This window comes from Deltaproteobacteria bacterium, assembly GCA_021737785.1.
Classification (GTDB): Bacteria; Desulfobacterota; DSM-4660; order Desulfatiglandales; family Desulfatiglandaceae; genus AUK324.
In genome coordinates, this window is the sequence record JAIPDI010000011.1 from 1 (window position 1) to 106,669 (window position 106,669).

Genomic DNA, 106,669 nt, shown 5'->3' on the forward strand with positions numbered 1-106,669 from the left:
CGTTATTTATGTTGTCAAAGAGCATTTTTTAGATGCTTGGAACCGAAAGGAAAAAACTTACACTTTATCCGTTCGCCATTATGAGCATATGCTCATAATGGCGGCTTGATTGAGTTCTGACTTTTTACGAGACCGTCAATATTGATCAGCGTATAAAAATCCGGGCCATGTTCGATCTGGGCAAAGACTACCGGAAAGGGGGATTTCTGAGCCGCGCCCTCAAGACCTTCCTCGAGGTGGCACGGCACGACCCTTCGGATGCAAAGGTTTTAAAAGAGATCGAAAAGATCTACGAAGAATTGAAGGATTGGGAAAACGCCTACGAGACTCGACAGAAGATTGCGCGATTGGAGAAGGGGGATCACCACCACATCCTGGCGCACCATCTGGTTGAAACAGGAAAGAAATACCAGGAGAGTGGGGATTCGGGAAGGGCAAAGTCTCTCTTTTCCAAAGCCATATCCACGGACAGGCGGTGTGTGGACGCCTATCTTCATCTGGGAGATCTCTATTTTGCCAAACAGGAGTACAAGAAGGCAATCTCCACCTGGAAAAAGGTCGTGGAGATCACCCCCCAGTTCACATTTCTGGCATATCGCCGGCTCGAAGGGGCCTACTCCCGTATGAGGGATCTGGAGCCGGTGGGGAATTTCCTGAAGGAGTGCTCACGGTCCAACGCCGACGCATTTACCCACATGGCCCTGGCCCGCTACCTGAATAACGAAAACGATGCGGAAGGTGCACTGGGGGAAATCCAAAAGGCGCTCGAACTGGATCCCTCTTTCTGGGAGGCCAGACGATTCAAGGGTGAGATCCTCCTGAACCAGGGGATGGAAAGAGATGTGATCAACGAATATCGTGACCTCATCGTGCATCTCAACGTGCCCTACCTGAGGTTCCAATGCGGAAACTGCGGCTTCGAACCTGCCGAACTTCAGTGGAAGTGCCCCCAGTGCAACCGATGGGATACCATCGGCATGATGGATTCCAAGGGAGCAGCCGTCTAATTTCGCTTTCGGAACGTCTGCGATGGATGGGCGACTCAGGAAAGGCATCAGACAAGGGGGTATGGATCTGAATTTTTCAGCGCAACCGTCAATGAAAGATACGCAATCGTCAATTTCCAATTCCAAATGACCCTAATGACACCTATGCTGAGGCAATACATGGGCATCAAGGATCAATTCCCTGATGCCATTTTATTTTTTCGCATGGGTGATTTCTATGAAATGTTTTTTGATGATGCGCGTATCGCTTCCAAGATCTTGGGCATCACCCTGACCTCCCGGGGGACCTACAATGGAGACAAGGTGCCCATGTGCGGCATTCCCCACCATGCGCACCGAACCTATATCGGAAAACTGCTGGACAACGGCTGGAAGGTGGCCATCTGTGAACAGATGGGAGACCCCGGATCGACCAAGGGGATTGTGCAGCGGGAGGTCGTGAGGCTGGTCACGCCCGGATCGGTCGTGGATGAAAAGGAACTGGATGAAAAAACCCCGCTCTTCATGGCTGCCGTGTCGGGAGATGAAGACGCCTACGGACTGGCGCATGCGGACCTTTCTACGGGGGAGTTCAGGGTGACCCAGATGGGGTCTTTTGAGGCGGTTTTGGATGAACTGGCGAGGATCAATCCGGCCGAGGTCCTGATCCCTGAAAACACCCAACAACCGACCCGGAAGGGTCTTTCCGGTTACCGGCTGGAGGTGCTGAAAAGGGATTTTTATGATCCCCGTGATGCAGCATCCCTTCTGAAGGAGCAATTGCAGGTAAGATCCCTGGCCGGATTCGGATGCCGGGATATGCCCCAGGGAATCATCGCAGCCGGGGCCATCGTTTCTTATCTGCGGGCCAGCCAAAAAGGATTCCCCGAGCACATCCGGGAGATCGTGACCTACCACCTGGGCGATTATATGATCTTGGACGAGTCCACATGCGCCCACCTGGAACTGCTGAAAACCATGAGAAGGCAATCGGTGAAAGGATCTCTGTTCCACATTCTGGATCACACCGTCACCCCGATGGGGAGCAGGCTCCTCAAGAACTGGATTTCTTATCCGCTTGTCAACCTTGATAAGATCCGGGAGCGATCAGCGGCTGTGGCCTGCCTCAAGGAGGCCCCCCTGCTGAGGAGAGAAATACGGGATGAACTGAAACAGATCTATGATATTGCGCGCCTGAACGGTCGGATCGCTCTCAAGCGGGCTAATGCAAGGGATCTTATCGCCCTTAAATCCTCCCTCCTGAGGCTCCCATTCATCAAAGATGCCCTCAAGGATTCCAACAGTACCCTGTTGGCCGCCATTGCCTCGGATCTGGATGCCCTCCGGGATATCGCACAGCTGATCGAAGTGTCGATCCATGAAGACCCGCCGGTCTCTCTGAAGGAAGGCGGGCTCATTAAAGAGGGGTATGACGACACACTGGACAGATTGATCTCTTTAGGCCGGGATGGAAAGCGCTGGATCGCCAGATTCGCCCGTTTAGAGCAGGAAAAGACCGGAATATCGAGCCTCAAGGTCGGCTTCAATAAGGTTTTCGGGTATTATATCGAGGTCACCAGGGCCAATCTCCATCTCGTACCCAGCGACTATATCCGGAAGCAGACTCTGGCCAATGGCGAACGCTATATTACGGAGGCGTTGAAGGTCAAGGAAGGGGAGGTATTGGGTGCCGAAGAAAAGAGAGTCGAACTGGAAGCCGGGATCTTTGAAGGCATCCGGGAAAAAATTGCGCTCGAGAATCAACGGGTGAGAGAGACGGCGGCGCGTATCTCACAGGTGGATGTGATTGCCGGACTCGCAGAGGCCGCGGAGAACAACGATTATACCTGTCCGGAAGTAAACGACGGCACCGTGCTCGATATTCTTCAGGGAAGACACCCCGTCATCGAATTGAGCGTCAGAGAGGAGGAGTTCGTCCCCAATGATATCCATTTGGATTCTGAAAAACAGCAGGTGATGATCATCACCGGTCCGAATATGGCAGGCAAATCCACTATCCTGCGGCAGACGGCATTGACCGTGCTGATGGCCCAGATGGGGGGGTTCGTGCCCGCGTCAAGGGCGGTCATCGGACTGGTTGACCGCATTTTTACCAGGGTGGGCGCATCAGACGATCTGGCAAAAGGACAGAGCACCTTCATGGTAGAGATGAATGAAACCGCCAACATCCTGAGACATATGACCCCCAGAAGCCTGATCATCCTGGATGAGATCGGACGAGGAACCAGCACCTATGACGGCCTGAGTATTGCGTGGGCAATTGCAGAAGCCCTTCACGATAAGGAGGGGAAGGGCGTGCGGACGCTTTTCGCCACCCATTATCACGAACTGACCGAGCTGGTGGCCACCAAACAGAGAGTCAAGAATTTCAATATTGCGGTCAGGGAATGGAATGACAAGATTATCTTCCTGAGAAAGCTGGTCCCCGGGGGGACCAGCCGGAGTTACGGAATCCAGGTTGCCCAGATTGCGGGAATCCCGGCAACCGTTATCCGGCGGGCCAAGGAGATTTTAAATAACCTGGAGAAGTCCGAGGCCGATGAAACCGGCAGGCCGCGTCTGGCCCGTCATGGGGCCTCGGAATCAGGGGAAGGGGACATGGTGCAGTTGGCCCTTTTCGGGTCCGGGGATCGGGAAATGAGAGAATGGATAAAGGGTCTCGATCTGAACACCATGACTCCGGTGGACGCCCTGGTGACGCTCAACGATCTGAAGAAGCGGCTGGATTCAGGGCTGATGTAACAGAAGTTACGAGGCCAGCAATTCTCATTTCGGGAAAACAGCCATGTGGGAGTACCTTCCCCCGCTAAAGACGGGATCTGCGACAAGCCGCAAAACGTCGTGGCAAGATGCCACTCACACAGAAGTTGACGCGGGTTCTGCCTCATAATGAGGATTGCTGCAAGGCGATTCGGGTTGACGGAAACGCCTTAAGTGATGAAAATGCAAAAAGGTGATATAGGGCGACCGGTGCTGTTGACATGTTCAAAGGTTCCCCACCTCAACAGCGGGAATGAAGGTTCAGGGGTTTAGGGTCAACAAAGATCGTTGGGGCATGAAAAACAGGACTCATTACATCTGGATGGTTCTCTTCTTGGGGGGCATTTTGGTCGCGTCTCCGTCAGCCTTCTGCAAGAGCAAGGCGGGGCCGGAGATCCTGCTCGAGTCCGCCGTTCAGTGCAGAAAGGCCCTGGATGATTCTTCGGAGAAGAAGAAGTACCGTCATCAGTGGCTCAAATGCATAGAACGCTACAAAAAGGTCTATACAACATACCCTGGGAGCAATCAGGCCGTGTGGGCCTTTTATGGTTCAGCCGAGCTTTATGCCGGCCTTTACAGATACTCCGGCCTCGCCAATGATTTGGATGCGGCGATCGCCCTTTACAGAACGTTGACAGCCACATATGAGGACCATGACCTGGCTGATAATGCCCAGTACAGGATCGGTGAGATTTTTTGGGATCTCAAGAAAGATCCGACCCAGGCCTATGTGGAATTCCTGAAGGTCGACGTCAACTTTCCCTCCGGGAATATGCAACCCAAGGCCAGACAGATGCTCAATAAACTGGCTGAGACCCTCAGCACCAAGGACACCCAGACCGGGGGGGCTGAAGTGTCCCGGTCCAAGTCCAACCGCGTTAAGGTAAAGCATATTCGTCACTGGTCGGCCCCCAATTACACACGGGTGGTGATTGATCTTGAGGGCCCCGTCACCTATGATCACCACCTGCTGAAGGCGGACCCGGATCACCATAAGCCCCGCAGGATCTATATGGATCTCGAGAATGCACGTATTCCCAAGGGGATTGAAAGCGCCGTCGCGATCAAGAGCGATCTGCTCCAAAGGGCCAGGGCAGGCCAATATACGTTGAATACCGTGCGCGTGGTTTTGGATATCGAAAGGATAGGCGGATACAAGGTCTTCCACCTCTACGATCCCTTCAGGATTGTGGTGGATGTGCAAGGTCCCAAGGAGACAGACAGAGAGACGCGCTCCGAGATCGTAACCAGCAGGCGGGACCACAGGAAAGACATCCGAAAGGCGGCGTCGCCTGAGCCGATGGTCTCTCTGGCCAGGCAGCTCGGTTTGACTGTAAAGAGGATCGTCATCGATCCGGGACATGGCGGAAAAGATCCCGGTTGTCGGATCGGGGGCCGTTATGAAAAGGATATTACTCTGGCGATTGCCCGGCTCCTGGCCCTCAAATTGAGGGAAAAAATCGGGTGTGAGGTTTTCCTTACCAGGGATGAAGACACCTTTCTATCTTTAGAGCAGCGGACCGCCATCGCCAACATGAAGAAGGCGGACCTCTTTATTTCACTCCATGTCAACGCCCACAAGGACCACCGCATCCACGGATTGGAGACCTATTTTCTCAACATGGCCACGGATCAGAGTGCGGTATTGGTGGCGGCGCGGGAAAACGCCACATCCGAAAAGAGCATCAGCGACCTCCAGACCATCCTAAACGACCTCATGCTGAATACCAAGATCAATGAGTCGAGCCGATTGGCCCATAATGTGCAAAACGGGATGGTGGGGGGCATAAAGACGGCGTATGCAGACATCAGGAGCCTGGGGGTCAAGCAGGCCCCCTTCTATGTCCTGATCGGCGCCGAAATGCCTGCCGTTCTCGTGGAGGTAGGCTTTCTCAGCAATCGCAGGGAAAGGGAGCGGCTGGTCGACAAAAGATATCAGGAGAGTATTACCAACGGCATTTCCGGGGGGATCAGGAGTTATATCGAGAGCATCGATCAGGCCTATCTGGGAGGTTAATCCCCCTATTTCATTCTCAAAAATGCATCGATAAATGTGTCGATGCCACCATCCATGACCCTGTCCACGTTTCCCTCCTCCAAATTTGTCCGATGGTCCTTCACCATCTGGTAGGGATTGAATACATATGATCGGATCTGGCTCCCCCATGCGATCTCTTTCTGGTTCTGGTGCATCTCCTGCTTCTTCTGATCCATTTTGTCTTTTTCAATATCATAGAGCTTTGCCCGCAGCACCTTCATGGCCATGTCCTTGTTGCGGTGCTGGGATTTTTCATTCTGGCACTGGACCACGATTCCCGTGGGAAGATGGGTAATTCTTATGGCTGAGCTGGTCTTGTTCACGTGTTGTCCACCCGGCCCACTGGCCCGGAAGGTATCGATGCGAAGGTCATTTTCATCGATCTCGATCATGATGTCGGTGTCCACTTCAGGGAGGACCGAGACGGATGCAAAGGTGGTGTGCCTCCTTCCTGTGGCGTCAAACGGGGAAATCCTTACCATGCGGTGGATGCCGTGCTCGGACTTGAGATATCCATATGCATACGGCCCGATGACAGTGAAAGTGACGTTTTTTATTCCGGCCTCATCCCCCGGGAGGTAGTCGATGACCTGGACGTCCAGCCCCTTTTCCTCGCCCCAGCGGGTGTACATTCTGAAAAGCATTTCCACCCAGTCTTGGGCCTCAGTCCCTCCGGCCCCTGCATTGATGGCCACAATGGCGTTCCGCTTGTCATCCGGATCTCCGAGGAGGGACGTTAATTCCATCCCCTGTATCTCTTTCCAGAGACGGTCCACATCATGACGCACCTCTTTGAGGACGGTTTCGTCATTTTCTTCATGGGCCATTTCGGCGAGGATCTTTGTGTCTTCTGTCTCCTTGTAGAGGTGTTGCCAGGCGTCAATCTGTTCCCTCATCCAGGCCCTCTCCTGGCTCAGTCGGGAGACCGCTTCCTGGTCCTTCTGCCAGAAACCGGGAGTTGCCATCAATTTTTCAATCTTATCCAGTTCCTGCTGATGGCTGTCCAGGTCAAAGATGACCTCTTAGCGCATCCAGTTGTTCCAGCATGAGTTCGATTTTTTCGATGATTTCTTCAGCCATGGCCGTCACCTCCGTTACTGTTTATGTGGCTAATATTCTAATCCCACAAAAAATTATTTCAAGTCGATTTCCATCCTATGGGAAGACGGGAGAATGAATGGGGATGCCGACACCGTACACCCTTCACCTGAAGGTTTCAGGGGTTTGACAGTGAAGAAGGGCATTTATTCCTTCCTTGTCTCCTTGAACAGGGATGGTAACCCACTATAATCCGGCGGGAATAGCGATTCAACAACTATTTGGGAACCGATAGGGGTAAAGGGGGTGGCAATGTTGCCCCTGCCGGCAATCAAGGCCCCTGTGATGTGTCCTTGGCCATGGGGGGCGTCCAATCCTCAAAAAAACCGGGGAAAAATCCATCGCCTAAAACTGATCTTGACATTTTGGTGCCCTTCTTGATAATGTCCATACTTTATTGAGAAGTCCCTTTGGTTTAGGGGGCTGATAGATTTCCCTCAACATTTTGTTCGGGAACCCAGAAAAATTCTTGCAGGAAGATCAAAAGATCTTCGGTGATAAGGCCTGCTTGAGGGCATTGTTTCCTGTTTGCAGGTGGGATGGCGATTGGCTCGGGGTTATTTTGGTGTTTCCGATGTGTACGGACCAGGAGAGTCGTTATGAAAGTTCTCGTAAGTGATCCTCTATCTGAAGTGGGTGTGGAGATCTTCCAGGAAACGCCTGGAATCGATGTGGACGTTAACACCGGCCTCACACCGGATGAACTGAAGGAAATTATCGGCGGTTATGACGGTCTGGTGATACGTAGCGCCACCCGGGTGACCGCCGATATTCTCGAGGCGGCCGACCGACTGAAGGTCATCGGGCGCGCCGGGATCGGTCTGGATAATGTCGACATCCCCGCAGCCAGCCAGCGTGGGATTGTGGTCATGAACACCCCTGAAGGGAATACCATCACCACGGCCGAACATACCATGGCCATGATTATGGCCCTTTCACGGAACATTCCCCAGGCAACGGCCTCGCTCAAGGACGGAAAATGGGAAAAGAAGAAGTTCAAAGGCCGTGAGCTTTACAACAAGACCCTGGGACTTATCGGCCTGGGACATATCGGTCGGATCGTGGCCGACAGGGCCAAGGGGATGAAGATGAAGGTGATTGTCTATGATCCCTACATCAAGCCGGACCGAATTGAAAAGCTCGATTTTGAACCGGTTTCCCTTGACGCCCTCCTGGATCGCGCGGATTACATTACCGTCCATACCCCCAAGACAGAAGAGACCAAAAATATGTTCAATCGGGAACTCATCTCCAAGATGAAAAAGGGCGCCATGATCGTCAACTGCGCCAGGGGGGGGATCGTCAATGAGGAAGATGCGTATGAAGCGTTGAAATCGGGGCATCTGGGAGGCGCGGCTTTTGACGTATTTGAGACCGAACCGCCCGGGCAGACCCGTCTCATGGAACTCTCTAATTTTATCTGTACCCCTCACCTGGGCGCATCCACCATAGAGGCCCAGGATAACGTGGCCAAAGATGTGGCCGAACAGATCGTCGCCTATCTTCTTCATGGAACCGTAAAGAACGCCGTCAATGTGCCCAGTATCAGTGAAGAACTCATGACGATTTTGAGACCCTTTGTAATCCTCCTCGAGAGGATGGGATCACTGCAGGCCCAGTTGACCGAGAGCGCGCTGGTTAAAGTGGAAGTTCATTACAGAGGGGCCATTACCGAGTACGATGTCACCCCGCTGACCACGGCCCTGCTCAAAGGGATGCTGACGCCGATTCTCAAGCATGATGTGAATTTTGTGAATGCCCCCTATATTGCAGCGGATCGAGGCATTGAGGTGGTGGAGTCAAAGAGCACCACATCGGATGATTTTGCCAGTCTCGTGAAGGTCTCCGCCAAGAGTCTGGAAGGACAAAACATCGTATCCGGCACCATCTTCGGCAAGAATCTGCCCAGGATTCTGCGAATTAACAACTTCTACCTTGAGGCGATTCCCGAGGGTCACATCCTCCTGATCCGCAATGAAAACACCCCGGGCGTCATCGGCGAGATCACCTCGGCCCTCGCCAGGCATCAAATCAACATCGGTCGGATGCAGGTGGGAGAGGAAAAAGAGAAGAAGCAGAACGTGATCCTCATAACCACCGGTACAGTTGTCGGAGATGAGATCCTCAAAGAGATCCGTTCTTTTAAAAATGTATTTTCTGCGCAGCGGATTGAATTGTAGATGGATTGGGGAAATTAGCACCTTATTTCCAATAACCCTGTAACAAAAAACAAGAAAATCTGTTTGTATCTCAGTACGCCTTATTTTATGGACTCACACGGAGCCACCCCGAGTGAAACAACACAGAAAAGGTTTCACGAGGCAGGCAAAGAACACAGAGAAAAGGGCATGTTCCCGTTTATTTTCAAAAAAAAGCCTTTGTGTGCTTTGTGTCTTTGTGTGAGTCCCGCCTGGCGGGATTGGTTGCGGGTATCCGCGTTAGAATCTTTGGTTGTAACTTCTCTGCACCATGCGGAGAAGCTGGTGCCTTGCCGGTGAGCGCGAGGGGGTCTCTTTCTCCCACCTGAGGGCGGGCTTAATTCGCAATTCCTCAACTTATAATATCTCGTATTCAGGAGTCAGGATCATGGCAGAAGAAGAAGAAAAGGGGTTTGTCATCAAGGACAGACGATCATTTGATGAGCAGGGGGAACTTAAAAAGGACGATTCCGAACTCGAAAAGGAACCGGTGAAAAGGGCACCTGAAAAGAAGCCCCCCCCAAAAGAGACGGCATCATCCCCCTTGCCCGAGGTCAACTTTTCATCCCTTATCCTCAGCCTCAGTTCCACGGCCTTTCTCCATTTAGGTGAGATCCCCGATCCCAGCACCGGCGAAAAAACAAAGGACCTGGCACTGGCCAAGCATGTGATCGATACCATCGGGATGCTGAACGAAAAAACCGAGGGAAACCTGAAAAAAGAAGAGAAACAGCTCATCGAAAATATCCTGACAGAACTCCGGTTGCGCTATGTGAAGGCGAAATAGGGAGGAGGGCGGAGAGGAAATCGATAACTGTTCCAAACGCTCACTCTGGGTATCTTCCATCTAAATACAAAGGAAAATGTGGGTATGCTTTTAATGAAAGTTTTTTTAACAGGGGCTGATCGTATGAGTCTGCGGCCGATGCGGTGCTTTTTGGGGGTGATGACGATAGGGCTGATCGCGGCGGCCTTGATCATTTCGGCCTCACCGTCATGGGCCCAGCCAACCGGCCTCCTTCCCGCCGCCCCCGGCTCGTTTTCCGGCCTGGTCAAAAAGGCAAAGGCGTCTGTGGTGAACATCAGCACCGTCAAGACCATTTCCGGAGGGTTGGGCCATCCCTTTTCTTTCGGTGGTCCGTCCGGACCCGACGACCCGTTAAAGGACTTTTTTGACCGCTTCTTTGGTGATCAGATGCCCAAGGACTTTAAGCAGAAGAATCTTGGATCCGGCTTTATCATTGACAAAGACGGGTTTATCCTGACCAATAACCATGTGGTGGAGAAAGCCGATGAGATTACGGTCAAGCTGGCGGATGGAAAGAGCTTTCTGGCAAAGACCATAGGCCGTGATCCCAAGACCGATCTGGCGCTTATCCGGATAGAAAGCGATGAGCAGCTGAGTCCGCTCCCGATGGGCGACTCGGACAGGCTTGAGGTGGGAGACTGGGTCGTGGCCATGGGAAACCCTTTTGGCCTCGACAACACGGTGACCGCCGGGATTGTCAGCGCCAAATACAGACATATCGGGGCCGGACCTTACGAAAATTTCATCCAGACCGATGCCTCCATCAACCCGGGAAACAGCGGAGGACCCCTCTTGAATACCGATGGGCAGGTGATTGGGATCAACACGGTGATTTTTTCCCAGACCGGAGGAAGTATCGGTATCGGGTTCGCCATCCCCATCAACATGGCCAAGGAGATCCTGGAGCAGCTCAAGAAAGGGAAGGTGGTCAGGGGCTGGTTAGGCGTCATGATCCAGAAAATTACCCCTGAGCTGAAAGAGAAACTTGGATTGGAAGACGAAGAAGGGGCCCTGGTGGCAGACGTATCCTCCGGAGGGCCCGCAGAAAAGGCCGGGATTCAGCGCGGGGATGTCATTGTTTCCTTTGATGGAAAGGATATCCATGAAATGAAAGATCTCCCCTATATCGTCGCATCCACGCCCATAGGGAAGACCGTGTCCGTAAAGGTCATTCGAAAGGGTCGGGAAAAGATATTGGATGTTAAGGTAGGAGAGTTAAAGGAGGAAAAAAAGGACATTGCCGAGGAGAGGGGCGGCGCTGAAAAGCGGCTGGGCATAAAGGTGGAGGCACTCACGCCCCGGTTGGCAAAGGATCTGGGCCTGCCTGAAACCGAGGGGCTCGTCATTATTCAGGTGGACGGCAGTTCGCCTGCAGCAGAAGCCGGCCTCAGACCGGGAGATATTATTCTCGAATTGGATCAGCGTCCCATGAAAGATCCCGCTGACTTTCTGAAGAGGATAAAACAGTATAAAGAAGGCGACACCCTCCTCTTTTTGATAAAACGCGGCGACGCCACCCTGTATGTGACAGTGAAGATGGAAGACTGACACGGCAGGCAGCTGTTGGCCCGGCCTCTTGCCACCTGAGGCGGGGCTGTTTCATTCCCTTTATGCGATATGGACACAGGCGTTTCATCCAGACGACCGTCAGTTAATGATCACTCCCCAATGATCAATGAACGATCGTCCACCCATTTCGCCCCTGCCAAGCTGAATGTACGACTAAAAGTCACGGGACGCAGACCGGACGGGTATCATGAGCTGGTTTCTATCATGGTGCCTGTCGGGTTGTATGACCGGCTTGACCTACGGCTCACCTCTGACAAGAAAATTCACATATCCTGTCGAGGCTTTCTTACGCCTTCGGACGAGGAAAATCTTGTCTGTAGAGCGGCCAGGGCCTTTTTTGGCAAAACAGGCATAGACCATGGGATCTTGATAAGGCTTACTAAAAACATACCTGTTGCCGCCGGCTTAGGCGGCGGCAGCAGCGATGCAGCCTGTGTGCTCAAGGTGCTGAACCGGAATTATGGGTATCCGCTGGCACCGGAAGAATTGGCGGAGCTGGCCCTGATGCTGGGCGCAGATGTCCCCTTTTTCCTGGAAGAGGCGCCCTGCATTGCCAGGGGGGTGGGAGAGATCCTGGAACCCATTCTAAACTGGCCGGCCCTTTGGTATATAATTATTATGCCGCCTATCCAGGTGTCTACCTCCTGGGTCTACGGCTGTCTCAACCTATCTCCGGCCTCGAGTGAATTAAAGTTGACAAATGAGGCGTATAAAGATATTGTAAAATATTTAAATAAAAGACCGCTCTTTATTGGTCAAGTGTTGGAAAATGACTTGGAGCGAATTACAGCCGCCCGGTTTCCCATCATCGAACGCATAAAAGGTGTGTTGACAGAGGCGGGAGCGGATGGGGCGCTGATGTCGGGCAGCGGTCCAAGCGTCTTTGGGATTTTCCAGTCAAAAGACCGGGCCTTTCAGGCAAAAGAGGCCTTGGCGGGCAGCAATCTTGGAGAAATGTTTTTGGTGAAAGGTCTTACCGGATCTCCGGTTTCCAACATCTGACTGTGCTACTGGGGTGTCGTCAAGTGGTAAGACACGGGCCTTTGGAGCCCGCATTCGGAGGTTCGAATCCTCCCACCCCAGCCAAATGGGAATTGATGAAGAGGACGCAATTTGGATCAGGAAATAAAACTGTTTGGTGGCACCTCAAATCCTGCATTAACCCTTGAGGTCTGCGATTACCTCGGCATCAGGCCGGGAAAGATCCTGGCCAAGACCTTCAGCGATGGAGAGATCCAGGTGGAAATCGGGGAAAACATCAGAGGAAGGGATGTCTTTGTGATCCAGTCCACCTCTACCCCTGTCAATGACAATCTGATGCAGCTCCTGATTATTATGGATGCCATGAGGCGGGCCTCGGCCGAGCGCGTCACTGCGGTTATCCCCTATTACGGTTATGCGCGACAGGATCGGAAGGTCAAACCGAGGGTCCCCATCACTGCAAAGCTGGTTGCCGATCTGATCACCACTGCGGGGGCAAACCGGGTGGTATCCATGGATCTGCATGCAGGCCAGATTCAAGGCTACTTCAACATTCCTGTCGATAATATCTTTGCCGCGCCCATCCTGCTGAAGTATATCCAAAATAACCTGCAAGACGATCTGGTCATTATCTCACCCGATGCCGGCGGTGTGGAGCGGGCCCGCGCCTTTGCCAAGCGCCTTGATGCATCCTTGGCCATCATAGACAAGAGACGAGAAGCCCCGAATATTGCCCAGGCAATGAACATCATCGGCGAGGTGAAGGGGAAGACCGCCATCATTCTTGACGATATGGTGGATACCGCAGGGACACTCACGCAGGCCGCCGCCGCGCTGAAGGACCGGGGTGCCCGCAAAATCCATGCCTGCTGCACCCATCCTGTCCTTTCAGGGCCGTCCATTGAGAGAATCGATGCCTCGCCGATCGACAGCCTGGTCGTTACCAATACCATCCCCCTGAATGAGCAGGCCAGGGATTGCCGCAAAATCATTGTCTTATCCATTGCAGAACTGTTAGGGGAAACCATCAAAAGAAGTCATAACTCTCATTCAGTCAGCACGTTGTTTGTCTAGCTTACAAAAAAACGCCTGAAGATATTCAGGAATTTTTTCGCTTGTGAAAAATTTTATTAATAGGGGAGGATCCCATGCATCAGTTAACACTTGCCGCCCAGGAAAGAGACCAAAAGGGAAAGGGCGCAGCCAGAAAATTCAGGAAAAATAATCAGCTGCCGGCGATATTCTACGGCCCGAACACCGATCCGATGATGCTGGCCGTCAATTACCACGAATTCGAGCGGATCACCAAATTGTCCGGATTCGAGAATACCATTCTGGATCTTAAAATCACCTCTCGCCACGGGGAAGAGACCCGGAAGGCGATGGTGAAGGACCTCATGATGGATCCTGTCAAGAATAATTATCTTCATGCCGACTTCTATGAAATCTCCATGGATAAGGAGATCACGGTGGATATCCCCATCCGCCTGGTAAACACGCCGATAGGCGTGACAGATGGCGGATTTCTCCAGATTGTGCGGAGAGAACTTACCGTGTCCTGTCTTCCTGATAGGTTAATAGATTCTCTGGAGATCGATGTGGCTGGATTGGAGATGGGAGATTCGGTTCATATCCGAGACATCGCGCTTCCGGAAGGGATCACCAGCGTGGAAGAAGGGGATCTTACGGTAGCCGTGGTCTCCGCACCTGTGGGAGGATTAGAGGGAATCGCTGAAGAGGGAATCGAGGAAGAAACGGCAGTCTCAGAAGAGGAAACTGCTGAAGGAACTAAGGAAGAATAGGAAGGGGGTGAACAGTAACAGGCAATTTGCACTTGATTGTGGGCCTCGGCAATCCCGGACCGGGATATGAAACATCGAGACATAATACAGGGTTTAAGGTTATTGACCTGTGGTGCAAGGATCTGGGGCTGTCCTTAAGCAGCCGCCGCTTCCGTGCAAAGACCATCCGGGCGGAATTCCGGGGAAATAGGATTATATTTCTTTGCCCCCTGACCTTTATGAACTTGAGCGGTGAATCGGTCAGGGCCTGTGCCAGCTATTATGCCCTGGAGACCAACAGGATTTTGGTGGTTCATGACGATCTGGACCTCCCCCTGGGAAGGATAAAGGTCGCCAAGAACGGCGGGGCCGGAGGGCACAAAGGTGTATCATCCATCATCCGACATCTGGGGAGCACGGATTTTTGCCGGGTTAAAGTCGGAATAGGCCGTCCACGGTATAGCGAGGCCGTGGAAAATTTTGTCCTGGCTCCCTTTTATGCCGATGAAAGGCAGCTTGCCCAAGAAGCGATCCGGGCGGCTGTGAACGCATGCGAACGATTTGTTTTGGAAGGGGTTGAATCGGCGATGAATCATATCAATCGCCTGAATTTAGTAAACTAAGGAGGAAAAAACTGATGCAGGGATTAACCATTTATGCCCCCTTCTTGGGGATACTGAGCCTGATTATTGCGTGGCTCATCTACGGCTATGTAAAAAAGCAGCCTAATGGCAATCAACTGATGCAGGAACTGGAGTCTGCCATTCATACAGGCGCGATGGCCTTTTTGAAAAAAGAGTATTCCGTGCTTGTTGTTTTTATTGCCATTGTGTTTGTCCTTCTGGGCTGGGGGATTTCATGGAAAACCGCGATTGCCTTCTTGACCGGAACTGCATGCTCCATTGCCGCAGGCTATTCAGGGATGACCGCGGCCACAAGGGGCAATTCCAGGACCGCCGAGGCAGCCAATAAGCATGGCCAGGCAAAGGCCCTGAATGTGTCGTACTTTTCCGGATCGGTCATGGGTCTGGCCGTAGCAGGGCTTGGAATGCTGGGCCTGGGCTTCTGGTTCTGGATCTATGGCGGTTCTCCGGACACGGCCCAGTACATCAACGGCTTTGCCATGGGGGCCAGTTCCATCGCCCTCTTTGCCCGTGTGGGCGGCGGGATCTACACCAAGGCCGCGGACGTGGGTGCCGACCTGGTGGGCAAGGTGGAAGCGGGCATTCCCGAAGATGACCCCAGGAACCCGGGCGTCATCGCTGACAACGTGGGAGACAACGTAGGAGATATCGCCGGTATGGGGGCGGATATCTTCGAGTCGTTTGTCGGTTCCGTGATCGCCACCATTGCCATCGGTGCGACCATGGCCATTACCCCCGACTTCCTGGCACAGTTTCCGGTTCTCAAAGACCTCGATCCCGTTGCCATCAAATTGAAATACATGTCCATGCCCATCCTGGTGGTCATGGCAGGCCTGATCAGTTCCTTTTTCGGCGTATTTTCCATCAAGATTTTCCAGAAAGGGAATCCTGCCGGGGCGTTGAGATATACCACCTTTGTGGCGGCCATTATTTTCATTATCCTTACCTATATCGTCACCAAGTCCATCGGCATGCCGATGGGGGCATTCTGGGCGATTTTTTCCGGGCTCCTGTGCGGCATCGCCATCGGTCTTTTGGCCGAATATTACACATCAGGACCGCCTGTCAAGTATATCGCCAAACAGTCCGAGACCGGTGCTGCCACGCTCCTTATTGCCGGTCTGGCCGTGGGCATGCAGTCCACATGGCTTCCGATCATGGGTATCTGTATCGCCACGTTTGTCGGCTACACCACAGCCGGGATCTACGGAATCGGTCTTTCCGCGGTGGGCATGCTGGCCACGGTGGGGGCGACCATGACGGTGGATGCGTATGGACCCATCGCCGACAATGCCGGCGGGATTTCCGAGATGTCCGGTTTGGGACCCGAGACACGTAAGATTACCGATAGCCTGGATGCCCTGGGCAACACCACCGCGGCCATCGGCAAGGGGTTTGCCATCGGATCTGCGGCCTTGACGGCCCTGGCCCTGTTCGTGGCCTATATTCAGGCGGCAGGCCTTGACATGATCCGCCTCGACGACCCGATGGTGGTCATCGGCGTCCTTCTCGGCGCGATGGTTCCCATGACCTGCGCGGCCCTCACCATGACGTCGGTGGGCAAGGCCGCCTTTGCCATCGTGGAGGAGATCCGTCGGCAGTTTCGAGAAATTCCGGGCCTTCTGGAAGGCAAAGAGGGCGCCAAGCCCGACCCGGCCAGGTGTGTTTCCATCGCCACAGCGTCTTCCTTGAAAGAGATGGTGGCCCCGGGCCTCATTGCGGTCCTCTCGCCTGTGGCCGTGGGCTTCCTGCTTGGAACCAAGACGCTGGGCGGGATGCTCCTTGGCGCCACGGTCATGGGCGCATTCCTGGCCCTGTACATGGCCAACGCCGGCGGCGCCTGGGATAATGCCAAGAAATGGATCGAGGCTGGGAACCTGGGCGGAAAAGGTTCCAACAACCATAAGGCCGCCGTGGTAGGCGACACCGTGGGCGATCCGTTCAAAGACACCTCGGGTCCTGCCATGAACATCCTGATCAAACTAATGTCCGTGGTGGCCCTGGTCCTTGCCCCCATTCTTCCGGTGGTCGGGTTGTTCCTGAAGGTGTTTGAGTAAAGAAAAATTGGTGTATGTTCATATGTTTCACAGCCTGTAAGGCCCATGGCAGAAGGAGGAACCCTTTTGCCACCGGGCCTGCGGCTGTGAGGCCTGATTCCGTGCCTGCGGAACCGTGACTGAAATGGCCGCTGATTTAGAGCGGCCGTCCTGAGGAATTGAGGGATTGATATGCTTCCGCGTTCCCTGATGCCTCACGATTTGAGTTAAGGAGGTCTAAATGTTCAGTGTGGGTGATTTGGCCGTATATCCTGCGCATGGCGTCGGCATCATCGAGAGGATTGAAAACCAGGAAATCTCCGGTTGTGAACAGGATTTTTATGTCATGCGAATTCTCGATAACAATATGATTATCATGATTCCCACCAGCAACGTGAATAATGTGGGGCTGAGGGAGATTATCAATGAGACAGAGCTTCCGAGGCTCTACTCCATTCTGGAAAAAAGGGACGTTGCCCTTGACAATCAGACCTGGAACCGGCGTTACAGAGAGTACATGGACAAGATTAAAACCGGCTCCGTGTTTGAGGTTGCCGAGGTGTATCGCGATCTGTTGATGCTGAGGGTGGAAAAGGAGCTTTCTTTCGGTGAAAGAAAGATGTTGGAAACCGCCCGAAGCCTGCTGATCAAGGAAATATCCCTTGCAAAACAGATCGGCGAATCGCAGGTGGAGAAAGACCTCGATGGAATGTTTTCCTGATCCACATAATTGGTATCGTCCCTGTCCTCGGCACCTCAATGAAATGATCTCAGCACCCGTCAGCATGTTTATGAATGTCACGGAATCCCGACAGGATATTTTTCTGTGAAATACCTGAGAACGAACAGGGTACCCGGTTGGATGTTTTTCTCTGCAACAATTCAATCGGTCTGTCTCGGTCAAGGATACAGTCGCTCATCAAGGAGGGTCACGCCAGGGTAAACGGCTGTGCTTCCAAGGCGAGCCATAAACTGAAGGCGGGGGATCAGGTTCTTCTTGCCATTCCCCCTCCGTCAGAAATGATTCTCACGCCCGATGATGTCGAATTTCAGGTTGTTTTCGAAGATGAGGCCTTGATTGTTCTGTCAAAGCCTGCAGGGGTGGTGGTTCACCCCGGCCCCGGGCATTCAACCAAGACACTGGTCCATGGGCTTCTCAAACACTGCAAAGATCTCTCCGGTATCGGGGGTACACTGAGGCCTGGAATTGTGCACCGCCTGGACAAGAATACGTCCGGACTTATGGTGGCGGCAAAAAACGACCTTGCCCACGCCGCTTTATCGGGACAATTCAAGGGCGGCCGGGTGCAAAAAGAATATCTCGCGCTCGTGCATGGACACCTGAGCGGAGAAAAGGGGGAAATCGCCCTCCCCATCGCCCGACATCCTGTCCGACGAAAAGAGATGGCGGTGGTAGAATCCGGCAGGCACGCGCTGTCCCTGTGGCGGAACCTGATGGAGTTCCAAAGCGGCTTTTCTCTCCTGTCCGTTTCCATTAAGACCGGGCGCACCCACCAGATTCGCGTGCACCTCTCCCACATCGGCCATCCCGTTGCTGGAGATCCGGTCTATGGATACCGGCGAGATCGCCGGAGAAAGCCCTCCACAGGCAAAGCGGAGCTCCTGCCCGATTTTGGCAGACAGATGCTGCACGCGAGCCGTTTGGGGTTCCTCCATCCGGTGACCCAGGACTATATGGAATTCGAATCGGCCCTGCCATATGACATGAAACATGCGTTGGACTGTCTGAAATCGCTGGAATTGCAACCATAACTCGGAATCCTGTTCTGAAAAGCCTTGACATTGGAGATATCGCGTCTATAATGATGTGCATCTTAAATCTTTCCTGCCTTTCGGAGGATTCGGTACAGACCGGATATCTGTGTAGACTTCATAACAACTCTGCTGAGTAACTTTCATTAACTCACACAAAAGGGTTTTTTCATACACGGCCTCCTGTCCGCAAGAGGGCTTTCGTGTCTTTCAAAATTATATTCATTACAGTCGACCTGCGTCGGACTTCATACGCTTTCCGGTCGAGCGTCAGACACCCGGGCGACGGAAATATGGTAAAATTCAATCGGATTACATACCTCCTGAATGCTCTATAGAAATCATCATATGGTTGAGCGGCCGAACCTTCTTTGGAAGGGGTCATCTGTATCGATCCGGCCGGGCAAAGGTTCTTGCTCGACCTGAATTCGAATGTACTGAGGAACCAACGAAAGAACAGACAAGGACAGTGCCTTGACTGCTTGACCTCACAATCACGCAACTTTTTAACCACCTCATTAACGAGGCTGTGACAATGGAGAGAACAGATGAATCTTGTTGAACTTAAAGAAATGAAGATCAGCCAGCTGACTGAAATGGCAAAAGAGTTTAATATTGAGGGGGCCTCCGGGATGCGGAAGCAGGATCTCACGTTTGCCCTGCTGCAGGCCCATTCCGCCCGAAACGGATTGATATATGGTGAAGGGGTCCTGGAAATTCTTCCAGATGGTTTCGGGTTCCTGCGGGCCCCGGACGCCAACTACCTTCCCGGTCCTGACGATATCTATATCTCTCCCTCCCAGATCCGCCGGTTTAACCTGAGAAAGGGGGATACGGTCTCCGGCCAGATACGGCCGCCCAAGGAATCGGAGCGGTATTTTGCCCTCCTAAAAGTGGAAAAGGTGAATCATCAGGACCCGGAGATATCCAGAGAAAAGATCCTGTTTGACAACCTTACCCCGCTCTACCCCGATAAGAGGATCCCTTTGGAGGTTTCTTCCGACAACTATTCCACGAGAATCATGGATCTGATGACGCCGATCGGAAAAGGGCAGCGGGGTCTGATTGTCGCTCCGCCGAGGACGGGGAAGACCATGCTCCTTCAAAATGTCGCCAATGCCGTTTCGGCCAACGATAAAGAGATCCACAAGATTGTCCTTCTCATTGATGAACGGCCTGAAGAGGTCACCGATATGGCTCGATCCGTGGACGCCGAAGTGATCAGTTCCACTTTTGACGAACCCCCTCACCGCCACGTCCAGGTCGCGGAGATGGTCATTGAGAAGGCCAAGAGACTGGTAGAGCACAAACTGGATGTCTTGATCCTTTTGGACAGTATTACCCGCTTGGCAAGGGCCTATAACTCGGTGGTTCCCCCGAGTGGAAAGATTCTCTCCGGCGGGCTCGATTCCAATGCCCTCCACAAGCCCAAACGCTTCTTCGGAGCAGCCCGCAATATTGAGGAGGGGGGCAGCCTCACCATTATTGCCACGGCACTCATCGATACGGGGAGCAGGATGGATGAGGTTATCTTTGAGGAGTTCAAAGGCACGGGCAATATGGAGATTCACCTGGATCGGAAATTGAGCGACAGACGGGTTTTCCCATCCATTGACATCAATCTCTCAGGAACCCGTAAGGAAGAACTCCTGTTGGATGAGGCGGACCTCAACCGCATCTGGATTCTGCGCAAGCTCCTTGCGCCCCTGACACCGGTGGACAGCATGGAATTCTTGCTTGAAAAAATTAAGGGAACAAAGGATAATAAGGAATTCTTGAGCTCAATGAGCGATTAATTTTTGTGAGGAGAAATGAAAGATGAAAAAAGGAATCCATCCGGAATACTACAGAACCACTGTTCGTTGTGCATGCGGCAATGAATTTGAGACCGGCTCCACTGTGAAAGAAATCAATGTGGAAATCTGTTCAAAATGTCATCCGTTTTTTACGGGCAAACAGAAACTGGTAGATTCAGCGGGAAGGGTAGAACGCTTCAGAAAAAAGTACGCCACGTTCAACCAGGCAAAGTCCGAAAGCAAGGCTGCCGGCTAAGATACGGCGCCCTGTTGGCTGGATCGATGTCGGGGCCTCAGACTCTCCTCCCCCAATTCCTGCCTGATTGTTTCGCCCGACGGCTCTGGTGAAAAGCTGGGTCGCCTTCTCTGCAAGAACCCAGCAATGGTGCCTCCGCCGGAAGAAATTTGAAAAATCGACCCGTGTCCTCTTTGCCGGCAGAGTGTTGATAAATGTCAGGCAGGGTGGGGTGACACAGGGATTATCGCATCGGATAAGACCGGACGTGAGGGCCTCTGGGCAGCGTCGGAAATGATCTTGAGGTGTGTGGTGATGTTTGCCAAAGTCGAAGAAATTGAAGAGCGCTATAATGAGCTGGAGGCCGATCTGGGGCGTCCCGAGGTTATCCGGGATCAAAAGACGTATCAGAGCTATGCCAAGGAACGGAGTATGCTTGCGCCCATCGTGAAGAGCTTTCGGGAATTCAAAGCGCTTCAGGTGGAAATCGCAAACAATCGATCGTTGCTGGACGATTCCGACGCTGAAATCCGACACCTGGCCAGGGAAGAGATGGATGCATTAGAAGCAAAGCGCTCAGAGATAGAACGGGAATTGAAGATTCTGCTGATCCCCAAGAATCCGAATGACGATAAGAACATCCTCCTGGAAATACGGGCGGGTACGGGCGGGGAGGAAGCGGCACTTTTCGCCGCCGACCTCTTCAGGATGTACAGCCGCTACGCCGAACTGAAGGGATGGAAAACGGAAATCCTCAGCCAGCACCTGACAGGCATCGGGGGAATCAAAGAGATCATCGTCTTGGTGGAGGGGCAACGCGTATACAGTCGGCTCAAATATGAGAGCGGGGTCCATCGGGTCCAGCGCGTACCCGAGACTGAGACCCAGGGCAGAATACATACTTCGGCGGTCACCGTGGCGATTCTTCCGGAAGCCGAGGAGATCGATGTGGAAATCGACCCCGAGGATCTGCGGATAGATTTGTACCGTTCATCAGGACCCGGCGGGCAACATGTCAATAAGACGGCTTCTGCAGTCCGTCTCACGCATCTCCCCACCGGGCTCGTCGTGACCTGTCAGGATGAAAAATCTCAGCACAAGAATAAGGCAAAGGCGATGAAGGTCCTGAGATCCCGACTTTTGGATATAGAGACCTCCGAGCAGCAATCCAAAATCTCCGAAGAACGACGGACCATGGTAGGTTCCGGAGACAGGAGTGAGCGGATCAGGACCTATAATTATCCTCAGGCCCGGGTCACGGATCACAGGATCGGCCTTACCCTCTACAAATTGGATGCCCTTTTACAAGGGGAGCTGGACCTTGTTATCGACCCCCTGATTACTCACTTTCAGACGGACGCGCTCAAAAAGACCAACGGAAACTGAGCCTTAAATGTCTTCCAAGACATGGCACATAAAAGATCTCCTCAAAGTATCGAGCGACTATCTGAAAGACAAGGGAATCGAAAACCCCCGTCTGAACGCCGAAGTGCTCCTCGCCCACCAGCTCCATGTGGAACGGGTGGGGCTCTATCTTAACTTCGACCAGCCGCTCACCGAAACCGAACTTTCCGCTTATCGTTCTCTCATCAAACGGCGGATCGATCACGAGCCTCTCCAGTATATCACAGGGACACAGGAGTTCTGGTCCCTCAGCTTTGCGGTGGACCGGAGGGTTCTCATCCCGAGGCCTGAGACCGAAATCATTGTAGAACAGGCTGTCATCCTTGAAAAAAATTCTACGATAGAAGATCCATCCATCGAGATCCTCGATCTGGGTACGGGGTGTGGGGCCATTGCCATTTCCCTGGCCAAAGAAATCCCCTGCGCCTCGGTCCGGGCCACGGACATATCCGAACAGGCCCTGGGTGTTGCCCGACGAAATGCGCTGAAGCACGGCCTGTCGGACAGAATCCGCTTTTGCCGGGGAGATCTGTGGGAACCCCTTGTGAAAGGGGTTGACAAATTTGATATGATTGTCTCCAACCCTCCTTACGTCTCTACTGCGGAATACGACCACTTATCTCCGGAGATTCGCGATTATGAGCCCCGGCAGGCGTTGGATGGGGGGGAAGAAGGTATGTTTTACCTGGAAAGGATCATTCACGGGGCGCACGATTTCCTGAATCCCGGAGGATGGATCATTCTGGAAATGGCGCCCCGGCAGACGCAAAAGGCCCTTGACATCATCGCCCGAACAGGGAAGTACCGACAGGAGACCCGGATCAAGGACTACAGCCGCGCGTACCGGGTGGTGATGGCGCAGGGATTGAGGAATTGAGGAATCGGGGTGGTTTTGTTGATGCTAATTCCTGAATCCCTGAATTCGGAATTCTAAATTATCAGGTGTATCCATGTCTGTATCAGAAAAAAAGAGCTGGGAATCCAAACTGGTAACGCCCGGCGAGATCCTTTCGAACATCCGGCCCGGCATGAGCATTTTTCTGGGGACCGGCGTGGCAGAGCCGAGGACCCTGGTGAAAAGCGTGATGGCATCCGACGCCGGAAACCTCCGCGATCTGGAGTTCATACAACTGGTGAGTTTCGGGCAGGCCGTATCCATTTCAGAAGAAAACACGCAGAAATTTCGGCTCAAGACCTTTTTTGCCGGGTGGGTGGCCAGCGAGGCGATTACCGCCGGACGGATAGATCTTATCCCCACCCCCTTCTCCAGGATTCCACATCTCATGGAATCCGGAATCATCGGGATCGACGCGGCCTTTATCCAGATCACGCCCCCTGATGATTGGGGATATTGCAGCTTGGGGCCTTCAGTGGACGCCGCAAGGCAGGCCATGGCCCAGGCCTCATTGGTGGTTGGTGAGATCAATGATCGGGCCCCCCGAACGCTGGGCGACACATTCGTTCACATCGATGACTTTGATTATCTTGTTCAGGCCACCGAGCCTCCCATCTATTTTCCACGCTGGCCGGTGGATGAGGTATTTGAAAAGGTGGCAGCCAATGTGGCGTATTTGATTCCGGATGGTAGCTGCATCGCCTTTTCCGTAGGCCCCCTGTTCGATGCCTTGGCACGCCAGCTGAAGAAAAAACGGCATCTGGGGATCCATTCTCCTTTTTTTACCGACGCCTTGATGGACCTGGTCAAGAGCGGTGCCGTGAGCAATCGGCGCAAGGGTGTTTTCCTGGGCAAATCGGTCACTGCCTATGCGATCGGTACAGAAGAGCTGATGCGCTGGCTGCACCGCAATCCATTGATAGAATTTCAGGGGATCGATGTGGTGGCGGATCCCATGACAATCGGAGCCAATGACCATTTCATTGTAGTCCTGCCGGCCCGGAAGGTGGATCTTACCGGCCGCATTGCCCTGCACACCGGGAAGGGGAATGTGGGGGCCGGACCGGGGGAGGCCCAGGAATTCTTCAGCGGGGCGGCCTTTTCCAGAGGAGGACGAACCATTTTTGCCCTGCCCAGCCGCAACCTGAAAAGCCAAGCCAATATTGTCATTTCGGTGGAAGATTACCCCAGCCAGTTTTCCAACAGGGAATCCCTGGACTTGGTGGTGACGGAATATGGGGTCGCCTCCATGACGGGAAGGACGACCCGTGAGCGCGCCCTGGCACTCATCGATATTGCCCACCCCGCTGATCGGGCAGAGCTGGTGCGGCTTGCCAAGGAAAGGCATCTATTGTTTCCTGACCAGCTCTACCTGGCGGAATCAGGACACCTTTACCCTGATGAACTGGCCTGCGACCATCTCTTCAGTGGAGGGCTTTGCGTTCGTTTCCGGGCGATCAAACCTTCGGATGTGGATGAAATGAGACGCCTTTTTTATCGGTTTTCGGATACCGCGGTCTATTACCGTTACTTTTCTCCGATAAAGACCATGCCCCACGCGAAGATGCAGGAGTATGTGAATATCGATTACAGGAAGACCATGTCCATGGTGGGATTGGTGGGTGAGCCGGGAGAGGGGCGCATCATTGCCGAGGCGCGGTATGTCCACCTGCACGACATCCCCTATGCGGATGTGGCCTTTGTCGTGGATGAGAATTATCAGGGAAAAGGGATTGCAACATTCCTCTTTGAAATGCTCGCGAAAATCGCCAAGAACAGAGGAATCGAGGGGTTCAGGGCCGATGTGCTGGCCACCAATACATCCATGTTGAAGGTGTTTGAATCAGCGGCTGAGGGGCCTATCCAGGCGGTTATGGAAGGCGGCGTGTACCAGCTCACCATCCCTTTTCTTGAAAAAGAGGATCAGTGATAACCGGGGGAGCGGGGACACCATGTCGCAGGTAATTGATCTGGAAAAAGGGAGGCTCCAGTTGGCGGTGCGACGGGGCTTTCGGAACTGGGCAAGCCGGTTCAGGGAGGATTTCGGGTCTGATACCCGGCTGTGTGATATCTCCTTAAAAACTCTCTCCTGTCTGGCGCAGGGAAAAGATAAAGGCGCCTTTTACCTGTATGATCTGATCATGAGCCTCAAAGGACTGGGTTCGGGATTCGAATTTCATGAGTTGGATCCAAAAAAGAAGATGGCCATAATGGATCTGCATCTGTTTCTGCTGGATCGCATCCGGTTTGAATGCATGAAAAGACTCGGTTGGCTGGAGGCGTATCCGGGTGAGGAAATTACCCTGGTAGGGCTGATCATGCAGTTTGACAATTTAGCTCCGGGGCTTCAGGCAAAAATACCTCTTCTCAGTCGGGATCACCCTGACTACCCGCGATACGCTGAGGTAAATGCCTTTGATAAAGAAGGCGTTATCAGAAAACTGATCCCCAGGCTCATGAAAGAGATGGAAGGCTACTCCGATACCTTGTAAACTTTGTCTCCTTCTCTGACTTTTTCCCTCACTTTCACCCCCACGAGATCTCCGGCCGTGACTTCATCAACCGGTTGATTGTCGACCTCCATGGTGGCGATCTCTTCTGTAAAATCGGTGGTGTGACCCTTGTATCGCAGCAAATCGCCCTTTTTGATGGATCCGTGCATTACTTCCAGGGCAGCAACCCCCGGCTTGGCAAAAAACTTGACAATTACCCCCACCTGCTCTTCAGTCATGGGAACCCCTCCTTCTTATTATGGTTCAATATTTAGAGGTTGAGCGGGTCTCTCGTTCCCGTGCTCCTGGTCCCGTTCTCACGCTCCAGCCTGGAACGCATACCCGCCTTGGAAGATTCCTGCATCCGTCTGCAGCGGACCTTTTGTCGTTTTTCCAGGAGCCAAAAGTGTTATCCCTTTTAATTATTCCCTTTTCAAGAAATTGTCAAGAGTCGCCGCCCGTTGCCTATTGAAGCCGATGGTGTTTTGTGATATTCAGAGAATCACATCTGTTCAAAGAGCATTTCGACCCGGGACGATAACCTATGAGGAAGTGGGGATGGGTGAAACCACGAGATTCACACGTTATAATGAGTTTAATGGGATCAAGGTCTATTACACCGAAGGTCTGGATGGGGGCGGCGCCGGCTTCGGGCAGGATTATATCGATTTTGTAAGAACGAATTTTTCTCCTCGACCGAGAATCTTTGAATGGTGTTCGGGCCCGGGTTTTATCGGATTTTCCCTCCTGGCCCACGGTCTTTGCGATACCTTATGCCTGGCGGATATCAATCCACTGGCAACAGCGGCCTGTGAAAAAACCATCCGCTTAAATAGACTTGAAGACAAGGTGACGGTATATTTGTCAGATAATCTGACGCGTATACCGCCTTCTGAGAGATGGGATCTGGTGGTCGGAAATCCGCCCCACTTCAAGACGATCTCCACCAAAAAAAGAAGCCCTGAAATTATATACCTGGATAGAGACTGGAAGGTCCACAGGCGTTTTTATGAAGATGTCGGCGCCTTTCTGAATAGGGATGGGGCACTGCTGATTCAGGAAAATACCCTGCGATCGACAACAGCGGATTTCAGGGAGATGATCGAGTCCAACGGGTTTACCATTGTGGATACCCCCATCTGTAAGTCGGATTCAAGATACTATTATATTTGGAGCGTAAAAACCGCATGACCGCACCTCTTTGGAAAATCCAATAATATGAACTCTGGTCTTCTCGAGGCCCCAATCTCTCCGTGACAATATTCGGCATCATTCGAATCCTCCCCATCCTGATCCTGTTCTGCTCGGGATGCGATATCGCCTATCTGTTCCATGCAGCCGCGGGTCAGTTCCATATTCTCAACGATTCGATCCCCATCCAGGCGGCCTTGAATGACAGATCCCTCTCTCCTGATGAACAGGAGCGGCTTCGGTTGGTTGCCAGGATTAAGGCATTCGGGGAAAAAGACCTCGGCTTAAAAGAGACAGACAATTATGAAACCGTTTATCTCTCCTCTTCCGAACGCCCCATTTATACGGTCTCTGCCTCTCCCAAAGACCGTCTCTGTCAAAAGACCTGGTGGTTTCCGTTTGTGGGGGATATCCCCTACTTAGGATTTTTTGACCGGGAAAGGGCCCGGCAGGAGCGGGATCGACTCGCGGCCCAGGATCTGGATGCGTTCATCGGCGTTGCAGATGCGTACAGCACTCTCGGCTGGTTTAAGGACCCTGTCACCCTGAATCTGATCCAGGGGACCACCCCCGATCTGGGGGAGATCATCCTCCATGAAATGACGCACACGACCCTCTATCTCAAGGGACAGAGCCCATTCAACGAAGGTCTGGCAGTCCTGGTAGGCAAGGTGGGCGCGGTTCACTTTTTCGAACACACCTTCGGACCGTTACATCCATTTACCCGGAAGGCAAAGGCGTCCTTGGACGATGAACGACGCTTCTCCGGATTTCTGAATGGGTTGATGGATAAGCTGGAATTTCTTTATGGATCATCCCTGAGCTATGAAGAAAAACTGACCCGGCGGAAAGCCATTTTTTCAAACGCCCTGGAAACCTTCAAAGGCCTTTCAACAGAATTCAAGACAGATCGCTTTTCCCGGTTCGGCCAGGCGCCTCTCAACAATGCGTACCTACAGGCAGTGGGTCTGTATCACCGCCATTTTGATCTCTTTGAATCGGTACTGAAGGCAAAGGGCGGATCGATCAGGGAGGTGCTCTCGTTTTTTGAAGGGCTTGCCAAGGAAAACAACGATCTCCTCAAGGCCACAGCGCTTTGGCTGCAGGGTCGTTCCACCCCTCATACGTAAAACATGCCCGAGGAAATCACCGGCGGATCCTTTATATCGAATGCATGGACAATATCGAGGTACATCCGCTGTTTCATCTCGGCAATCACCTCTCTCCGCTTGTTGAATCCCTTTGCAAAGGAAAGGGCCTCGTTCATGAGGTCATCTATGTGGCATGCCCTGGTGATGATGTGATGGGCCTCGCACTCCTCGGCCGTTGCCCTCTTCCCTGTATAATGAAGTTCCTCCATCTTGTACCGGGGGATGGCCTTACTGATGAGCGCGATCATCCCTGGAAGGAACGGGATCCCCAGATCGACCTCGGGAAAGCAGAAGAAGCCCCGATCAGAGCGCATGAATCGAAAATCAAAGGCACAGCTCATAATGGCGCCCCCTGCAAAGGCATGACCCGATATGGCCGCAATGGTCGGCATCGGGTAGAGGAGGATCCGCTTGAAGAGACGGTTCATGGCATAAAAGAAATCTGTGGCAATATCCCGGTCGCCTTTTTTGATGTAAGGCATCAGCCAGTCCAGGTCGATCCCATTGGAGAATATCTTTTCATGGGAAGCGGTCACTACCAGCGCACGGGCGTCGGTATCCTCGATTTGATCCAGTGCGTGGAGAAATGCCTTCAGAAAGGGCAGATTAAACCGATTCTCCCCGTCATTCATGGTCAACACCGCTACCCCGTCATCCAGTTCGAATTCTATCGCGGCCATGTTGCACCACTCTCCTCTCTATTTTTTGAACTTCGCCGGTGCGCTCCTGTCCCTCAGCCCCCTGGAGATGTTTATGAAAGATCAACCTCAGGATATTGCGGTCTCCTTCCCGCCGATACCAGGCCTCGTCTGACATCTCTTTTACCAAAAACACGCCCAACCCCCCCACGCGTCTGTTATGGATATCTGCGGTGACATCCGGGGCCGGAACATCCAGGATATTGAAGGGAACCCCTGTGTCGGAAAATTCCAGTATCAGTCTGCCATTCTCTGCCCGACACGTAATCGAAACATCTCCCGCCATGTCGGGATAGGCATAGTTGAAGATATTGACGAGGACCTCCTCAGCGGCCAACTCTATCTCCTTGATCCGATGGATCGCAAATCCGGCCGTTTCCGCATGACCGGCCACAAACTGGATCAGCCGTTTCAGATGCTCTATCCTGGCCGGCGAGAATATCTCTGGCATCGGATAATCCCCTTCCTTGAAGGTCCGTCTGTTCAGCGCGCTATATCTCTTTGATGGCGGCGTCTGCGGATTCGCAGATTGGAATGATCGTGCTGAATCCGGAGATTTCGAATACCTCTTTGACCGTATCACGAAGGGAGCAAAGCACGATTTCCCCCTGTTTCGCCTTCAGCTTCTTGGCAATGGTCAGGATGCTTCGAAGCCCTGCGCTGCTGATATATTCAAGTTCCCCCAAATCAACGATGAGATGGATCTCCCCGCTGTTAATCCATTCCAACAGGCGGGTTTCAAATTCCGAGGCCGTTACCGCATCCATCCTTCCGCTGACGGCAATGATGAAACGATCCTTTTCCCTGCCGGTATTCTTTATTTCCATATGCTCCTCCAGATGATCGACTGCAAAATTTGTAGCGATAGTCCCATGCTTTGGTCAACGGTTCAGCCCGCGCAGTATAGAATATCGAATGCCCTCTGTCAAAGCACAAAGCCCTTGGTCGGATATCGGACAGGAGGATCCATTTGGGCGGGCAGGTTCGGAAATTATCTTGATATTTTTCCGGGCTGTGTTAATTTGTTAGATTAAAAAAAATATGATTGGGAAAGGTGTATCATGGTTGAAAAGAAAGAAAGCCCCATCAGGCTGGATTTTGCCAAAGGCGGAGGCCTGTTGCCGGCCATTGCACAGGACTTTGAAACCGGGAAGGTGTTGATGCTCGCCTATATTAACGAAGCCGCATGGCAAAAGACATTGGACAGCGGAGAGGCCCATTACTGGAGCCGCACGCGCCAGGAGATCTGGCACAAGGGGGGCACCTCGGGCCATGTTCAGAAAATCAGGGAGGTTTATGCGGACTGCGACAATGACACGGTCCTCTTCAGGGTGGACCAGATCGGTGGGGCCGCCTGCCATACGGGCCGTGAGACCTGCTTTCATCAGCGGGTGGCGCGTGACGGCAGCGTCATCGTGGTCGGGAAAAAAATATTTGATCCGGAAAAGGTATACGGGAAATGAACAGATTGAAATTCGGCATCCCCAAGGGGAGCCTGCAGAATGCAACGATTCATCTCTTTGAAAAATCAGGGTGGCGGATCAATGTAAATGGCCGGAGCTATTTTCCGGATATTAATGATGAAGAAATCGAATGCGCCATCTGCCGGGCCCAGGAGATGTCCAGGTATGTTGAAAACGGCACGCTGGATGCGGGGCTGACCGGAAGGGACTGGATAGAGGAAAACGAATCCGACGTGGTGATGGTGGACGACCTGGTCTACTCCAAGGTCAGCCAGAAGCCCGCCCGATGGGTCCTGGCCGTGCCGGCCGACTCCCGGATTGAGCGGCTGGAAGATCTTAAGGGGAAGAAGATCGCCACCGAACTGGTCCATTTCACGAAGCGGTTTTTTGCGGAGAGACATATCGACGTGAAGGTGGAGTTCTCATGGGGGGCCACCGAGGCAAAGGTGGTTTCGGGCCTTGCGGATGCCATTGTCGAGGTGACGGAGACCGGGAGCACCATCAAGGCCCACGGCCTCAAGATCCTCTACGACCTGATGGAGACCAACACCCAGTTGATCGCCAATCGGACCGCCTACCAGGATCCCTGGAAAAAGGCCAAGATCGGGCAGGTCATTCTCCTGCTCAAGGGCGCCCTTCGGGCGGAGAACATGGTGGCCCTCAAGATGAATCTGCCCCGGGAACATGTGGAGGAGGTCATCCGTATCCTTCCGAGTCTGAATGCCCCCACCGTGGCCGGGTTGTACAATTCCGACTGGGTATCGGTGGAGACCGTTGTCGATGCAAGGGTGGTTCGGGATCTGATCCCGCAGCTCATGAGTGCCGGGGCCCAGGGGATCATTGAGTATTCCCTGAATAAGGTGATCTGATGGATAGAATAACAAAAAAAGCCAGTGAGATCCCCCCCTTTATCGTGATGGACATCCTTGAACGGGCCCATGCGCTGGAAAGGGAGGGACGGCATATCATCCATCTTGAGATCGGCGAGCCGGATTTCCCCACCCCCGCGTGCATCTGCGATGCGGCGTGCGAGGCCATTCGCAAGGGAGAAACCCATTATACCCACAGCCTCGGCCTCATCGAGCTGCGGGAGGCGATCTGTGCCCATTATCTTGAAAAATACGGTGTCACGGTTGAACCCGACCGAATCCTCGTCTCGTCAGGCACTTCTCCCGCCCTTTTTCTGATATTCGCCGCCCTCCTGGAGACGGGCGATGAGATCCTCATGTCTGACCCGCACTATCCCTGCTATCCCAACTTTGCAGCCTTCCTGGGCGGCCGGGCCGTCCCGATCCGGGCGGAAGAGGAAGAGGGGTTTCAACTTCGGCCTGAGGAGATCCGGAAAAAGATCGGGCCAAAGACAAGGGCCGTTCTCATCAACTCCCCCTCGAATCCCACCGGCAATCTCCTGTCGGCCGATCGGATGGCGGAGATTGCCGGCCTGGGCCCTCCCGTGATATCCGATGAGATCTATCACGGCCTGGTGTATGGAGAAAAGGAACATTCCATCCTTGAGTTTACGGACAATGCCTTTGTATTGAACGGATTTTCCAAGCTCTATGCCATGACCGGATGGCGTCTGGGGTATCTCATCGCTCCCAGGAACTTTGTCCGGCCCTTGCAGAAGATGCAGCAGAATTTCTATATCTCGGCCGGGAGCGTCTCCCAATGGGCGGGCATCGCGGCCCTCACCAAGGCGGGGCCGGATGTGGAGCGGATGAAGGCGGTCTATGATGAGCGGCGCAGGTACATGATCCAGCGGGTCCGGGGACTGGGGTTCGGTCTCAAGGTGGAGCCGGCAGGGGCCTTTTACATGCTGGCCAATGCCAGACACCTTACGGAAAGCTCCTATGATCTGGCCTTTGAGATCCTCGAAAAGGTCGGGGTCGGTGTGTCTCCGGGGGTTGATTTCGGGCAGAATGCCGAAGGGTTTCTGCGGTTTTCCTATGCCAATTCCCTCGAGAACATAAAAGAAGGTCTGGACCGGATCGAGGCATTCCTCGGGCAGCGTTGAACACGGCGGGTCTCGGATCTGCATCAATGATGCCCGCAGCAATCCCCGTCGCAGCATTTGATCGCGCCTGCCATGGCTTGGACCAGACCGGTCTGATCGACGTCATCGATCTGCTTCACCGTGACATTCAAAAAGAACGAATCAAGGGCCATGGCCGATGGCGGAAGCGGCATATGGATATGGCCGAACATCTCCTCCCTCCCCAGGGTACGGACCTTCAACTGGATGATATCTCCGGGGTGTTTATCCAGCAGGGCATATTCAAAAGGGGTGAATCCCCCTGTGCCGATCCCTGTCACCAGTTCGTACAATTGGGGCCCGGAGGTTAAATCCATCTCATTTTCCGCTGTTCCTGCCTCAACCTCTATCATTACCTTTTTGAGACCAGTGACCTTCTGTGGAGCGTCGTTCATAGCCAATTTCCTTTCTATCCCCTCATCCCATGTCAAGGGTTTTGAGCTGTTCGGCCGCCGAATTTTTCCTCGATAGGATGTATTTAGTGCCTGAAGGAAACCCGGAAAATCAAGAAACAGTGAAATATGAGAAGAGGTTCTGTTAATGTAAATTTTGTTCCATCAATTTTCAATTTTCAATTCTTGAATATTCAATTAGTGCCTGAACGGGGTTTTCATTCAAGCACTATTTAACCCCCTTCATAAAGCAAACCATCTGAATAATCAAGACCCAGGCTTGGTTTCTGAGGCAGACATGGGGTCAAAAGGCTGTGTGAGCGGCATCTTGCCAGGACGTTTTGCGGCTGGTGGCAGATCCCGTCTTCAAGGGGGAAGCCGCTCCCGCACGGCTGTTTTTCCATCCCAAGAATTGCCGGCGTGGTCAGCGGAGTTCATACCGCAGTGCGCCCTCAATCTCCCTCAAATGCGCCTCATCCGCGATCTTCTGCCCTTCCAGATCACGTACATAGAATACATCCGCGATCTGATCGCCCTTTGTGGCGATCTTGGCGATCCGGATATCCAGGCGGAGATCGAACAGGGTCTTGGTAATCAGGTGCAGGAGCCCCACCCGGTCATCGGCAAACACCTCGATCAAGGTGAAAAAATCAGAAGACCTGTTGTCGATGACGACCTGAGGGGGTCGGGAGGGCTTTTCATGATTCGACAGAACAGATGACGCCCGCTTCTGGCCCAGGCGGTAGGCCAGGGAGAGCTTCCCCTCGAACGTACGCTCCAGGTCGAGTCTCACCTTGTCCCAGGTAGCTTCCGGGTGGATCGTGTCGAGGGGTTGGGTTGCCTTGAAGATATCCACTGCGGTCCCGTCTCTCCAGGTGTAGATATCGGCGGAAAGGATATTGACGCTGTTTAAGGCCAGCACGCCCGCCATGTCCGCGAAGAGCCCGGGCCTGTCCTCTGCCAGAAAGGTGATGACCGAGCAATCCTCCACAGGGTTCTCCCTGGCCTCCAAGAAGAAAGGATATCCCGTATGTTTGTTCGCCCTGTCCCTCATCCCCAGGACCATTTCAATATGCCGGACAATGTCCCGGGGCGTACTGTTCAGGAGGTACCTCGGAGACATCACCTCAAAGTAAGGGTCCGGGTCCACGCCCTTGTCCAGCAGGGCCGGCTCTCGACGAACCTGATCCATGGTCTCCCGGACCTTTTCCGAGGCGTTCGGGGTTGCCAGCTCTCCCCTCTCAAGGATGTTGAGGACCTTAAAAAAGAGTTCCTGCACCAGATTGGCGATCCAGTCGTTCCAGGCACGGGGCCCGGTTGCCCTGGAATCGGCCCATGTGAGGAGGTAGAGCATTCGGAGCCTCTCAGGGCTTCCGATCAACCGCGCACAGTGGACAACGGATTTTTCATCGCCGAGATCCCTGCGGGTGGCGGTCTCCACCAGGAGGAGATGATGCCGGATCAGAAAGAGGACCTCCTCGGTCGCTTCACCGGGATACCGGAACCGTTTCATGATCCTGCGGGCAATCTCCGCCCCCCTTACCGCGTGTTCCTTTCCGATCTTGCCGATGTCATGAAAGAGACCGGCCAAAAGGAGCGGCTCGGGATCCGGGATTTCCAGAAGAATATCCAGAAGGAATATCTCCTTCTCCCCATGGATGCCCTTGAGATGCCTGACGGTTTCGAGGGAATGCCGGCCGACCGGAAAGGTGTGGTAGGCGTCAAATTGCACCCGGTCGGCGATCCGGGCAAATTCAGGGACAAAGGCCGACAGGAAACCGAGCTCCTGCATCTGGATCAGGACCTCAAAGGTATGACGGCCGTTAATAATCTTGAGGAACCCCCTGACCGCCTCTTTCGATCGTCTGAAACCCTCATCCACAAGGGACAGAAACTCTGAAACCAGTCTGCGCGCCTCCAGGGAGAGGGGGCACCCGGTTCGCGAACTCTCTTCAAACAGGGTCATGAGAAGGAGGGGCTTGGTCAATATTGCGGTGGCTGAGTCGAAGCCGATTTCCCCCTGGTGGACATGAAGGCCCTCTGCGACCTCCACGGGTTCAACCCTTTTCCACAGGCCTCTCTCTCTGGGGAGATGGGCCCTGACAAAGGCGCGGTTCAAGGCCTTGACAGAGGCCATGGCGGCATGGAGATCCCCCATGAACTGTTCCACCGCCAACAGGTCCCTGTGATCCCGGTAGCCGAGTCTCGGGGCGGTCTTTTCCTGGTATTCAAAGTTGAGCCGGTCGTTTTTCCTTCCTGATAATTGATGGAGATGGTTTCGAACGAGCCAGATCAATGTCAGATCATGCCGCAATCCCAGGTATTCATTATGGGAGAGCTTGCCCGTGTATTCCAGGTCTCTTGGCGTCATCAGTTGAAAAAAGGCCTTGGCGATCCAGAGGATGTGATGATAGTCCCTCAACCCTCCGATACCCTCTTTCAGATCGGGCTCCAGGACCACGCTGGCATCCCCGTTGTTTTCCATACGGATCTGATGCAAGTCTTCCAGCCATCTGGCAAAGGCGGTCCTCCTTTTTGCAACGACCTTTTTTTGAATACCGGCCATGAGATCCAGAAAAAGCGGCGAGTCACCGCACAGAAAGCGGGCATCCATCATGGATGTGAGGACCTCGAAATCGTCTTTTGAAAGTCTGAGGCAATCCTTGATGGTGCGGGTCCCATATCCGAGATCAAGGCCCAGGTCCCAGAGGGGATAGAGGATCTCCTCTGTCAATCCCTTGGCCAGTTCCGGGATGTGGGAGCCGAACAGGATCAGGACGTCCACATCCGAATGGAGCGAGAGTTCTTTTCTGCCGTAGCCGCCTACAGCCAAGAGGGCGAACGGGGTCTTGTTGGAGAACAGTCGCTGTCCAGCCCCGCTCTCCACAAGACTTGAGCGGAAGTACTGGTCCACAATCTCGGTATGCCACGCCTGCAGGTCGCCCATTTCCCTGGACGAAGGGAGGCGTGAGATCAGCCGGGTTCTGGACTCCTTGAGTTCTTCAAAAGCGGACATTTCAATTGATGATTGATGATTGTTGATTTATCTCATGTGGATGCAGGCACAGAGATGAAAGTCCCAGGCGTTGCCATTCGACATCAGCTATCAGCCATGAGCGATGGGCTATCAACCAGAATTTGGTCCCGCTGTTGCCGAGATCTGCGTTTCGCTTCGACCGCGACCCGTATCCGGTATCCGGCACCCGGTTAAATCGCCTCTTTTCCGGTCTCCCCCGTACGGATGCGGAGGACCTCCTCCACCGGATACACAAAGACCTTGCCGTCACCGATCTGCCCTGTCCGGGCTCTTTCCTGGATCATCTTGACCGCCTCCGGCACCAGACTCGCCTCCATGACCACCTCGATCTTGACCTTGGACACAAAGTCCACCTGATATTCCGCCCCCCGGTAGACCTCTTTGTGCCCCCTTTGACGGCCGAACCCTTTGACCTCACTGACGGTGAGCCCCCTGACCCCGATACTGGTCAGCCCATCCTTCACATCATCCAATTTAAACGGTTTGATAACGGCTTCTATTTTTTTCATGGTATTCACTCCTTGATCCTATCCACAGATTACGCAGCATTCCTTAATTCCCCGATGCCCAAATTCTTCAATTCCTCAATTCCTCAATTCCTGAATTCCCCTTTTTTAAAAGCTGTATCCCGTCTCATTGTGCAGACTGTTGTCCAATCCCTTGATCTCTTCTTCTTCACTCACCCGAAGGCCGATGATTGCATCGACGGCCTTGAGGATGACCAGCGTCATGACAAATGCAAAGGCCATGGAGGCGATGACCGAGATAAATTGGATCCAGAGCTGCACGGGATTGCCGAAGAAGAGGCCGTCGGCGGCGTTGGGATTGATCGCAGTGCTGGCAAAGAGGCCGGTGGCCAGTGCCCCCCAGGTCCCTCCGACGCCGTGAATGCCGACCACATCCAAAGAATCATCGTATCCCAGCCTCGCCTTCAGGAGTATGCCGCCATAGCAGATGACCCCTGCCACGCCGCCGATGACGACGGCCGACATGGGACTTACGAATCCGGAGGCCGGCGTAATGGCCACCAGCCCTGCCACCGCGCCGCTGGCTGCCCCCAGGGTGGTGGGTTCCCCCCTGTGGCGCCATTCCATGAATATCCAGGTCAGGGCCGCAACCCCGGAGGCCACATGGGTAACCACGAAGGCATTGACCGCCAGTCCGTCACAGGCAAGGGCGCTCCCTGCATTAAACCCGAACCACCCGAACCAGAGGATCGCCGCGCCGGTGATGGTCATGGGGAGGTTATGGGGGATATAGGCGGTGGTCCCATAGCCGTATCGCCTTCCGATAATCAGGGCTGCAGCAAGGGCCGATGCGCCTGAACTGATATGCACCACGGTTCCTCCGGCAAAGTCGAGCGCCCCCATGCGGCCCATCCATCCCCCGACCCCCCAAACCCAGTGGGCGAGGGGATTGTAGACAAAGGTGCTCCACAGGAGGGCGAAGAGGAGAAATGCGCTGAATTTCATCCGTTCTGCAACGGCCCCGGTAATCAACCCCACGGTGATGATGGCAAACATGCACTGGAATATCATGAAGGCAAGATGCGGGATTGTGGTCCCATAGTCAGGGCTGGGGGTCATGCCCACGCCGTTCAGTCCCAACCATTCCAGTCCGCCGATGAGGCCGGCATGGTCTGTTCCAAACGAGAGAGAATATCCCCACAGTACCCACTCCAACGTAATCAGGCCCAGAAGAATAAAGCTTTGCATAAGGGTCCCCAGTACGTTTTTGTGGCGCACCATCCCTCCATAGAAAAGGGCAAGGCCCGGCGTCATGAACATCACCAAGGCTGCCGACATCAATACAAAAGCGGTGTCTCCAGTATCCATCCTCTGATCCCTCCTAGATTTTTTTTAAATAGGAAAAGCAACATATATGCCATGGACCTTCCAATTTATAAAGATTGCAATATCAATGAGTTATGGGCCTGAGGAGGAATTGAGCGATAAGCGTCAAAAACATTTTTGTATTCTATGGATAATTTTAATACAAAATTGTTACTATTCTAAATGCTTTCACCGGTGGGGTATACTGCACGCTTGGCCTTTCATCTTTCGGCACGATTCCGGCCGGAATCCAGAAATGCGGCGGACTGGATTCCGGCTAAGGGCATGCCGGAATGACGGGACAGCACACAGCCGTTTTGGTTGCGGTTATCCGCTTTGGAATTATCCCGACGGAATCTCGGTCTAGAACTTCAGAGAAAAAAGCAAAGAAGGGAAAAGGGGCGGGATTTGAGTTGACGGAAAGATGTTGGAAATGTAATCGTGGAAATGGACCCGGCGAAAAAAGCGTTCAGCGACAAGGCGGCCTGGCGGCCGCAAGCAAACAGGTTTCACCTAAGTGCTCTGGGTCATAAGTTCGGTGACGTATTGCTCAATTGGATCGTATTTTGATATTCGCTTGCCTGGATTCCTGCCTTTGCAGGAATGACCGGCAATAATGACCTCTTGTCGTCCCGGCGAAGCTTGTCCCGGACTCCGATACGGGAGCCGGGATCCAGGGTGGCAGGGTACGTCATCGCATTTATGCCAACGTGTACTGAGGCCCGGAAGTGTCTTGGACTCCCACGGGCAAACTTCTTCGCACGTTCCAGAGGAGCTACGGACAAATGGCCCAGGATCTGAGTTCTCCCAGGGTTTCCAGTTTCGATGACAAGTGACAAAGCCAAATACATATTGATAGGGGTAATTATCCTTTTGGCCTTTCTGTGGTTCAAGAAGGATGACCCCTCTCGTATTTTCGATTCACGGCCGACCGCGCAATCCCTCGACTATAATGTCCCTGATTCCGGTGGGCAATCCAGGCCAGTGGTGGTCTCTGCGGACGAGAAGATTAATATCGATGTCTTTGAAACGGTCCATCCGGCAGTGGTTAACATCGCCACCACCACCCTCGGCATGAATTTCTGGATGGAGGTCATTCCACAGCAGGGGCAGGGCTCCGGTTTTGTCATCGACAACCGGGGCTATATCATGACCAACAATCATGTGGTTGCCAATGCCCAGAACATCACGGTCACCATGGCCGATGGAAAAAAGATCCAGGCTACCCTGGTGGGCCGGGATCCGGCTTCCGACCTGGCGGTCATCCGGATCCCCTCCCGGGAGGTCCACGCCGTGGCCCGGTTGGCGGATTCCGATGGTATCCGCCCGGGGCAGAAGGCGATTGCCATCGGAAATCCCTTCGGGCTGACCCATACCCTCACCACCGGGATTGTCAGCGCCCTTCACCGGAGCATCCGGACAGGCGAGGGCACCCAGATGGACGACCTGATACAGACCGATGCGGCCATCAATCCGGGAAATTCAGGGGGCCCCCTCCTGAATTCCAACGGAGATGTCATCGGGGTCAACACGGCTATTTTCAGCCTCTCCGGCGGATACCAGGGGATCGGTTTCGCCATACCCATTAATCTGGCAAAGGAGGTTGCCACCCAATTGATTACCTCGGGGAGGGTGGCGAGGCCATGGCTCGGTATTTCGGGTATCTCCATCACGAACGATATCTCAAAAGGTCTTGGCCTCAGTGTGCAGGAAGGTGTCCTGGTGGTTCAGGTCATCCGCGGAGGACCTGCTGATCAGGCAGGCCTGAGGGGTGGAAATCGGGAGGTGGCCATCGGCGGGGTCCGGTTTCATTTAGGGGGCGACATCATCACCGCCATCAATGATCATCCAGTCAGAGGGATGGAACAATTGGTCGAACAGATCAATGGGATGCGGGTGGGAGAGACCCTGACGCTTCATATTGTAAGGGGTGGCCGTCAACTGGAGATCAGGGTATTGTTATCTGAACGGCCGTGATGGGATGGCTGACAGCTGATGGCTGATGGTTTGGCGCTTGAGAATTTGAAACCGGATGGGTGGATGAACAGGACGATCGGGATGAGGGTTTTCTGACCTCCGATTTTCGGCGCAGCGGAAGATCCCTCGAACCCCAGATAAGAAAGTGAAGCGGCATTCCCGGATATGGGACCTGAGACAAGAGACAAATCCATCATCCATTTAGATATGGATGCCTTTTATCCGGCTGTGGAGATGCGGGATTGTCCTGATTTGAAGGGGAAACCCGTCATTGTGGGGGGCGGCAGAGAAAGGGGCGTGGTGTCGTCCGCCTCTTATGAGGCCAGGAAATTCGGCGTCCATTCTGCCCAGCCGATGGCCACCGCCATGCGTCTCTGCCCTCATGGAATCTTTCTTCCAGTCAGGATGTCGCGATACAAAGAGATCTCCACACAGATATTCGAAATCTTCCGCTGTTTCACCCCGTTGGTGGAACCGCTCTCCATAGACGAAGCCTTCCTGGATGTTACCGGTGCAGAGCGGCTCGCGGGTCTGCCGCAGGAAATCGCCTTAAAGATCAAGCAGAAGGTACTTAAGGAGACCGGCCTAACGGTCTCGGCGGGTGTGGCCCCTACCAAATTTGTCGCCAAGATCGCCTCTGACATGGATAAGCCCGACGGATTGACCGTCGTGTCTCCGGAGAGGATCAGAGAATTCCTGGATCCCTTGCCTGTGAATAAGATGTGGGGGGTAGGAAAGGCCACGCAACAGGTCCTGGACCGGCTGGGGGTGCAGACATTTCAGGACCTAAGGAAGATATCCATCTCTATACTGGAGAAAACCTTGGGGCGGCACGGCGTCGCCATGCATTATCTCGCCATGGGGATGGATGATCGGGAGGTGACCCCTGAGCGTGAAGTAAAATCCATCGGCCATGAGGAGACCTTTGACAAGGATATCCTGGACCCGGACAAGGCCAAGGGAGAGATCCTCTCCCTGGCAGGGAGGGTCGCCCGCCGGATGCGTCGCGCGGGCGTCAGAGGACAGACCGTTTCGCTGAAGGTGAAATACGCCGATTTTAAACAGATTACCCGGGCCTTAACCCTTCCTGAACCGGTGGATGACAGCGCAGAGATATATGCCGCGGCCTGCCGTCTACTCGGAAAAACCGAGGTGGGTAGAAGGCCCATACGCCTTATCGGCGTCTCCCTGAGCCAGCTGACCTCCCCTGAAGACGATCCTCAACTTTCTCTCTTCAGCCGGGATAGGGCATCCCTCAAGCGAAAGGAATTGAACACGGCCCTGGACCGGATCTGTGACAAATTCGGCGAAAAGGGCATCCGGCCCGGAACGCTTGTGTCCAAGACATGATGCGGGATGTTGGATTCAGGATACTGTTGTTGGATGCCGGTTGATAAGCTGACAAGTGAAGATGGGTAAGCGCGGCTGCGGGACTCAACAGCTTAATTTCGCTTCCAGCCGGACTCAGCTGTATTGCCTGGTGCTCCCGGGTCTCGCGACTGGGCCTCAGGTTTTTAATTCTTTCTCCATTACCAGCGCATCCTGACCTTCCGGGTAAAAGGCGGTTTTGATTCCGCACGCCACGAAACCGTGTTTGCGGAAAAGCGCCTGGCCCGAGAGATTATCCACGGCGGTGTGAAGGACCATCCTTTCCACATGCCGTTCCTTGGCCTTTCTGATGGTTTCTGCCAGGAGGCGATCCCCCACGCCGTGATTTCGCCCCCAAGGTTCCACCGCAATGGCCAGGAGTTCAGATACCCGGGGTGAAGCGGCTTGGCCCATGATTCTTTCCAGCATTGCGTACCCTGCAATCTTCCTTCCCAGAACAGCCACCATTGTGGCGCCGATGCCTGAGAGGAACCAGTTCGGCAGGAGTGTTTCATAGGGACCATATTGCTGGAAGGCCTTTCGGCTTAAGTTCCGGATAAACTCCGCGTCCGATACCTCGGCCGGCCGGATGGCGATTCGAGTCTTGAAAGGGCCCTGCTTTCCGCGATGCAAGGATTTCGAAGCGGGCCGTCCCCCCTCAACCGCACTCGTTGAGGGCCTGCTCCTGACCTGCCTCAGCCGATCCACCCTTTTCTGCTCGCCATATTTTCCGAACCTTCCGGGATTGCCCATGATGTTGAATTGAAGAATGAAAATTGAGGATTGAAAATTGAAAAAGACCGGAAAAATGCATGTGAACATGACAGAAATCCACAATTGCAGCCTATCATTTTGAGTTATTCGAATTGCATTGTGTTTATGAGTTCTACTCCTCCACGGTTTCTCATGACCCACTCCTTAAGTGATATCCACACACGTGGTAAAATATTCAATATGCCTTCTTCACTTTTCAATTTTCTGGTTCGTCCGGGTCAGGTTTTTCCAAAACCTGCCGTGAACCTTGACCGCCCTCCCCACGATCCCCTCAATACTTTCCTCTTCCGAGGGAGTCAGGGCCTGTTGCGCGAGGGGGTCTGAAATCCCGGCCATTTCCCTGATCACTGCCTTTACCGAGCTGCTGAGCCCTTTCAGTTCATATCCTCCTTCCAGGGTCATGACCACCCTGCCGGCGCAACAGGCATCGGCAATCCCCATGATGATTCGCGTTAACCCTGCAAACCCATTCGATGTCACCCGCATGCCCCCCAACGGATCATCGGCATGGATATCAAACCCCGCCGACACCAGGATCAGGTCCGGATCGAACTCCAGTGCGATTGGTTTTAATATTCGCTCGAACACGGCGATGTATTCCCCGTCGCCTTTGCCCGGAGAAAGGGGGACATTCACGGTAAATCCTTCGCCGCTTCCCCTTCCGATCTGTTCGGACGCACCGCTCCCCGGATAATAGGGATACTGATGGGTTGAAAAGTAGAGGTTGGTGGGATCCTCCTCAAAGGAATGCTGGGTTCCATTGCCGTGATGAAGATCCCAGTCCACCACGAGCACCCGTTTAATGCCATGGGATATCTGGGCATGCCTGGCCCCCACCGCCAGATTGTTGAAGAGGCAAAAGCCCATGCCCCTGCTGTGCTCAGCATGGTGGCCCGGCGGCCTGACAAGGGTAAAGGCGTTGTCTATCTCTCCGGATAGAACGGCAGATATTGCATCGCACATGCCCCCGGCGGCCAGGAGCGCGGCCTCGCAGGATCCTTCTGAGACCGCCGTATCCGGATCCAGAGACCGGTATCCCTTTCCGGCGGTGGCCAGGATCATGTCCACATGCCGGGTGGAGTGTATCCGCAGGAGTTCCTCCTTGGTGGCCCGCCTCGCAGGTAAATTCAGGAATATGCCCGCCATCTCAGGGTGTTCCAGCATGGCGTAGATGGCTTTCAACCGTTCGGGGCTCTCCGGATGCCATTTCCCCGGCAGATGATTCAGGTACCTTTCGTCCTTTACAATAGCAGTTTTGCGCATTCTGACAATCCCTTCAAGTCACGTTTCCTCATATTGACGGTTCCGACAGATACGGCAGTAACATAGGACATGATACCCCCAGCCGCACCCGTCAACAGGTTCAAGAAAGTACCCTATCCAAAAACTTTAGGGAAAAGGCCGTATGAAGTCAACAGGGAAGTTGTCGTTTGAACCTCTGTCGGAGCCCAGCATGCCCGCGTCAATAGCTGGTCGACGCTATTCAAAATTGACATGACACTCCTTTTAATCTATTTTAAGGTTCTGGAACTTGGAATCGGTCATCAATCACAGGAAAAAATGGAGGTAACAGGCAATGGCTTACGAACCATCGGATAGAGAAGATGAGTATTTTATGAAACTGGATCAGGAACGGATGGCCAAGATACGTTCCGAACTGGACCGGCAACGACAAGAAGAATCCAAGCTGCATCGTAAAGATGCCCACTGGATGAAGTGCCCCAAATGCGGGCACGACTTGGAGGAAATCAATTATCAGAATGTGATGGTGGATCGATGCCGGAACTGCAAAGGGGTCTGGCTGGATCACGGTGAGCTGGAACTCCTGGGCAAGGGCGATGCAAAGGTAACCAAGGGCTTCCTGCAGAAGGTCTTCGGTTAATGTATCGAGCGCTTTTTGACTGCTTGCCTCCAAACCCGCATACCTTTGCCGGATTTGGAGGTAAGCATCTGAGTTCTACCACCTATTCCTTACCGGAATCCAACAGCACCTATCGCCCACGCTTCGCTCCCCAGTTTTTCAAACATGAGCCGCTCTACCGAATTGCCCTATGTTGGGCCAGGTTTCCGTTTATTTTTTTACCAACCTTATCCTTCAATGGTCACGGAATCGTATCCATGGCAGCGAATGCTGGTTCATGAAGGGGGATCAGGATATCCCCTGCCGTCTTCACGTCATACGGATTTTACCCACTGGCAGCAATTGCATCCATGGGGATACTGATCTGGCCATCAACATCTCTTGCGCCAGTTCCCTTGACTACAATCGCACCTTCACATTGAATCACATGCCCCACCCAGGGGATCCCTGTCTCCACGTCCAGTCCCTTGCCGGACCCAGGCCCCCATTTGAGGCCCGTGACGTCCGGGTATTCTCCCGCAAAACAAGATGGTCACATTTTATTTGACACCCAAGGCCGCTTCACCCATACTCCAAACAGAAAAAGCAAGGTTATATCCGGTGATCACCCTGCGAGGTGTTACATCCAACACGCCGAGGAGCGAAGACCGAGGCGTATTTCTTCATGTGCCGCAGGGAGGAGCAAAGCGATTAGGATATCCGGAGAATGAACGAGGAGGGCCGTGTGATCAAGAAAGGCGCCGTGGCGCTGACTCTTTTTGCCGTCATGCTTGTCGGCATGGTCGGGTGCAGCCGAAACGAGGATCCGAAGCCCCTTGAGAAACTCACCCTTGCCGTGACGCCCTGGCCCGCTTCCGCGCCTCTGTATGTTGCGCACGAGAGGGGCTATTTCAGGGACGAAGGGCTCGATGTAACCCTCCATCCCTATGTATCGGGGCACCTTGGGCTGGATGCGGTGCTCGCGGGGAAGGCGGAACTCGCCACGGCCGGTGAAACACCGATCGCCCTGGCCGCCATGGAAGGAAAGCCGCTTTCGGTGGCCGCCACGGTTTGCGAAATCGATCGGGCGATCCTGATCATCGCGAGGAAGGACAGGGGCATTTCCAAACCCTGTGATCTCAGGGGGAGGAGAGTCGGCGTGGTGGAGGGCACGACCGCACATTTTTTCCTCCACATCTACCTGATTACCTCCCATGTGGATCCGAATGACATCATAATGGTTCCCATTGCGGCAGACAGGGTGGTCGATGTCTTGCTGAACGGGGAGGTTGATGCGGTCAGCACCTGGACGCCTCACACCATCATGCTCCTGGACAGGCTTGGGAGCAATGCCCTCGTGCTTCACGACGCGAACATTTACACCATGACATGGAATCTTGTGGCTGCCCAGGATTTCGTCAAGACACATCCCGGGCGGATCGTGAAGTTCCTTCGGGCCGTGGTGACGGCAAATGAATTTATCGCAGAAAAACCGGAAGAGGCCATGGCCGTGGTCGCCGCGGCCATCGGTGCAGAAAGCCCCCTGTTCGAGAAGGAATGGAAGGACTTCAAGTTTGTCACCGTGCTGGAACAGAGTCTGATCGTGAATCTGGAAGATCAGGCGCGTTGGTTCAGGAAGAGAAGTTCCAGCAAGCGCACGACGCCTCCCGACTTCACATATTTCATCCATACCGACGGCCTGAAGGCAGTGCGACCTGAAGCGGTCGGGATCACCGGCACATAGGGGACGGTAATGAATATCGGCTCCAAATTGAAGCTTGCGGCCCTGGTTCCCTTGCTCGTGTCCCTGGTCACCGGCCTTGCGCTCCTCTTCTCCTACAGGGCAATAGATCGGGCCTGGGATGAGGGCCAAAGGACCAAGCAACTCATGAACAGCATGAATGAGTTGAACAGCCTGGCCAGGTACTACATGCTCTATCCCGAGAATCGACCCAAGCGGCAATTCCTCAGCGAATACGATTCCATGACCGAAATCATCGCCTCCCTCCAATTTCGGGACAAGGTCCAGCAGGGGCTCCTGCAAGGCATTCGGGACAATAGCGAATCCGTGAGGAAGGCATTCCTCAGGCTGGTTGCCGTCTACGAACGACCCGCCCCGGCCGAGCGCTATGCCCTGTCCAGGGAAGCGGAGGAGCGGTTGATCGGGCGGATACTGACAAGGGCGCGTGACGTGCTGTCCGATGCACTGCGGCTCGAAGCCCTGATCGATGGCGAGATAGCGAATACCCAGCGAAGGGTGAGTTGGCTTGTTATTTTCATTCTCGTGACCACAGGCGTTCCCCTCACCGTTGTTCTGATCCGGACCATGAAAGGCATTACTGCGTCGCTCGCGACCGTGAGACAGGGAACCGAGGCCGTCGGCGCCGGTCATCTCGATCACAGGATCGGCATGGCGGATAGGGATGAGATCGGGGAACTCTCCTGCGCCTTTGACCGCATGACGGACCGCTTGAGGAATACTACGGTTTCCAGAGACAGACTCCGCAAAGAGGTGGAAGAGCGAAAGGGGGCCGAAGAAGATGCGCGCCGGCAGGGAGAGTGGCTGCGGGTCACCCTCAGCAGCATCGGCGACGCGGTAATCGCCACGGACATCCAGGGCCGGATCAGCTTCCTCAATCCCGGCGCCGTAAGCCTGACGGGCTGGCAACTCGAAGAGGCCAAGGGCCGGTCGATCCAGGGCATCTTCCGGATCATCAACGAAAAGACCCGCAGCCCGGCCGAGGACATTGTGAACCGCGTGTTGCGCGAGGGGAACGTCGTCAACCTGGTCAATCATACCGCCCTTATTCACCGTGATGGCCGCGAAATCCCCATCGAGGACAGCGCGGCCCCGATTCGGGATGCCGAAGGAAAAACAGCAGGGGTGGTAATCGTCTTTCATGATGTCACGGAGAAGCGCCGGGCACAGGGAGAGATCCTGGAGGCGGCGGAGAAGTTCCGCATCGTGGCGGATTTCACTCAGGACTGGGAGCACTGGCGCAGCCCGGAAAATCGCTTTCTCTATGTCTCACCCTCGTGCGAGCGTATTTCCGGCTACGCGCCGGAGGAGTTCATCCAGGATCCGGATCTCTATTCCAGGATCATTCATCCGGACGACCGGGAACGCGTTGAGGCGCATCTGCATGGAGAGCAGTTCCGTGGGGAAACACGTGAACTGGAATTCCGTATCCTGCACCGTGACGGCAGGATACGTTGGATCGGTCATGTTTGTCAGGCCGTCCTGGACCCACAAGGCGCTTTTCAGGGGCGTCGGGGTTCCGAGCGTGACATCACCGACAGAAAACAGGCTGAGGCGGCCACCCAAGAAGCCAGGAAGTCTCTGGAAAGGGAGAAGCAGATTCTTCAGTCGGTCATGGACGGGGCAGAAAACATCCACCTCACCTACCTGGACCGGGACTTTAACTTTGTGCGCGTGAACCGGGTGTACGCCCGGACGTGTGGGTATACGGCCGAGGACCTGATCGGGAAGAACCACTTCACCCTTTTCCCCCATGAAGAGAACGAGGCGATCTTCGTCCGCGTGCGGGAGACGGGCGTACCGGCGATCTTCCATGATAAACCCTTTGTCTTTCCGGACCAGCCAGAGAGGGGAACTACCTACTGGGACTGGAGTCTTCTGCCGGTGAAGGACCCTTTCGGTGACGTACAAGGCTTTGTGTTTTCTCTTGTTGAAACGACCGAGCGGAGGCGGGCCGAGGACGCACTCAAAGAGAGCGAGGCCCGGCTCCGCCTTCAGATGGAACGGATGCCTATCGGGTGTATCCTCTATGACGAGAAGTTCCACTTTGCCCAAATGAACCCCGCTGCGGAGCGGATTTTCGGTTTCCGTGGAGGAGAACTCATCGGACGCCATGCGCAGGTCATCGTGCCGGCCGATGCCCAGCCCCACGTGGAGGGAATTCTCCATCGCATCGCCGAAGGCGACATGACCGCTCACAGTGTGAACGAGAACCTCACCCGGGACGGCAGGATCATTCTCTGCGATTGGCTGAATACGCCCCTGAGGGATGCAGGAGGCCGCTTTACCGGGGTTCTCTCCATGGTCCAGGACGTCACTGAGAAAAAGCAGGCAGAGGAAGACCTGCGGCAGCGAACCCTGGAACTTCAGCAACTGAACAATACGCTGGAGCGGCGGGTGGAGGATCGGACCGCAGAACTTGCCATCATCAACAAGGACCTGGAAGAAGAAATTGCCGAGCGGAATCGGGCCGAAGAGGCGGCGAGAACGGAACGCCGTCGGCTCTACGAGGTCCTGGAGACGCTGCCGGCCTACGTGGTGCTCCTGACCCCGGATTATCAGGTACCCTTTGCCAATCGTTTCTTCAGGGAACGTTTCGGAGAGTCCAATGGACTGCGGTGTTTCGAGTTCCTGTTCGGCCGAAAGGAGGCGTGCGAGAATTGTGAGACATATTCTGCCATGAAGACCCATGCCCCCCATCATTGGGAGTGGGCCGGACCGGACGGTCGCATTTACGAGGTATCCGACTTTCCCTTCACCGACACGGACGGTTCCACCCTCATCCTGGAGATGGGCATCGATATCACGGAGCGCAAGCGGGCAGAGGAGCGGTTGAAGGCTGCCTCCTTGTATGCCAGAAGTCTCATTGAAGTGAGTCTCGATCCATTGGTCACCATCAGCAGGGATGGAAAGATCCTGGATGTGAACAGGGCCACGGAACTTGTTACCGGAGTTGTCCGTGAACGGCTCATTGGCACGGATTTTTGCCACTATTTTGCGGAGCCCGAGAAGGCAAGGGAGGGATATGAACAGGTATTTAGGGCGGGACTTGTAAGAGACTTTCCCCTTGCCATCCGCCATATCTCAGGCAGCCTCACGGAGGTCCTGTACAATGCCTCGACATACAGAAACGAAACCGGCGAGGTGGAGGGGGTCTTCGCCGCCGCCAGGGACATCACCGAATTGAAACGGGCGGAGAAAAAACTGAGAAGCTATATGGCCATGCTGGAGCTGAGTAACCGGGAAATGGAGGACTTTGTCCATGTGGCATCCCACGATCTGCAGGAGCCGTTGCGCAAGCTCCGGACCTTTTCCGACCTGCTGCTCGGCCAGCATCACGACTCCCTGAGCGACAAGGCCCGTGATTACCTGAAGAGGATCAACCTGTCGGCGGAGAGGATGCATACCCTGGTCATGAGCCTCCTGAGGTATTCCCGTATCACCTCCGACTCGAACCCTTTTACAGTGTTCAATCTTGCGGACCCGGTGCGGGAGGCGGTGGCGGATCTGGGTGTGCCCTGTGAGGAAACGGAGGGCCGCGTGGAGGTGGGTGAACTGCCCGATATTGAGGCGGACAGGGTCCAGATGCGTCAGCTCTTCCAGAACCTGATCAGTAACGCCCTGAAGTACCAGGGGGAAGGGAAGCCCGTGGTCCGGGTCTACGGCAGCCCCCCGGATTCAGGTTTGTTCTGGGACATCCAAGTGGAAGATAATGGGATCGGCTTTGACGAGGCTCACTTAGACAAGATTTTCAAGCCCTTTCAGCGGCTCCACGGGAGGAGTTCTCCCTATGAGGGGACAGGCATGGGGCTGGCCATCTGCCGGAAGATCGTGGAACGCCATGGCGGGGTCATCACAGCCAGGAGCGTGCCGGGGAAAGGATCGACATTTATTGTCAGTCTGCCGAAGCGGCAGTAAGGTGTTCGGATACCTTGACCTTTCGGCTCCGGGCCTTGCGCTTCGAACTCTCAGGCTTCAGCGGTTACCTGTTGTTGGTCCTGTATCTCCTCTAAATCCCGTCAAGTTTTTCCTGTGGTGAATATGTTAGGGAGGTAGGCCTTGAATACCGATAGGGAGCCACTCGTCCTGATGGCCGACGATGACGACGATGATTGTACGCTGGCCAAGGATGCCTTCAGGAAATCGGGGGCGCGCGGCGTCATCCACTGTCTCGAGAACGGGATGGAACTCATGGACTATCTCTCCCGCTTCGACTCGGTTCCTGATCTGATCCTGCTTGATCTCAACATGCCCATCAAGGACGGTCGCCTCGTCCTGAAGGAGATCAAGTCCACACCTGCGTTTCAGCACATTCCGGTTGTGGTGTTCACCACCTCCCGGGAAACCAAAGATATCGCCTACAGCAGTGAAATGGGGGCCCAGTCATTCATTACGAAACCGAATACCTTCGGAGAGTGGGTCAGCATCATGAAGTCCTTAGCAGATCAATGGCTCGCGGCCGGCTAGCAGGGTGCTGAAAAAAGGCGCTGGATGCGGGTCAAAACAATCTGTCTATAAGTATCCCTTGTCTCAGGGTTGGTATTTCCTATTTCATAATTGAGATAGTTTCTACGCCAGTTGCCCCTTGACGGCGCTCCACTTCTCATATCCAGGCTGAAACAGTTTCAGTATGGACCCCAACACGTCCCTCAACACGAGAAATTGGGTATCGGCGTGACCTCATTGGGCCGGCGCAATCGGCATACGTTGGGCAACCCCGCTACCCAAACCCGCAAGGGCCGGCGGTTTTGCGTCCCACTCTTTCGAGAGGTTTGCCTTTTTCACAACTATTATGCAGGCATCAAACCGAAAAAAATATAGAGATTTTTTTTGAGTTCTGTCAACTAAAACTGATTGGCGCAGCTTCTTACTCTTCCTCCCGACTCCGAACTTATGGATACGATCAGTCAGCGGCTTTGCACTTATCCCCCTATCGGATGTTCTGATACGAGTATTGCCCGGGGATTGTTGAGTCTGAAACTCATGGAACCGCAACGCCAATATTATTAGTTGAAATTATCCTACTTTTAAAAGATAATCACCTGTTTTCCGGATTATTCCTTTTGGAGGCATGAAACCGGCTTTTTTTTGGTCCGGCCGTTGGGCTTTGCTGCGCTTGACCATCTAAACCGGGAAATCCAGACGGGTGCGAAAATAATCGCAGTGTCTGAGAAACACAAATGATAAGGGAATAAGGTGCAAACCTTAAGGAATTGGAAATTTACCGATGGCTCAAACAGATAAAATAGATCCTTTAGGGTATGTCAGATCGCTCATCATCCCCATGATCATGGCGGCGGCCGTTCTCATGGCGGCATGCCAGAACAAAAAGGAGGCCCCGCCGCCGTCCGTGCCCGTGGTCATGGTGGTGGAGATTGTCCGAAAGGATGTGCCTGTTGTTTTTGAATATATTGCCCAAACCCAGAGTTCCCATCTCGTCAACATTCAGGCGCGGGTAAGCGGGTTTCTCGACAAGCGGATGTACACCGAGGGCGCGGTGGTGAAGGAGGGCCAGATACTTTTTCAGATGGATGCCAAACCGTTTAAAGTCCAGCTGGACCAGGCAAAGGCCGCCCTTGCCAAACAGGAGGCCGCGTTCGAAACCGCCCGCTTGAATCTTGCCCGCACCAAACCCCTTACAGAACAAAACGCCCTTTCCCAGAAGGACCTTGACGATGCAACAGGCCGTTACCAGGCCACCGCTGCCGCCGTGGCCCAGGCCAGGGCCCAGGTGGAAGCGGCAAGGCTTAACCTTTCCTACACGACCATTACATCCCCGGTGAGCGGCATCACCAGTTCGGCTCGTCAGACCGACGGTACGTATATCAATCCCCAGAACAGCCTCCTTACGACCGTTGCGGTGCTCTCCCCCATGTGGGTGAATTTCAGTCTGTCTGAGAACGAATTGCAGAAATATCTGGACCAGATTGCCGAGGGTCGGTTGCGTCCACTGAAAAGCGATGAGTATGAGATCGAGATCCTCCTTGTGGACGGATCAATCTATCCCCATACAGGTCGGATGACTTTTGCCGAACCCTCCTATAATCCCCAGACCGGGACTTTTCTCATCCGGGCGGATGTTGATAATCCGGACGGGATCCTGCATCCGAACCAGTTTGTCCGGGCGCGCCTGAAAGGCGCAATCCGGCCCCAGGCAATCCTGGTGCCCCAGCGTGCGGTGCAACAAGGGTCAAAGGGCCACTTTGTCCTGGTGGTGGGGAAGGATTCCAAGATCGAACAGCGACCCGTCACGGTTGGAGAATGGCATGGAGACGACTGGTTCATATTCGAAGGTCTGAAAGACGGCGAGCAGGTGGTGGTTGACGGCGGTCTGATGCTCAGGCCCGGAATGATTGTCACCACAAAGCCGTATGATGCCGGCCATGCATCCGGAGCCGAGGGTCCCACCTCGTCCGAAACAGGCACAACCAAGTGACAAATAAAGGAAATCCGATCCGTGTTCTCCAAGTTTTTTATTGATCGGCCGATCTTCGCCACCGTCCTTGCGGTTCTTATCTGTCTTGCGGGCATTGTGGCCATGACCGCCCTTCCGGTGGAGCAGTATCCGACCATCACCCCTGTGCAGGTCACGGTATCGGCAGTCTACCCCGGGGCCGATTCCCAGACCCTTGCCGATTCTGTTGCAGCGCCGATCGAGGCCCAGATAAACGGCGTTGACAACATGCTTTACATGTCTTCCACGAGTTCCTCGAACGGACAATTGGTGCTTACCGTTTATTTCACGCTGGATACCGATCCGGACATTGCCCAGGTGCAGGTCCAGAACCGGGTCAGTCTCGCGACTCCCCAGCTGCCCGAGGCCGTGGTGCAGCAAGGGGTGTCCGTGCAGAAGAAGGCATCGTCCATCATGATGTTGATCGGCATCTATGCCGAAGGTGAGCGTTACAGCAGCGACTACATTGCGAATTACGCCAATGTCTATGTTCTCGATGCCATCAAGCGTGTGCCGGGCGCCGGACAGGCCCAGATCATGGGCGTCGCCGATCAGGCCATGCGCATCTGGATGAACCCGGACCGGATGGCATCGCTGGGGATTACCACCAGCGACATCCAGCAGGCCGTTGCCACCCAAAACGCCATGTACGGGGCCGGGCAGATCGGGCAGAAGCCCACGTCCGGACCTGTGGAGTTGACGATCCCGGTGGTGACGCAGAGACCGTTCACGCAGCCGTGGGAATATGAGAATATTATTCTGCGTGCGAACCCGGACGGCAGCAGTATCGTTCGATTAAAAGACGTGGCGCGTGCCGAGGTAGGTCTGAGACAATATGTGGTGGACAGCAAGTTGAACGGCAGCCCTGCTACCTTTCTGGCAGTCTACCAGCAGCCCGGGGCCAACGGGCTTGAGGTGTCCCAGGCCGTCCGAAAGACCCTTGAAGAGATGAAGCCCCGTTTCCCCAGCGGCCTCGACTATATGATCTCCCTCGACACAAACGACTTTGTGCGCCTCTCGATCAAAGAGGTGGTGCATACCCTGTTTGAGGCGATCCTCCTCGTCATTTTTGTTGTATACTTTTTCCTTCAGAGCTTTCGCACCACCATCATTTGCTCGGTTGCCATTGTCGTGGCCCTTGTCAGTACATTTACCGGCATGCTTGCCCTGGGCTTTTCAATAAATTTGCTTACCCTTTTCGGCCTGGTGCTTGCCATCGGAATGGTGGTGGACGACGCCATCGTGGTGGTGGAAAACGTTGAACGCAATATGACCCGATATCATTTGTCTCCCAAAGAGGCGACGGTCCGGGCCATGGGTGAGATATCGGGTTCGCTGGTGGCCGTGGTGCTGGTGATGGCATCGGTCTTCATCCCTGCCGCATTTCTGCCGGGCACCACAGGTCAACTCTATAAGCAATTCGCCATTACCATCGTCATTTCAGTCGCGGTTTCCGGATTCGTGGCCCTTACCCTTACCCCGGCCATGTGCGGCGTTTTGCTGAAGCACACCACGGCCCCCACGCGCGGCTTTTTCGCCTGGTTCAACCGACAGGTCGATGCCATTACCCGCGCCTTTGGTCACGCCGTGACGTTCGTCATCAAACGGATGATTATCGCCTTCATCATCCTGGCCGTGCTTGTCTATGCACTTATCCAGCTCTTTAGAGTGATTCCCACCAGCTTTGTGCCGAATGAGGATCAGGGATACGTCATTGCCGCGATCATCATGCCGGACGGCGCAAGTCTCAACCGCACCGAGGGCGTCGCGGATCGGGTGGATGCTATCTTTAAAAATCTTCCCGGCGTTGAAACGCGCACCCAGATTACAGGCTACACTCTGTTGGACAACGGTTACAAGACCAATGCAGGGACGTTCTTTGTGACGCTCAAGCCCTTTGAGGAGCGCTATGGTTCAATAAAGAAGGCACGGGCTGAAAACGCCCGGGCCGTGCTGACCGGGTTGCACAATGAAGCAAAGGGGATACAGGAGGCTCTGGTGATTCCCGTGGCGCCGCCGGCGATTCCCGGGATCGGGACCACCGGCGGTTTTGAATTCTGGATCCAGGATATGGGGGCGGGTGAACCCGCAAGACTGGACGAGCTTACCCGGCGTTTCCTCAGCAAGGCCCGCGAGCGTCCTGAACTCACCGGCTTGAACAGCACCTTCAGGGCCACCACCCAGCAGTTGAGAGCGGATGTGGATCGGGAAAAGGCCAATCTTCTCGGCGTATCGGTGAATGATATCTACAGCGCCATTCAGGCGCAATTCGGGTCTCTCACGGTCAGCCAGTATGACGAATTCAGCAGAGTCTGGTGGGTCATTCTCCAGTCCGAGCCGAAACACCGCCAGGATCCCGGGGATCTGGCGCGGTTGTACACGAGATCCAATCAGGGCGAGATGGTCCCCCTTTCCGCCCTGGTTACCACCCGATGGGTGACAGGACCCGACTTGCTCCCGCATTTCAATGGGTTTCCCGCGGCCAAGATAAACGGGAATGCCGCTCCGGGGTACAGCTCAGGTCAGGCGATTGCCGCCATGGAAGAAGTTGCGGGTGAGGTGCTTCCCCAGGGCTATACCTTTGCGTGGTCCGGGCTCGCCTTTGAGGAAAAGGTATCGGGCGGCGCCTCCATGATGGCATTTGTATTCGGTCTCATCGTGGTCTTCCTCGTCCTTGCCGCACAATATGAGTCCTGGACACTTCCGGGTTCGGTGATGATGGCGGTGCCTTTCGGGGTTCTGGGGGCCCTGACAGCCAATTGGCTGCGGGGACTGGAAAACGATGTTTACTTCCAAATCGGTCTCCTTGTGCTGATCGGCCTGGGGGCCAAGAATGCGATTTTGAGGGTCTCCTTTGCGGTCGAACTGCGCAAAGAGGGGAAGTCGATCATGGAGGCCACCATCGAGGCGGGCGAGCAGAGATTACGGCCGATCATCATGACCTCTCTTGCCTTTGCCTTCGGGGTGCTCCCCCTGGCAATGGCCATGGGCGCGGGCGCCAACGCCCGCCATTCCATCGGCACCGGCATCATCGGCGGCATGATCGGAGAGACCACATTGGCCATGCTCTATGTGCCGCTCCTGTTCTATATCTTTGACCGGATGAGCGAGCGATCCAAGGCCAAGAAAGACGCAAAATCCGGCAAAAAAGCCCTTGCTGCTGGCGGAGTGGCACAGGAGGTGCCGCATGCACCGGCGGAGGATCACTGATATGCGCGCCCTGGCGGTACTGGCATTCGTTATAATGCTCAACGGCTGCATGCTGGGTCCTGATTATGTACGGCCGGATCTCGATGTCCCCGCCGCCTTCACGTACACGGACGGGGAGGCCCAAGAGACCGCCAATATAGACTGGTGGAAACAGTTCCAGGATCCGGTGCTGGATGCGCTGATCACTGAGGCCCTCGCCAACAACAGGGACATCAAGATTGCCGCCGCAAACATCGAACAGGCCGCGGGAATCCTCATGCAGACGCGATCCCCGCTGTTTCCCCAGGCGGCATACAGCGGAACCGCGAAAAGGGAACGCGCAACAGAGACCGGGGCCACGCCCATTCCTTCGATCATACCGAATCCCCAGAGTTCATATCAGGCCTTTGCCGGCGCGAGCTGGGAACTCGACCTGTGGGGCCGCATCCGAAGGCTCTCCGAGTCTGCCCAGGCCCAGCTGCTGGCAACCGAGGAGGCGCGGCGCGGCGTCATCCTTTCCCTGGTTTCTTCCGTGGCCGGCACCTATATCCAACTGCTGGGCCTGGATGAGCAACTCCTGATTGCAAAGGAGACCCTGGGCACCTATGCCGAGTCGGTCAGGATCTTTGAACTGCGTTTTAAGTATGGTCAGGTGTCCCAGATGACGGTTGAGCAGGCCCGTTCCCAGTACGAAACAGCCGCAGCGGCCATCCCGCAGATCGAGTCTCAGATCGCTCAGACCGAAAACGCCCTTTCAATCCTGATGGGTCGCAATCCGAGGCAGGTTGAACGCGGCAAAACCATTCACCAATTGCACCCTCTGCCTGTCCCGACGGATCTCCCCTCCGATCTGCTTGTTAACCGCCCCGACATACGCGGGGCAGAACAGAATCTCATCTCGGCCAATGCCCGGATCGGCGCGGTCAAGGCCCTCTATTTTCCGACCATATCTCTGACCGGGGCCTTTGGATTTGCCAGTTCAGAACTCTCCAACCTCTTCCAGGGGCCGGCCCGCATCTGGAGTTTCGCCGGCCTTGTCACGGGACCCATCTTTACCGGAGGGGCAATCCGCGGCCAGGTCAAACAGGCCGAGGCCATCCGAAAGGCGGCGCTTCTCAATTATGAGCAGACGGTTCAGAATTCTTTTGCCGATGTGGAAAACACCCTGGTCGCCCGCAAAAAGCTTGTCGAGCAGATCCAGGCACAGGAACGTCTTGTCAAGGCAAACAAGGAATATGTGCGGCTTGCCCGTCTCCAGTATGACGGGGGGTATTCGCCCTATTCCACAGTGCTCCAGGCAGAGCAGCAGCTTTTTCCTTCGGAGCTCAATTATGTCCAGTCCCGGGCCGCTTTTTTTATTTCGCTGGTGAACATCTATAAGGCCATGGGCGGCGGATGGATAACAGATGCCGAACGATTGACCGTTCAGAGAGCGAAAAATGAGAATGCCTTGGCCCGTGAACCCTGAAACGGCCAGGATACTCGGGTTCTCCGCAATAATACAACCACACGGGTTGCAATTTCGCCCGACACATCTTATTATAATAAAAATGCACCTCGTCGATGCTCGACGGGGTGTTTTGTTTCGCCCAGTCGATCACGAGGGGCCCCAAGGAACCCACCGGGTCTGAAAAGTCGCCCGGAAAACCCCATTAATAAGGAGATACCCATGGCAAATCTTTCTGAAATCACTCTTTACAGCGGCGGTCACAAAGGCACCGAAGCCGAGTTCGGCCGTCTGGCTGAAGCTTGGGGTCTGGTCGAGGTCAATTTTTCTTACGCGGGCAATGCCCCTGAGCGGACGGCGGGCATTCGGGTGCTGAGTCCGGAAGAACTCGACAAGGGCAACGTCAGCATGGAGATCGTCTCGACCCGGCTGGGACGCACCTTTTCCAAGTCCGAAAAAATCCGCAAGGTCATCCAGGTCATCTTTCACATGGTCAATAACGGCTTCCACGTCATCGTGGTAGGCTGGATTCAGCCGGACAATACCGTTAAGGGAGGCACCGGATGGGCCGTCGAACTGGCCAAGTTGTTCAACCGGCCCTTGAGCGTCTACGACCAGGACCGGAAAGGCTGGTTCACCTGGAAAAACAACACCTGGATGGCGGAAGATCCGATACTGGATCACAAGACCTTTGTCGGCACCGGAACCCGTCGCCTTACGGAAGACGGCCGCCGAGCCATCAGCGATCTTTTCGAGAGGAGCTTCGGCCCGGTTCGATGATCAGCGACGGCAAGAGGGGCGTAAGCGGTTAGACTCTTAGACGCTTTGTCTGTAACTTCTCTGCAACGTGCGAAGAAGGCTGCCCGTGGGGGTCTCTGGGACTTGGGTGAAACCTGTTTGGTGCGCGGCCGTCAGACCGCCTTAAGGGAATGTCAAAGGGGTGAATAGGGCCTCTCATTTGAACTGATAATTGATGGTCCGGGGCTGACCCCCGCGCAGAATTTCCATGGACAGGGGATCGCCTGATTCTATGGCCTTGTAAAAGGAGAAGGCATCCTCGGGTGTGTTGATCGATTTGCCGTTGATGTTTTTGACAATGTCTCCCCGTTGAAGCCCCAACTGAGTGAAGAATGAATCGGCCTGGACATAACTGAGAATGAATCCATCCGGTTTTCCGTTTTTCAGATAGGGCCGAATGCGTGCCTGGGTTAACAACTGGTTGATATTCTGGAGCGAATTCTGGATGTCCGACCGGGCCAGGGTTACGGTGTCACCGCCTCGGGCCGGCCCGGCCGAGGCATGTCCCCCCATACCTTCCTCAGGCGCATCCATCGAGAGGACCTCATCTTTTTCCCCCACATGCAGTACGACTTTCCCTCGCACGATTTTCCGGATGACTGCACCCTGAACAGCGTCTCCCACCCTGTAGAGACCCTGTGTTCTCTTGACCGAATCTTCAATCACCGCACGTGCGTTTTCTTCAAGACCCGTGACCGTCCCCAGGAGGGCGATGTTGAGGGTGGTCGGTTCCAGGGCCTCGATATCTTCCTTCTGGATTTCTCTCGTCTTCACATCATCGGCGGTGGTTTCAGCCGCCCCGAACAAATTTCGATTCACAATCACATCGAAATGTTTCAACAAAGGCCGTTCATGATGCACCCTCTTCGGAATTGTCACCTCTGCCGTCTGCGAGGTCCGAACGTCGGTGAGCTGAAAGGAAAGTGTCCTGTAAAAAATATCCACGCCGAGGTAACTGAGGGCTGAGAAAGCAGCGAGGTTAAACAAAATATTATATAAATTCTGTTTCATAAATAGCGCCGGGATTCGACAAATTCCCTAATCCCCCAATTCCTGAATTCTTCGTTTAAATAAACCTGAATACCGGGTTCATGAACGTGCCTTGAATTACAAAGGAACGCTTCAGTTTCTTGAGCCCCTGTCGGAGAAAATTCAAGGCGGCTGCATCTCCCTTCGTATTTCCAAAGAGCCCGCCGAGCGGTTCCATGGTCCCCCTCAGGTCAAGCCTGCTTCTGGACAGATCGGTATCCAGCGTAATCGCACCGGATATTTCTCCTTTGACAACTTTCCCCTCGAGATGGACGCGATTCAGGGAGAGCTTTCGGTCCTTCATGGCCATTTCCATGGAAAGCCGATGGAAATCCAGGGTGTCAAGACCCAGAACGGGTTGCAGCAGCTTGACGCTCCCATCAGTGATGACGATCGTCCCCTGACCCGCGCCGTCAATAAGTCTATTTTGTTGCCCTGCATAATGAATCGCCCCACCCAGAACCCCGGATACATTTCGGCCCAAAAGGGGCGCAAGATAGGGATGATCTCCGATATGAATACCTTTAAGCCTGAGAGAGGTTGCAAAGGGGGCATCTGTTGCATATCGCCCAAAGTCGACATGACCCTCCATGTCGCCGGTGTAAGCGTGCGCTTTGAAATAATACCGAGGCGTGCCGGATAGAAAAGACCACGCCGCCGGGGTAATGGAAATGCTGCTGGCCCGCAGAAGATCCTGATGGGGTGCCGCCCTTAATGAAATTCCTGCATCGATAAGATGGATACCCGGTGGAAACCCGGGACGAACCTCCTTCAGAGAGAGAACCATCGGGGGATCTGTGCCGGCCGCCTCGGATACCAGATAGGCCTCAATCTTATCGGCTGGAAACCGGTAATACAAGAGCCCGATGGTCAAAAGCACGGTGTAGATCACATATCCGATCCATTTTCCTTGTTTTATGAAAACCCTTCCCATGTACGGTTTACCCGGTTAAGCGGCTGAATGTGAAGTGCCCAAAGTGTATGAAAGGCCTGACGTTAAGGGACGCGTGTCAATTCTGTCTATGAATCCACAACCGTCACTACCTGCATGACGGCATCCAGGTATCCAGGGGCGCCCTTGGCATCCGTGATGGAAAGTCGCTTGATGCTGACGACGTGTTCCGGCGACTCAATCAGATAGAGATAATCCACCAGTTGCTTTAAATTGATCCTGTCGAGCTTCATCTCAACCATTGACTCCTTGAGCCGGCCGTCTCCCGGGGAGTCTGAAGGCTTCATATACTTGATGTGCGCCTTTACCCCTGCCGTGCCCGCCGCCTGTCCCAGAAAAGAGAACAGGGTAAAGCCCTTTGCGCGCCTTTCAAGACGGCTTTGGATCCCCTCAGCCCCCCTCTGGTAGGCATCATATTCAGCCTTCAGCAGCCTGATTTCTTTTAGCCCGCGCCATTTTGCCTCAATGCCCCGTTTCATGGCTTCCCGTTTATCGAGAAAAGGGAAGACAGCGAACTGGACGACGAGAAAGAGGGCTATAGCGGCCGCGCCCAGGGAAACAGACAGTTTTTCTCTTTTTCCTAACCTCATGGTTCAAAGATTTCCTGCCGAACAGATGACCCAGATCTCAATCACCGAATTCCGGCATTCCGGCATTCTCAATTCCTCAATTTTCTTAATTTCTCAATCCTCATGGCTTACGGTCTATGGTTATCTCAAACTGTATCTTGTTCCCTGAATGGTCCAGATTGGCTGATGTGATATTTACCGGACCGAATCGCTTTGCTGTGGCCAGGTCGTTTTTTATCCTGTCCACCTCGTTGAATGCATCAGTTCTTCCGGAGATCCTTATGGTCTCAGGATCCACCACCATACGGTGGACCTCAACAGAGATGGATGGAGGGATGCGATTAGAGATCTCCCGCAACAGTTCCAGCACCGTATCCACGGGCCCTGCAGCGGGGCCTGATGCGGACGAGCGTTTCATCTGCTCAACACTTACCCTCAACTGCTGGACCGGATCGACGATCCGGGTTACCTGGGGAAGGGTTTGCCGGAAAATGGTGGTGATCTCCTGGTCCAGCGTCCGGTACTCCTTTTTCAGCAAATGGTAGTCGATTACCATATCGGCGACCAGGAACGAAAGGATCAGGAAAAGAAAGAGGGCGAATTTCGGGATCGCCTTCCGGATACTTTGATACCGCCCTTCCGTGCCGAATTCATCTCTCCTGAGATTGAATCCTCCCTCCTTCCCCGCATTGCGCAAGGCCAGGGAAAGTGCGCCATTCATCAGGGCCGGGGACCAGTTCCGGGCGATGTTTTCTTCCATTCTGATCTTTTTGTCCTGGCTGACGTCAATCGGTTCGGCCGGAATGTCCAGAAACCGGCTCAGCAGGTCCCCAGAGATAGGGTCTTGTGCCCCTTCCCCGGTAAAATATATCTTTTCCGGACGATCAGGCATCCCTGTTCGGGAAGTAAATGCGTGTACTGTATTCTGGACGGCGATGCACAGGGACCTGAAAAAGGAGTCCATATTCTCCGGGGAAGGGACCGATACGGAAATAAAGGATCGGATCAGGCTGATCCGCCCATTCAAACAGAGGATCAGGGAATACCTCTTTGCTCCTATCTCCAATACAAGGATATTCTCAGGGGTCCCTGCCTGATTCAATATCCAGGAAGCCAGGGAGGTTCCCCTCACCTCCAACACTTCCGGATCGATCCCCATGGACTGAAGCGCTTCAAGATAATCCGAGATAAACTCCTTCCGGACCAATGCGGCCAGAACCCCGCTTTCGGCATGGTGATCTGTGGCGATGAAATCGATCAGCAGGTCTTCCACAGGAGAGGGGAGCATGTTCTCCATTTCAAAGGGGAGGGCCTGTCTGATTTTTCTCGCGTCCTTGAACGGCATGGGGACGTTCCTGAAAGAAACATGCGCTTCCGGAACAGTGACGAGGCATGTGTCATTCCTGAGGTCCATGGACCCGGCAAGAGATCTGAGGGCATCCTCCAGGCTCCCATCGGCCACAGGAACCCGGGTACATGCAAGGATCCGGCGCCCTTTCAGCCCGCTTGCCGTCCGGACGGCCGTAATGTGTTCAGTACTTATGTCTATCCCTGTGATGTTGCCGTGCATTATTCCGCTTTCCATGCCACGATCTGAATGGATGATCCCTCTCCCCTCTTGACGACCGAAGTCACCTCTCGGCTCATAGACTCGGTATCAGCCATCCCTGCAGATCTGATTTCAAAATAGTCGCTCGAGGTCTTGATCAGGTCGGGATCGATGGTTACATGGCCCATCCCCGGGATTTTTCGATACCATTCGGGATCGGTCATATCATTTTCTGTGTCTAAACGATAGGCCATCATGTCATGTACCATCTCGGTGTCGATGTCGTCTGAAAGGGCGCGCAGGACCAGGGGACCGGCAGTATTGATATTGATTCTGCCGTCTCCGTAAACCGTCAGGCTGTCTGAGATGCCGGCACCGTCATCGGCGCTTCCAAAAAAAAGGTCGTCGGTCATCCCCTTGACATGGCGGAGCTGGCCCAGGGAGTCCATCGGTTTGTTCCAACAGGCATAGGGGTGTTCGAGGGACTGGTAATAACCGTTTTCCGCGCCGAACCGCGTCACCTCATGGTCTGCATCGATCCAGTCTTTTATCGCATCGATGAGATTTCCGACAGCTTCCGGTTCCAGCCCGAACCGTTCCAGGCCCAAGAATCTGGTAAGGAGCATTTTCCGGGGTTCATTGTATTCTCCATTTTCATTGACCAGCCGGTTGATGCATATTTTTCCCGAAAGATCGGATATCTCCACCTGAAAACGGCCCTGCTCAAACATCTCAACAGAATTGAGGGAAAGCTCTTTTGATCGCGCCCAGGCCTCCTGGAGGGAGTCCGAACTGCTGGAAGACGCATCTTCCGAGAGAACCGCCATGGCGCAATGTGTGCCGGACCGGGCAATAAGACCGAGCCTGATGCCGTCACGGAGATTTGCGGATGAATACAGGCCAGCCCACATGGTCCGATTGAACTGGAGCGTTACCACGACGAGAAGGCTGATGATTAGAATCGTGAGGATCAAGGCAAAGCCCCTGTTGTTATCGAGCATCGATGTCATTGACTACCGGTTGGTGAATAAGTGCTTTCTGTTATTGTTGCCATGCCTTCATCTCATGCGTTTGGAATCCAAGATCGGCATCTGAAATTCTTCGTGTGGTCATCGCATCGATCCGGTGCGGGCGCTACGGTGAGCCGTTATCTTTTCCGGCCGCAACCATTAAAACGGAGTGAAACTCAAGAGAACAGGACTGCCGGCGTTTTGTCGCCCTCAAGCGCCATATCAGACTGGCCCCGGTTCGACCTGGGATCAGGCTATCCCCCCATCGGAATTGCCATGGCGGACATGAATCTGAAGGGCCGCTCCGGGTCCTTCCGGTTTGGGAATTCCATCAGGATCGACACCCTCGAAGGGAGTCTTCCCTTTGAGGGGCCTTCATCCGAATCCCAGTTTTCGTGGGGTTCGCCTTCTGAATCGTAGTAGATGAAATCGATTGATGAAAGTCCTTTGCACAGGAGCAGCCCGCCGGTACCGGGCTCGGGCCTTTCACGGGTGGGCGATGTATCTGAGCGGTACAGGTCCAAAACATCCTTGTCAGTGCCTGTCTTCCCATAATAGGCGATTTCGGCAGATTCAGTGAGCGATTTTTTATCTGAAAAGGTCAGATGTGCAAGGGAGATAAACCGCAGCTCTCCGCAACGAAGACCTTCTATGTACTTTTTCTCTCCTTTAAAGAGAGAGGGTTCGGAGGTTTCCTCCCCTGTTTCCGAAGGCTGGAATGTTTCAGGAGAATAGGCCGATTCCAGATCCCCGGTGACCCGAGCCATGGCAATCCGGGCCATCTGGTATATGTCCTCCTGGGATTCGGTCTCATCAATAATGTTCAAGGTCCCTCTATACGCCGTAAGGACGGCAGAGATAATGAGGGCGAATAGGAATACGGCGATGAGGATCTCCAGAAGGGTGAATCCCCCTGCCGAGTTCGGGTTTTCTGCGGTTCCAATTCTTTTCATATGCACACAAAAATACGGGTTGCCGGATTCCCGATACCGGTTACCGATGACGGGTCGGGCCATGGACGCCTCTTGCACCGAAGAATTTTTGGCCCATCCACTTCTTTAGACTGCAGAAGATCCCTTATCATCCCTTCTCAAAATTCAGGCAGTGGCCGCCTATGGAAAAAACCGGTACAACCTGAGTCGATAGCGATAACGGTTGTCCGGTAAAAAACGGACCTCCAGATCGATTTGTTTGAGACGTTCCGAGATCTTACCTGCCCCTTCAAATGAGACGTTATCTATGGACACCTGCCAGGCGTAATCAGGAAATTCATCACCGAAATTTCCGGAATCAGGGGCCAGGTCCTGATGATCCGTAATGGTTTCGATCTCGGCCATTTTCCCCTGGGCCAGGAGGCTGGCAGTGGTGTTGAATCGCGATTCGTTGGCCAGGAAGAGACCCTGCGACTGGGAGCCGAGAAGCGCCATGAGGGCAATCGAGATAACGGCCAGGGCGATCATCACCTCCAGAAGGGTGAAGCCGGGTGAGCGCTGAAATTTGAGATTCGGCAGCGCACGACTCCCCCAATCCCCCAATCCCTGAATCCCTGAATCTTTCAATTTCTCAACCCTCAATCAAACTCCACATATTTATCAAGGATGTTTATCTTGCTTATGAAAGGATTCAGCTCCAGGGTGATTTCCCTGCTGTCCTGCGAACGGAGGTGGACGGCCGACATCCGGGTATATCCCTTTGGCGTAAACAGGAGGGGGGCCTCTCCTTCGACGATCTTCCCTTCCCCCTTTATCCAGACATCCCGGATACGCACATTCCTGGGGAGGGAGGGCGCCTGTTCCCGGGCCAACGCCTGTTCCTCAAGGGTCATTGAGGCCCAGGTTGTCCAGCATTTATTGGAATTCAGATCCAAATGGAGCGTGTAGGCCTGTTGTTCCCGAACGGCCTCGTTTCTCAAATCGTGGATCATGCCGATCATCTTGCGGGCAACGCTCTTCAGCGGGTCGTTGAGAAGGGCATTATTCAATCGGGGGGCAGCGAAGGTGAGGACGATGCCGATCATGACAATCACCACAACGAGTTCGATAAGGGTATACCCTTTGTTGCCGGGAAACATCACCGGCCCTCCTCTGTAGAGGGGTTCTGGACGGTCATTCCGATATCCGCCCCCCGATCCCTTTTCTCCGCCCCACTAATCCAGTTCCCAGCTATTTATATCCTTGTCCTTGCCTTCCCCACCCGGTTGCCCGTCGGCGCCAAATGAAGAAAGATCGTATTCCCCGTGGACGCCGGGGCTCAGATAGACATATTCATTGCCCCAGGGATCCCTGGGGACCTTTCCCTTTTCCAGATACCCCCCCTCGCGCCAGGCCCTTGGAAGTTCTCCCACTGTGGGGGCCTCCACAAGGGCCTGAAGCCCCTGGTCGGTGGTAGGATACGACCCGCTATCCAGCTTGTATAGCCTGAGCGCGGTCTCTATGCTCTCGATCTGTACCTGGGCCTTCATCTGCCTGGCCTCTTCGGGCCGTCCCATGATTCTGGGAATAATCAGACCTGCCAGAATTCCAAGAATTACGATGACCACCATCAGTTCAATCAAGGTAAAACCCGTGTTACCCCGTTTTTGCTCAAACAATTTTTCCTCCCATCAGTGTCCGTGAATAACCAAGATGTCAATATCGATTGAGATGCCGATGCAAAAGCGCTTTTTACATGGATCCAGGAATTCAGGAACTTAAAATGCCAAACACCTGCCGGTTGAAGTAAAGAAAGGGCTCAATATCCTTACTTGCGAACAGCCGCCAAACACCGAACCTTATTCGCGTAACATTCAAGGATCTTCTATGATTGATGTAATGCCTCACCGTATCATCTGGTTCATCTCAAAGATAGGAAGAAGGATGGAAATAACCACAAACCCTACGGTGACGCCCATAGCCAGAATCATGACCGGTTCGAGCATGGAGGTCATGGCGAGGGCTTGTGATTCCACTTCCCCTTCAAAAATATCGGCAATCTTGTTGAGCATCCCCTCCACTTCCCCGCTTTGCTCTCCTGCTGAGATCATCTGTATGGCGATAGGCGGGAACCAACGACTCTTGGAAAGAGAAGCCGCAAGTCCCCTCCCTGACTGGATATCGTCTATGGCGTCATCGATAGCCTCGGCAATGCGCGTGTTGTTGACGATGTTTCTGACGATCCCGAGGGCGGAGAGAAGCGGGACACCGTTCTGAAGCAGGCTGCCCAATGTCCTGGAAAACCGCGCCATTGCGGATTTGGTATTGAGTGAACCGATCAAAGGGGCGCCCAGTTTGATCCGGTCCCACAGACGTCTTCCCCCGGGCGTCCGGATGAATCTTCTCATCAGTAAAAATCCGAATGCAACCCCACCCGCCACCAGCCACCAGAAAGATTTGAAAAAACTGCTGACGCCGATGAGTATCAGGGTCGGAAGGGGGAGGACCTGATGCATGTCATCGAATATCTTGGTGATGTTGGGGACGATGAAAGTGATCAGGAAAAAAAGTACGAGGACTCCAATAAAGATCATGAATACCGGGTATGCCAAGGCCGCCTTAAGCCGTCCTCTCAGGGCCTGCTGATGCTCAGTCAATTCTGCCAAACGATGAAGAACCAGGTCGAGCGAACCGGATTCCTCCCCCGCCTTCACCATGTTGACATAGATCTCGGAAAAGATCTTCGGGTGCTGGGCCAATGAAACGGCCAGGCTGTTTCCTTCATTCACGGACTCTTTTGTCTGGGCCAGAATCTTCTTTAGAAGGGGGCTGGAAACCTGGGAGATGAGCGCGTCCAGGGAAGAGACCAGAGTGATTCCAGCACCCAGCAAAATGGCCAGCTGCCGGGTGGCGACAGAAATTTCTCCGGGCTTGACCCGTTTGAAAAAGGTTGAGACGGGCGAATATCCGGGTGCCTTTTCCTTAAGATCGCTCGATGTTTCTTTTAGTGCGATAGGGAAGACACCGGATCCCCTCAGCTTTTGGCGTGCCGCCATCGGGCTGTCGGCGTCGATGATTCCGCTCTTGTTTTTCCCTGTCCTGTCAAAGGCCTGATATTCGTAAACAGGCATGGTGTGATATAAGATTCCAGATATTGAATGGGTGCATGATGTTAATCTTCCACCGGACGAACATGGTAGCAGGTGGCCTTGTCGGTGTCAATCAGTCAGGCATGACATCAGGAGAAATATATGCATGGCTTGCTGCAGATATGAATAAGGAATTGTGAGTTGCCTAAATCGAATCGAGGAATTTCAGGAATTGAGGAATTGACATCAGTAAAAAACTGCGCAGCCCTGGAGCTTTGGGAAATGGTACGGGGATGATTTGTGGACGGAATTGGGAGAGTTGAGAAATTGCGGACTGATCACTTCCAGAATTCCTCAATCTCTCCGGTAACTTTCTTCTAATGGAAATGCCGTTCCCGCATGAACCCCAATGCCTGCAGCCCGGTCTTTATCACGGCAACGGTAATGCCGGCACCAATAATGCCCAGCGCAATGTAGAGAAGGCCGAAAAATATCAGATATTCAATGTTCCACTGCCATTCAAATGAAAACGGTGTCATGGTATCGCTCCTTATAAGGGCCGGCCCTTATTCTGAGTTTTTATGATTCCGGGACGGGATTCAACTCCCTTTCCTTGGGAAACACGGGTAGGTACCTGTAAGCCAATGAGAAGACCAGGAAGCCGTATCCCACAACGGCCAGTCCGATGCCCCATTCCTGCCACGTGGGGAGATAACTCCAGAATCTGTCAAACGGCATGACAGGCACGGCCAGAGTGACAACAATAAACAGAAAGCGGTTCAATACGATTCCGGTGCAGGTCAACAAGGCGGCAAAAATGAGCCAGGCCTGGTTTTTCCTCCCCTGGGGGACCATGAGAATGATGGCGGGGAGAATACCGCAGAATACCATTTCCAGCACCACCAGCCACATGCCGTACGGCCCTTCTCTGAAAAAGCTTTCGAATGTCAGGCCCGCCCGCGGAACAATACCGTAGATCCAGCCTAAGTAATCAAATATTTTGAGTACAATATAGAGTGAAAGAAGCCATGCCGAGATCTTTGCCAGGAGCTGAATGGCGCTGTCAGGTACCAATTTTTTGCGGGTTAGGAATTCGGTCAACTTGGTGCAGAGGATGGTGAAGAGGGGACCGCAGGCAATGGCGGAAAGCACAAACAGAAAAAAGGTCCATGGCCAGATATAAAAGCCTTCCCTGGCGGCAAAGGGCCTGGCATACATGACGCCGAACATGCCGCCCAAAGATCCTTGGTGAAAGAACGACAGAAAGGTGCCGGTTGCGGCGAAGACAGCCATGATTTCATGGAGGTTATGTCCGAACAGCCTGAGTTCCTTGATTTCTTCCAGCTTCCGGTTTTCCAGAATGATGGGGATGAATTCGATGGCCAAGACCATCAGATAGCAGGTGATGCAGAAAGACACCTCCACCAACATGGAGTGGATATTGGCATGCCAGAAGATGAACCATCCCCTGATCGGCTGGCCGATGTCGATCCCCAGCATGGCCATGGCGCCTGAATAACAGATGAAGCCGATGATCACCGCGGTGTTAATGATATTTTTCAATTCCTTTTTTCCGATGATATAGGTCAGAAATCCGGTAAAAAAGGCGCCTGCGCCAAGCGCGATCACGGCCAGATCAAATACGATCCAGAGAGCAAATGCAAAGACATTGCTCATGTTTGTCTGGTTCAAGCCTTTCCAGAGACAGAGAAAGGCGGAGAGGCCGCCCCACGCCAAGAGGGCCAACCACGGCAGGGTCCAGAAGAAAAAGGCCCATGTCGAACATCTCTTAACTCCTTGCGGTAACAATGGGGAATCCATTACGCATCCTCCTGACATCTAAAGACTAAACGTATCGCGTCCCGGCTTGGTGGACCAGTTTTGGTTTGCCCAGGTTTTATTGACCACGGGCTGGTATTCACCGGGCAGGAAGTTGTCGCCTAATTTGCGGACCCAATCCCTGCTGGAAAGATAGTAGACCTTGGGTTCTGTACCGAGCCGTTCCAAGAGTCTGAAGGCGAACGGGTGCTTGCTGAGCTTGGAAACCTCGTGTTCGGGATTGTTAAGATCTCCGAAAGTGATGGCGTTGGCCGGACAGGCCTGGGTGCAGGCGGTCTGATACTCCTCTTCTTCAATCTCCCGCCTGTCTTCGGCATAGGCCTGCTCTTTTGCCCGCATCAGCCGGTGATGGCAGAACGTGCATTTTTCCACCACCCCCCGCATGCGGGGCGACACCTCAGGAGAGAGGTACCGTTCCAGGCCCTTGTCTTTTGGAAAATAGGTGTCCCACCAGTTAAAATATCTGACGCCGTAAGGGCACGCCGCCTGGCAGTACCGGCAACCGATACATCGGGTATATATCTGACTGACAATACCGGTGTGGGTGTCCAGTCTCGTAGCGGTCGACACACATACCGAAACACATGGGGGGTGGTGATCGCATTGCATGCAGGGTCTGGGGAAATAGCTGACCTCGGAATCGGGGAACTCTTTTCCATTGGTAATCTTGTAAAGACGCATCCAGGTTATGGTGCGTTCCTTGTCTGACTGGTCCGGCCTTACGGAAACATTGTTTTCGGCCGCACAGGCAACCATGCATGTCCCACACCCGGTGCACTTGTCAAGATCGATGACCATGCCATATTTTTGGTCGACTTTCCCCTGGTCATTTTCTTTTTTCATGAGTTACCTCACTCATATGAAACTTGAAACTCGAAATTTGGAATTGAAAGACGTCAACAAGACTCGTATAAAACACGGAAATGAAATACGCCACGGATACCGAATATCCGGTACCTCTTGAAGACGGGATTTACCAAATCGGCTGTCCCCCGTATCCATCATCACGCCTTCACCAGCTTCACCGGCGTATTCCACCAGATCGGATAGCCGCTGACAGGGTCTTCCCCTGCCTGGACAACGGCATGGGGATTCACCCCCTTTCCCTTCAGGAATTCGTCGTAGCCGGTGTGTCCGAAACCTAAGGGCATGTACACAATACCGGGCATGGCCCCTTCAAAGATATCCACGCGGGCCCGCACCTCTCCGACAGGAGATTGGACAGTCACCAGATCGCCCTGTTTGAAACCGTATTTTGCAGCGGTTTTCGGATTGATCGCGGCAAAAGACATATCCTTCAAGAGCTGGTGGTCAAAAATGGTCTTGTACAGGAACGGCGGGCTCGGTATCCACCCACTGGCCAGATTGATCATCCCATATGGGAGCATGGTCAGCGGATAGGCAGAGCGATCGTCTCCTTTTGCGGCGGCATAATGGGCCATGCAGGCCTCGTCACCCCGGATCGCAATCCCCATATCCTTGGCCGAGCCGCCCCGGATCGCCTGTTCGATGTGCTGACTGTAAAATTCGAACCGGCCGCTGGGGGTTTTGAAAAGCCCTGACCAGTCTCTCGGCTGGCCTACCGGACGATACCAGATGCCTCCGCGAACCAGCTTCTTCCACATGTCGTCAAAGGATTTATGGTCCGATTCGGCCTGTTTTCCCGCAGCCGGGTATTTCCAGGCGGGCGACTTGGCATTAAAGGCGGTTAATCCGCCGCCCGCATCAAAAAGCCCTTTTGCCCGCTCTTTCAATACATCCTCGAAGCTTTTCCATGGAAAGGCCGAGCCGACCGATTCAGCGATCGCATTGGCCAGCGCCATAATGGTATCCCCGCTGTTTCGTGTGTCGTAAATGGGCTTGACCACCGGTTTTAATACACCGTAGGAGGGATATTGCAGCCCCACAGGCCACACAATGTCATCCATTTTCTCGAGATAGGTGCAGTCCGGAAGAATCAGGTCAGCCATATTGGCTGTCTCATCCCGATAGGGGGAGAAACTGATGATAAATGGAATCTTTGTCAGTGCACGCCTGAAGCTGCCCGCGTCAGGGAGGGTAAATGCGGGATTGGCCGAGAATACCAGGAGTGTGTCGATCGGTGATCTGGGACTGCGGTTGATGGCATCTGCAAATTTATGGATCAGACTGTGGGTGAATGGATACTTTTTGGTGCCCGCCTGATCGAGTCTCGGCTTCTTGAGACCCTCCCTCGCGATATGATCCGGGGCAACCTCAGGCAGGGGGCTCAGGGGAAGCGGGTCAGGCAGAAGTACCCCCCCCGGTCGATTGATCCTCCCTGCAAGGGCGTTCAGGCTTTGAACGGCCATAAACCCATACAGGCTGCCGTTCAGTTCATTCTTGTCTTTTCCATAAATGGCGACGGGGGCCTTGGCACCCATAAATTTTGCAGCCAGTTTCACGATCACGCCCGGCTTGAGTCCGGTAATTCGGGAGACCTGCTCAGGAGAATAGTCTTTGAGAACCATCGTCTTGAAACCGGTTCGAACCATCCCATCCAGCGACTGCCAGTCGTCGAATCCAAAGGTGTGCTCGGACAAAAACCCCTTGTCATACCTTCCTGATCTGATGATCACATGGGCGAGCCCCAGGGCCAACGCAGTATCGGTTCCAGGGTTCGGCGCCACCCACAGGTCCGCCTTTGACGCGGTGTTGGATGCGCGGGACTCCACCTGAACAATCCGGGCCTTCTGCTCTGCCGGGTTGGCGTCATGCCACATGCCCCATGCATTCATTATCCTGCCGGGCGCTCCCCAGCCCTCCAGGAGGCCGCAGCCGAAACTCAAGATAAAATCGGAATTTTCAAGATCATACGCAATGGGCGCATCTCTCCCCTGCATTACGATATTCCCCATCCGATACATGTCGGACACAGAGGGGGGTCTGACGTGATTGGGGCTGCCCACGGCCTGCATGAGACGTTCGATCAGGACCGATACGGTGGTTCCCTCACGGTTACCGTCCACAGCGGCAATCGACTCCGGCCTCCCCGCCTTCCGTAGGGCGGAGATCCTGCCGGCGGCCATATCAAAGGCCTCCTTCCAGCTGATCCTTTGAAATTCACCCGAGCCTCTCATCCCCACCCGCTTCATGGGTCCGGTAAACCTCAGAGACTCATCGTAGAGCAGTTGCAGCCCGCCCATGCCGACCGGGCAGATGCTGCCGGAGTTGACAGGATAGTCTGACCGGCCCTCAATCTTTACGGCCCGGTCTTCCACCTTTCGCACTGAAATGCCGCAGCCCCCGGGGCACAGGGTGCATACAGAATTGACCTCGGAGAATTCGCCGGTCGGCGGATCAGGCACCCACGACCAGTTCTGGGTCCATATGGCAACATCATCCGTAAACTTCCAGGGAAGCGGGGTTACCTGGATGCCCACCACCCCGCCGACGACAGATGCGATGAAGTTTCTTCTGGTTAATTTCATAGTCATCTTCCCCTTATTTATGACATACAAAACAGGCGTTGTTCTGTTCCTGTCCCATCTTGGTGTGGCACTCGGCGCAGTCATCCATCTTCATACGATCCGACGGCTTTTTGTTCCAATAGAAACCGGAGATGCGTTTACCCCAGATATCCCTGCTGTACCCGGTCAACCGGTTTTCAAAATACAAGGGAAGTTTTTTATTGTCGGCAAAGTCCCCGTGACAGGTGTCGCATGCAACCTCCCCCATTTTGACGTGAGCGATATGGCTGAAGTAGACGCAGTCGGGCTGTTGTGAATAGACGAGCCAGGGGATCTGTTCTTCAGTTTCGACATATCGTTTCAAGAAGTCTTTTTCTTCCGGGGTTTCTCCAAGGGGGGATTCAGGGTCGTCATGACATTCGGTGCACTTCCCGAGTTTCGGGATGCCGACGAAAGTCCCGTCTTCGCGGAACTCATGACAGTACAAGCACTGATCTTTTTTTGTTTCGCCCTCTATACCGATATCCGGGTTCAGATGCAGCGCATGATTGAAATTGATGGGTTGGGCCTGCTTGGAATAGAGCACCTGGGGAAAGATGACCCACCCCACAATCAACGCTGCAATCAGCCCGATGAGAAAGAAGCTGACATCCTGAATCGCAACGTTAATATTCAACCATTTTGGGAAAAAACCGGCAGGAGAAGAGGTGCCCCCACTTTGAGAAGGCCTTTTGGAGGAATTCGCTGGATTTTTCATGATTGTTAAGCCTCTTACATCGGGTTTAAGGTTAATGACTAAGGGGCCAACAGCTGTTGCGTATTTACCTAACTGCTCCGCGCTTTGTCAAGGGAAAAACAATGTCCCCGGGAATTGGGATTCAGAGGCTAGAAGCGCTTGACCCGTTTGCGGCGTCTCTTGGCCGCCTTGGCCTGTTTTTTCTTCTTCTGGACGCTGGGTTTGTCATAAAACCGCCTCTCCTTGATCTCGGAAAAGAACCCCTCTTTGGTCAATTTTCGTTTAAGGTCTTTGATTGCCTTTTCGATCTGATTGTCGCGAACCACTACTTTCATAATTTGCGCACCCTTTCTGTATTTGGATTGTCCCGCAACACCCTAATATGGGTCGTGGTGCGGGCTTTGATGTTATCCGGAAATAAAAAAAAGCACCTCGGTCGTACCTGAGATGCTTTTCCCTGCCTAAAAACCAAAATCCGCCGGTGTGGCGGGCGTATCATGCGACGGTCATAAGAACATCTGATGATACCTCTCTGTTAGTAATAAAAAGGGGTTGGAAGCACTCATAGATTCCGGGGGTTATCATGAATTGATTGAGACCGGAAGCCTTTATGGCATTCTTCTCGGACGGTAGACTCCCGATCATTTAAAATTCACCCCCTTTGCCTTCCTGATTTTATAGAAACTTACTTGAAACCGTTTAATAATATTGATTGAATGGGTCGTTGTCAATCTTTTTCTTTTGTCATTTTTTTCAGTGCATCGTTAAACCGCCAGCCCCTGTGGATTATCCATTACCGCTACTGAAAAAGGGTTCCCGCGCATCCCGATGATAGGGGATTATGAACGATCGTCCAACTGCTTTCCATCCATGAGAAACCCCCATTCTCTATCCTCTCCGGAGCACCAGCCTGGCAACGGCTTCAATATGATAGGTGTGGGGAAACATGTCAACCGGCTGGATTTCCTGTACATCGTAGGAAGCGGCCATCACGGCCAGGTCCCTGGCCAATGTCGCCGGATTGCATGAGATATAGACAATTTTTTCCGGCGATAACGTCATGACCTGTGCCAGTACGTCTTTGTGCATGCCTGCCCGGGGCGGATCGATGATGAGGAGGTCCGGCGAAGCTGATATTTCCCTTAACTTTTCTCTGATGTCCCCGCATAGGAAGCGACAGTTGGTAATGCCGTTCTCACGGGCGTTCATTTCAGCATCCGATGTGGCGCTCCTGTTGATCTCAATGCCGGTGACGTCCCGGACCCTGTGGGCCAGGAAAAGGGGGATGGTTCCGGTGCCGCTATACAGGTCAAGCACTGATTCAGATCCCTTCAGGTCTGCATAACGGACCACGGTTTCATACAACCGTTCGGCTCCCCTGGAATTGGTCTGAAAAAAGGAGTTGGCCGAGATTCTGAAATTAAAAGGGCCTATTTTGTCATTGATATATCCATCCCCGAAGAGGACGGTTTCGCGCTCACCGACGGCGATGGATGCCCCCCGGCTGTTGATGTTGTTGACCACGGTGGCAACCCTTTCAAACCTATCGGTCATAAGATCGGCCAGGGGCTGAACCAGATCCTGCCGCTCTTCCGATGTGACGATATTGACCATCCACTCATTCCATGCTTCGGAATAGCGGATCGTCAGGTAACGCCAGAACCCCTGATGGGTCTTGAGACCATATACCGGGATCCCGGAGTCCCTGGCGTACTGCCTCACCAGGTCCATGATCCGGTTGCCCATATCCTGCTGAAGGAGACACGCCTCAATATCAATGACCTTCTGAAAGGCCCCGGGCACATGAAGACCCAAGGCGAAATCACCTTCTGGTTTCCGCCGATCCAGCTCATGGGGGAGATACCATCGCCGGTCGGAGAATGTGAATTCCATCTTGTTTCTGTAAGCGAATCTCTTTTCAGAAGGGAGGGCAGGATGAACGGTCACCTGCTTCAGGCCCCCGATATGCTCAAGGGCCTCCGTCACGTGATCCCTCTTATAAATCAACTGCTTTTCATAGGCCACCTGCTGCCACTGGCACCCGCCGCAGTATCCGAAATAGGGGCAGGGGGCCGTCACCCGGTCCGGAGAGGGGAAGAGAAGTTCCACCATGCCCGCCTCGGCATAATCCCGCTTTTTCTTATAGATCCTGGCTGTTATTCGATCGCCCGGCACCCCGCCCTGAACAAAGACGACAAGCCCGTCCGACCGGCCGAGTCCCCTCCCGCCATAGGCCATCCCATCTATGGTGAGCGCGATGATATCGCCTTTACGCAGTGCCATCTTTATCTTCTTCCGTAAGGGTTTTCAAAAACATATTGTTCTCCTTGGGATGATATCCTTAAGGTCTGGGCATGATCTTTCTCTCTATCCGTTTATCTTATAATCGTAGCGCATAATATCGATGCAGGCAATCGGTAAAAAAGAACCCCAAAGGCGGCCTTACGGCCGCAATCAAATGGGTTCCACCTAAGTCCCAGAAGCTTTCTGGACGCCCAAGGGCAAACTTCTTCGCACTTGCAGAGAAGTTACAGACAAGAGCTTAAAGGCCCGAGCCATGGGAAACGTGCGCAGCTCTGGGAGATCCGTTAACGTCCGGCCGATGTGCGCTTGCGCTTTCCGGGTTTTTTATTGTCGAGGGGAGAAAATGGTGATACCCTGATTCTCCAGATGCCCGGGCCTCTGAATCTTCCAGGGACTGTTCCGGCCTCAGTGAGGACGCCGCCCCATGCATGATATCAATTATTTTCACGAGCACGAACTCAAGGAACATGATTTCTTAGGTTGCTGCAAAGACTGTCAAAACAGTCTTAATATCATCCAACCCCATGTCCTGGCCTTTGCCGAGAGGATCCGGAAATATACCCGGGAGATGCTTGAAAGGCTGGCCCCGGACGAACTCTACCAGCTATACCAGCTTCTGGATGATCTGGCCCACCTCGAGGTGGGTGCGCACCTTGCCCATCTGATCCTGGAAGGAGCGGAGATCAAGGCCGTGCTCCCGTTAATCCGGTCCTATTATACCACCTTTTTTTCCATTCACGAGATGCACCTGGCAAAACAGCTGATCGCCTCCCAAGATCCCTGGGAGACCCTTGGCAAGTTTCCCCTCTATCCCCGATACGAGTCCCTGATCAGGACGCAGGTGGAGACCCTGCCCGGCCTGGCCGGCCGTAGGATAGCCTTTGTCGGCTGCGGCCCGGTACCCATGAGTCTGATCCTCATGAACCGTTTCTACCAGACGCGATCCCTGGGCCTGGAGTCGGCCGGGGAGAGCATGGGCCTGGGCAGGGAAGTGATTCGATCTCTGGGCCTGGAGAAAGACATTGAAATCGTTCATGGAGATGATTTCCTGCTCAGGGACCTGGAGTGGAACGCGGTTCTGGTTGCAGCCCTGGCAGAACCGAAAGAGAGGATCTTTCAACATCTGAGAGGCATTCTGATAGAAAAAGACAGGAACATCCCCGTCATTTACAGGACCTATACCGGAATGAGGGCTGTACTGCACGCGCCGGTAACCGCCGATGATGTGACGGGTTTCCGCACAATCAAGAAGGTGTTTCCCACGGGCCGGGTCAACAACACCACGATCTTTGCCGAGTTGGCGAGGTGATGGATTCTGAATTCCAGGTCATCAAGAAGGAACTTCTTCAAGTGGATGCCGCACTTCAGGGGCTGGCCAAGGACAAGATTGAAAAGGCGCCCCATGAGATCTATGACGTTTATCTTGAAAGACTCAACCGCCTGGCCGCAGCCCCTGTGCCGGATCACGTGGTCCGGAGGCTCGTTACGGATGGTGATCTTAAACCTGCCATTGCGCGCATTTCCGGGCTGAAGCGACAAAACGGTCTGCGTCTGGAGATCCGGTGCGCAAGATCGATAATGTCCGATGCTGACCCATGGGCCGCTCTCCAACAATTCGTCTACTACCCCAATTACCAGGCCCTGGCCCGGATGGAATATGGGGGGGCGGGGCTTCATGCCGGGGACAGGGTGGTCTTTTTAGGGAGCGGCCCGCTCCCGTTGAGCCTTATCTGCCTTTCGAGACAGTACGGTATCGAAGGGGTTGGGTTAGAACAGGAAGAGGGACGTGCCGCGCTTTCAAGAGGAGTGATCAACAAGCTGGGGCTGAGGCATCACATCCAGATCCTTTGTGAAAACCACTTTTCGCTCCCCTTGAGGGAACCGTGCAGCCTCGTCATGATAGGGGCCGATGCCCTGCCGAAGGCAGAGATATTCGACCATCTTGCAGGGATCCTTGCGCCGGGCCAGATGATTTCGTATCGGATCTATGAAAAGGGCCTGCGCCGGCTCTTTGATGTGGCGTCTGCCTTTGATCTTCCTCCGGAATTCAGGGAGTGCGGAAGGGTCCGGCCGGAACCACCGGTGAACAACACCTCTGTATTCGCCGTCAGAAGGGGTTGGCCATAAGGCGGCTCCTGTTAATCATACCGTCTGCCAGGCCGATCCCCGAAGCTCGACATGACTGACCGGGATTACCACGAATCTCCGAACATATCCTCTCCGCTATATTCAGGACCGGGGCGCCCGATGTCGCTCTCCCAGCTTGGGGGCATATCCCTGTACGGCTGGTATCGCCATGCGTGGGGATCAAATTCCGAACGTAATTCCGAGCAGGATGTCATGCAGAGGGTCAGCACCAGTAACAGTATCATTAGAATCGTCTTCGACTTCATTCTCCACACTTCCATTTCGAACCTCCAGTCTTATTCCCATAGGTCTGTAACTTCTCTTAAATAGTGTCTGAACGAAAACCCGGAAATCCAAAAAGGATGGAATCGAAAACTTGGTTTTATTAATTTCAACTCTATTCCATCAATTCGGAATTCCTCAGTTCGCAATTGTGCCTGAATCACGCCAAGGCGTGATTTTCGTTCAGGCACTGCCAAATATGCCGGGAAGGTAATTCCGTATGGGTCAAGCCCGCGCTTACATCCCCGTTAGGCAGGTCTCTTCGGAACTTTCGGGGGATACCCTGAAAAATCCGATCATGCGTCAAAAAAAAAGTGCAAAAATTAAAAAATCTGCCGATATACAGGATATAGACAATTCGATGAAGCGAATTTGCAATGCTTTTGTGAAGGAGACGGAGAATGGTTCCAGAGGTGATCACTGCAGTAGTCGTTCTCATCCTGCTGTGCGGGTTCGGCGTACGGTTTATGGGATCCATAAAAAAGGGCAAATAAAAGAAGCGTTCTAAAGGCTTTTCGTTCTCCCGCTGAATGATCATCGTCGATGTGTGTTATCTTTTATATTGAATTTCTCTTCAATCCGTCATAGATTCCCGATGTAGGGCGGCTCATTTTGCGTTTTAGCCCTGGAAATGAATCCCATCTGACCCAACCGGCAAAATAAAAGGACTTTTGGCGATATGCCATAAGTCCTTAATTTGATTGGTGGGCCTGGAAGGGCTCGAACCTTCGACCAATTGATTAAGAGTCAACTGCTCTGCCAACTGAGCTACAGGCCCCAGGGTTTCGCTGGATGTATGTAAATGGCGCGCCCGGCAGGACTCGAACCTGCGACCTACGGGTTCGAAGCCCGGCGCTCTATCCAACTGAGCTACGGGCGCCATCTCGAATGGGTAATTTTTATCAGGATCGTCACCTGTTGTCAATAGAATTTTTTTAGAAATGGCTTGACAAACTGATAAAAATAAATTATAAATCCCTTTTTATTTCTTGAAAGACAGGATGCAATCATGAAGACATTTGTTGCTAAAGAACATGAGGTCCAGAAAAAATGGTTTTTGGTGGACGCTGAAAGCAAGATTTTGGGAAGGCTTGCGGCCCAGATTGCGGTGCGCCTGAGGGGTAAACATAAGGCTATTTTCACACCACACGCCGACACGGGTGATTTTGTGGTGGTGATCAATGCGGATAAGGTCTCTCTCACCGGAAAGAAATGGAACAACAAGATCTACTATCGGCACAGCGGCTATTTGGGCGGTCTGAAAGAGATTTCGGCCAAGAAGTTGCTTGAAAAGAAACCGGAGGATGTCTTGCGTTTTGCAGTGAGGGGCATGCTCCCCAAAAACAGCCTGGGACGACGTCAATTGAAGAAACTGAAGATATATGCCGGATCAGAACACCCGCATCAGGCGCAACAATTGGAGGCATTGGAGATCTAAATGGCAGAGGGATTACTTCACGCTACGGGCAAGCGAAAAACAGCCGTGGCCAGGATCTGGATGAAGCCGGGAACAGGCCAAATAACCATCAATAAGAGGCCTGCCGACCAGTATCTGGATCGCGATGCGGACAGGGCAACCGTCTTAGAACCCCTTATCCTCACCGATCTGAGGAATAAATTCAATATTGATATCAACGTAAACGGGGGCGGCCCTTCCGGACAGGCCGGGGCCATACGGCATGGCATCAGCAGGGCCTTGGTCGACCTGGATTCAGGCCTGAGGGAAACCCTCAAGAAGGCGGGATTCCTGACCAGAGACTCAAGGATGAAGGAGCGAAAGAAATACGGGCAGCCCGGTGCCAGGGCCCGGTTCCAGTATTCCAAACGTTAAACACCGCTCATTTCATGGGACAGACAAAAGGGGAATCCAGCCCGGATTCCCCTTTATTTTGCCATTATGAATCGCAAAAACATCAAGCTCATGGTAGCCTATGACGGCACTCGCTACCACGGATGGCAGCGGCAAAAAAATGCCATGACCCTGCAGGAGGTCATGGAAGCACAGATCCGGGTGATGACCGGGGAGGCTCACAACCTCATTGCATCGGGAAGGACCGATGCGGGGGTCCATGCCCTGAATCAGGTCTGTAATTTTGTTACCCGATCTTCCATTCCCCCTCAATCATTTCAGAAAGGGCTGAACTCCCTCCTTCCGGACGATATTTTTATCAAGGATGTCCGCTGTGTCCCGATCCAATTTCATTCCCGATACAGCGCCAAGAGCAAGATCTATGAATATCGAATATTGAACAGCGAGACCCGTGATATCTTTCAGCGCAATTTTTTGTGGCAGATCAGACCCCCCCTGAATGTGGAAGCGATGGCGGTCTGTCTGTCCCACCTGAGGGGCTCACACGACTTCTCCACTTTCAGGTCGTCGGGAAGCAGCAACACCGATCCGGTCAGATCGATCCTTGCCGCCAAGATCCATGCCCCTGAAAACGGACGCCTGCGGATTGTCATGGAGGCGGACGGCTTCTTGAGACATATGGTGCGAAATATCGTCGGAACGTTGGTGGAGGTGGGGCTGGGGAAAATGGGTCCCGGCCGTTTCGAGGAGATTGTATCCATGAAAGACCGGCGGCTGGCCGGGATCAAGGCCCCCCCTCAGGGTCTGTTCCTGGTGGACGTAAGATATTAGTCGGCGGGGTCGTCTCTCTTCAAACTTCGCGTTATGGATTGGTGGATATTTTCCCAGACCTCGTCAAACGAGTTGACGGTCAACCTTCCCACCTCAATGAATTTGATCACGATCTCTTTCGTGACCTTGAGGGCAAGTTCGTCTTCTTTTTTCATTCTAAACCTTTCACGTCAGGTTGTCCGGTTTCCCTCTGCTTTGCCCAACCCGCGGACTTATGGTCGGAAACCGTTAGAAGGGGCCAAAGTGACCAAGGATGGAAAACGAAAACCAGCATCCAGCATCCAGGATAAAACCCCCGCCGAACAGAAGAAGGCCAATTAATCAATTCAGCGGGGGCGCTAAGAAGAACCCTTGAAGCCCTCCCTAGAGTCAAAAGCATATATCATTGGGCAACTGAAAAATCAATTCATGGTTTGCAGGTATTCATGCGTCCTTACGCCAGATGCCGGGGATCCGGGTGCCGCATTCCGGACACCGCCCTTCCGGAATCCGGTTCCGGTTCACCTGGAATCCCATGCGGTCGATCAAGGTCGTCCGGCAGCGGTGGCAGAAGGTGTTTTCACCCGCATCCCCCGGGATATTTCCGGTATAGACATATTGTAATCCGGCCTCGTAACCGAGATCCCTGGCCCGCCGGAGGGTCTCGACCGGCGTCACAGGCCGGTCCATAAGCCGGTAGGTGGGGTGAAACCGACTGATATGCCAGGGGATGCCCGGGTCGATGCCTGCCAGAAAACGGGCCAGGTCCCTGAGCTCTTCGTGGGAGTCGTTCAGCCCTGGGATCAGAAGCGTGGTCACTTCCAACCATATCCCCATCTCCCGCATCGCTTCTATGGTGTTGAGAACCGGTTTCAGTCTGGCGCCGCACTGTTCCTTGTAGAATCGGTCGTTGAATGCCTTGAGATCCACGTTTGCGGCGTGGAGATCTGGGTGGATCGCCTCAAGGCACTCCCTGGTCATGTAGCCATTGGATACAAAAACATTTTTCAGCCCTTTGGCAACTGCGGCCCTCGCGGTTTCAAGGACGGTCTCAATGAAGACGGTCGGTTCGGTGTAGGTATAAGAGATGGACGCGGCGCGGCAATTCAAGGTCAGTTGGATGATCTCTTCCGGGGCCATCTCCTCTCCCAAGATCCGGTTTTGGTCCGACGGCATCTGGGAGATATCTGCGTTCTGGCAGAAGGTGCACCTGAAATTGCACCCGACGGTGGCAATGGAATAGGAACTCGATCCCGGAAGAAAGTGAAACAAGGGCTTTTTTTCGATCGGGTCGCAATGGCGGGCAATGATCTTTCCATACACAAGGCTCATGAGGGTCCCGGCGCGATTTTCCCGGACCCCGCAGATCCCCCTGGCTCCGCTCTTTATCAGGCACCTGTGATTGCACAAGAAACAACGAACCTTTTCCTCCTCCAGTTTTTCATAAAGAGAAGCTTCTTTCATCTAAATTCACTCCCTATGCATAAACATGAACCAGAGGGCTTTGTTGCAGGCCCGGTCCCATTTTTTTGTCAAGGACAGCAGAAAAGAGCCACTCATAGACACTTACGCTGCTTCAGGTCTTCGAGGCTCCTTGCCGGAAACAATGACTGCCTCGCCGTTTTCAGCCTTACCTTGAGGGGGAGGTTGTCTGTATGGACCCGGTATACCATGGTAGCTGCAAGTCCCAGGAAAAACCCGAAGGGAGAATGCCTCCCCGCTGCGATTTCCTTGCCAAAGGGGACCATCTCTTCCACAAAGGAGGGGACAATCCGAATGCTTTCCCAGGAAATAGGCACGTCTCCATATGCCAACTGAAGGAGGGATTTGATCTGCCATAGATTGTAGAAGGTGGCCTGGCCAAAAAGGGGATCGCCGAAATACCCCTGAAATTTTTTCAGGATACCATTGCACGAAAGACTGTTCAGGACCCCGATGAACACCTTTCTCCGGGCGACTCTTCCTGCCTCCCGCAAGGCCGGAAGAGGGTTGTCCAGAAATTCCAGCGTATGGATAAGGACTGCCAGATCAAATTCATTGTCATCAAAAGGGAGGTCCTCAGCCATTCCCATCTTGATGACGGATCGATGTCCCAACCGGGACCTTGCTTCTTCCACCATGTCAACAGAGGCGTCCACACCGGTGACATCCAGGCCCAGTTTGTTGAACATAAGAAGATGGGTCCCATTGCCGCAGCCGATATCGAGGAGTCTTTCTCCAGGTACAGGATCAAGGACAGACAGAACCAGCGACTCCATCGACCGCTCGATGGTCCTGTTTTGTGACGAACGGCGCCACGCTTCATAAAATCTGGCGCTGTTCCTGTCGAAGATGAGTTTCATGCTGGTCACTGGATACTGGATACTGGATACTGGATGCTGGATGCTGGATACTGGATACTTGATACTGGATATATCCGGCGTCCTGTCTCAAGTCTCGCGCAAATTGCCCCTGCAACGATGAAATGCCTCCACCTCTTTTTTCAGCCAATCAGGCCAGAACGCCTCCTTGATGGGATAGCTTGCATCCAGGGCCTGGAAAGAACCGTGGCCGGTAACCCTTCGAACCCTTTCCATAACATTGTACTTGACTTCGTCCACGCCGATGAGCCGCGCCACGGCGGCATTGATCTCCTCGAGGGTCTTGCCGTACGGGGTATCGCCTTTGAATGCCCTCTGAACAGCCAGTTCCTGAAGACATTCAATCCCCCGGTGCCACTCCTTGAAAGAAGGAAATATCATGGCACCATAGGATACCCAGAATTCGAGAAACCTGGCCCCGGCATTATAGGCCACCCAGACAGAACCTCCCTCGCTCACAGTTCCTCTGACGATGCTGTCGTCTCCCATGGCGATATTTTTCCCCTTCAGCAGGGAATCCACACCCCCGAATTTGAGCCCCACTTCCTGGGATCTGGCCATCCGCACCCCCTCTTGAAAGGTCCGAACCGCCTGTGGGAGCTTAATGAGGGCGGGATAGAGATTCTTTTTCAGACCTTCTGCGATGCCCACGCTGACCCCCCAGCCCGATTCAGGATTGGGGATGACCACATCCGCCCTGGAGGATGGGTAGTGCCGGGTCAATTCCAATCCAAGTTCTCTCCGGATCTGGAAGATCTCTTTCCCCCGGAAGAGAGAGGCCACATTGCCGAAATATACCGCCTGGAAGACGTCGGGCAACATGTCATGTTCTACCAGCCTTTTTGTTTCGATCCCCTTGGATGAACAGATGGTCATCTCCCCGCCATCGTATTCCCTTGTGGTGGTCCCCCCCAGACGTCTGTGGGAGCATGATTCAGAACATACGACAAAGGAGCCGTCAATAACGGCATAACAAAAGGGCTCAAACGCCTTGTCATCATTCAGGACCACAAGATAGGTCTCTTTCCCATCGTAGATAAGCGCCGTCAGGGCAAATGTTCCTCTTCCCTCCATTCGATCCACAAGTCGTTTCCCTGCCTCGAACCCGATCCCTTCCTGGCCCAGGTATTTGTGCAGCAGTGCGCCGACAATCTCGGTTTTGTTGTTGGTTTCGAATCGGTAATCCGGTTCCAGTTCGGCCTTGATATCGTCCTCTTTGATGAGATACCCGTCCATGGTCAGGACGACCTGAAGCGGGGCCCCCCTTTTGGGGTGGATCTCGATGGGCTCAACATTAATTTTTTCAGGTATTCTGCGTTTGGTATAACCGATATTTCCGATGGCGGCCACCGGCTCCAGGTGCTGAAATGTCCTGATGATATGATAATCGATGACCTCGGCGATCCTGCCCAGTCCTTTATGGATATGAATCCCCCTTCCATTGGCCACCGCCAGACCGGTGCTGGCCTTGCCCCTGTGCTGGCAGGCGCCTGTGGCGAAAAAGGCCTTGGTCACCAGTTCATGATCATCGAGGCTGTAAAGTCCCACAATACCATCCATCTTAATTTCCCCTATCTGATATCCTGGTGATAGCTCTGAAGTGATTTTACCCTGCCATGGCCTTCGCGGACCTTTGCAATGCCCCGCGTGGCTGCCAGGGCGGCCGCAATAGTGGTAATGTAGGGAACCTTGTATTTGATGGCCGCCTTGCGTATGTAGGAATCATCATGCTTGCTCAACTTGCCGCTGGGCGTGTTTACCACCAGCTGGATGTCATTATTCTTGATCCCGTCCACAATATTGGGCCGGCCTTCGTGCATTTTCAGGATACTACCGGCTTCGATACCACATTCGGCCAAAAATTTCTGGGTGCCGTTGGTGGCCTTGATCTTGAAGCCCAGCCTGCTGAATTGCCTTGCCACCTCCAGGACCGCCGGTCGATCCGCTTCCGAGACCGTTATCAGGACCGTTCCTTCAGACGGGAGGGTCAGCTGGGTCGCCTCCTGAGCCTTGAAGTATGCCAGCCCGAAGGAATCGGCCATTCCCAGCACCTCACCGGTAGAGCGCATTTCCGGTCCCAGGAGCGGGTCTACTTCCGGGAACATGTTAAACGGGAATACGGCTTCCTTGACCCCGAAATGGGGAATATTCTTGGGCCTGATGTCGAGGTCCCCCAGTTTCTTCCCCAGCATCAGCTGGGTCGCAATTCGTGCCATGGATATATTGCACACCTTCGAGACCAGGGGAACCGTGCGGGATGCGCGGGGATTGGCCTCCAGAATATAGACCGTATCGTCGGCAATGGCGTATTGGATATTCATCAATCCGATCACCTTCAGTTCCACTGCAATCTTCCGGGTATATTCATAAATTGTGTCCAGGTGCTTGGCCGGAATGCTGATGGGAGGTATGACGCAGGCAGAATCGCCCGAATGAACCCCGGCCAGTTCGATATGCTCCATAACCGCAGGGACAAAGGCATCGGTTCCATCCGATATGGCGTCCGCCTCAGCCTCTATGGCATTCTCTAAGAACTTGTCGATCAGGATGGGCCGTTCCGGACTGACATCCACGGCGGCCGCCACATAGTGCCGCAGCATCTCTTCATCATGGATCACCTCCATGGCACGGCCCCCCAACACATAGGAAGGCCTGACCATCAGCGGGTACCCGATTTCCTCGGCGATCTTCAGGGCCTCATCCAGGGTGCTGGCCATGCCTGATTCCGGTTGAGGGATGCCCAGTTTCTGCATTTTCAGGCGAAATCGGTCCCGGTCCTCGGCAAGGTCTATCGCCTCCGGGGATGTACCGATAATATTTACCCCTGCCTCGGCCAGTTCCTTTGCTATGTTGAGAGGGGTTTGGCCCCCGAACTGTACGATGACCCCCTCCGGCCTTTCCTTTTCATAGATGCTCAGGACATCTTCTACGGTGAGGGGCTCGAAGTAGAGCTTGTCCGACGTATCATAGTCGGTGGATACGGTCTCGGGATTGCAGTTGACCATGATTGACTCAACCCCCTCATCGCGGAGGGCAAAGGCCGCGTGCACACAGCAGTAATCGAACTCGATCCCCTGACCGATCCGGTTGGGACCGCCGCCCAGGACCATGACCTTCCGTCTGTCGCTGGAACCCACCTGATCCGGGGCGTTGTAGGTGGAGAAATAATAGGCGGCGTTTTCCACGCCGCTCACCGGGACCGGCTCCCATCCTTCCACAACTCCCAGGGCCTTGCGCCGCTCCCGGATATTCTTTTCCGGAATTCCAAGGAGCTGGGACAGATATCGGTCTGAAAATCCATCTTTCTTGGCCTGGCCAAGCAGATGGTCGGGGAGTTCTTCCCCCTTGTGACCCAGGAGTGTTTCTTCCAGATCCACGAGTTCCTTCATCTGTTCGATAAACCAGCGCTTGATATGGGTCTTGGTCTGAAGGACATGGATGTCGGCCCCCTTCCTGAGGGCCTCATATATGATGAATTGGCGCTCACTGGACGGCTCGGCCAACAGATCGAGCAGGTCATCGAGAGATTTCCTGTGAAAGTCTTTTGCAAAACCAAGACCGTACCGGCCGTTTTCCAGGGATCGAATGGCCTTCTGAAAGGCCTCTTTGTAGGTCTTGCCGATGCTCATCACCTCGCCCACCGCACGCATCTGGGTGCCCAATCGATCCAGGCTTCCCTCAAATTTCTCAAAGGCCCAGCGGGCAAACTTGACCACCACGTAATCTCCCCAGGGGATATACTTGTCAAGGGTTCCTTCTCTCCAGTAGGGGATTTCGTCGAGGGTCATGCCCCCGGCCAACATGGCGGATATGAGCGCAATGGGAAATCCGGTCGCCTTTGAGGCCAGGGCCGAGGATCGGGATGTTCTGGGGTTGATCTCGATGACCACGACCCTTCCGGTTTCCGGGTCGTGGGCAAACTGGATATTGGTGCCGCCGATGACCTTGATGGCCTCGACAATGTCATAGGAATATTTCTGGAGCTTCTTCTGGAGTTCGGGATCGATGGTCAGCATGGGAGCCGTGCAGTACGAGTCGCCCGTGTGAACCCCCATGGCATCCACGTTCTCGATGAAGCAGACCGTAATCATCTGGTTTTTTGCATCACGAACCACCTCGAGTTCCAGTTCTTCCCATCCCAGGACCGATTCTTCCACCAATATCTGACCCACGAGGCTTGCGGAAATCCCCCGGCTGGCGATGACCCGCAATTCTTCTACATTGTAGACCAGACCGCCCCCGGTTCCCCCCATGGTGTACGCCGGCCGGATCACCACGGGATAGCCGAGGGTATCGGCTATCCTTTCAGCCTCCTCGACGCTGAAGGCCGGTTCGCTCCTCGGCATATCGATCCCCAGGCGATCCATGGTCTCTTTGAAGGCGATCCGGTCTTCCCCCCGCTTGATGGCATCGACTTCCACACCGATGATCTTGACGTTGTATTTTTCCAGGACCCCGGTTCGGGCCAATTCCGAGGCGAGATTCAGTCCGGACTGACCGCCCAGGTTGGGAAGGAGCGCATCCGGCCTCTCCTTTTCAATGATCTCCTCCATGACCTGCAGGTTGAGCGGTTCGATATAGGTGGCCTCGGCCATTCCGGGATCAGTCATGATCGTTGCGGGGTTGGAGTTGGCCAATACAATTTCGTAGCCCAGTTTTCGCAACGCCTTGCAGGCCTGGGTTCCGGAATAGTCAAATTCGCAGGCCTGCCCGATAATAATCGGTCCTGAACTGATAATCATCACTCGCTCGATATCATCGCGTTTCGGCATAAATGTCTCCTTAAGGGACTCACACAAAGACACAGAGGCACGGAGATTTTCTTACAAAAACTTTTTTTGTAATAATTTTGCCCGGTGGTCTTTGTGACTTTGTGTGTTAAATTTTTATTGGTGCAATTCCTGGATTCATGAGTTATGGGTCGCTCTTTTTTTCCACCGCTGAAGCAGATAGGGCTTGGTCATTTCAAAGGTCTCGCAGTCGTTTTCAATGGCCTCTTCCGCCTGTTTGATGGACATCTTCCGGGTCCGCTTCACAAAGGAGAGGGTCCTTCCGAAATAGAGGGGGATCAGGGAATCCATTATGTCATCGGGTTCAATGTCCACTATCCCGTATGAAACCGCGGTGTCAAAGAGTACCCGGGCCCACAGATCGGTGGGGAAATTGAACTCCATCTCCTTGAGGCCTCCTATCTCCTGGAGCTTCCGGTATACATCGGTGGTGAGGATCTGCTCCCATACATGGCTGAATAAATCAAAGCCTTGATGAAACTGTTGGAGAAGATTGTCTGTATCCACATCCACTTTGGGGGGCATTTCCACTTCGCCGAGACCGAAACCGAATATGGCTGTGGGCCGGCTATATTTGACCTTTGTCCAAAAACCGTTAAACTCTTCCATTAAACAGAAGATGGTGCCTACCACCTGTCTGAACATCGGGCCAAGATCAGATCCCGGATCTTTGGTCCGGTGAATCTTGGGGCGCCCCAGAAACGCCTGGCATATCTGAACCCTTTGATTGATGGCCAGCGTGGTCATCCAGATATCAATCCCGAAATTCGCAACGGACGCATTCCACGAGGCGCTGTCCAGATACGCCTGGGCCAGCTTTCCGCTGAAGCCGAAGTCGCCGCCGATCGGCTGCCGGACCCTTCGTCCATACAGTGCCCTTGTCATCGGATATGCGATTCCATTGGTAATGGTGCCGTCATATTTATGCCGGATATAAAGGGGGGCGACATAGGAAAATCCCTGGAACAGGGGCTTGCCCAGATGCCGGATCCATTCCGGCGTAATGCTTTTCAGGTCTGCATCAACGACCACCACCGCCTTGGCCTTAAGCGCAACCACCTTTTCAAAGAGATTCTTGAAATTATTCCCCTTTCCCTTGATACCGGGTTCAGTGGAAAGATAGATCTTCGGTGCCTTGGTCCGGGTATCCAGAAACGCCTGGCGGGTGTTGTCAGGAGAATTGTTGTCACAGTTGATAATGACCGTGTCCATGTCATTGAAATACTGATCTAATCCGATATCTGCCTGGGTGACCGGGTAGCTGATGGCATCGGCCTCGTTATAGGAAGGGATACAAACCACCAATTCCGCCCTGTTGACGTTTTCCGGGTTCACCTCTCTTTCAAAATGCTCATTCATAAACTTTTTCTCCATTTTGGCTCAAGATGCGTAATACGGCTGAATTCCAGCCTGCCGGACCGAACTGATCAGAGATCCTGAGCCTCGGGATTCGACGTTTCAGACCTTGAAACGTGCGTTTGGAACGGATCAACACGGGAATATCCGCCTGCTCGAGCATGGTAAAATCATTCGGACTGTCTCCAAGGGCGATGGTCACTGCATCGTTATGACGCGACCTGTACCACGCCGTGACAAGTTCCATCCCCTTTGCCTTATCATTTTTTCCCTGAAGATGATAAAACCGGCCTCCCGATGTAATCAAAAGGCCCCTGTCCTCTGCAGCACGATAAAGCGGGGCCGGGTCTTCGGGTGCATCCCCCTGGATGATGAACGGCTCGTCGTACTCACGCATGGCCGCGTATCGGGCATCCCTTTTATTGAGGCCTGTTAGACGGGATATTTCGTCAAGCCCCATTTCTGAAAACCCCTTGATGTCCCATTGTAATTCCTGGCGGATCTCCCCAAGGACCTGGGTCAACCGGCCATATGGAATGCCGAGAGATATTTTCCACACTCCCATCCCTCTGCCCGCGGCAGTCCCCTCAGGGGATTCCCCGGGCCCAGGACCATCAGAGGCAACGGCCCCGGGGGGAGGGTCGGGAAATGTCTCTTTCGGGAAAAATATACCTCCCCCGTTCTCCGAGATAAAGGGTGCCGAAAGGGACAGCCTCCTGCGCAGGATATTTATTTCGGCCCGGGTCTTGCTGGAGACAATGATCACGGGCGTCCCTAGTTTTCGGCAGTGTTCAAGTGCCGGGATAGCCGCCTCCCATCCATAGGTATCATGATCCAGGAGGGTGCCGTCCAAGTCGGTGAAGATAAGATAAAACGGGGAGTTTGATCCCATGGGTGCACGAACTTTATCAGCGATACCGACAATTCGGCATCAGGAAAAACGTCTCTTTTCAGCTTCAACGACTTCAATCAAGTCATAAAAGATGTGAGGCAGCTTGTTGGATACCCGTTCCCATGAGACGGTCTGGGGCGTTTCAAACACCCCCTGTTCTTTTTTGCGCTCCACATCCAGGATGGCCTGGGCCAGGCCGTTGTCCAAAAATGGTTTGAACTCAGGATTCGTGTGGACAAATCTCAAGAACTTCTCTGTCATCCGGTACGGGGAGGTGAGCATTTCACCGGCCTGCAACACGGAATTTCGGAAGACGTGTTTCACCAGGTATTCTTCTCCATCCCGATCATAGCTCAAATTGCTGAAACTTGAGTCATCAGAGTATTTCTTCACCTGTTCCTCGGCCACCGCTTGATAGGTGACGGTCAGATCCCTGAAAAAAGTATCAGATATCTCCAGGCCCTCTTCGATAACAAGGGCGTTCATCAGCGTGGTGACGATATCGATGGCCATGCGGTTGAGGCCTTTGGTACGGTCTTCCGGTGAAGATTCCTGGTGCTTGTGGTCGAACGGATCTTTGGAAAACATGACCTGGGCAGGGGATGAGGCCTTGCGGTAGACCTCGATCAGGGTGAATATCTCCACGCCCCAGTTGGTGGCAAAGCGCATCCGTTTCAGAAGGTCCACGTGAAACGCCACTTCCCCGGAGAGCTGGTAGTTGAAATCCAGCAGGAACTGGATCAAGTTCAACATCTTCTGCTCTTCAGTTTCCGTGAATTTTCGCTTGAGGGCAAGAAGGAGGGGGTCCAGGAGAAGCCGTTTCACCCGGCCATACAATCTGTCTTCCATGATCCGCGCGTAGTAGGCCTTTGAAAAATCGTAATTCAAAACCACCACCGGATAGAAAAGCCGATCCAATTGCACCCGTCTGAATGTCCGGATATCCGCATCGATCAGACCGACCGATTCCGCCCCCAAGGCAATGGCAATCCCGAAACTGAGGAACATGTTTTTTCCTTTGCCCGGCTCGCTGATGTTGAACCCCGCTTCGTTAAGCGTATTGTAGATGCCGGTGAAGCCGGGACCGTCGTTCCACTGAATCAGATAGTTCTTGATGTCGTGACTCTCTATCAGATCCTTCAGCGCAAAGGCCTCTTCCTCATTCGCCTGATCCAGGCCGAAGATGATCTTTGACACATAGGTTACTTCTTTCAACTGCCTGAGTATCCTCTGGAAGGTGGCATGATTAACCGGGTCGGTGTACTCGCTGGCAAGGAGCGGAATAACCAACACTGTCTTTTTCCACTTGGAATGAAGCCTGAGCCGGGCCTTCAGGTGCTTCCGCTCTTGCCGGAGGATATGAAACGTGGTTATTCTGCTGCTGTTTTGTGAAAAATCAGAAATGGCCCACACCCCCTTTCCATGTCTCTCGTCCTCTGCGCGCGTGATTTTGAAAACGCCCGCCAGGCCTCATCAAAGCCTGTGTAACCCCTGCCGCTTCCGCCTCGTATCCTGCGAAGGCTCGAATATTTTCGCAAGCGCGGCCCCCTTGCCGCTAGCTCCGAAAAGAAGGCCGATGTTATGAGGCCCCGCGGCCAAGGCAGCATCAAGGCAACTTAAACAAAACAGAATCCTTTGTCAACATCCCGTTGGATACTCAAATGACCCTCCTCTTTCCCCCTCTTTATCCGGCGGTTTTCGGTTGAATAAAGGACAACTGGCTGATATATTTGGGGAGCTTTTTAAAGAGGTGCGGAGATGGTCCCTTCAATTCAGGAATGCTATCAGCTCATGGATACCTACCGGATGCTGGATAATATCAGGGTCCATTCCGTGGTCGTGGCAAAGGTGACCCGCCTGATCGTTCAAGATCTTCGGGAGGCAGACATCCATGTGTCTATTGAAATCGCGACCGCCGGGGCGCTCCTCCATGACATCGGGAAAACCGCTTCCCTTCAAACGGGTGAGGATCATTCCGAGCTGGGGAGACAGATTTGCCTAAAAAACCATTTTGACGAAATCGCCGCAATTGTCGCAGAACATGTGAGATTGAAAGACTATTCCTTAAATGGAAGCTTTTCTGAAAAGGAGATCGTCTTTTATGCGGACAAACGGGTCAAGCATGATCAGATTGTCAGCCTCAATGAGCGCCTGGCCTATATCCTCGATCGGTACAGCAGGGGCCAGGAGCGACTGAACCGGGCCATTAAAGAGAATTTTTATCTCTGCAGACTGATTCAGGAGAAACTGTTCAGAAAACTGTCTTTCAGCCCTGAAGCCCTGTCCCGCATGGTGGCCGGATGCCGCATGCCCCTGTGAAGCCTCTGAAATAGTCGATGATTGACCCCAGCTACTCCTTGTTCTGGCCCTCTTTTTTCTTTTTCTTTTTCTGCTGCCGCTTGCTCTCGGCAGACGCTTCCTCGACCACCTTCTTTTTGCTGGATTTATCCTTTTTCGGCGCAGCCAGCTTTTCGGCCTTGATCCTGGCCATCTCCTCCGCCTTCTTTTCTTTTCCTTCGATGGCCCTCAACCGCTGTCCTGTTTCTCTGATCTTGGCGCGCAATTTCCTGACCGTGGTATCCTTGGAAACCGCGTCCGCATCAAGTCCTTTCTCAGTCAATAGAGACAGCCTCTGTGCCAACTGCTCATCCCAGTAGTGTTTCTGTTCCAATCTTGCTTCTTTCGCTTTTGATACCATTTTTTTGCCCTTTCTCTCTGTGTGCGTATGCCGGTACCCTTGGATCCGATCGATAAAGGTGTTTCCCCCAGGTACAGTTTCGCGGAAAACCGGGAGCATGCGTCAGAGTTCGTCATGTCTTCCTGGCAGGAACCAAAGCCCTCTCAAAGATTGCACCCGAAACCGGAGAAACTCCTTATAAGGCATGGAAAGCATTCTGTCAAAACCATTTCGTCGTCGTCACTCCTTGTGTATCAATAAACGGGATAATAGTAAATGCCATTGTCTCCTGAGAACCTTTGCCAAATCAGCTGTGACGCCATGCTGCCCATCTGCGGTTCGGCGACAGCGCGGTAAGGCCGATGAACGCTAAGCCTGTACCTTTCGGTCTCTTGATCCGGACGCCTCAAAGGAGATCCTTCAGGGCCGTCTCTATGTCGGAAAAATGAAATTGAAATCCATGGGTTAAAAGCTTTTTCGGAAAAACTCGCTGCCCCTCTAAGAGATTGGACCCAAACTCTCCTTTTATCATCTTGACGACAAAGCCGGGTACCGCGGGGAGGAAGGTCGGCCTTCCCATGGCCTTTGCCAGGGCATGGGTCAGTTCCCTGTTCCTGACCGGCTCAGGCGCCGTGCAGTTGATGGGACCGGACAGGTCGCCTGTCGTCATCAGGAATAGATAAATATCCACCAGATCCTTTTCATGTATCCATGAAACCCACTGGTTGCCGCTCCCTAAGGGACTCCCTAACCCTTTCTGGAACAAAGGCTTCATCTCGCCGAGGGCGCCGCCGCTTTTTCCCAGTACGATTCCCAACCGGCAGATAACAACCCTTGCCCCAAAGGCCTCGGCCCGGCCCGCGGCGGCCTCCCACTCACGGGTCACTGAGGCCAGGAAATCATCTCCCGCAGGACTATCCTCGTCCAATGCCTCGTCTCCGTGGAAACCATAGTAGCCAACGGCAGAGGTGCTGAGCAGGGTGGTTCCCTCTTTCGCGCCCTTGGACAGGGCCTCCACCAGATGCGTCGTTGTCCGAACCCGGCTGTTCCGGATGAGTTCCTTGGCCTTTCGATCCCACTTCCTGAAGATGGAGGCCCCGGCCAGATTGACGATGACATTATGCTGTGGCACACGCTCTTGCCATGCCCCCGGGAGCGTGGGATCCCCTTCCAGATAGGAAACGCCCTGTCCCGCCGCCTGAGCGGGTTCTGTGGGCGCTTTTCGCGTCAAAATAGTCACTTGGTGACCCTGCTCGACGAGATGCTGCGTCAAGGTCGTACCCACAAATCCGGTGCCGCCGGTGATAAAGATCTTCATTTCCAGGCCCCCTTTCAGGATGGAGCAGTAACGTCGTTGAGCCGCTGCGCTGCGGCTAACGCATGGCTCGAATATCTCTCGACGTAGCCGCTGACGTCGAATTTTCGAGCCGTGTTTTTGGAACTCATGTAACGGATCTTGCCGAACACGGGTCGCTCCGGCCCCCATGCCCGGTCGTAACGGCCTAAGGTCCAGAAGATCCCGGAATAGGAATTGGGGTCCCGGCCGTCCATGGCGTAGCGATTATTCAATTCAATCATGATATGAAGGGCCTCTCTGGGGTGGGCGGTCCACTGAAGGATCTTTTTGCCCCACAGCATGCGCAGGTAGTTGTGGATGCGGCCCTCCCGGACCAGTTGGGTCTGGGCTGCATTCCAGAGCGGATCATGGGTCTGGGCCGATGCCAGGGTCTCCAGGGTGTAGAGATAGGGTCGATCGTCCGTCTCGTGATCGGCCAGCGTATTCAATGCCCAGTTGGGGAGAGATTCATATTGCGCGTAATCCATTCTCTGCCAGCACATGTTGAAGCCCAGTTCCCGCCAGGTAACCAGCTGATCCAAGAAGGCCTCGGCCGAAGCGCTCATGCCCCACCACCCTGAGCGGCCGCCGTTTGACCGGGGCGAGATCCGATCGAAAAACCAGTCTTCCTTCTTCATGATCGCGTGGAAGATCTGGTGGGCGGCGATGTGGCCGAAGTGGAGGTAGGGGGAAAGTCCGCTGGTCGCCTCTACGCCAGGTAAATTCCGGTCCCGGTCATAGACTGCAATGTGCCTTTCCAGAAATACCCGGAGCCTTTGCTCTGCTGTCCGGGACCCTCCCTCTCCCTGAACAGCGCCGACCTGATGATCTATGGGCAATCGGGTCAGGGAGTTTGCCGTATTGCTCAGGATACCGGAATCTGCCGGGGGCCATTTATCCCGCACATGCCCGGGGATCGCCTCGAGTCGAGGGAGGCGGAGGCCTCTGAGGGGGAAGGGACGGGGATGTTCCATGAGATAGGAGGGAAGCGTCTTCTGGAGGAATCGCCTGAAGGCATAGGCCGTTGGGAATACCCGATCCGCTGCCCGCATGGGAAGGAGTCCGTTCCCATCCACCAGTTCCATGAGCACCTTTGCTTTTTTTGACGCTGCGGCGATCATTTTGGGGAGAAAGAAGGCGGGAAAGTCGTCTGTCACCACCACGCACGCCTCACGGGCAAGGTTCTCCAGGAGCCCTTTGCCCGCATCCGGGGCAGGTTCCAGATAGGGATAATAAAGTACCGGAGGCCCCGTGAACCGCTCCGCATTATCTGCCATCCCCCGCAGTATGAAGTGGTGCAACCGGTCGCTGGCCCAGTCATACCCACACCGGAGGGCCTCCAGCACCACCAGGGGTTTGTCAAGCGCTTTGGCCCAGTCAATGGCGCGATCCAGGCTGTAATTCCATCGTGCCCGGCGATTGGCGATCATCCAGTAGAGGACGAACCGGCCCCCGGCATCAACCGCGCCGGGGTTCCCTTTTCGAACCCGCAGGTCGGGTACAGAACTCACCAGATGCATCGCCTCCCCCCTTGCGCCTCACACCTCCTCAAAATACGCATCCGACAGCCCTTTCAGCAGCAAAAAAGAGACCACTTTCACCGAAAATATCTCCGCATCTTCACTGTTCATAAACTCCTTCAGATAGGGATGGACCGCGGTGAGCCTGGCCTCAACTGACGCCCGTTTTTCCCTGTCACGGATGGGCAGGAACTTCCCTTCAACGGTCAGGGCCTGTGCGTCAGGGGGTCTCTTGCCGGGGTGGTCCGCCCGCGTGTCAATGAGAAGGCTGACAAGAGGATTGTTCATCAGATTCTTGTATTTGGTGGTGGCGCGGGGGGTGACCATATAGATCTCCCCGCACGCATCATCCGCAGCATAGGCCATGAGGGAGCAGTGGGGCCTTCCCTTCGACTCCGTGGCCAGGACGCAGAAATTATGGGATCGCACCAGCAATTTCATCTTCTCCAGCGTATCATTTGGCATTGTATCCATTCCCCCATTCGTTCAAATTGGTGGTCAATACCCAATCTATTCAAGGATCCGGTGCCTTTTCGGGCAGGACGGAAAGCCCATTCTCCCTGGCCGCTTCTGCGAGTCTCTCATCATAACAGGAAAAAACGAAATTTTCCGGTGTCTTTTCCCAAACCAACAGGGCCGATGCGAGGTGGATGAGATCAAACCCCCGAAGCGGATAAACACCGATGAGATCTTCGATGGTTTGATTCAGTGCATCTGTTACATGGACTCGGATAAGGCTTTTCCAGTCCTTCTCGAAAGACAGCATCAGTGCCCCGAATGCCTTTTCGGAAAGTCCATCGGTCTCCCTTTTTTTTCTGTAAAATTCCGACAATGCCTCGGCGTATGCCACCGAGGAAGTAGCGATCTCTTCCGCCTCTCGCCACCAGCCAAGGACATCCATGGACCCCTCTTCCGACCAGTATTTCTTCACCAGGGCACTGGTGTCCAGATAGAGAATCATCGCTGATCCTCAACAGCCGTTTCCGAGACCGATTTGTCGCCAAGCCTGACAGGATGAGGGATATTCCTGTCGATCTCCTGGGTGGGAAGGCTCAACACCCTCTCTTGGGCAAGCGGATGGAGGGCCATTTTTATAGACTGCCTTCGCGTTTGCTCACAGATGATCCGGGCAATTGCCTTGCCCCGATCCGTAACAAGCACCTCTTCTCCGTCCCTTACCATGGACAAGTAGCGACTCAGCTGGTTTTTCAGTTCCTTGATACCGGTTGTTACCATTACATCCTCCACTCGGTAGCTTCTTTTGTTCATAGTGGCTACTTTCAGCTTTTTTGTCAAACATTTTTTAAGAGACGCCTGCCTGTCCGTTGTCTGCAAGACTTGAATAGACAGGACGGAAAGACCCGTTCCTGACTCCTTTTCGCCTTGATTCAACTCGGCTCGCATTTCCCTTGATCCTGCGAGATAATTATTGACTTTCGATTCAACCAAAGATAACCTAAAAGTAAACTTCAAATTATCCTGAGGTGAGAAATGACCCAATATATGAGTGCCAAGGAGTTTCGGAAGCGCATGCCGGATATCCCTGAAGATCTCAAACGGTGGAAAGAAATTATCGTATTGAAGAAGTCCAGGCCGGTATTCAAGGTCGTGCCGTTTGAAGAGACACCGGGCGATTTGCTGGACCGTTCCGAAACATTGAGGGACCCCCTTCAGCCGGATCTTCAGGAAATCGCGGCGATCGTTCATAAGATCAGGGAAGCGGCTTGAACATCATCATCGACACCAACGTCGCCCTTTCAGGCCTGCTCTGGGGAGGTCCGCCCAACCAAATCCTCAGATGGGCGCGAGACAGGATCATCCGAGTTCTGGCATGCAGCAGGACGGTGGGTGAACTCAAGCGGGTTCTACAGTACAGCAAGTTCACGGACAGGCTTTCTGTGCTCAAGACAACCCCGGAGGAGGCCCTGGCATATTTCCTCGATCTGGTGACGTTTGCACCTGATCCTGCATCGGTGCCATCCGTTATCAAGGCAGATCCTTTCGACAATCTGTTTCTCGCGCTCGCTGTGGAAAACAAGGCCCCTTTGATCATTTCGGGAGACAGACACCTCCTTGATCTGGAGACCTTCGAAAATATCCAGGTCATTACGCCCAGCCAGGCAGTGGAAGTGATCTTGAGGCTGTTGAAGGATAGATAAAGCCCCACAGCTGCCTGATTGGGGTAACAAAGAGGGGGAGCGACTGAAATTCTCAGGCTTTGGCTTTCCAGGCTTTGTTCAGGGGCCTGACATCGCGCGAGATAGCGATGGTCAGAGGAGGCGTATCGCGCGTTGCTTATTCATTCTGAATCTGATAGGTTCTACCATGAGTCAAAGGAGAGGCGTCAAGAAAAATAAACCCGAGAACCCGCACTCAGGTTCACGCACGGAGGGTCTCAGATCAGAATGGAAGAACGCATCCGATTGGGCGTCAGTCGTTGCCTGATGGGCGATGATGTCCGTTACGACGGCGGGCATAAGCTGGATCATTTTATCCGGGACACTCTGGGGGCTTATGTAGATTTCGTACCGGTCTGCCCGGAGGTGGAGTGCGGCCTGGGCGTTCCCAGAGAAGCCATGCGGCTGGAGGGAAACGTGGAATCCCCCCGGCTGGTCACTGTTCGAACCAAAGTGGACCTTACCGACCGAATGCTCCAATGGGCCGGTCAACGGGTCCGTCAATTGGAGAAAGAGGATCTGTGCGGATTTATCTTCAAGAGCAAGTCGCCTTCCAGCGGCATGGAACGGGTCAAGGTCTATACGGACAAGGGGATGCCGGTGATGCGGGGCGTGGGACTCTTTGCCCGGGTCTTCAAGACCCATTTCCCGCTCCTCCCGGTGGAGGATGACGGACGGCTTCATGATCCGGTGCTCCGGGAGAATTTCATTGAGAGTATATTCACGCTCAAGCGCTGGCGCGACACGCTGAAGGAGAGGAAGAGCATGGGGAGGCTCGTCCGGTTTCACACTGCCAAAAAGCTCCTCCTCCTCTCCCACAGCCAGCAGCATTATCGGGATATGGGGAAGCTGGTGGCCCAGGGGAAAGAACTCCCCGTGGCGGAACTCTACAGCCGATATGAAACACTGCTCCTGGAGACAATAAGGCTCACGCCGACCGTCAAAAAGCACGTCAATGTACTCCAGCATATGATGGGATATTTCAAGAAGGTCCTCTCCCCGGATGAAAAACAGGAACTCTTGGAGGTGATCTCCGGCTATCACCAGGGTCTCACCCCCCTGATCGTATCGATCACCCTGTTCAACCATTATGTGCGCAAGTATCAGGAACCCTATCTCAGCCGGCAGACCTACCTGAATCCCCACCCCACGGCGCTCAAATTACGAAATCATGTGTAGTCGTGGGACGGGGCGTTTCGGGCTGCTCTTGTTACCCCATGATCCCGTCCCTGAGATCCTGATGGGATCGCACCGGGATCGGAAGGCACCGGTCTTTTTCCGGATTGTACATCAAGCGATAGGACATGCCCTGTTGGGTGTCCTGGTACATCTTGTCCCAGCCCCTGACAAAATAGGGGCACTCGTCATTGAAGCAGATATACATGAACTCGTTGTCCCAGGTCTGACAGAAGGGATTGTCCGGGACCTCCCATTTGTTCAACTTCCCTCCGCAGTGGGGACAGCAAAGGGTTTCCTTGATGGCGGCCTTCTTTTGTTCCAGGGCATCCTTATCCTGGTTTTCGCCGTAGCTGATGGGGCTCACCAGCCGAGGCTTCCGGTCCGGTGGGCCCCCTTTTTTCTCAGCATAAAGGACATAAACCGGATCACTGACCGGCGTTGATCCCGCATACTTATCGTCTCCGGGCCTCGGCTTTCCCCTCGACACAAAAAGAGAGGATTTCTCAAACCCTTCGCACTGCTTGAAGAATTCGTCCACCAGTATGGCCCGCTCATCTTGGGTCGATTCCCGCCAGAGCCTGACCGCCTTCTGAGGGAACATCCGGTCTGAAAAGATCACCAGAAAGAGCCCGCCCGGCCTCAGAATTCGCGCAACCTCTTTAAATACCGCCACCGGCTGTGTCATGTAGTCCACGGACACCGTGTTGATCACCGCGTCGAACCGGTTATCCGAAAAGGGAAGCCGGGGATCCCGGTTGATATCGTGAAGTACATATCCGGTCAATTGGGCATTCTCTTTCAGTTCATTTTCATTCAGCCCCAGCCCCACCACCTCCGAGGGGTTGAGCGCTTCGGGGATATGGGAGTCCCATCCTGCCATCAGATCCAGAATCGCCGGCCGGTCCTCGACAATGAGGCTGCCGATAAGGTGCTCGACCGTGGAGAGTGCCAGCGTATCCAGATGGCTGACAAACCGGTCCTTTGCATAGAAGCTCGCATCATCCGACGGATCCAGTCTGGAAAAGGCGTCATGAGAAAAGATGGGGCTCATTTCCGAGACCCTGCTATCCTGACAATTTGCTGCTGATTTCATTTTTCATCCCTCCATAAAAAAACCGGGTTCACATATGTGAAACCCGGCTCGTAGCCCCTTTTTCAGGGCGGGTTTACGATATTCTCTATTGTCTATCTTCTGTTTGAATTAAAAAATAACCATCACTGTCCGGTATTCAACAGGGGTTGTCTCTCCTGTACAGGATGAAACGATCCGGTGAGACGGGGAACATGCCCCTCGGTGGTTCGGGCCAAGGCCGTTTCCGAGGGGCATGACCATTAGGCCGCTTCCAGCCGCTGCCGGTCGGCCATGTCCATAAGGACCCGCTCCCTGGCCTTGTCGATCCCCAGGGCCTTCCGCTTCTTGTCGATATGCGCGATCATGAGGCGGGCCATCTCATAGGGATCTTCTGCAAAGGCCCACTTCCCGAAACCCATATCCTCAAGTTCTTCAAAAAGGTGTTTGTGAAATTTAGTCCCTTCCATGATGGGGAAGGTCACCCCGAAGACCGTAAACACTCCTGATCCCACGAAGTAATGCCCGATGGAGATCGCCTTCTCACTCATGTATTCCGGCGCCGCCCCTGCCACCGGCAGATCGGCGATGCTCTCCCCCAGACCGCCGGCACGTACCATTTCGGAACAGGCCGTCAGGATACGGCTGTTATCCACGCAGGACCCCAGGCCCAGCACCGGGGGCATGCCCACGGTTTCACAGACCTCCCGCAGCCCGTCTCCGGCCAGATGGGCCGCTTCGGGTCTGTAGAGTCCGGCCTTGGCCAAAGCGACCTGGGAACACCCGGTCTGGACCACCAGGACGTCATTCTTGATCAATTCCTTAACCAGTTCCACATGGACCCAATCCTGCTTGACCCTCGGATTGGTACACCCGACCACGCCGGCGACCCCCCGGATGCGGCCGTTGATGATGTTATCGTTCAGAGGGGTGTAGGAGCCACGGAACGTGCCCCCCAGCATATAGTTTATATACTCGTGGGAAAACCCGTGAATGCCCGTATTCCGGATATTGGGGATCTCCACCGGGAGTTTCCGGTTTTTGAATCGGACGATTGCGTGTTCCACAATGGCATCCGTGCACTCTCTGGGCACATGCTCCTCAAATTCAATGTGGGACACGCCTTCGATGTGGCATCTGGGGTTGGTGGTAAAAAGTTTTGTCCCATAACACTCCGCCACCTTGCCAAGACCCTGCTTGATGCACTGGACATCCACGCCCATGGCATCCACTGCGCCGGTTATAAGAATCGCCTCTGTGGACATGAAATTTCCGGCATGGGGAATTCCGTGCCGCGAGAGCATCTCCGCCCCTGAACAGCACATCCCTACCAGATTGATCCCGTCGGCCCCCGCATCTTTGGCAGCCTGAACCAGGTCCGGATCATCCACTGACGCCAGCATGGACTCGAAGAGATTGGGCTCGTGCCCGTGAATAATGATATTGACCTCTTTTTCCTTTAAACATCCCATGTTGACGTCTGCCCTGACCGGCGTCGGCGTGCCGAAGAGGATATCCGAAACCTCTGTAGCGATCATTGAACCGCCCCAACCGTCCGCAAGGGCCGTCCGGGTGCACTGCTTGGTAAGGTTTTTATAGTCCTGGTCCACCCCCATATGCGTTCGGTGCATGATTTCCATGATCTCACGCATGGCGCCCCTCGGGACCACGCCGTTTTTCCTCCAGGTCTCCAGGGTTTTTTCAGGCACCCGCTTAATAAAGGGGATCTCGCCTTCCACCTGGGTATAGGTCCTCTCCAGCTCGTGGTAGACGTCGAGGGCAATATCCTTGAGGTCCTTCCCTTCCACCTCGATCCCCAGTTCCGTGGCCAGATCAGCCAGCTTGATGGGATCCTTTATGGTATATTCCTTAATCCTGCCGTTGACCACTTCCCGAAACAGATCCAGCATGGACATTCCGTGATCCGTATGGGCGGCGGCGCCTGAGGCGACCATGCGGGCAAAATTTCTGGCCTGGATCGTATCTGCAGTGGCACCGCATACCCCCACTTTGCTGTACGGATCCTTCGGATTGATGCGGCACGGACCCATGGTGCAGTTTTTGCAGCAGGCCGACTCGGCACCGATGGGGCATGCCTTCATGTCCGCTGCACGGTGAAATGCAGTCTCCACGCCATCCCTTTCCGCCTTCTGGAGCATTTGAGCGGTGGCCTCGCAGATCGTGGCCTCTCGAATGTTGAGTGTTTTCGCCTTAATGTCCTTTTTCGTCTTTTCAGTCATATGAAAGCCCTCCATTGACTAATAGTTATGGTTATTGATGAGTTGTTAAATTTTTTTGGATCGTTTCCAAATCGCGACAACGCCACTCCGGTCGAAGAATAGCTGGACCAGTTCCCATCCCTCAGCTCCCTTTTCATTTAAGATATCCGTTAATCGGCCCGCCTGATCCATCGGCACATCGTCCAAGGCGCACTCCCCATTTTGAGAACAGAAAAATGCCAGATGCTGAAATGCCTGCACCGGAATTTTGACCACGTCATATTCAAATGTCATCGGCATTCCTCCTTGGGCATGTTTTTGCTATCCCTGCTTCCGGCCTCTTCCCCGGATGGGTCGTTACCTTTTTCCGGATGGCAATCCGATTCTGCATCGTCACCCCCCGGGAAATTGAGGCCTTTGGCTGAACATTCCGTGCAGACACCCACAAACTCAAGTTTATGTCCGAACACTCCATACTTGGTGAGGTGACGGGTCATCTTTTCCAGGAGGGCCATCGGATTTTCCGGCATGCCCATCGGAAGATCTTCCACCCGGCCGCAGTGAATGCAGCTCATGTGATAATGGGGGTCGAGATTTCCGTCAAATCGCATCTGCGTTCGACCGAGGACCAGTTTGACAATGTCACCATTCGCGGCCAGGACGTCGAGATTGCGGTATACCGTTCCGAGACTGACGTGAGGCAACCGTGTCCTGACCTTTTCGTAAATCTCGTCCGCAGTGGGATGGGTCCTGGATCGTTTCACCTCATCCAGAATAACCTGCCTCTGCCGGGTGGATCTGTGCATTACATCGGAATGCAAAAAAACCTCCATAATTTCTACTAATAGTAATGGTTATTAATAATAGACATGGATCATCAGGTTGTCAAGATAAAACATAAGCCCCTGATGTTTAGCGAACTTCGCTTCCCCGCACTCAGGAGGAGAAGGACAGTAAAGGGAGGCCAGGCAAGGACAATTATCTCCTTTTGGTCAGCATTTTGGCCATAAGGGCGCCGATTCCCTGGGGGAGCATCTCTTCCGGGGTCAGTTTTCCCAAGACATCCAGAAATGCCTGGGCCGGCGGCGACAGATGCTGATTTTTGAGATAGGCGACGCTCACATCCAGAAAAATGCGGGAGCCTTCAAATACAATAACGGCCAATTTTCCCTCTTCCAGCTCCATCGCCACAGACTGCTTCACCAGGAAAGAAATCCCGTCACCCCGCTGAACCAACTGCTTGATGAACTCCGTGTTGCTCGTCTCCATCAGAATGTCCGGAGTATAACCATGACTCGCAAACAATTGATTGACCAGCCGGCGGGTCCCTGAGCCGGCCTCTTTCATGATGATCGGTTCCCTGGCGATTTGATCAAATGCGACAGCGTTCTTCCCGGCCAGAGGATGCGTCGGAGCAGCAATCAGGATCAATTCCTCCATGCTGAAAGGGGAAAAATGGACGTCGGGATGGTCCTTGGCCTTGGCAATAAGGGCGATCTCATTCTGGAAATTGACCAGACTGAGTGTCATATCCTGAGAACTCCCCTCGTCCAGATGGATTTTGATGTCCGGATAGGTCTCACGGAAACGGGTAATGATCCATGGCATGAAATAGCGGGCATAGGCCTTGGTGGTGCCGAGCCTCAGGACCCCGCGCTTCAGCTCCCGCATATCTTCAATTACATCTTCCAGTTCCTTTTCATATTCAAACATCCTGCGCACATAGGGATAGAGGATCTTCCCCTCGTCGCTCAGATAGATCCTTCTGCCCCGCTTTTTAAACAGCCTCAGGTTACAGGTGGATTCAAGCTGCCTGATCTGGGCCGTAACGGCCGGTTGCGTAACAAAAAGCTTTTCAGCAGCGGTGGTAAAATTCTCGTGTTTTGCAGCCAGGCAGAAGACCCTCAGTTGATTGAAATTGAGCATGAGTCATTTTTCTCCGTTTCCAAGCGTTATCTCTGGTTCGTTGTCAGTTTCCATCTGGCCTTGAGGTTATTCACTGGAAATTAGAAGTGTTTCGCATTCAGATTTTGAACCTTAGGGATTGAATAACGCTCATTTAAATAAAAATTATGACTTAAAATCAATCATAAGCTCAAGTTATGAATATCATAAAAAAAAAGAATTTGACAGAGTTAATTGTATTGATGAAGATAATGATAACTTTTCATGGATATTTTATGTCCTGATACACATAAGAATAACTCAAATGGAATCCAAACAGTATTAACCTGTGTCGGCCTTACCCATTTCTTCTTCAAATTGTCTGCGAAAACGAATTCTCCCGGGGACTTTCCCCGATGGTCTGTGCCATCAATATGGCGGCTTTTGTTTGTTACCCTTGTCGTGTTGGGCATTTCGTGAGTAGGCATCGCGCCTTATATTATTAACCCAAGAGCTATAGAAAGGGAGGAGAAACATGGCAGATGACATTGGAGGAAGATTCCCGGATCCGCATGAGTATCAGGTCCCACCGGAACTCGAAGGATGGGAAGAGATGTACCCGTCCCACTACCTGTTTTCAAAGGAAAGGGAAACCTGGGAAAAACAGCAATTCTGGTACCTGGACAAGATCCACGCCCCGGAACCCATGCCGCCCCTGGATCTGATATTTCAGGAGGCCTGGCAGATCTCTCTTTCGCAATACACCACGAGGGTGTTCTGCATCCCCCCTGCCCAGGGGATCGCCCAGCGGATGGTCGGTTGCTACATGTACATCTGCGCTATTGCGCCCCCGCCCGATGAGGTTATCGCCGAAAAGGCGGAGCAGTTCGGAAAGCGTGTGTTCTATGTATTCGATCATTATGATGAATTGTGGGACAAATGGCTGATCAAGTTCAAGGCCATCGGAAAAGAGATGGAGGCCGTGGAGGTCCCGACCGAACTGCCCAAATTTGTTCCCGAGGACCAGGTCATTCCTGCACCTACCGGATGTTATGTCTCCTATGACATCCTGGAGGCATTCGATAAGGTGGCCAACCAGATGATCAAGGCCTGGCAGTATCACTTTGAAATGTTGAACCTGACCTACCTGGCCTACCTCATGTTCGGGGATGTCTCCAGAAAGCTTTTTCCCGGGATCAGTGAAAGCGCCATCGGCAAGATGGTAGCGGGGGCCTATGTCTCCATGTTCCGCCCTGAGGAAGAACTCTGCCGGCTCTCCAGACTGGCCGTGTCTTCACGCGGGGTGGCCGACATCCTCAAGAGTGATATGACGGTGGACCAGAAAAAGGCCGAGCTGGAAAAAATTCCCGACGGAAAGCATTGGCTTGAGGAGTTCGAAAAGGCGAGTGATCCCTGGTTTTACGTGTCCTGCGGCAGCGGCTGGTTTCATCACGAGGGGAGCTGGCTGACCCAGCTCGACATCCCCTACAGTTATATCAAGAGCTATGTGGAACGGCTGGAAAACGGGGAAACCATCGAGCGGTCGTTGGACAAGCTGGACAAAGAAAGAGACGAAACCGTGGCCAGTTACCGGGAGCTCATCAAGACCGATGAGGATAGGAAGGCCTTTGACGAGGCCTATAAGACCATTCGAACCATTTACCGCTATGCCGAAGATCATCTCTTCTGGGTGGAGCACTGGCTTCACACCATCTGGTTTGCCAAGATACGGAAGTTCGGAAAGCTGTTGGTCAATAACGGAATGATCAACGAGGTGGACGATATTTTCATGTTTACCCGGTATGAAATCCCCGAACTTCTTACGGAACTCTCCACCGGCTGGGCCCTGGGCGTGGATATCCCCCTGCGTAGCGATTATTACAAGGCCAAGGTCAGCAAACGGCGGAAAATTCTGGAGGCGGCGGGCAACTGGAATCCGACTCCGGCATTGGGCGTCCCGCCTGCGGAAGTGGCAGAGCCTTTCACCATCATGCTCTGGGGCGTTACCACCGACAAGGTCAAGGAATGGCTCAAGGGCGTTGGAGAAGTGGGCGGAGAGGGGGTCTCGGAGATCAAGGGGTTCGCCTCTTCCGCAGGGGTTGCGGAAGGTCCGGCCCGGGTACTCAGAGTTCTCAAGGATCTTGTGAATCTTCAGCCCGGAGAAGTCCTGGTATGCCCCACCACCAATCCTTCCTGGGCGCCGGTGTTTACCAAGATCAAGGGAGCGGTTACAGACATTGGCGGGCTCACCAGCCACGCCGCTATCGTGTGCAGGGAGTATGGAATTCCATCCGTTACCGGCACCGGCGTGGCCACATCGACAATCAAGACCGGGGACCTGGTGAGGGTTGATGGCGACACAGGGGTTGTGACAATCGTTGAACGAGCCAAATAGCCTTCCCTTCCCACCGGCCCCCCTCCTTTGCGAGGATCCGGCGTGATCTTCTCTCCGGGCCTTCCGGCCCGGGGAGAAACAGCGCCACCCCCATCCTGACAAGGGACCGTAGCAGGGGGGGGACATACTTCAATGGAGACACAGATGGACTACATTCTCAATTTCGAAGATCTGGACAAGAATTCCCTCCCCGCGGTGGGGGGCAAAAATGCCAGCCTGGGTGAGATGATCAAGGCAGGCACCCGCGTGCCGCCCGGGTTTGCCGTCACCACCGACAGTTATCTGAGCTTTATCACCCAGACGGGGATAAAGGATACCATCCTCAATGTCCTGTCGAATCTCGATAAGGATGAGGTGGACTCCCTCAACAGGACCAGCGAATCCATCCAGGACCTGGTCCTTCACGCGACAATGCCTGACGAAATCCAGAAGGCTATTGCCGAAGGGTACGCCCGGCTGTGTGAAACGTGCGGCGTCACAGACGTTCAGGTGGCGGTTCGATCGAGCGCCACGGCCGAAGACCTCCCCACGGCGAGCTTTGCCGGACAGCAGGACACCTATCTCTGCCAGTCCGGAGCGGAGCGGATCATCTCCAGTGTGAGGCGGTGCTGGGCCAGCCTGTTCACGCCCCGCGCCATCGATTACAGAAACAAGAACAACTTCCCCCACGAAAAGGTCTATATCAGCGTGGGGGTTCAGAAGATGGTCAACTCCCGGGCAGCGGGCGTCATGTTCACGCTCAATCCTACCAACGGCGATCCGTCCAAGGTGGTGATCGAGGGGAGTTGGGGACTGGGGGAGACCGTGGTGTCCGGCTCTGTGAATCCCGACAAATTTGTCGTGGATAAGGTGATTTTGGAGACCAGTGAAAAGACCATCTCCGCCAAACACATAAAATGCGTTTATGACCCGGCGGGGGAAGGAACCATGGATGTGGATGTGGAACCGGAGATGCAGTCCCGGTGCTGCCTGGAAGATCGTGAGATAAAAGAACTCGTGAGGATCGCAAAAAACATCGAGACCCATTACGGCCGCCCTATGGATATCGAGTGGGCCATCGATGAGGATTTTTCTTTTCCGGAAAATATTTTTATTGTGCAGGCCCGTCCCGAGACCGTCTGGAGCCAGCGTCAGAAGGGGCCCATGATCGGCACCAAGAGCGGGTATCAGCTGTTGATGGACCAGGCCATGAAACGGATCAAGCTCCAGTGAGAGGCCGCCCTAAGCAAAACGAATAATAAATTCACCGACATTTTTTCTATCACACAAAGCCACAAAGCCCACAGAGCAGGGCATGAACATGTGGTCAAAAATCTTCGTGTCTTTGGTGCGCCAGGCTAAGCCTGGCTGATCTTGTAACCTGAAAGGAGGTTACCCTGTTAATTGCTCGTTCAGCAGGTAGCGGAGCGGGCGGCCCGCGGAGTAATCCAAAGGGTCGAAGCCCCGCCGAGCG

93 protein-coding genes, 3 tRNA genes and 1 riboswitch are annotated in these 106,669 nt (G+C 53.8%); of the genes, 46 read left to right on the forward strand and 50 right to left on the reverse strand.

Going from position 1 to position 106,669, the window contains the following annotated elements; translation table 11 throughout:
* The first annotated feature begins 167 nt into the window (after window positions 1-167).
* The 3 genes from K9N21_07360 (at window position 168) to K9N21_07370 (ending at window position 5,784) form a co-directional block, all read left to right on the forward strand.
* Window positions 168-1,007, forward strand: coding sequence for a tetratricopeptide repeat protein (locus K9N21_07360; protein MCF8143720.1), 840 nt, complete (start codon window positions 168-170; stop codon window positions 1,005-1,007).
* A 126-nt stretch (window positions 1,008-1,133) separates the two neighbouring features.
* The gene (mutS, locus tag K9N21_07365) at window positions 1,134-3,749 is read left to right on the forward strand and encodes a DNA mismatch repair protein MutS (protein MCF8143721.1); all 2,616 of its coding nucleotides are present in this window, start codon (window positions 1,134-1,136) and stop codon (window positions 3,747-3,749) included.
* Window positions 3,750-4,062: 313 nt separating this feature from the next.
* A complete protein-coding gene (locus K9N21_07370) occupies window positions 4,063-5,784 on the forward strand; it encodes an N-acetylmuramoyl-L-alanine amidase (protein MCF8143722.1) in 1,722 nt (573 codons plus the stop codon).
* Window positions 5,785-5,789: 5 nt separating this feature from the next.
* Here the strand turns inward: K9N21_07370 and prfB are convergent, their stop codons facing one another.
* Window positions 5,790-6,821: a peptide chain release factor 2 gene (gene prfB / locus K9N21_07375; GenBank protein ID MCF8143723.1), complete on the reverse strand. Its 1,032-nt coding sequence runs from the start codon at window positions 6,819-6,821 to the stop codon at window positions 5,790-5,792.
* A 681-nt stretch (window positions 6,822-7,502) separates the two neighbouring features.
* Between prfB and serA the strand changes: the two genes are divergently transcribed.
* The 17 genes from serA (at window position 7,503) to K9N21_07460 (ending at window position 25,515) form a co-directional block, all read left to right on the forward strand.
* Window positions 7,503-9,083 carry a phosphoglycerate dehydrogenase gene (gene serA / locus K9N21_07380; GenBank protein ID MCF8143724.1) on the forward strand — a complete coding sequence of 527 codons (1,581 nt, stop codon included), beginning with the start codon at window positions 7,503-7,505 and terminating at the stop codon, window positions 9,081-9,083.
* Between the two features lie 406 nt (window positions 9,084-9,489).
* Window positions 9,490-9,888, forward strand: a complete 399-nt coding sequence (locus K9N21_07385; GenBank protein ID MCF8143725.1) for a DUF1844 domain-containing protein — start codon at window positions 9,490-9,492, stop codon at window positions 9,886-9,888.
* Window positions 9,889-10,047: 159 nt separating this feature from the next.
* Window positions 10,048-11,457, forward strand: a complete 1,410-nt coding sequence (locus tag K9N21_07390) for a DegQ family serine endoprotease (GenBank protein MCF8143726.1) — start codon at window positions 10,048-10,050, stop codon at window positions 11,455-11,457.
* Window positions 11,458-11,577: 120 nt separating this feature from the next.
* Entirely contained in the window at window positions 11,578-12,480 is a 903-nt protein-coding gene (ispE, locus tag K9N21_07395) for a 4-(cytidine 5'-diphospho)-2-C-methyl-D-erythritol kinase (protein MCF8143727.1), read from the forward strand.
* A 9-nt stretch (window positions 12,481-12,489) separates the two neighbouring features.
* A tRNA-Gln gene (locus K9N21_07400) sits at window positions 12,490-12,564 on the forward strand.
* A gap of 27 nt (window positions 12,565-12,591) precedes the next feature.
* Window positions 12,592-13,533 (forward strand): ribose-phosphate pyrophosphokinase, encoded by a 942-nt coding sequence (locus K9N21_07405; protein ID MCF8143728.1) that lies wholly within the window; start codon window positions 12,592-12,594, stop codon window positions 13,531-13,533.
* Between the two features lie 74 nt (window positions 13,534-13,607).
* The gene (locus K9N21_07410; GenBank protein MCF8143729.1) at window positions 13,608-14,261 is read left to right on the forward strand and encodes a 50S ribosomal protein L25; all 654 of its coding nucleotides are present in this window, start codon (window positions 13,608-13,610) and stop codon (window positions 14,259-14,261) included.
* Between the two features lie 26 nt (window positions 14,262-14,287).
* Window positions 14,288-14,863, forward strand: coding sequence for an aminoacyl-tRNA hydrolase (gene pth, locus K9N21_07415; GenBank protein MCF8143730.1), 576 nt, complete (start codon window positions 14,288-14,290; stop codon window positions 14,861-14,863).
* A 14-nt stretch (window positions 14,864-14,877) separates the two neighbouring features.
* Window positions 14,878-16,941 (forward strand): sodium-translocating pyrophosphatase, encoded by a 2,064-nt coding sequence (locus K9N21_07420; protein ID MCF8143731.1) that lies wholly within the window; start codon window positions 14,878-14,880, stop codon window positions 16,939-16,941.
* Between the two features lie 220 nt (window positions 16,942-17,161).
* Window positions 17,162-17,641 carry a CarD family transcriptional regulator gene (locus tag K9N21_07425; GenBank protein ID MCF8143732.1) on the forward strand — a complete coding sequence of 160 codons (480 nt, stop codon included), beginning with the start codon at window positions 17,162-17,164 and terminating at the stop codon, window positions 17,639-17,641.
* 74 nt (window positions 17,642-17,715) lie between these two features.
* Complete coding sequence (locus K9N21_07430; GenBank protein MCF8143733.1) at window positions 17,716-18,693, forward strand: RluA family pseudouridine synthase; 978 nt, start codon at window positions 17,716-17,718, stop codon at window positions 18,691-18,693.
* A 548-nt stretch (window positions 18,694-19,241) separates the two neighbouring features.
* On the forward strand, window positions 19,242-20,489 hold the full coding sequence (gene rho / locus K9N21_07435; protein MCF8143734.1) for a transcription termination factor Rho: 1,248 nt from the start codon (window positions 19,242-19,244) through the stop codon (window positions 20,487-20,489).
* A gap of 22 nt (window positions 20,490-20,511) precedes the next feature.
* Window positions 20,512-20,745, forward strand: coding sequence for a 50S ribosomal protein L31 (gene rpmE, locus K9N21_07440; protein MCF8143735.1), 234 nt, complete (start codon window positions 20,512-20,514; stop codon window positions 20,743-20,745).
* 294 nt (window positions 20,746-21,039) lie between these two features.
* A complete protein-coding gene (gene prfA / locus K9N21_07445) occupies window positions 21,040-22,110 on the forward strand; it encodes a peptide chain release factor 1 (protein MCF8143736.1) in 1,071 nt (356 codons plus the stop codon).
* Between the two features lie 7 nt (window positions 22,111-22,117).
* Window positions 22,118-23,005: a peptide chain release factor N(5)-glutamine methyltransferase gene (gene prmC, locus K9N21_07450; protein ID MCF8143737.1), complete on the forward strand. Its 888-nt coding sequence runs from the start codon at window positions 22,118-22,120 to the stop codon at window positions 23,003-23,005.
* Between the two features lie 73 nt (window positions 23,006-23,078).
* A complete protein-coding gene (locus tag K9N21_07455) occupies window positions 23,079-24,953 on the forward strand; it encodes a GNAT family N-acetyltransferase (protein ID MCF8143738.1) in 1,875 nt (624 codons plus the stop codon).
* A 22-nt stretch (window positions 24,954-24,975) separates the two neighbouring features.
* Window positions 24,976-25,515, forward strand: coding sequence for a hypothetical protein (locus K9N21_07460; protein ID MCF8143739.1), 540 nt, complete (start codon window positions 24,976-24,978; stop codon window positions 25,513-25,515).
* Here the strand turns inward: K9N21_07460 and K9N21_07465 are convergent.
* The gene (locus tag K9N21_07465) at window positions 25,497-25,754 is read right to left on the reverse strand and encodes a hypothetical protein (protein ID MCF8143740.1); all 258 of its coding nucleotides are present in this window, start codon (window positions 25,752-25,754) and stop codon (window positions 25,497-25,499) included. The two genes, K9N21_07460 and K9N21_07465, sit on opposite strands and share 19 nt — an antisense overlap.
* Before the next feature lie 319 nt (window positions 25,755-26,073).
* Here K9N21_07465 and K9N21_07470 point away from each other — a divergent pair, with 319 nt between their 5' ends.
* The gene (locus K9N21_07470) at window positions 26,074-26,706 is read left to right on the forward strand and encodes a methyltransferase (GenBank protein ID MCF8143741.1); all 633 of its coding nucleotides are present in this window, start codon (window positions 26,074-26,076) and stop codon (window positions 26,704-26,706) included.
* A 62-nt stretch (window positions 26,707-26,768) separates the two neighbouring features.
* Window positions 26,769-27,836, forward strand: coding sequence for an aminopeptidase (locus K9N21_07475; protein MCF8143742.1), 1,068 nt, complete (start codon window positions 26,769-26,771; stop codon window positions 27,834-27,836).
* Here K9N21_07475 and K9N21_07480 read toward each other — a convergent pair.
* From K9N21_07480 to K9N21_07490, 3 genes are read right to left on the reverse strand one after another with little or no spacing between them, the layout of a single operon-like run.
* Window positions 27,827-28,537 (reverse strand): enoyl-CoA hydratase/isomerase family protein, encoded by a 711-nt coding sequence (locus K9N21_07480; protein ID MCF8143743.1) that lies wholly within the window; start codon window positions 28,535-28,537, stop codon window positions 27,827-27,829. The two genes, K9N21_07475 and K9N21_07480, sit on opposite strands and share 10 nt — an antisense overlap.
* Complete coding sequence (locus K9N21_07485; GenBank protein ID MCF8143744.1) at window positions 28,509-29,006, reverse strand: ATP-binding protein; 498 nt, start codon at window positions 29,004-29,006, stop codon at window positions 28,509-28,511. The genes K9N21_07480 and K9N21_07485 overlap by 29 nt, the downstream gene beginning before the upstream one ends.
* A gap of 40 nt (window positions 29,007-29,046) precedes the next feature.
* A complete protein-coding gene (locus tag K9N21_07490; protein MCF8143745.1) occupies window positions 29,047-29,382 on the reverse strand; it encodes an STAS domain-containing protein in 336 nt (111 codons plus the stop codon).
* A 234-nt stretch (window positions 29,383-29,616) separates the two neighbouring features.
* Between K9N21_07490 and hisI the strand changes: the two genes are divergently transcribed.
* The 3 genes from hisI to K9N21_07505 are packed head-to-tail and all read left to right on the forward strand — an operon-like array spanning window position 29,617 to window position 32,032.
* A complete protein-coding gene (gene hisI / locus K9N21_07495) occupies window positions 29,617-30,018 on the forward strand; it encodes a phosphoribosyl-AMP cyclohydrolase (GenBank protein MCF8143746.1) in 402 nt (133 codons plus the stop codon).
* A complete protein-coding gene (hisG, locus tag K9N21_07500; GenBank protein ID MCF8143747.1) occupies window positions 30,015-30,887 on the forward strand; it encodes an ATP phosphoribosyltransferase in 873 nt (290 codons plus the stop codon). Before hisI ends, hisG begins: the two co-directional genes overlap by 4 nt.
* Entirely contained in the window at window positions 30,887-32,032 is a 1,146-nt protein-coding gene (locus K9N21_07505; protein MCF8143748.1) for a pyridoxal phosphate-dependent aminotransferase, read from the forward strand. The genes hisG and K9N21_07505 overlap by 1 nt, the downstream gene beginning before the upstream one ends.
* Window positions 32,033-32,055: 23 nt before the next feature.
* Here K9N21_07505 and K9N21_07510 read toward each other — a convergent pair whose 3' ends face one another.
* From K9N21_07510 to K9N21_07525, 4 genes are all read right to left on the reverse strand, one after another.
* Complete coding sequence (locus tag K9N21_07510) at window positions 32,056-32,445, reverse strand: hypothetical protein (GenBank protein ID MCF8143749.1); 390 nt, start codon at window positions 32,443-32,445, stop codon at window positions 32,056-32,058.
* Window positions 32,446-32,866: 421 nt separating this feature from the next.
* Window positions 32,867-35,458 carry a [protein-PII] uridylyltransferase gene (gene glnD / locus K9N21_07515; GenBank protein ID MCF8143750.1) on the reverse strand — a complete coding sequence of 864 codons (2,592 nt, stop codon included), beginning with the start codon at window positions 35,456-35,458 and terminating at the stop codon, window positions 32,867-32,869.
* 191 nt (window positions 35,459-35,649) lie between these two features.
* Window positions 35,650-35,988 carry a P-II family nitrogen regulator gene (locus K9N21_07520; GenBank protein MCF8143751.1) on the reverse strand — a complete coding sequence of 113 codons (339 nt, stop codon included), beginning with the start codon at window positions 35,986-35,988 and terminating at the stop codon, window positions 35,650-35,652.
* A gap of 105 nt (window positions 35,989-36,093) precedes the next feature.
* Window positions 36,094-37,314, reverse strand: coding sequence for an ammonium transporter (locus K9N21_07525; protein MCF8143752.1), 1,221 nt, complete (start codon window positions 37,312-37,314; stop codon window positions 36,094-36,096).
* 822 nt (window positions 37,315-38,136) lie between these two features.
* On the opposite strand from K9N21_07525, the gene K9N21_07530 reads away from it, so the two are divergent.
* Together K9N21_07530 and dinB are read left to right on the forward strand one after the other, a co-directional pair.
* On the forward strand, window positions 38,137-39,288 hold the full coding sequence (locus tag K9N21_07530; GenBank protein ID MCF8143753.1) for a trypsin-like peptidase domain-containing protein: 1,152 nt from the start codon (window positions 38,137-38,139) through the stop codon (window positions 39,286-39,288).
* Window positions 39,289-39,453: 165 nt separating this feature from the next.
* The gene (gene dinB / locus K9N21_07535) at window positions 39,454-40,638 is read left to right on the forward strand and encodes a DNA polymerase IV (protein MCF8143754.1); all 1,185 of its coding nucleotides are present in this window, start codon (window positions 39,454-39,456) and stop codon (window positions 40,636-40,638) included.
* A gap of 156 nt (window positions 40,639-40,794) precedes the next feature.
* Here the strand turns inward: dinB and K9N21_07540 are convergent, their stop codons facing one another.
* Window positions 40,795-41,478 carry a GNAT family N-acetyltransferase gene (locus K9N21_07540; GenBank protein MCF8143755.1) on the reverse strand — a complete coding sequence of 228 codons (684 nt, stop codon included), beginning with the start codon at window positions 41,476-41,478 and terminating at the stop codon, window positions 40,795-40,797.
* 141 nt (window positions 41,479-41,619) lie between these two features.
* Window positions 41,620-42,693, reverse strand: a complete 1,074-nt coding sequence (locus K9N21_07545; GenBank protein MCF8143756.1) for a histone deacetylase — start codon at window positions 42,691-42,693, stop codon at window positions 41,620-41,622.
* A 313-nt stretch (window positions 42,694-43,006) separates the two neighbouring features.
* Between K9N21_07545 and K9N21_07550 the strand changes: the two genes are divergently transcribed.
* From K9N21_07550 to K9N21_07585, 8 genes are all read left to right on the forward strand, one after another.
* Window positions 43,007-43,312: a zf-TFIIB domain-containing protein gene (locus K9N21_07550; protein MCF8143757.1), complete on the forward strand. Its 306-nt coding sequence runs from the start codon at window positions 43,007-43,009 to the stop codon at window positions 43,310-43,312.
* Window positions 43,313-44,015: 703 nt separating this feature from the next.
* The gene (locus tag K9N21_07555; GenBank protein MCF8143758.1) at window positions 44,016-45,014 is read left to right on the forward strand and encodes an NrtA/SsuA/CpmA family ABC transporter substrate-binding protein; all 999 of its coding nucleotides are present in this window, start codon (window positions 44,016-44,018) and stop codon (window positions 45,012-45,014) included.
* Between the two features lie 9 nt (window positions 45,015-45,023).
* Complete coding sequence (locus K9N21_07560) at window positions 45,024-48,947, forward strand: PAS domain S-box protein (protein MCF8143759.1); 3,924 nt, start codon at window positions 45,024-45,026, stop codon at window positions 48,945-48,947.
* A gap of 171 nt (window positions 48,948-49,118) precedes the next feature.
* Window positions 49,119-49,496: a response regulator gene (locus K9N21_07565; protein ID MCF8143760.1), complete on the forward strand. Its 378-nt coding sequence runs from the start codon at window positions 49,119-49,121 to the stop codon at window positions 49,494-49,496.
* Between the two features lie 240 nt (window positions 49,497-49,736).
* Window positions 49,737-49,816, reverse strand: a riboswitch (cyclic di-GMP riboswitch).
* A 497-nt stretch (window positions 49,817-50,313) separates the two neighbouring features.
* Window positions 50,314-51,465, forward strand: a complete 1,152-nt coding sequence (locus tag K9N21_07570) for an efflux RND transporter periplasmic adaptor subunit (GenBank protein MCF8143761.1) — start codon at window positions 50,314-50,316, stop codon at window positions 51,463-51,465.
* Window positions 51,466-51,486: 21 nt separating this feature from the next.
* On the forward strand, window positions 51,487-54,693 hold the full coding sequence (locus K9N21_07575) for a multidrug efflux RND transporter permease subunit (GenBank protein MCF8143762.1): 3,207 nt from the start codon (window positions 51,487-51,489) through the stop codon (window positions 54,691-54,693).
* 1 nt (window position 54,694) lies between these two features.
* On the forward strand, window positions 54,695-56,140 hold the full coding sequence (locus K9N21_07580) for an efflux transporter outer membrane subunit (GenBank protein MCF8143763.1): 1,446 nt from the start codon (window positions 54,695-54,697) through the stop codon (window positions 56,138-56,140).
* A 201-nt stretch (window positions 56,141-56,341) separates the two neighbouring features.
* Window positions 56,342-56,899 carry a hypothetical protein gene (locus K9N21_07585; protein ID MCF8143764.1) on the forward strand — a complete coding sequence of 186 codons (558 nt, stop codon included), beginning with the start codon at window positions 56,342-56,344 and terminating at the stop codon, window positions 56,897-56,899.
* Window positions 56,900-57,073: 174 nt separating this feature from the next.
* Here the strand turns inward: K9N21_07585 and K9N21_07590 are convergent, their stop codons facing one another.
* From K9N21_07590 to rlmD, 17 genes are all read right to left on the reverse strand, one after another.
* Window positions 57,074-57,928: a hypothetical protein gene (locus tag K9N21_07590; GenBank protein ID MCF8143765.1), complete on the reverse strand. Its 855-nt coding sequence runs from the start codon at window positions 57,926-57,928 to the stop codon at window positions 57,074-57,076.
* A gap of 55 nt (window positions 57,929-57,983) precedes the next feature.
* A complete protein-coding gene (gspN, locus tag K9N21_07595) occupies window positions 57,984-58,880 on the reverse strand; it encodes a type II secretion system protein GspN (GenBank protein MCF8143766.1) in 897 nt (298 codons plus the stop codon).
* Window positions 58,881-58,966: 86 nt separating this feature from the next.
* Window positions 58,967-59,488 (reverse strand): hypothetical protein, encoded by a 522-nt coding sequence (locus tag K9N21_07600; protein MCF8143767.1) that lies wholly within the window; start codon window positions 59,486-59,488, stop codon window positions 58,967-58,969.
* Window positions 59,489-59,588: 100 nt separating this feature from the next.
* A complete protein-coding gene (gene pilM / locus K9N21_07605) occupies window positions 59,589-61,037 on the reverse strand; it encodes a pilus assembly protein PilM (GenBank protein ID MCF8143768.1) in 1,449 nt (482 codons plus the stop codon).
* Window positions 61,037-62,017, reverse strand: a complete 981-nt coding sequence (gene gspK / locus K9N21_07610; protein MCF8143769.1) for a type II secretion system minor pseudopilin GspK — start codon at window positions 62,015-62,017, stop codon at window positions 61,037-61,039. Before gspK ends, pilM begins: the two co-directional genes overlap by 1 nt.
* A 263-nt stretch (window positions 62,018-62,280) precedes the next feature.
* The gene (locus tag K9N21_07615; protein MCF8143770.1) at window positions 62,281-63,042 is read right to left on the reverse strand and encodes a prepilin-type N-terminal cleavage/methylation domain-containing protein; all 762 of its coding nucleotides are present in this window, start codon (window positions 63,040-63,042) and stop codon (window positions 62,281-62,283) included.
* Between the two features lie 96 nt (window positions 63,043-63,138).
* Window positions 63,139-63,600, reverse strand: coding sequence for a prepilin-type N-terminal cleavage/methylation domain-containing protein (locus tag K9N21_07620; protein MCF8143771.1), 462 nt, complete (start codon window positions 63,598-63,600; stop codon window positions 63,139-63,141).
* Entirely contained in the window at window positions 63,597-64,097 is a 501-nt protein-coding gene (locus K9N21_07625) for a prepilin-type N-terminal cleavage/methylation domain-containing protein (GenBank protein MCF8143772.1), read from the reverse strand. Before K9N21_07625 ends, K9N21_07620 begins: the two co-directional genes overlap by 4 nt.
* A gap of 75 nt (window positions 64,098-64,172) precedes the next feature.
* The gene (gene gspG, locus K9N21_07630; protein MCF8143773.1) at window positions 64,173-64,616 is read right to left on the reverse strand and encodes a type II secretion system major pseudopilin GspG; all 444 of its coding nucleotides are present in this window, start codon (window positions 64,614-64,616) and stop codon (window positions 64,173-64,175) included.
* 225 nt (window positions 64,617-64,841) lie between these two features.
* Window positions 64,842-66,068 carry a type II secretion system inner membrane protein GspF gene (gene gspF, locus K9N21_07635; GenBank protein ID MCF8143774.1) on the reverse strand — a complete coding sequence of 409 codons (1,227 nt, stop codon included), beginning with the start codon at window positions 66,066-66,068 and terminating at the stop codon, window positions 64,842-64,844.
* Between the two features lie 335 nt (window positions 66,069-66,403).
* Window positions 66,404-66,565 (reverse strand): hypothetical protein, encoded by a 162-nt coding sequence (locus K9N21_07640; protein MCF8143775.1) that lies wholly within the window; start codon window positions 66,563-66,565, stop codon window positions 66,404-66,406.
* 40 nt (window positions 66,566-66,605) lie between these two features.
* A complete protein-coding gene (gene nrfD, locus K9N21_07645; GenBank protein ID MCF8143776.1) occupies window positions 66,606-67,847 on the reverse strand; it encodes a polysulfide reductase NrfD in 1,242 nt (413 codons plus the stop codon).
* 18 nt (window positions 67,848-67,865) lie between these two features.
* The gene (locus K9N21_07650; GenBank protein MCF8143777.1) at window positions 67,866-68,708 is read right to left on the reverse strand and encodes a 4Fe-4S dicluster domain-containing protein; all 843 of its coding nucleotides are present in this window, start codon (window positions 68,706-68,708) and stop codon (window positions 67,866-67,868) included.
* Window positions 68,709-68,869: 161 nt separating this feature from the next.
* Window positions 68,870-71,314 carry a molybdopterin-dependent oxidoreductase gene (locus tag K9N21_07655; protein MCF8143778.1) on the reverse strand — a complete coding sequence of 815 codons (2,445 nt, stop codon included), beginning with the start codon at window positions 71,312-71,314 and terminating at the stop codon, window positions 68,870-68,872.
* Between the two features lie 13 nt (window positions 71,315-71,327).
* Window positions 71,328-71,969 (reverse strand): cytochrome c family protein, encoded by a 642-nt coding sequence (locus K9N21_07660; GenBank protein ID MCF8143779.1) that lies wholly within the window; start codon window positions 71,967-71,969, stop codon window positions 71,328-71,330.
* A gap of 209 nt (window positions 71,970-72,178) precedes the next feature.
* Window positions 72,179-72,364 (reverse strand): 30S ribosomal protein S21, encoded by a 186-nt coding sequence (rpsU, locus tag K9N21_07665; protein MCF8143780.1) that lies wholly within the window; start codon window positions 72,362-72,364, stop codon window positions 72,179-72,181.
* Between the two features lie 553 nt (window positions 72,365-72,917).
* Window positions 72,918-74,312 carry a 23S rRNA (uracil(1939)-C(5))-methyltransferase RlmD gene (gene rlmD, locus K9N21_07670; GenBank protein ID MCF8143781.1) on the reverse strand — a complete coding sequence of 465 codons (1,395 nt, stop codon included), beginning with the start codon at window positions 74,310-74,312 and terminating at the stop codon, window positions 72,918-72,920.
* Window positions 74,313-74,757: 445 nt separating this feature from the next.
* On the opposite strand from rlmD, the gene K9N21_07675 reads away from it, so the two are divergent.
* Window positions 74,758-75,642, forward strand: coding sequence for a nicotianamine synthase (locus tag K9N21_07675; GenBank protein ID MCF8143782.1), 885 nt, complete (start codon window positions 74,758-74,760; stop codon window positions 75,640-75,642).
* Window positions 75,642-76,460: a methyltransferase gene (locus K9N21_07680; GenBank protein ID MCF8143783.1), complete on the forward strand. Its 819-nt coding sequence runs from the start codon at window positions 75,642-75,644 to the stop codon at window positions 76,458-76,460. The genes K9N21_07675 and K9N21_07680 overlap by 1 nt, the downstream gene beginning before the upstream one ends.
* A 65-nt stretch (window positions 76,461-76,525) precedes the next feature.
* Here the strand turns inward: K9N21_07680 and K9N21_07685 are convergent, their stop codons facing one another.
* From K9N21_07685 to K9N21_07695, 3 genes are all read right to left on the reverse strand, one after another.
* Window positions 76,526-76,741 (reverse strand): hypothetical protein, encoded by a 216-nt coding sequence (locus tag K9N21_07685; protein MCF8143784.1) that lies wholly within the window; start codon window positions 76,739-76,741, stop codon window positions 76,526-76,528.
* 703 nt (window positions 76,742-77,444) lie between these two features.
* Window positions 77,445-77,520: transfer RNA gene (locus K9N21_07690), tRNA-Lys, on the reverse strand.
* A 25-nt stretch (window positions 77,521-77,545) separates the two neighbouring features.
* Window positions 77,546-77,622: transfer RNA gene (locus tag K9N21_07695), tRNA-Arg, on the reverse strand.
* Between the two features lie 129 nt (window positions 77,623-77,751).
* On the opposite strand from K9N21_07695, the gene rplM reads away from it, so the two are divergent.
* The 3 genes from rplM (at window position 77,752) to truA (ending at window position 79,383) form a co-directional block, all read left to right on the forward strand.
* On the forward strand, window positions 77,752-78,180 hold the full coding sequence (rplM, locus tag K9N21_07700; GenBank protein ID MCF8143785.1) for a 50S ribosomal protein L13: 429 nt from the start codon (window positions 77,752-77,754) through the stop codon (window positions 78,178-78,180).
* Window positions 78,181-78,573, forward strand: a complete 393-nt coding sequence (gene rpsI, locus K9N21_07705; GenBank protein MCF8143786.1) for a 30S ribosomal protein S9 — start codon at window positions 78,181-78,183, stop codon at window positions 78,571-78,573.
* 66 nt (window positions 78,574-78,639) lie between these two features.
* The gene (gene truA, locus K9N21_07710; protein ID MCF8143787.1) at window positions 78,640-79,383 is read left to right on the forward strand and encodes a tRNA pseudouridine(38-40) synthase TruA; all 744 of its coding nucleotides are present in this window, start codon (window positions 78,640-78,642) and stop codon (window positions 79,381-79,383) included.
* Here the strand turns inward: truA and K9N21_07715 are convergent.
* The 8 genes from K9N21_07715 to K9N21_07750 all read right to left on the reverse strand — a co-directional run bounded on the left by K9N21_07715 (window position 79,380) and on the right by K9N21_07750 (window position 90,053).
* A complete protein-coding gene (locus K9N21_07715; protein MCF8143788.1) occupies window positions 79,380-79,538 on the reverse strand; it encodes a hypothetical protein in 159 nt (52 codons plus the stop codon). The two genes, truA and K9N21_07715, sit on opposite strands and share 4 nt — an antisense overlap.
* A gap of 268 nt (window positions 79,539-79,806) precedes the next feature.
* Complete coding sequence (gene amrS, locus K9N21_07720; protein ID MCF8143789.1) at window positions 79,807-80,826, reverse strand: AmmeMemoRadiSam system radical SAM enzyme; 1,020 nt, start codon at window positions 80,824-80,826, stop codon at window positions 79,807-79,809.
* A gap of 92 nt (window positions 80,827-80,918) precedes the next feature.
* Window positions 80,919-81,704, reverse strand: coding sequence for a class I SAM-dependent methyltransferase (locus tag K9N21_07725; protein MCF8143790.1), 786 nt, complete (start codon window positions 81,702-81,704; stop codon window positions 80,919-80,921).
* 87 nt (window positions 81,705-81,791) lie between these two features.
* Window positions 81,792-83,282 (reverse strand): hypothetical protein, encoded by a 1,491-nt coding sequence (locus K9N21_07730; GenBank protein ID MCF8143791.1) that lies wholly within the window; start codon window positions 83,280-83,282, stop codon window positions 81,792-81,794.
* An 11-nt stretch (window positions 83,283-83,293) separates the two neighbouring features.
* Complete coding sequence (gene carB, locus K9N21_07735; GenBank protein MCF8143792.1) at window positions 83,294-86,494, reverse strand: carbamoyl-phosphate synthase large subunit; 3,201 nt, start codon at window positions 86,492-86,494, stop codon at window positions 83,294-83,296.
* A 135-nt stretch (window positions 86,495-86,629) separates the two neighbouring features.
* The gene (locus tag K9N21_07740; GenBank protein ID MCF8143793.1) at window positions 86,630-87,871 is read right to left on the reverse strand and encodes a glycosyltransferase; all 1,242 of its coding nucleotides are present in this window, start codon (window positions 87,869-87,871) and stop codon (window positions 86,630-86,632) included.
* Window positions 87,864-88,760 carry an HAD-IIB family hydrolase gene (locus tag K9N21_07745; protein ID MCF8143794.1) on the reverse strand — a complete coding sequence of 299 codons (897 nt, stop codon included), beginning with the start codon at window positions 88,758-88,760 and terminating at the stop codon, window positions 87,864-87,866. The genes K9N21_07740 and K9N21_07745 overlap by 8 nt, the downstream gene beginning before the upstream one ends.
* A 39-nt stretch (window positions 88,761-88,799) precedes the next feature.
* Entirely contained in the window at window positions 88,800-90,053 is a 1,254-nt protein-coding gene (locus K9N21_07750; GenBank protein ID MCF8143795.1) for a hypothetical protein, read from the reverse strand.
* A 465-nt stretch (window positions 90,054-90,518) separates the two neighbouring features.
* On the opposite strand from K9N21_07750, the gene K9N21_07755 reads away from it, so the two are divergent.
* Window positions 90,519-91,079 (forward strand): HD domain-containing protein, encoded by a 561-nt coding sequence (locus tag K9N21_07755; protein ID MCF8143796.1) that lies wholly within the window; start codon window positions 90,519-90,521, stop codon window positions 91,077-91,079.
* Window positions 91,080-91,110: 31 nt separating this feature from the next.
* Here K9N21_07755 and K9N21_07760 read toward each other — a convergent pair whose 3' ends face one another.
* The 6 genes from K9N21_07760 to K9N21_07785 form a co-directional block, all read right to left on the reverse strand.
* Window positions 91,111-91,458, reverse strand: a complete 348-nt coding sequence (locus K9N21_07760) for a hypothetical protein (protein ID MCF8143797.1) — start codon at window positions 91,456-91,458, stop codon at window positions 91,111-91,113.
* A gap of 385 nt (window positions 91,459-91,843) precedes the next feature.
* Complete coding sequence (locus tag K9N21_07765) at window positions 91,844-92,755, reverse strand: TIGR01777 family oxidoreductase (protein MCF8143798.1); 912 nt, start codon at window positions 92,753-92,755, stop codon at window positions 91,844-91,846.
* Window positions 92,756-92,769: 14 nt separating this feature from the next.
* The gene (locus K9N21_07770; GenBank protein ID MCF8143799.1) at window positions 92,770-94,293 is read right to left on the reverse strand and encodes a deoxyribodipyrimidine photolyase; all 1,524 of its coding nucleotides are present in this window, start codon (window positions 94,291-94,293) and stop codon (window positions 92,770-92,772) included.
* Window positions 94,294-94,311: 18 nt separating this feature from the next.
* Window positions 94,312-94,758, reverse strand: coding sequence for a pyridoxamine 5'-phosphate oxidase family protein (locus K9N21_07775; protein ID MCF8143800.1), 447 nt, complete (start codon window positions 94,756-94,758; stop codon window positions 94,312-94,314).
* A gap of 49 nt (window positions 94,759-94,807) precedes the next feature.
* Window positions 94,808-95,254: a type II toxin-antitoxin system VapC family toxin gene (locus K9N21_07780; GenBank protein MCF8143801.1), complete on the reverse strand. Its 447-nt coding sequence runs from the start codon at window positions 95,252-95,254 to the stop codon at window positions 94,808-94,810.
* The gene (locus tag K9N21_07785) at window positions 95,251-95,529 is read right to left on the reverse strand and encodes a type II toxin-antitoxin system prevent-host-death family antitoxin (GenBank protein ID MCF8143802.1); all 279 of its coding nucleotides are present in this window, start codon (window positions 95,527-95,529) and stop codon (window positions 95,251-95,253) included. The genes K9N21_07780 and K9N21_07785 overlap by 4 nt, the downstream gene beginning before the upstream one ends.
* A gap of 255 nt (window positions 95,530-95,784) precedes the next feature.
* Between K9N21_07785 and K9N21_07790 the strand changes: the two genes are divergently transcribed.
* The 3 genes from K9N21_07790 to K9N21_07800 all read left to right on the forward strand — a co-directional run bounded on the left by K9N21_07790 (window position 95,785) and on the right by K9N21_07800 (window position 97,649).
* On the forward strand, window positions 95,785-96,021 hold the full coding sequence (locus tag K9N21_07790) for a hypothetical protein (GenBank protein ID MCF8143803.1): 237 nt from the start codon (window positions 95,785-95,787) through the stop codon (window positions 96,019-96,021).
* Entirely contained in the window at window positions 96,018-96,452 is a 435-nt protein-coding gene (locus K9N21_07795; GenBank protein MCF8143804.1) for a putative toxin-antitoxin system toxin component, PIN family, read from the forward strand. The genes K9N21_07790 and K9N21_07795 overlap by 4 nt, the downstream gene beginning before the upstream one ends.
* A 246-nt stretch (window positions 96,453-96,698) precedes the next feature.
* On the forward strand, window positions 96,699-97,649 hold the full coding sequence (locus tag K9N21_07800; GenBank protein MCF8143805.1) for a DUF523 and DUF1722 domain-containing protein: 951 nt from the start codon (window positions 96,699-96,701) through the stop codon (window positions 97,647-97,649).
* A gap of 31 nt (window positions 97,650-97,680) precedes the next feature.
* Here the strand turns inward: K9N21_07800 and K9N21_07805 are convergent, their stop codons facing one another.
* The 5 genes from K9N21_07805 to K9N21_07825 form a co-directional block, all read right to left on the reverse strand.
* The gene (locus tag K9N21_07805; protein MCF8143806.1) at window positions 97,681-98,742 is read right to left on the reverse strand and encodes a class I SAM-dependent methyltransferase; all 1,062 of its coding nucleotides are present in this window, start codon (window positions 98,740-98,742) and stop codon (window positions 97,681-97,683) included.
* A 239-nt stretch (window positions 98,743-98,981) separates the two neighbouring features.
* Complete coding sequence (gene cooS / locus K9N21_07810; protein ID MCF8143807.1) at window positions 98,982-100,958, reverse strand: anaerobic carbon-monoxide dehydrogenase catalytic subunit; 1,977 nt, start codon at window positions 100,956-100,958, stop codon at window positions 98,982-98,984.
* A gap of 45 nt (window positions 100,959-101,003) precedes the next feature.
* Entirely contained in the window at window positions 101,004-101,231 is a 228-nt protein-coding gene (locus K9N21_07815; protein MCF8143808.1) for a DUF4177 domain-containing protein, read from the reverse strand.
* On the reverse strand, window positions 101,228-101,743 hold the full coding sequence (locus tag K9N21_07820; protein MCF8143809.1) for a transcriptional repressor: 516 nt from the start codon (window positions 101,741-101,743) through the stop codon (window positions 101,228-101,230). The genes K9N21_07815 and K9N21_07820 overlap by 4 nt, the downstream gene beginning before the upstream one ends.
* 172 nt (window positions 101,744-101,915) lie before the next feature.
* On the reverse strand, window positions 101,916-102,863 hold the full coding sequence (locus K9N21_07825; GenBank protein ID MCF8143810.1) for a LysR family transcriptional regulator: 948 nt from the start codon (window positions 102,861-102,863) through the stop codon (window positions 101,916-101,918).
* Window positions 102,864-103,356: 493 nt separating this feature from the next.
* Here K9N21_07825 and K9N21_07830 point away from each other — a divergent pair, with 493 nt between their 5' ends.
* Entirely contained in the window at window positions 103,357-105,216 is a 1,860-nt protein-coding gene (locus tag K9N21_07830) for a hypothetical protein (GenBank protein MCF8143811.1), read from the forward strand.
* Between the two features lie 144 nt (window positions 105,217-105,360).
* A complete protein-coding gene (locus K9N21_07835) occupies window positions 105,361-106,428 on the forward strand; it encodes a phenylphosphate synthase subunit beta (GenBank protein ID MCF8143812.1) in 1,068 nt (355 codons plus the stop codon).
* Window positions 106,429-106,669 lie beyond the last annotated feature (241 nt).

What these genes read in the sequence shown, in the direction of transcription:
- K9N21_07360 (MCF8143720.1), top strand. Translation starts at nt 168, where the DNA reads ATGTTCGATCTGGGCAAAGACTACCGGAAAGGGGGATTTCTGAGCCGC.
- mutS (MCF8143721.1), top strand. Translation starts at nt 1,134, where the DNA reads ATGACCCTAATGACACCTATGCTGAGGCAATACATGGGCATCAAGGAT.
- K9N21_07370 (MCF8143722.1), top strand. Translation starts at nt 4,063, where the DNA reads ATGAAAAACAGGACTCATTACATCTGGATGGTTCTCTTCTTGGGGGGC.
- serA (MCF8143724.1), top strand. Translation starts at nt 7,503, where the DNA reads ATGAAAGTTCTCGTAAGTGATCCTCTATCTGAAGTGGGTGTGGAGATC.
- K9N21_07385 (MCF8143725.1), top strand. Translation starts at nt 9,490, where the DNA reads ATGGCAGAAGAAGAAGAAAAGGGGTTTGTCATCAAGGACAGACGATCA.
- K9N21_07390 (MCF8143726.1), top strand. Translation starts at nt 10,048, where the DNA reads ATGACGATAGGGCTGATCGCGGCGGCCTTGATCATTTCGGCCTCACCG.
- ispE (MCF8143727.1), top strand. Translation starts at nt 11,578, where the DNA reads ATGATCAATGAACGATCGTCCACCCATTTCGCCCCTGCCAAGCTGAAT.
- K9N21_07410 (MCF8143729.1), top strand. Translation starts at nt 13,608, where the DNA reads ATGCATCAGTTAACACTTGCCGCCCAGGAAAGAGACCAAAAGGGAAAG.
- K9N21_07420 (MCF8143731.1), top strand. Translation starts at nt 14,878, where the DNA reads ATGCAGGGATTAACCATTTATGCCCCCTTCTTGGGGATACTGAGCCTG.
- K9N21_07425 (MCF8143732.1), top strand. Translation starts at nt 17,162, where the DNA reads ATGTTCAGTGTGGGTGATTTGGCCGTATATCCTGCGCATGGCGTCGGC.
- K9N21_07430 (MCF8143733.1), top strand. Translation starts at nt 17,716, where the DNA reads ATGTCACGGAATCCCGACAGGATATTTTTCTGTGAAATACCTGAGAAC.
- rho (MCF8143734.1), top strand. Translation starts at nt 19,242, where the DNA reads ATGAATCTTGTTGAACTTAAAGAAATGAAGATCAGCCAGCTGACTGAA.
- rpmE (MCF8143735.1), top strand. Translation starts at nt 20,512, where the DNA reads ATGAAAAAAGGAATCCATCCGGAATACTACAGAACCACTGTTCGTTGT.
- prfA (MCF8143736.1), top strand. Translation starts at nt 21,040, where the DNA reads ATGTTTGCCAAAGTCGAAGAAATTGAAGAGCGCTATAATGAGCTGGAG.
- prmC (MCF8143737.1), top strand. Translation starts at nt 22,118, where the DNA reads ATGTCTTCCAAGACATGGCACATAAAAGATCTCCTCAAAGTATCGAGC.
- K9N21_07455 (MCF8143738.1), top strand. Translation starts at nt 23,079, where the DNA reads ATGTCTGTATCAGAAAAAAAGAGCTGGGAATCCAAACTGGTAACGCCC.
- K9N21_07460 (MCF8143739.1), top strand. Translation starts at nt 24,976, where the DNA reads ATGTCGCAGGTAATTGATCTGGAAAAAGGGAGGCTCCAGTTGGCGGTG.
- K9N21_07465 (MCF8143740.1), bottom strand. Translation starts at nt 25,754, where the DNA reads ATGACTGAAGAGCAGGTGGGGGTAATTGTCAAGTTTTTTGCCAAGCCG.
- K9N21_07470 (MCF8143741.1), top strand. Translation starts at nt 26,074, where the DNA reads ATGGGTGAAACCACGAGATTCACACGTTATAATGAGTTTAATGGGATC.
- K9N21_07480 (MCF8143743.1), bottom strand. Translation starts at nt 28,537, where the DNA reads ATGGCCGCGATAGAATTCGAACTGGATGACGGGGTAGCGGTGTTGACC.
- K9N21_07485 (MCF8143744.1), bottom strand. Translation starts at nt 29,006, where the DNA reads ATGCCAGAGATATTCTCGCCGGCCAGGATAGAGCATCTGAAACGGCTG.
- K9N21_07490 (MCF8143745.1), bottom strand. Translation starts at nt 29,382, where the DNA reads ATGGAAATAAAGAATACCGGCAGGGAAAAGGATCGTTTCATCATTGCC.
- hisI (MCF8143746.1), top strand. Translation starts at nt 29,617, where the DNA reads ATGGTTGAAAAGAAAGAAAGCCCCATCAGGCTGGATTTTGCCAAAGGC.
- hisG (MCF8143747.1), top strand. Translation starts at nt 30,015, where the DNA reads ATGAACAGATTGAAATTCGGCATCCCCAAGGGGAGCCTGCAGAATGCA.
- K9N21_07505 (MCF8143748.1), top strand. Translation starts at nt 30,887, where the DNA reads ATGGATAGAATAACAAAAAAAGCCAGTGAGATCCCCCCCTTTATCGTG.
- K9N21_07510 (MCF8143749.1), bottom strand. Translation starts at nt 32,445, where the DNA reads ATGAACGACGCTCCACAGAAGGTCACTGGTCTCAAAAAGGTAATGATA.
- glnD (MCF8143750.1), bottom strand. Translation starts at nt 35,458, where the DNA reads ATGTCCGCTTTTGAAGAACTCAAGGAGTCCAGAACCCGGCTGATCTCA.
- K9N21_07520 (MCF8143751.1), bottom strand. Translation starts at nt 35,988, where the DNA reads ATGAAAAAAATAGAAGCCGTTATCAAACCGTTTAAATTGGATGATGTG.
- K9N21_07525 (MCF8143752.1), bottom strand. Translation starts at nt 37,314, where the DNA reads ATGGATACTGGAGACACCGCTTTTGTATTGATGTCGGCAGCCTTGGTG.
- K9N21_07530 (MCF8143753.1), top strand. Translation starts at nt 38,137, where the DNA reads ATGACAAGTGACAAAGCCAAATACATATTGATAGGGGTAATTATCCTT.
- dinB (MCF8143754.1), top strand. Translation starts at nt 39,454, where the DNA reads ATGGGACCTGAGACAAGAGACAAATCCATCATCCATTTAGATATGGAT.
- K9N21_07540 (MCF8143755.1), bottom strand. Translation starts at nt 41,478, where the DNA reads ATGTTCACATGCATTTTTCCGGTCTTTTTCAATTTTCAATCCTCAATT.
- K9N21_07545 (MCF8143756.1), bottom strand. Translation starts at nt 42,693, where the DNA reads ATGCGCAAAACTGCTATTGTAAAGGACGAAAGGTACCTGAATCATCTG.
- K9N21_07550 (MCF8143757.1), top strand. Translation starts at nt 43,007, where the DNA reads ATGGCTTACGAACCATCGGATAGAGAAGATGAGTATTTTATGAAACTG.
- K9N21_07560 (MCF8143759.1), top strand. Translation starts at nt 45,024, where the DNA reads ATGAATATCGGCTCCAAATTGAAGCTTGCGGCCCTGGTTCCCTTGCTC.
- K9N21_07565 (MCF8143760.1), top strand. Translation starts at nt 49,119, where the DNA reads ATGGCCGACGATGACGACGATGATTGTACGCTGGCCAAGGATGCCTTC.
- K9N21_07570 (MCF8143761.1), top strand. Translation starts at nt 50,314, where the DNA reads ATGATCATGGCGGCGGCCGTTCTCATGGCGGCATGCCAGAACAAAAAG.
- K9N21_07580 (MCF8143763.1), top strand. Translation starts at nt 54,695, where the DNA reads ATGCGCGCCCTGGCGGTACTGGCATTCGTTATAATGCTCAACGGCTGC.
- K9N21_07585 (MCF8143764.1), top strand. Translation starts at nt 56,342, where the DNA reads ATGGCAAATCTTTCTGAAATCACTCTTTACAGCGGCGGTCACAAAGGC.
- K9N21_07590 (MCF8143765.1), bottom strand. Translation starts at nt 57,928, where the DNA reads ATGAAACAGAATTTATATAATATTTTGTTTAACCTCGCTGCTTTCTCA.
- gspN (MCF8143766.1), bottom strand. Translation starts at nt 58,880, where the DNA reads ATGGGAAGGGTTTTCATAAAACAAGGAAAATGGATCGGATATGTGATC.
- K9N21_07600 (MCF8143767.1), bottom strand. Translation starts at nt 59,488, where the DNA reads ATGAGGTTAGGAAAAAGAGAAAAACTGTCTGTTTCCCTGGGCGCGGCC.
- pilM (MCF8143768.1), bottom strand. Translation starts at nt 61,037, where the DNA reads ATGCACGGCAACATCACAGGGATAGACATAAGTACTGAACACATTACG.
- gspK (MCF8143769.1), bottom strand. Translation starts at nt 62,017, where the DNA reads ATGCTCGATAACAACAGGGGCTTTGCCTTGATCCTCACGATTCTAATC.
- K9N21_07615 (MCF8143770.1), bottom strand. Translation starts at nt 63,042, where the DNA reads ATGGCCCGACCCGTCATCGGTAACCGGTATCGGGAATCCGGCAACCCG.
- K9N21_07625 (MCF8143772.1), bottom strand. Translation starts at nt 64,097, where the DNA reads ATGTTTCCCGGCAACAAAGGGTATACCCTTATCGAACTCGTTGTGGTG.
- gspF (MCF8143774.1), bottom strand. Translation starts at nt 66,068, where the DNA reads ATGCCTGTTTACGAATATCAGGCCTTTGACAGGACAGGGAAAAACAAG.
- K9N21_07640 (MCF8143775.1), bottom strand. Translation starts at nt 66,565, where the DNA reads ATGACACCGTTTTCATTTGAATGGCAGTGGAACATTGAATATCTGATA.
- nrfD (MCF8143776.1), bottom strand. Translation starts at nt 67,847, where the DNA reads ATGGATTCCCCATTGTTACCGCAAGGAGTTAAGAGATGTTCGACATGG.
- K9N21_07650 (MCF8143777.1), bottom strand. Translation starts at nt 68,708, where the DNA reads ATGAAAAAAGAAAATGACCAGGGGAAAGTCGACCAAAAATATGGCATG.
- K9N21_07655 (MCF8143778.1), bottom strand. Translation starts at nt 71,314, where the DNA reads ATGAAATTAACCAGAAGAAACTTCATCGCATCTGTCGTCGGCGGGGTG.
- rpsU (MCF8143780.1), bottom strand. Translation starts at nt 72,364, where the DNA reads ATGAAAGTAGTGGTTCGCGACAATCAGATCGAAAAGGCAATCAAAGAC.
- rlmD (MCF8143781.1), bottom strand. Translation starts at nt 74,312, where the DNA reads ATGGCACTGCGTAAAGGCGATATCATCGCGCTCACCATAGATGGGATG.
- K9N21_07675 (MCF8143782.1), top strand. Translation starts at nt 74,758, where the DNA reads ATGCATGATATCAATTATTTTCACGAGCACGAACTCAAGGAACATGAT.
- K9N21_07680 (MCF8143783.1), top strand. Translation starts at nt 75,642, where the DNA reads ATGGATTCTGAATTCCAGGTCATCAAGAAGGAACTTCTTCAAGTGGAT.
- K9N21_07685 (MCF8143784.1), bottom strand. Translation starts at nt 76,741, where the DNA reads ATGGAAGTGTGGAGAATGAAGTCGAAGACGATTCTAATGATACTGTTA.
- rplM (MCF8143785.1), top strand. Translation starts at nt 77,752, where the DNA reads ATGAAGACATTTGTTGCTAAAGAACATGAGGTCCAGAAAAAATGGTTT.
- rpsI (MCF8143786.1), top strand. Translation starts at nt 78,181, where the DNA reads ATGGCAGAGGGATTACTTCACGCTACGGGCAAGCGAAAAACAGCCGTG.
- truA (MCF8143787.1), top strand. Translation starts at nt 78,640, where the DNA reads ATGAATCGCAAAAACATCAAGCTCATGGTAGCCTATGACGGCACTCGC.
- K9N21_07715 (MCF8143788.1), bottom strand. Translation starts at nt 79,538, where the DNA reads ATGAAAAAAGAAGACGAACTTGCCCTCAAGGTCACGAAAGAGATCGTG.
- amrS (MCF8143789.1), bottom strand. Translation starts at nt 80,826, where the DNA reads ATGAAAGAAGCTTCTCTTTATGAAAAACTGGAGGAGGAAAAGGTTCGT.
- K9N21_07725 (MCF8143790.1), bottom strand. Translation starts at nt 81,704, where the DNA reads ATGAAACTCATCTTCGACAGGAACAGCGCCAGATTTTATGAAGCGTGG.
- K9N21_07730 (MCF8143791.1), bottom strand. Translation starts at nt 83,282, where the DNA reads ATGGATGGTATTGTGGGACTTTACAGCCTCGATGATCATGAACTGGTG.
- carB (MCF8143792.1), bottom strand. Translation starts at nt 86,494, where the DNA reads ATGCCGAAACGCGATGATATCGAGCGAGTGATGATTATCAGTTCAGGA.
- K9N21_07740 (MCF8143793.1), bottom strand. Translation starts at nt 87,871, where the DNA reads ATGAATGAGCATTTTGAAAGAGAGGTGAACCCGGAAAACGTCAACAGG.
- K9N21_07745 (MCF8143794.1), bottom strand. Translation starts at nt 88,760, where the DNA reads ATGGGATCAAACTCCCCGTTTTATCTTATCTTCACCGACTTGGACGGC.
- K9N21_07755 (MCF8143796.1), top strand. Translation starts at nt 90,519, where the DNA reads ATGGTCCCTTCAATTCAGGAATGCTATCAGCTCATGGATACCTACCGG.
- K9N21_07760 (MCF8143797.1), bottom strand. Translation starts at nt 91,458, where the DNA reads ATGGTATCAAAAGCGAAAGAAGCAAGATTGGAACAGAAACACTACTGG.
- K9N21_07765 (MCF8143798.1), bottom strand. Translation starts at nt 92,755, where the DNA reads ATGAAGATCTTTATCACCGGCGGCACCGGATTTGTGGGTACGACCTTG.
- K9N21_07770 (MCF8143799.1), bottom strand. Translation starts at nt 94,293, where the DNA reads ATGCATCTGGTGAGTTCTGTACCCGACCTGCGGGTTCGAAAAGGGAAC.
- K9N21_07775 (MCF8143800.1), bottom strand. Translation starts at nt 94,758, where the DNA reads ATGCCAAATGATACGCTGGAGAAGATGAAATTGCTGGTGCGATCCCAT.
- K9N21_07780 (MCF8143801.1), bottom strand. Translation starts at nt 95,254, where the DNA reads ATGATTCTCTATCTGGACACCAGTGCCCTGGTGAAGAAATACTGGTCG.
- K9N21_07785 (MCF8143802.1), bottom strand. Translation starts at nt 95,529, where the DNA reads ATGGTAACAACCGGTATCAAGGAACTGAAAAACCAGCTGAGTCGCTAC.
- K9N21_07790 (MCF8143803.1), top strand. Translation starts at nt 95,785, where the DNA reads ATGACCCAATATATGAGTGCCAAGGAGTTTCGGAAGCGCATGCCGGAT.
- K9N21_07800 (MCF8143805.1), top strand. Translation starts at nt 96,699, where the DNA reads ATGGAAGAACGCATCCGATTGGGCGTCAGTCGTTGCCTGATGGGCGAT.
- K9N21_07805 (MCF8143806.1), bottom strand. Translation starts at nt 98,742, where the DNA reads ATGAAATCAGCAGCAAATTGTCAGGATAGCAGGGTCTCGGAAATGAGC.
- cooS (MCF8143807.1), bottom strand. Translation starts at nt 100,958, where the DNA reads ATGACTGAAAAGACGAAAAAGGACATTAAGGCGAAAACACTCAACATT.
- K9N21_07815 (MCF8143808.1), bottom strand. Translation starts at nt 101,231, where the DNA reads ATGACATTTGAATATGACGTGGTCAAAATTCCGGTGCAGGCATTTCAG.
- K9N21_07820 (MCF8143809.1), bottom strand. Translation starts at nt 101,743, where the DNA reads ATGCACAGATCCACCCGGCAGAGGCAGGTTATTCTGGATGAGGTGAAA.
- K9N21_07825 (MCF8143810.1), bottom strand. Translation starts at nt 102,863, where the DNA reads ATGCTCAATTTCAATCAACTGAGGGTCTTCTGCCTGGCTGCAAAACAC.
- K9N21_07830 (MCF8143811.1), top strand. Translation starts at nt 103,357, where the DNA reads ATGGCAGATGACATTGGAGGAAGATTCCCGGATCCGCATGAGTATCAG.
- K9N21_07835 (MCF8143812.1), top strand. Translation starts at nt 105,361, where the DNA reads ATGGACTACATTCTCAATTTCGAAGATCTGGACAAGAATTCCCTCCCC.